The sequence below is a fragment of the Deinococcus planocerae genome (assembly GCF_002869765.1).
GTDB classification, from domain to species: Bacteria; Deinococcota; Deinococci; order Deinococcales; family Deinococcaceae; genus Deinococcus; species Deinococcus planocerae.
The window spans coordinates 1-109837 of record NZ_PNOR01000005.1; the positions used below are offsets into that span (position 1 = coordinate 1).

A 109837-nucleotide genomic window follows, 5' to 3' on the forward strand; every position below is an offset into this window, starting at 1 on the left:
GTGGGCCTTCGCGGCGGCGAGGCCGGGCACCGCGTCCGCGCCGGGCTGGCGGTCCCAGGCGCGGGCCGCCTCCAGCAGCAGGGCGCGGGCAGCTTGCAACTCGGTGGCGACGCGCCCCACGTTCTCCTGCACCCGCGGCAGGGTGGCGATGGGGGCGCCGAGGGCGGTGGGCACCCGTTCGCGGGCGTACTCCACCAGGGCGTGCAGCGCCGCGAAGCCCACCCCCAGGTAGGTCGCCGCGATGGCCGTCCAGAACCACGCGCTGGAGGCCGGGTGCGCCGGGCCGGGCGGGGCGAGATGCTCACCGGGCACGCGCACCCCGTCGAACACGACGTCGTGGCTCCCGGTGCCCCGCAGCGCGAGCGAGCCCGCCCACGTCTCCAGGGTCCGCACGCCCGGCGCGTCCATCGGCACGAGCAGCCGGGCGACCGTCCCCTCCGGCGTGGCCGCACTCACGACCGCGAGGCCCAGCGCCCGGGCCCCCGTCGCCCAGGTCTTGCGGCCCGTGAGGAGCCAGCCGCCCGCGCCGTCCGGGGTGACGGCGGTGCGGGGCAGCCCACCCCGCGAGGGGCTGCCGAGTTCGGGCTCGCTCGCCAGGGCGTTCACGAGCTGGCCCTCCAGGCTCGCCCGCGCGAGGGCCGCGAGCATGGGCCCCGGCAGCGTGCCCCCCTGAAAGGCCGCGCCCACCACGTGCGTGTGCATCGCCAGCACGAGCGCGAGCGCCGCGTCCGCCTCGCCGAGCCGCGTCTGCGCCGCCGCGTACTCCTCCAGGCTCGCCCCCAGCCCCCCGCGCTCCCGGGGCAAGGACAGCCGGGTGTACCCGCTTCCCCGCAGGGCCGAGGCCGCCCGCGGGGTCACGTCCTGCGCCGTCTCGCATTCGGGGGCGTGCTCGCGGATGGCCCGCACCGCCCGGTCGGTCACGTCTTGCAGGGTGGGGGAGAGGGTCCCGGTCACCCGCGCAGGGTAACGCCCCACTCCCCTCCCCGCCTATGGGGCCGGGGACAGTCCGGCCCCGGGGACCCCACCACATTTCGTCTCAGACAGAATATAATGCCGTCACTATGTCCAAAGACTCGCGTGACTCCGCCCGCAGCGTCATCCAGGCCCGCTTTCAGGACGCCGTGGACCGCGATGTCAGCGGTCTGGCGACCCGGTACTGCCAGGAGCACGACCTCCAGACGCCCGAGGGTCTGCCCGCCGAGTACCTGTGCCTCGGCAGCCACGCGGCGGTGACGCGGCTGATCTGGCAGGACTTCGCCCCGAACTGGGAGGAGGTGGTCTACGTCTACGACGGCACGCGCGGCGAGCAGACCCGCTACCTCAACGCCAAACTGCACCTCACCGTCACGCTGGCCGCCGCCGGGGACGAACCCACACCCGAGGTGCAGGCCGCCCTGGGGCGCGCCGAACACGCCCTGTACGCCCTGTGGCTCGCCTGGGCGGGCTACCAGGCCACCACGACGGACGCCCTCGCCTCCGCGGTCACCGAGTTCGAGGACGCGCTGTAGGTCCTGCCGGGCGAGGGTCACCTCCCCGCCAGCCCGCCCCGCACGTACCGCGTGTAGATCGTCAGCATGACCGCCTCCAACGCCGCCGCGCCGAGGGCCCCGAGCGCCACCCCGGCCAGCGCCCCGCCTCCCCGCGCGGCGGCGTCCGGCAGGGCCTGGAAGACCCACAGCCCCGCGATCAGGGGCCAGAAGCACATGGCGATGGTCGAGACGACCCCGAGGGCGAGCGCGACCGCCGCGCCCACGACGTAGAGCGGACACCCCGGGACCTCCAGCAGCGTCCAGTCGGGCGGGGGGTCGGCCTCCGTGGGCCCCGCGGGCAGGACGACCGGCCACGCCCCGCCCCTGAGCGCCGTGCCGAAGCGGCGCAGGAACCACGCCCCCCACAGCAGCGGCCAGAGGAGCACGAACAGCGCCCGGGTGACGCCGAGCACCAGCCGGAAGAAGTTGCGCTGCCCGGCGGACAGCGAGGCCAGGTCGCGTTCCAGGGGTGAGGGGCCTCGCGCCGGGGTCGGGGACGGGTGCGCGCTCATTGTGCCCTCCGCTTCGGCCCCGCCTCCGCGCGCCCCCTCGTCTGCGGGGCACGTCCGGCGGGGTCGGCTCAGTCTCCCACCCGTGACGTCCCCGGACCACGGGTCGCGGCACCTTCGCGTACCTCTCCGGTAACGCCGTCCCATTCCTCTCCCGGAGTAGGCTTGGGCGGCGTCCCCACCCCCAGCCCCACTCCCCGAGGAGGTTCGCCCCATGACCCACCCCACCCTGCCCGAGTCTTTCCGTGCCCTGCGCGCCGTGAAGGACGACGCGGGCTTCCGCGCCGAGTTCCGGCAGCTCACCCCCGCCGACCTCCCCGCCGGGGATACGGTCGTGCGGGTCAGCCACTCCAGTCTCAACTACAAAGACGGCCTCGCCGTGTCGGGCAAGCCCGGCGTGTTGCGCTCGTACCCGATGACCCCCGGCATCGACCTCGCCGGAACCGTGGTGAGCGACGAGACGGGCGCCTACCGGCCCGGCGACGCGGTGGTCCTGACGGGCTGGGGCATCGGCGAGCGGCAGGACGGCGGGTATGCCGAGTACGCGCGGGTGAGGTCCGCGTGGCTCGTTCCCCTCCCCGACGGCACCACCCCCGAGTGGGCCATGAGCGTCGGCACGGCGGGCTTCACGGCGATGCTGGCGGTTATGGCGCTCGAAGAGCACGGGGTCAGCCCGGGAAGTGGGGAAGTTCTGGTGACGGGCGCGGCGGGCGGCGTCGGCAGCACGGCGGTCGCCCTCCTCGCGGCGGCGGGCCACACGGTCACCGCGAGCACCGGGCGGCGGGAGGAGGAAGAGTACCTGCGCTCCCTCGGCGCCTCCAACATCATCGGGCGCGAGGAGTTACCCGCGCTGGGGCGCCCCCTCGAAAAGGAACGCTGGGCGGGCGTGGTGGACAGCGTGGGGGGGGACACGCTGGCGGGCGCAATTGCCAGCACCCGTCAGCACGGTTCGGTCGCCGCCTGCGGGTTGGCGGGCGGAAGTTCGCTGCCCACCACCGTCTTCCCTTTCATCCTGCGCGGGGTGAACCTCCTCGGCATCGACTCGGTGAACTGCCCGCAGGAGCGCAGGCAGGCCGCCTGGACCCGCCTCGCCCGCGACCTGCCCGCCGGGAAGCTCGCCGACGTGACCCAGGTGCGGCCCCTCAAGGACGTGCCCGCCCTCGCGGGGGAGATTCTGGCGGGCCGGGTGCGGGGGCGCACCGTCGTGGACGTGAGCGGCTGAGCCCCCGCGCATCCCCTGCCCCGCCCTCACTTTCGATTACGCCGCCAGCGTAACCGCGCTATCCTGCTCCCGATGACCGCCGCCCCCTCACCCTCCACCGACCAGCGCGCCCTCGCCGTCCTGAAAAGCGTCTGGGGCTACGACGCCTTCCGGGGCGTGCAGGCCGACATCGTGCGGACGGTGACGGAGGGGGGCAACGCGCTCGTCCTGATGCCGACGGGCGGCGGCAAGAGCCTGTGTTACCAGGTGCCCTCGCTGCTTCGCCCCGGTGTGGGCATCGTCGTTTCTCCCCTGATCGCGCTGATGAAGGACCAGGTGGACGCCCTGCGGCAGGTCGGCGTGCGGGCCGCCTTCCTCAACTCCACCCTTCCAGCGGAGGGAGTGAGGGAGGTGGAGGCGGCGCTGGTTGCCGGGGACCTCGACCTGCTGTATGTCGCGCCCGAGCGGCTCTTGCTGGACCGCACCCTCGACCTGCTGGCCCGCTCGCCCGTGGCGCTGTTCGCCATCGACGAGGCGCACTGCGTCTCCCAGTGGGGGCACGACTTCCGGCCCGAGTACGGGCAACTGGGCGTGCTGCCGCAGAGGTTTCCCCACCTCCCGCGCGTGGCCCTCACCGCCACCGCCGACGAGCGCACGCGGGCGGACATCCTGCGCGTGCTCGGGCTGGAGGGTGCTCCCCAGTTCGTCTCCTCCTTCGACCGCCCCAACATCGGGTACCGGGTGGCGAACAAGGAGGGGCCCAAGACCCAGCTTCTCGACTTCATCCGCGCCGAGCACGAGGGCGACGCGGGCATCGTGTACTGCCTCTCGCGCAAGTCGGTGGAGGAGACCGCGAAGTGGCTCCAGGCGCAGGGGGTGGACGCCCTGCCGTACCACGCGGGGCTCTCGCCACGGGAACGGAACCACGCGCAAGACCGCTTCCTGAACGAGGAGGGGCTCGTCGTCGTCGCCACCGTCGCCTTCGGCATGGGCATCGACAAGCCCAACGTGCGCTTCGTGGCCCACCTCGACCTCCCCAAGAGCATGGAGGGCTACTACCAGGAGACGGGCCGTGCCGGACGCGACGGCCTGCCGAGCACCGCCTGGATGGTGTACGGCCTGACCGACGTGGTGAACGTCAAGCGGATGCTGGACCAGAGCCTCGCGCCGCCGGAGGTCAAGCGGGTGGAGGCCGCCAAGCTCGACGCCCTGCTGACCTACTGCGAGGCCGCGACCTGCCGCCGCCAGATTCTGCTGTCGTACTTCGGGGAGACGCTGGAGACTCCGTGCGGCAACTGCGACGTGTGCCTGAGCCCCCCCCGTGTGCGCGACGCCACCCGCGAGGCGCAGATGGCCCTCTCGGCGGCGGTGCGGACCGGGAACCGTTTCGGCTCGGCCCACCTGACGGACGTGCTCTTGGGCCGCGACACCGAGAAGGTCCGGGCGATGGGTCACCACCAGCTCCCCACCTTCGGCGTGGGGCGCGAACACGACGAGAAGACGTGGCGCGGCATCCTGCGCCAGCTCGTCAGCCTCGGCTACCTCACGGCGGGCGAGCACCACGGCCTGAGCACCACGCCCAAGGCCCGCGCCCTGCTCAAGGGTGAGGCGACCCTCCAGCTCCGCGAGGAGACCCTGACGCCCAAGCCCGAGCGCCGCGACCGCGCCGCGAGGCAGGGCCGCGCCCCGGTGGACGCCCAGGACCGCCCCCTCTTCGAGGCCCTGCGCGAGTGGCGGCTCACGAAGGCGCGCGAGCAGGGCGTGCCCCCCTACGTGATCTTCACCGACGCGACGTTGAAGACCGTGGCCGAACTCCGCCCCGGCAGCCTGCACACCCTCGGCAGCGTGGGCGGGGTCGGTGCCCGCAAGCTGGAAGCCTACGGGGCGCAGGTGCTGGAGGTGGTGCGGGGGCAGGTGGGGAGCCGTCAGCCCTCAGCGGTCAGCCGTCAGCCGACCGGCGCCGAGCGGGGAACGGTGGACAATTCGGCGGTGCTGGGCATCCTGCGCGGGAGCGCTCAGGTCAGCCCCTCGCCCCGGACGGCCAGGCCCGAGCGGGAAGTCCGGCCCAGCGCGCTCTTCTCCCCGCCCGCGACGAACGGGCCGCGCCCAGCCACCCGCTCCCAGCCCGAACCTCGCCCCGCTCCCCTCCTGGCCCCGTCCCCACAACCCACCGCTCACGACCCACAACCCAACCCCGAGGTCGCCGAGACCCTGCGCGAGCTGCGGCGCGAACTCACCCGCGAGACGGGCCACAGCGCCTTCGTGATCTTCCCGAACGCGACCCTGGAGGCCCTCGCCACCCGGCAGCCCCGCACCCTGGCCGACTTGCGCGGCGTGCCCGGCCTGGGCGAGAAGCGCATCGAGGCCTACGGCGAACGCATCGTGGACGCGGTGCTCACGGCGCTCGACGGGTAGCGGGCCGGGTTCGGACGGAGGAGGCGCTTGACGGCGGCGAGAGTTGTAAGTACCCTATTTACAGGTTGGTGACGAGATGACGACGGCGGGCTCCCCCACGGGCAAACTCAGCACGCGCACGGCGATGGCGGTCCACATCCTCACCCTGGTGGGGGTCAGTCCCGGCGCGGCGCATTCGAGCGAGTGGCTGGCGGGCAGCCTGGGCGTTCACCCGGTCGTGGTGCGGCAGGTCACGTCCCGCCTGCGGGGTGCCGGGCTGGTGGAGACGCGCCGGGGCAAGGCGGGGTTGCGGCTGACCCGTCCCATCCAGGCGATCACCCTGCTCGACGTGTACCGCGCCGTCGAGGACGAGGACGCCCTCCTCGGCCTGCACGCCCGCCCCAACCCGTCCTGCCCGGTCGGCTCGGGCATCCAGGCCGCGTTGGAAGGTGTGTTCGAGGATGCCCAGGCCGCCTTCGAGCGGTCCCTCGCCGCCCGCACGGTCGCGGACGTGACGGCCCGGGTGCTCTCCCGCGCGGGGTGAGCGTCGTTCCCTCGTGCCCAACCTGTAAGTTTTTCGCCTACACGTCCCTTTCTGGAGGTCCACCTATGAAGATCCTGCTGATCGGCGGCACCGGCATGGTCGGTTCCCGCATCCTGGCCGAGGCGCGGTCGCGCGGCCACCACGTCACCGCCGCCTCCCGCCACGGGGAGACGCGCCTGGACGCGAACGAGACCGGGGCCCTGCGCACCGCCCTCGCGGGTCAGGACGCGCTCGTCGTCGCCCTCGGCCCCAGCCGCACCGACCCGGACGCCCCGAAGCTCGTGGACACCTACCGGCGCATCCTCGACGCGGTGCGGGGCACGGGCGTCCGCGTCCTCTTCGTCGGCGGGGCGGGCAGCCTCTCCGCCGCGCCCGGCGTCCGGCTGGTGGACACGCCCGGCTTCCCCGACGCCTACAGGGCCGAGGCGCTGCAAGCCGCCGAGGCGCTCGACCTCCTGCGCGGGGTGGACGACGTGAACTGGACGTACTTCAGCCCCGCCATCATCATCGCGCCCGGGGAGCGGACGGGGCGGTATCGCCTGGGCCTCGAAGAACCCGTCGTAGGCGACGCGGGCGAGAGCCACATCAGCGCCGAGGACTACGCCGTCGCCCTGCTCGACGAACTCGAAACGCCCCGGCACGAGCGGCAGCGGTTCACCGCCGGGTCCTGATCCCCCTCAGTCCGACGACACCTCGGGTTGCGGTGTGCCATCTCCCACCTTCCGAACTCCGGTTCTAGGCAGCGTCAGGCTGAGCACCAGCCCGGCGGCCACCAGGCCCAGCGCGAGGAGGTACGCGCGCCCCAGCCCCTCCGCGAGCGCCACGCCCCCGGCCTCGATGGCGGCGGGCCCGATGAGGAGGGCCATCACCGCCACGCCGAGCGCGCCGCCCATCTGCCGGGCGAAGAGCACCCCGCTCGTCACGGCGCCGAGTTCGCCCCGGGTGGCGCGGTCCTGCGCGGAGAGGAGCAGGCTGAGCATCGCAAAGCCCATGCCTACCCCGACCACGAAGCCCAGCGCCGACGTGACCCACAGCGGCGAGTGGACGGCGAACGTCAGCGCCGCGAACATGGCCGTGAGCACGGCGAAGCCCAGTTGCGAGAGCAGGGCGAGGGGCACCCTGGTCAGCAGCCGCGCGCTGAGCATGGCGCTCAGGGTCCATCCGACCAGCATGGGGGTGAGGATCGCGCCCGCCCCGGTCGCCCCGCCTCCGCCCACCCCCTGCGCGTACAGCGGCAGGTAGGCGATGACCCCGAAGTACGCCCCGCCCCCGAGCGCGTTCCCCGCGAAGGCCACCCGCGGCACCCGCTCCCGCAGCGACCGCATGGGGAGGAGAGGATCGGGGTGGCGCCGCTCCAGCCCCACGGCGGCGATCAGGATCAGCAGGCCCAGCCCGACCATCGCCCACAACCGCCCCTCCAGGCCCCAAACGGTCAGCCCGCTCCCCAGGGTGAACAGCGCCGCCCCCGCCCAGTCGAGCTGGGCAAGACGGGCGGGGCGCGGGTTCCCCGTCTCGCGCAGGTGCCGCCACGCGATCAGGAGGGCCGCGACCCCGAAGGGCAGCGAGGCGTAGAAGGTCCAGCGCCACGAGAGCGCGTCCGTCAGCCAGCCGCCGAGGAGAGGCCCGACGAGCCCGGAAACGCCCCACACGCCGCTGATAAAGGCCTGCACCCGTCCGCGCTCGGCGAGCGAGTACGTCTCCCCGATGATCGTCAAGGTGAGGGGCAACACCGCCCCCGCCCCCAGGCCCTGGAGTGCGCGCGCCGCCACCAGCCACTCCATGCTCTGCGCGAGGCCGCACAGGGCGCTTCCCAGCAAGAACAGCACCACGCCGGTCAGGTACAGCCGCCGCCTGCCCACCACGTCCGACGCGCGGCCCCACAGCGGGCTGCTCACCGTGCTCGTCAGGAGGTACACCGCGAACGGCAGGGCGTACATCCGCTGCCCGCCGAGGTCGGCGATCACGCTCGGCATCGCCGCCGCCACCACGCTCGCCTCCAGCGCGGCGAGGAAGACGCCGAGGACGAGACCGGTCGTGGCGAGCTGCCGCGCCCGCCGCCCGGCGGGGGAAAGCGTGGGGGGAGTGGGGGCAGTCATAGCAGGCAGGCTAACGCGCCCTCCCGCGGCCCTCGTGTCGGCGGTCTTAAGCTGCCGGTCGGGAAGGGCGCGCCGTTCGCCTGGCACGGACGGGGCGGCCCGTGGAAGGGCTCCCCTTTCGCCCGCGGGCCCCGTGCTAGCCTTTTTCCTCATGAGCCGCGTCGCCCTCAAGTCCGCCCGCGAGATCGAAGCCATGCGCCGCGCGGGGGCGCTCGTGGCCGAGACCTTCCGCATCCTCGATCCCTTCGTCAAGCCCGGCGTCACCCTCGCAGAACTCGACCGCCTCGCGGAAGAGCACATCCGCCGGGCCGGGGCCGTCCCCGCCTACCTGGGCTACGGCCCGCGCACCAACCCCTTCCCCGCCACGATCTGCGCCTCCGTCAACGAGGTGATCTGCCACGGCATCCCCGGGGACCGCGCCCTCCGGGAAGGCGACATCATAGGCGTGGACATCGGCGTGTTGCTGGACGGTGTTTACGGCGACGCCTGCTACACGTACACGGTGGGCCAGGTCTCGCCCGAGGTGCAGGGCCTGGTGGACACCACCCGCCAGTGCCTCTCGGCGGCGCTGGAGGTCGTGAGGCCCGGCAACCGCACGGGCGACATCGGCCACGCCATCCAGTCCCTGGCCGAGTCGCGCGGGTACGGCGTGGTCAAGGAGTACACCGGGCACGGCATCGGCAAGCGGCTGCACGAGGAACCCACCATCTACCACTGGGGCGCGAGGTACACCGGCCTCAAGCTCCAGCCCGGCATGGTCTTCACCGTCGAGCCCATGATCAACCTCGGCACGCCCGACACCCGCCTGCTGCCCGACGGCTGGACGGTGATCACCGCCGATAAGTTGCCCAGCGCCCAGTTCGAGCACACGGTCGTGGTGACGCAGAAAGGGCACGAGATTCTGACCCTGTGAGGTCGGCTGTTTGACGGATGTCGCCGGGACGCTTGAACGGGAGCTTGCCCCGGTGGAGGAGTGCGGACGTTACCTGAACGTCACCGACGTGGAGGCGACCTGTTGGGAGGGTCCGCCCCCGCCCGGTCAGGTGAACGAGATCATCGAGGTCGGCCTGTGCATCGTGGACATGGAGACCCGTCAGCGGGTGGGGCGTCACTGCCTCCTTGTCCGGCCCGAACGTTCGGAGGTCAGCACGTTCTACACGCACCTTACCGGGTGGACGCCGGAGGATGTGCGGGCCGGGCTCTCCAGCGGGAGCACCGGGCGGATTCGCGTCCCTGGGCGAGTCGGGGTGACTACGACCGCAGGCAGTTCGAGCGCCAGTGCGGCATTTCGGGCGTGCCATACCCCTTCGGCACTCGTCACACCAACGCGAAGGCCGAGTTCTCCCGCACGAACGGCCTTTCTAGAAAGCTCGGGATGGCCGAGGCGCTGCAATACGCGGGCCTCCCGCTCGAAGGTCGCCACCACCGGGGGGAAGACGACGCCTGGAACATCGGGGCGCTGGTCCTGAGCCTACTGGAGCGGGGCGTCTGGCCGGGGTGAGGCGTGGATGGTCATCATTTCCACCTCGGCGTGGGGCGCGAAGAAGCCTTCCCCGTCGAGCCTCGACAAGCCTCCACCCCTCGTGCCCTTTCCGTCCCTTGCCCCCGTATGTTCGTCCAGGAAGCACGCCCCAACCGGCGTCGTTCCTCGGGGGCAAACGCACGGCGCCCTGGTCGCCAGCAGGGCGGGGGCGCACAGCCTTCCAGCTCAGTCCGGCTCATTCACGGGCCGCGCGGCGTCCAGCCAACCCCAGTCACGCAGGTAGGTGCGGAACTCGGCCAGCAGCTCGGCGGCGAACTCGCGCTCGGATTCGGGGAGGGTGCGCCGCCACGCCTCGCCCGCGGGGCGGGTGTAGGCGAGAAGGGGAGCGGGCTCGCCCAGGGAGGCGCCCAGCGACTCCAGCAGGGCCTCGTAACGGGCCCGGCGCCACGGGGTCTGCCGGGTCACCTCGTTCAGGAAGTCGGCGGCGGCGTGCTCCAGCAGCACCGGACGACCGATGATCCAGGGAGCCTTGGGTGCGGGAAGGGCCGTCACGCCCGCCTCCAGCCGGGGAAGCCCTCGATGGCGACGAGGGTGGGACGCGGGATGTTCGTGCCCGGCCTGGCGGCAAAGGTGCTCGTGAGCTTGTCCAGGCCCTCGCTGTCCTCGCCGGGGTGCTGCACCGACAGGAACAGGGTCCGCCCGTCGGGCGACCACACCGGGCCGGTCAACTCCGCGTCCCTCGGGCCGATGGCGAAGCGGTAGGCCTGGCCCGCGTTCCGCCCCTCGGTCGGGAAGAAGAACATCGCGTTGTGGCCGTGGAAAGCCTTGATGGGATTGGTGCCCAGATCGCTGTTGTCGGTCACCATCCAGAGGTTGCCGTAGGGGTCGAAGACGAGGTTGTCCGGGCTGGCGAAGCCGCTCTGGGGCCCGCCCACCGCGAAGACCTCCCACAGGAACTTCCGGGCCGCCGGGTCGCCTTCGTCCTCGCGGAACCTCACGATCTGCCCGAAATAGTTGCCGTGTTTGGTGTTGTTCGTCAGCGCGACGTACACCTCGCCCGTGCGGGGGTGAATCTCGATGTCCTCGGGGCGGTCCACCGGGGTGCCGCCCACCGCCAGCGCCGCCGCCCGGGCATCGGCGAGGACGTTGGCCTGGGTGGCGAAGAGCGTCTTGCCGTCCGGGCCCTTGGCCTCCCGGAGCTTTGCGTTCTTCTCCAGGTCGAGGAGAACCCAGGTGCCGTTGCCGAAGTTCGCCACGTACAGGTCGCCGTCCGTGAGCAGGTCGAGGTTGGCCCGCCGGTTCGCGGGGTCGTACCTCCCCCGGCTGACGAACTTGTACACGCACGAGTCCTGCATGTCGTCGCCCATGTAGCCCACCACGCGCCCGTCCTTCGCCAGGGTGACGGCCACGTTCTCGTGGCGGAAACGGCCCATCGCCGTGCGTTTTCTGGGCCGCCACGCGGGGTCGAAGGGGTCGATCTCGGTCACCCAGCCCTGGTGCGTCGCCTCGTAACCGCTGCCCGCCCAGGCCTTCGCGTAACCGTCCACGTTCTCCTCGCAGGTCAGGAGGGTGCCCCACGGGGTCTGCCCGCCCGAGCAATTGCCCACCGTTCCCCGGACGACCGTCGCGCCCCCCACGGCGGCGCTGCCCCGCGCCGGGCCGGTCAGCTCGATCTCGGTAAAGGCGTCCAGGCGGCGGTTCCTGGGGTCGGCGACGATCTTCCACCGCCCGCCCTCGCGGCGCACCCGCACCACGCTCACCCCGACCGAGCGCATCTCGGCCTCGATTTGCGCGGGCGTGCGGTCTTCCGTGTTACCTCCCACGAACAGCGGATTCACGTACTCGTGGTTGATGGTGAGCAGGGCGTCGGTGGAACTCACGCCGCCTTCCAACATGTCGATGGGGAAAAAGCCCACGAAATCGTGGTTGAAGCCGATCTCGCGCCCACCCTCGGTGAAGACCTCGCCCCAGGGGGCCAGCACCTGCCAGCGGTAGCCGGCGGGCAGGGTCAGGGTGTCGGCGTTTCCCGGCTCGATGGCGCGGAAGGTCGGTACCGTGCGGGGGTCGAGCTCCTGGGCGCCCGCCGACACCGGGGCGCCGTTGTTCGCCGTGGCCCCCGCCTCGCCGAGGGTCAGGGGCAGGGTGACCGCCGCCGCGGTGGCCGCCGTGCCCAGCGCGCCGCGCCGGGTAAGCCGGGTGTCCAGCAGGCGGTGCCAGGCGCTGAGCGGAGCTTTGCCGTCCGTGCTCGTCATACCCCCCATTCTGCGCGCGGCACGTCAGCGGCGCCTCAGCGGGAGGTCAGCCGGGCGTCAGGAAGGCCTGGGAAATGCGCGGGTCCCGGTCAGCCTCCCGTGACCTCGTGCCCCGCCGCCCGCAGCGCCGCCACCGCGTTCGCCAGCCGCCCCGCCTTGACGAGCACGTAGTCGGTGTCGAAGGTGGACAGCGCGAAGATGCCCACGCCCGCGTCCCGCAGGGGGTTCAGCACCGCCGCCAGGACCCCCGTGAGGTGGAAGGGAAAGGGCCCGTGAAGCCGCAGGGCCGCCCAGCCGCCCTCCACCCGCAGCTCGCCGGGCACAGGAGCAGGCACGTTCGCCGCCGCCGTGACGATGCTGAGCTCGCCCGGCGCCCCCACCACCGCCCAGAGCTCCCCTTGCGTGGCCCAGGCGGGCGGGGCAGACCCCGGCGGCCCCTGGGCCACCACGTACTCGCCGTTCAGAGCCGAGAGCCTGAGCCGCGCCGCGTCGGTCATGGACCCATCCTGCACCCTTGCGGCGGAGGATGCCCCCGACGGGGGAGGGCACCGTAACTGACGGGCCGGGAATTGATGGCCCCCTAAAATGAGAGTACATTTAGAACCATTAATACTTCGACCCTGGAGGCAACCCAACCCGTGGAAACCCTGCGCGTGTCCGGCAAGTCCCGGCCCAATGCGGTCGCCGGGGCGGTGGCGGCCCTGCTGCGCTCGCAGGGCCGGGTGGAGCTTCAGGCCATCGGGCCCGCCGCCGTGAATCAGGCGGTCAAGGCGCTCGCCATCGCGCGGGGCTACCTCGTCGGCGACGGGCTCGACCTCACCGCGCAGCCCGCCTTCGTCAAGCTCGACATGGCCGAGGAAGAACGCACCGCCGTCACCTTCAGTGTGGTGGCCCTCCGTCTCCAGAACGGCGCGGGCTGAGCCTTTCCGTACGCCTTCCTCAATCACCTTGACGCGAGCCTCATAAAACTTGAGTGATGGACGCTAAGATGTGAGGCAGGAGGAAGACCAGTCATGATCTTCGGGCCGTACACCATCTTGATCATCGTCGTTTTCGTCGCCTCGTTGCTGATCCAGGGGTACCTCAGCCGCACCTACGGACAGTGGGGGCGCGTGCGCAATACCCACAACCTGACGGGTGCCCAGGCCGCCCGCATGATGCTCGACGAGAACGGGCTCTCGCACGTCCCCGTGAACGTGGTGCCCGGCAACCTGTCGGACCACTACGACCCCATCCGCAAGACGGTGAACCTCTCGGAGGCCAACTACCACGTGCCCAGCGTCTCGGCCCTGGCGGTCGCCGCCCACGAGGTCGGGCACGCCATCCAGGACAAGGTGCGGATGCCCGCTCTGGTGCTGCGCGGCAGGCTCGCCGTGCCGCTGAGCCTGGGGATGAACCTCGCGCCGCTGCTGCTCCTCGCGGGCGTGTTCTTGCAGCTCACGGGACTGCTGTGGCTCGGCGTGATCCTCTTCGCGGGGGCGCTGCTCTTCCACCTCGTCACCCTGCCCGTCGAGTTCGACGCCAGCCGCCGGGCGCTCGCCTACCTCAACGGGCGCGGCATCGTCGCCGGGCGCGAGAGCCAGGGTGCGCGGGCCGTGCTCACCGCTGCCGCCCTGACCTACGTCGCGGGCTTCGCGATGGCGCTCGCGCAGCTTCTGAACGTGCTCGGCATCGCGCGCAGCCAGAGTGACTGAGAGCTTCCCGTAGAACAGACAGAACAGACGCCCCGGCCATATGCCGGGGCGTCTGCTTGACGGCAGACGGCTGAGCACGCCTACACGCTGAAGCCGAACATCCGCATCTGGCGCTTGCCGTCCTCGGTCATCTTGTCCGGGCCCCAGGGCGGCGTCCAGACGAATTCGACGTTGACCTCGCTCACCCCGTCGAGGCGACCGACGGCCATCTCGGCGTCCGCGCGGATCAGGTCTTGCACCGGGCAGCCCACGCTGGTGAGGGTCATGGTGATGTCCACGACGCCCCCCTCGCCGACGTCCACCCCGTAGATCAGCCCGAGGTCCACGACGTTGACGGGAATCTCGGGGTCCTTGACGACCTTGAGGGCCTCGAGAATCTGCGCCTCGCTCGGCAGGCCCTCCGGCGTCGCGCCCTGCGCGGTCACGTTGGCGTCGGTGGTGTTCGTATCGTCCATCAGCCCTTCCCCCCTTCGGTGGGCAGCCCGCTTTCCGCCCAGGCCAGCGTGCCGCCCGCGAGGTTCACGACGTCGGTGTACCCGCGGTCGAGCAGGTATTGCCCTGCGCGGGCGCTGCGGGCCCCGCTGCGGCAGATCATCACCAGCGGGCGGCCTTGCGGCAACTCCCCGTAGCGGGCCTCGAACTCGCTCAGCGCGAGGAGCTGCGCCCCCTCGGCGTGCACCTCCTCGAACTCGTGCCCCTCGCGCACGTCCACGAGCAGGGCCCCCTCCCGCACCATCTTCTGCCCCTCTTCGGGCGTAACTTCCCTCATGGGGCCCAGGATAGCCCAGGGGCCGATCCCCAATGGTGCGGGGAAGGGAAGGCTACACTCCTCCCATGCCCCTTCCCGGCGGCGTGACCGTCATCGACCTGCGGCCCGAGGACCTGCGGCGGCGTGAGCCCCTGGAGCGCCTGACCCCCCTCCCGGTGCGCGCTGTCTCGCTGGACGCCATCGAGGAGGGCACCCACGGGCTCGGGCCCGACCTCGGCCCCCTCGTCGTGGTCTGCGAGCGGGGCGCGCGTTCGGGGCTGGCCGCGCGCTACCTTCAGGCGGACGGGCTGGAGGCGGTGGCCTATCCCGGCGGCGTTCCGGCCCTGGCGCGCGAGGGTGAAGGAAAGGCCCTGGCGACCGAGACGGACCCCCCTCTACCCTGAGCCGTGGACGTTTCTCCCGAACAGTTCGAGCGGATGGCGAAGGCCACCCTCGTCGCCTACGCCACCCGCCTCGGGCCCAGCCTCGACCTCACGATGGAGCCGGAGCCCGGGGCGGTCCGCTTCCTCCTGCGGCGGCAGACCACCCCGTCCTCGGAAACCTTCGGGGCCGCCGCCGTCGTCGCCAAGCCCGCCGTCGACGCCGACGGGGTGGAGCCCTTCCAGCGCGTTCTCGACCACCTGCTCGACCTCAACGAGAAAGACACGCTGCCCCCGGTGGAAGGCGGCGAGTTGCCCACCGTCTGCGAGTACCGGGAGGGGGCGGGCTTCCGGGCACTGGGCTGAGGGCGGGGCGGGCGACGTGGACGGTAACTCTCCGGTAATGGCCGGGGCTACGCTCGCCCTATGCCCCCCGACGAAGGAACGGCCCACCCCACCCTGCTCGTGACCACCGATACCAGCCCGCTCGGCGATCACGCCCTCGCCCACGCGCAGGCGCTCGCCGCCGGGCTGGGGGCCGAGCTGTGCGCCCTGCTCGTGCTGCCCGATCCCCTCCCCGCCGTGGCGGACGGAATCGCCTATCTGCCGCCCATGAGCGAGGGGGACCTGCTCGCGGAGCGGCGGGGGGCCGAAGAAAAGCTCGCCGCCCGCGTGCCCGGCGCCCGGGTGCGGGTGGAGCGGGCCACCGGACGCCCCATCCCGGGCGTGATCCTGGGGGTGGCGCGCGACGAGGACGCCCGCCTGATCGTGATGAGCACCCACGGGCGCAGCGGCCTGAGCCGCGCCCTGCTCGGCAGCGTGGCGGAGGGGGTGGCCCACCACTCGCCCGTCCCGGTGCTGCTCGTGCGGGCGCACCACCCGGTCACCCCCTGGTCGGCCTCCCGGCAGGCGGAGCAGGTGGGCTGAGGCTCCCCGCCCCCGTTCCCTGCCTCACGCTCGCTCCCGTGACGGTCGGCTAAACTGGCGCGTTATGCCCGATGTTGCCCAGCGCCGTGCGCGTGTGAAACCCGAAGTGATGAGTCCCGTGGGAGGCTGGCCGCAACTGCGCGCCGCCGTGGAAGCGGGGGCCGATGCCGTCTTCTTCGGGGTCGAGACCTTTCACGCGCGGGCCAAGGTGGGCTTCACGAACGAGGAGCTGCCCGACCTCATGCGGGCGCTGCACGAGCGCGGCGTGCTGGGCTTCGTCACCTTCAACGTGCTCGTCTTCGACCGCGAGCTGCGCGAGGCCGAATCGCAGCTCATCCACCTCGCCGAGAGCGGCGTGGACGCGATCATCGTGCAGGACCTCGGGGTCGCGCGGCTGGCGCACCAGATTTGCCCCGACCTCCCCATCCACGGCTCCACGCAGATGAGCGTCACCTCCGCCGAGGGCGCCGAACTCGCCCGCCGCTTCGGGGCGAGCCGGGTCGTGCTGGGGCGCGAACTCTCCCTGCGCGACATCGGGCGCATCGCGTCTCAGACCGACCTCGAACTCGAAACCTTCGTCCACGGCGCCCTGTGCGTCAGTTACTCCGGGCAGTGCTTCTCCTCGGAGGCGTGGGGGGGCCGCTCCGCGAACCGCGGCCAGTGTGCCCAGGCGTGCCGCCTCCCCTACGAGATGCTGGTGGACGGCGTTTACCGCGATCTCGGCGACGCGCGCTACCTGCTCTCGCCCGGCGACCTCTACGCCCTTCACCAGGTGCCCGACCTCATCCAGGCGGGCGTGAACTGCCTGAAGATCGAGGGCCGCTACAAGGACGCCGACTTCGTGGCCCTGACGACCGCCGCCTACCGCCGGGCCGTGGACGAGGCGTGGGCGGGGTTGCCCCTGAGCGTGACCGCACAGGAGGAGCGCGACCTGGAGCAGGTCTACTCGCGCGGCCTGGGTCCCCACTTCCTGAGCGGGACGAACCACCAGACGGTCGTGCGGGGCCGGGCCCCCAGGCACCGGGGCGTGCGGGTGGGCACCGTGCGGGGCGTGACCGAGCGCGGCGTCCTCGTCGAGCTGACGGAGGAAGTGCGCCCCGGCGACGGCCTCGTCTTCGACCCCGCGAACTGGCGCACGCCCGAGGGCCGCGAGGAGGGCGGCTTCCTGTACGGCCTGTGGCAGCGCGGGCGGCAGGTCGAGACGGTGCGGGCGGGGGAGACCGCCGAACTGCGCTTCGGGCGGGGCGCGGTGGACCCGGCGCGGGTGCGGCCCGGCGACCCGGTGTGGCGCACGCACGACCCCGCCCTCTCCAACCGCGTCAAACCTTTCCTCGAAGCGCAGGACCCGGTGTACACCCGCCCCGTCACCGCCCACTTCCGGGGTCACGTCGGGGAGGGGCCCGCCCTCACCCTCACCGACGAGCAGGGACGCAGCGTCACGGCGACTCTCGACGCCCCCCTCCAGCCCGCCCGCAACCGCGCGCTGGACGAGGCGACCCTCGCCGAGCAACTCGGCAGGCTGGGCGGCACGGGCTACCACCTCGCGGGCCTGAGCGCCGACCTCGCCGGGGCCGGGTTCCTCCCCGTGTCGGGACTCAACGCGCTGCGGCGGGAGGCGGTGGAGGGGCTCACCGCCCTGCGCGGTCAGGCCCCCGAACGCAAGATTCAGACACGGTTGGACGAGACGCTGCGGGAGGCCCTCGCCTCACAGCCCACGGCCCACGCCCCCCAACCCCGCCTCCACGTCCTCGTCCGCACCCCCGAGCAACTGGGCGCCGCCCTGGAAGAACGCCCCGACTCCATCACCCTCGACTACCTGGAGCTGTACGGCCTGGGGCCCAGTGTCGAGCGGGTGCGGGCGGCGGGCCTTCCCGTGCGGGTCGCCAGCCCGCGCATCCTCAAGCCGACCGAGCAAAACCTCCAGCGGTTCCTGCTCTCGCTGAACGCGGAATTGCTCGTCCGGTCGGGCGGGCTGCTGGAGGGTTTGCAGGGCACGCCCGACCTGCCCGCGCTGACGGGCGACTTCAGCCTCAACGCGGCGAACGTCCTGACCACCCGCGCGCTGCTCGACCTGAGGCTAAACCGCGTCACGCCCACGCACGACCTCAACGCCGCGCAGATCACCGACCTCGCCCGGCTGGTCGGGCCCGAGCGGCTGGAAGTCATCGCCTACCAGCACCTGCCCGTCTTCCACACCGAGCACTGCGTCTTCTGCCGCTTCCTGTCACAGGGCACCGACCACACCAACTGCGGCCACCCCTGCGAGTCGCACCGGGTCGCCCTGCGGGATGAGCGTGGCCTTACGCACCCCGTCATGGCCGACGTGGGCTGCCGCAACACCGTCTTCGAGGGCCGTCCCCAGGTGGCGGGCGCCCACCTGACGGACTGGCTGGCGGCGGGATTGCGCGACTTCCGCCTCGAATTCGTCCACGAGACGCCGGGGCAGGTGCGCGAGGTGATCCGCCTGCACCGCGCCTTCCTCGCGGGCGAGCTTGGCGCGACCGCGCTGGAAGCCCGGCTGCGCGTCCTCTCCGACCAGGGAACGACCGAGGGGAGCCTCTTCGTGCCGGAGGGGTTCGACCGCCTGCCCGCCCTGCCCGTCGTGTAGGAAAAGGGGGAGGGGGGACGGCGGAGTTAGGCCACGCTTCATGAAGCCCTGCTTGCCAAGATGTTCACTTCCGTCAGGAAAGCGGGCCCCGTACGATGACCCATGCGCGCGGCGGAACCCGTGAAAACCGAACGGCACGACGTGGGGGCGGGGCAACACCACACCAACACGGGGGTGCGCCCGGTGCACACCTACCGCGAGCACGCCCACGGCCTGTTCGTCGCGCGGGACTTCGTGGCCCACCCGCGCATCCGCGCGTGGCAGGCCCACCTCCTGCCGGAGACCGGCGTGCAGGTCTGCCGCTACGACTTCCACGGCCCCCGCGAACACGACCACTACATCGACGTCGCCACCATCACGCGGGAAGGCGACCTCTGGACCGTCCGCGACCATTACCTCGACATCGTGGTCCACGACGGCATGGCCGCCGAGATCGTGGACACCGACGAACTCGTCGCCGCGCACGAGGCGGGGTTCATCGGCGCCGCCGAGCTGTGCCGCGCGGTCGCCACCGCCCACCGGGTCGTCTCCGGCCTCGTGCGCGCCCGCTACAGCGTGCCGGAGTGGCTCGCCGGGCAGGGCGTCCACGTCGAGTGGCTGAGCACGCCCGAGACGGTGACGGTCTGAGGGGACGCGCCCAGGCCCGACTCGAAGCCGCCCTGCCCGCCGCGCTTTCGCGGGTCACCGCTGCCCCCGGCGTCTACGCGGTGCTGTGGTGCGGCTCGGCGGCGCGGGGAGAGGCGGACGAGCACAGCGACCTCGACTTCCACGCGCTCGTGACCGGGGATCACCGCTGGCGGAGCAGCTTCGTGGTGGACGGGGTGCCCGCCGAGGTCTTCCACAACCCGCCCCGAACAGTTCAGGTGAGGTTCGCGCAGGGAGAAGCGGCCACCGTCGCCATGTTCGCCGGGGGGCGCGTGCTCGTCCCGCATCCTGACCTCGACGCCCTCGTCGCCGAGGCCCGCGCCCTGTACGCGGCGGGTCCGGCCCCCCGTCCTCCCACTCCTGCCGAACGGCACCTGCTCCTTGACGAGGTGATCGAGGCGCGCGCTGCCGTGAACGAGCCCATGCACCCTTACCTCGTGGCGAGCGCCGCCGGGAGGCTGGTGCGGGCCCTCTACGCGGCGCGGGGTTGGTGGGAGGTGGGGCCCCGCCGCTGGCTCTCCGATCTGGCGGCCCGAGAGGCCGAGGCCGCCCAACCCCTTCACGCCGCGCTCAACGCTCTCCAGCCGGATGAACGGCAGGCGGCCCTGGAGGCGCTGGCCCTCTGCGTTCTGGGCAGCCTGGAGTATGGGGAGAGCGCCACCGAGCCCCAGGCCCTGCCCTGATCCCCGGACAATGACCGCCTAGACGCCGCAGAGGTGGGTAAGGCAATCGGCAGATGGTGGGAGCGTAATGCTCCGGTACGCTGGAACAGCCATGATGCAACTCCTCACGCTCTACTGATGCCTCTAGCCTGAACCGCCCGGGTTTCACCCCTGACCCGGTTGTGGATGGTGTTGCTTCAGGAAGTCAGTCCCACTGGCGTTTTTGGCTGTTCAGACGCTGGAGGAGTGTTATGTCGTTCTATATTCGAGCCTTCAAGGCGGGCGATCTCGCCGCCGTTCGCGCCCTGCACGAGCAAAGCCAGACGGAGCCCACCGTGGACCGTGCCGCCACCCAGGAGGAAGACGCCTCCAGCGAGGAGGTCTTACGGCGCTTCGTCGCCGAGGAAGGGGGCGACCTCGTGGGCTACGGCTACGTGGCCCGCTCCGCCTGGCACCCGGAAGGGTGGTTTCAATGCGAGGTCTTTGTCCTGCCCTCGGCCCGCCGCCGGGGGATGGGCTCCGAGTTGACGAATCGTGCGGTGGCCTGGGCGGAGGCGGTGGGTGCCACCTCGTTAACCACCTGGGTGAACGGCCTGTTTCCCGAGTTCGAGCACTTTGCTTCCCAGCGCGGGTTCGAGGAGGTCCAACGCTTCGTGACCATGACGCTGAGTGTCGCCGAGGCCGATGACGAACGGCTGGCTCAGTGGGTGGCCCGGGCGCAGCAGAACGGTCTTTCCCTGTTCACCTTCGAAGAGAAGGGGCGCGACCAGGAGGCGCGACAGAAGCTGTACGAACTCAACCGCCGCCTGGCCCCCCTCCTGCCGGGCAACGGCGACGAGTTCCCGACCTTCGAGGAGTACGAGCGCGAGATCATAGAGGCCGAATGGTTCCGGCCCGAAGGGCAGTTGATCGCGGCCCAGGGCGAGCATTGGGTCGGATTGGTGGGCCTGGGCTTCTACGAGGAAGGACGGCGCCTCCACCACGAATTCACGGCACTGGACCCGACGTATCAGGGGCGGGGGATCGCGCTCGCCCTCAAAGCGTGGAGTGTTCAGAAGGCCAAGGCCTGGGGGATGCACGAAATTCGAACTGGCAATGATGCGTCCAATACGGCGATCATCAGCCTCAACCGTCGCCTGGGCTACCACCTCCAGCCAGGGGTCGTCAAGCTGCGCCGAACGCTTCGCACAGGGTAGTAAGACAGGGCGATGAGGCGGGGGGCTCATGCATCCTTCGCTTCATCGTCACTTTCTCGTGAAGAATGGCCGTCTAAGCGATGGGCACTTCTGCCTGTACTCCAGGAGGAAGACTCAGAAGTTTCTTCAGCGGCGTGTCCCCGTGCTTGAGGAGGTAGGTCAGGAAGTTCATCTCGCGCTCCTGCGGGGTGCCCAGCGGCAGCAGGTGACGTTTCAACCGCTTGAGCTGCCGCGTCCGGTCGTCCTCCTGGCGGGCGAGGGCGTGGAGGGCGAGGGTCTGGAGGTGACGAATCCGCGCCGTCGTCCGCACTCGGGTGCGTTCGGCGGCCCCGGCGAGGGTGGGGTCCAGCGCCCCGAGTTCTTCCGTCAGCGCCTGTAATTCGCCGTCCAGCGCGGCGAGGCGCTCGGCGGAGGCGGCCCCCGCCCCCCGTTCCCGCGCGAGCGCCCGGCCCAACACCCCCTCCGGGTCGGCCTGCACCTCGGCGGCGCTCGCCCCCAGCCTGGTGAGGAGCCGCGCCACGTTGGGCTCCAGCCACGTCACGCTCAGGCGCGGCCACAGCAGCGGCTGCCCGAGCCCGTGGAGGCCGTACACCCCGGCGAGCTGCGCTCCATACGCGATCTCCCCCGGCCCCACCACGAAGGCGAGGGTGGGCAGCAGCGCATCCTGCACCACCGGGCGCAGCCCCGCCGCCGGGGTCAACCGCGTGGGATCGCCATGCAAGACGGCGAGAAGTTCGTCGCGGGTGTACGTGCCCGTCTCGGTGGAAAACCTCTTGCCGTCGAAACGCAGGAGCCTCCGCTGCCCGTCCCCCTCCTCCACAAAGAGGTTCGTGGCCCCTGCCGGACGGCGCAGTTGTGGCTCGAAGCCCGCCTCCGAGAGCCGTTCCGCCGCGTCCTCGATCAGGGCGGGACCTTCCAGCGGGCGCTCCAGTTCGCGGGCGAGCGTGGGGGCCATCAGGGCAGCCAAGGCCGGGTGCATGGGATCGAGAACGAGCAATCCAGCGGGAGCGAGCAGCCCGTGGATCAGCCGCGCGAACACGTCCGCGTAGCTCCCTCCACCTGCCAGCGCCCGCTCCACCCTTGAGCGCACCGCCGCGCGGTACTCGGGGGCCGTGTCGAAGCGGTCCAGCAGCCCGAGGACCTGCGCCGTCCACTCCTCCCGCCAGGGCACCCGGCCCACGGGCACGCCCTGGGGCACGTCCAAGGTGAGGCGGTGCAGTTCCTCCGCATGGTCGAGGAGGGTGGTCGAGGCCACCTCCGCCGCGTCGTGGTCCTGGCTGGCGACCCAGTAGACGGCGACGACGGGCGCGTCCTCGCGGTCGAGGTGCCGGGCGAGGAGGGCCGCGTCCGCCCCCTTGTGCACGCTGTACGCCGGGCCCGTCAGGAGCCCCGCCTGCTGCCCCGTCACGACCACCCGCGACGCGGGGTGCGCGAGCCGGGTGAGGGTCGCCTCTACCTCCCTGTCCAGCGTGCCCAGGTCGCGGTGGTATTCACGCAGGGCGTTTGCCAGGGCCGCGCGGTCCACGTCCCGCCGCTCCTCGCGTGCCGCCTCCAGGTTGCCTGCCCGCAGCCGGAAAAAGCCGGGCAGGTCGCCCGCCCGGTACGCCGCCGCGATACTCCTCGTCCCCTTCAAGGTCCCACCGTCTTCCGCATCGGGCCCAGCCTAGAACGTTTATGCGCCGGGGTGGCGTGCTGACCTCACGGACACGCTGCCCGTTCGTTGGGAAACGGTCGCCCACGCACCGCCGGGCTTGAGGAGACGACCCAGGGCGGGGACGACGGAACCGGAAGACGCGCGCTTCCTGCCCGCCCTACCGCAGCGGCTCCCGCGAGGCGTGGATCAGCCCCGCCCGGTCGGTGAGGATGATGCGGCGGTAGCCCAGGTCGAGCAGCCCGCGCGCCCGGAAGTCGCCGAGGAGCTTGGTGATCGTCTCGCGGGTGCTGCCGACCACGTGGGCGAGGTCCTGATGCGAGACCCGCTCGCGCAGGGCCAGCACGCCGCCCTCGGGCCAGGTGCCCTCCCGCTCGGCGAGGGCGAGGAGGGCGAGCGCGAGGCGCTGCGAGACCTCCATGAAGACGAGGCCGGAAAGCCTTTCTTGCACCCCGCGCGTCTGGCGGGTGATCTGCTCGGTCAGGGCCACCCCGACCGCCGGGTGCGCGCGGGTGAGGCGGGTCAGCGTCTCGCGGCCCAGCATCAGCGACTCGGTGTCGTCCATCGCCTCGGCGTACATGCCGTACCGCTCGCCCGGAAGCAGCGCCGACGCCCCCAGCAGCGAGCCGGGGCCGTGCACGTCGAGCGTGACCTCGCGCGCCGCCGCTCCGAGGCGGTAGAGCCGCACGCTCCCGCGCGTGAGCACGTGCAGCGTCTCCGCCGGGTCCTCGGGATGAAAGAGCAGCCCCCCCCGCGCCCAGCGGCCTATGCGCGCCGCCGCCATCACCTGCGCGAGCGTCTCCTGGGGCAACGCTCCGAATGCACCGGACATCATGAGTTTCAGTCTGCCACACCGCCCCGTTCTGACCCGCGCACAGCCCGTGTTACAATTCGCGCCACGCATGACCCGACCCCAGCCCACCGCCCAGCCTCACCCGGCGGAGCGCCTCACCCTCCTTGGCCTCCCGCTCGACGTGACCGATCTGGAGGGAACGCTTGACCGCCTCGGCGAGTGGATGTTCCGTGCCCCCCGCTCGCCCCACACCGTCGTCACGCTCAATCCCGAGTACATCGTGCAGGCGCGGGGGCGACCCGACCTCGTGGCGGCGGTGCAGGAGGCCGACCTCGTGACGGCGGACGGCATCGGCATCGTGTGGGCCGCGCGGCAACTGCACGGGCGGGAGGTGCCCCGCGCCCCCGGCTACGACATCGTGAAGGGCCTGATGGCGCGGCACGGGCCACAGTTGCGCGTCTTCTTCCTGGGGGCCAAACCCGGCGTCGCCGAGAGAGCCGCGCAAAACGCCGTGCGGGACTACGGTATTCAGGTCGCGGGCGTCCACCACGGCTATTTCGACCTCCCCGAGGACCGGCGGGTCGCGGAACTCGTCGGCGCCTCGGGCGCGCACCTCGTCCTGACGGGGATGGGCGGCGGGCGGCAGGAGACCTTCAACGGGTACTGGCGGCAGGTCCTCGGCGCCCCCGTCATCATCGGCTGCGGCGGCGTGATCGACGTATTCGCCGGGACCGCCGACCTCGCCCCCACCTGGACCCGCAGGCTCGGCGTCGAGTTCCTGTGGCGGGTGGGCCTCGACCGCAAGCGCTGGAACCGCGCGCCACGGCTGGCCCGGTTCGTCCAGATGGTGCGGGCGGAGAAGAGGCGGCGGTAGGCCGCCCGGCCATGCCCCTCGCCGCCCTCTACGACGTACACGGCAACCTGCCTGCCCTGGAGGCCGTCCTCGACGAGGTGGAGAGGGTGGGGGCAAGGCAAGTCCTGATCGGCGGGGACGTGGCGTACGGGCCGTTCGTGCGTGAGACGCTCGACCTGCTGCTCGCCCTCGGGGACCGCGCCGGCTGGGTTCGCGGCAACGCCGACCGGGAACTGGTGGAGTTCTTCGACACGGGGACCACGGGGGCGTCATTGCCGGACGATCAGCGCCGGGCCCTCGCGTGGGAGGCTCAGAGGCTTGACCGCAGCCACCGCGACTTCCTCGCCGCCCTGCCCCACCGCCGCAGGGTGGAGGTCGAGGGGCTGGGCCCCGTGCTCTTCTGCCACGGTTCGCCCCGGAGTGACGAGGAGATCATCACCCGCCTGACCTCTGAGGAACGGCTGGCGCGCCTCCTGGCCGGGGTGGAGGAGAGGGTCGTCGTCTGCGGCCACACCCACGTCCCCTTCGACCGCGTGGTGGGCGGCGTGCGGGTGGTGAACGCGGGCAGTGTGGGGATGGGGTACGGGCCCCCCGGCGCCTCGTGGGCCCTCCTCGGCCCGGGGGTGGAGGTGCGGCACACGGGGTACGACCGGGAGCGGGCCGCCGCGCTTTTCCGGCGAAGCGGCCACCCCCTGGGCGACACCTTCGCGGAGAATGTGGAACGGCCCGCCTCGGCAGAGGAGGCGAGCACGTTCTTCGAGGAGTTGGCGTTGCGGCGGGAGCGTGCGGACGTCCTCTAGCGCTCCTCGCCCAGTGCCCCGTCCAGCGCCTCCAGCATCTCGTCCACCTCGGCGTCCGAGATCGTCAGGGGCGGGCCGAGGAGGAGGTGGTCGCCGCGCGTGCCGTCCACCGCCCCGCTCCCCGGGTAGGTGATCAGCCCGCGCCGCATCGCCGCCGCCGCCACCCGCGCCGCGATCCCCGGCGTCTCGAACGCCCGCCCCGTCGCCGGGTCGCCGAGCACCAGCCCGAGGAGGAGGCCGTGCCCGCGCGCCTCCAGCACCGTGCCGTGCCGCGTCTGCACCTCCCGCAGGCCCGCCAGCAGCCGCTCGCCCCGCACCCGCGCGCACGAGGCGAGCCCCTCCCGCTCCACGATGTCGAGCACCGCGAGGCCCGCCGCCACGCTGACCGGGTGCCCGGCGTACGTGAACCCGTGCTTGAAAGCACCCGAGCCCTGCATCACCGTGTCGTACACCTCCGCGCTCGCGGCGAGTCCGGCCAGCGGGGCGTATCCGGCGGCGAGTCCCTTGCCCAGCACCACGATGTCCGGCGTGACCTCCCCGCCCAGCCGCACGGCCAGGGGAAGGCCGCAGCGCCCCATCCCGCTCATCACCTCGTCGGCGATGAAGAGGACCCCGTACTCGCGGCAGATGTCGGCGACGCGCGCGTGGTAACCGGGATTGGGGGCCAGCGCCGCGTCCGACGCCCCCACCACCGGCTCGGCGATGAAGGCCGCGACGCTCGAAGGGCCCGCCTCCTCCAGCACCGCCCGCAGGCGCTCGGCGTCCTCCTCGCCGCCCAGCGCGGGGTCGGGCCGGGGCATCTTGGGCCACGCCGCCTCGTTCATCAGCGGGGCGTACAGGGCTCGCCGTGTCCCCATCCCGCTCGCCGCGAGCGCCCCCAGCGAGGCGCCGTGGTAGCTCGGCACGCGCGTCACCACCTTGTACCGCCCCGGCTCCCCGCGCTCGACGTGGTACTGCCGCGCGAGCTTGATGGCGCTCTCGTTCGCCTCCGACCCGCCCGACACGGCCCAGAAGCGGTCATCCGGCAGCCCCAGGAAGCCCATCAGCCGCGCCGCGTACTCCTCCAGCACCGGCGAGGTGAACTGCGACCCGTGGACGAAGGGCAACTCGCGCGCCTGCCGCGCCATCGCCTCGCCGACCTCGGGGCGACCGTGGCCGATGTTTGCGACGAGCGCCCCGGATGAGCCGTCGAGGTAACGCCGTCCTGCGTCGTCGTGGAGGTACACGCCTTCGCCGCGCACGGCGGTCGGGTAGGGCTGGCGAGAGCGGTAGAAGACGTTGCTGGGGTGGGTCATGGGGCCTTTCGTAGGTCAGGAGTCGAGGAGGGGCGGCAGGGCCAGCCACTCGCGCAGGGGCGGCGAGCCCTCGACCTCCATTGCGCGGAGGATCAGGCGGCAGGCGGCGCGGTGTGATCGGAGGTCGGGGAAGGGGAGACGTTCGGCGTACCCGCTGCGGAAGTGCCGGGCACCCTCCGGTGTGAGCAGCACCTCCCACAGGCACAGGTCGAGTTCCGGCGGGGCGAGGGCCGAGGCCTCCACGTCCACCAGAGCGAAGGGCTGCCCCTCCCGCCACACGAACTGCGAGCCCGCCCAGTCGAGAAGCATGGGCACGGCGCGGGTGGGCGGGGGGCGGCGAACGCAGCCTCGACCTCCGGCCAGTGGGGAGCCCAGGCGTCCGCGTCGCAGTGAGCGGCGATCTCGCGCACGACGTTCAGGGCGCGGGGGTAAAAGTCGGCCAGGGGGAAGCGGATTCGGCCCGCCGGGTCTCCGAAAGTCTCGGAAGCCCGGGCATGAACCCTTGCCACCCGCCGCCCGAGTTCCGCCGTGTCCGCCTCCCGCAGCTCACGGGACGGCTCACCCTCCACGAACTCGACGACGAGGGCCGGACCTCCCCGGAACTCTGCCGAGCCCAGCACCCCCGGCACGGTCCATGCCCCGACCTCCCGCCACAGGTTGTAGGTGGCCGAGACCGCCCCCAGGTCGCGCGGGTCCGTCCCGAACAATCCCGTCAGCCCCAGCATGAACGGGCTCACGTCGGGGGAGGTCCACCACGGGCGCCGGACGATCACCGGCCCCCCCGACAACTCCACCCGCCACACGTGCGAGGCGCGGCTGGAATCCCCGGCGTTGAGTTCGGTGACGGCGAGCGCTCCGCCCAGGTCCACTCCTGCCGCTGGCGGCTGAAAGCTGGCCGCCGCCCGCCCCCCTACCACGTGTCCCCCCCGCCCGGCGGCGGCCAGAGTCCCAGCGCCTGCCGGATGGTGACGACCTGTCCGAGGTGGTAGAGGCCGTGCCCCGCGAAGTTGGCGAGCATCGCGGCCCAGGGGTGGCCCTCGCGGGTCGGGGTGGCGGTGAAGGCCGGGTCACGCGCCAGCGCCCGCAGCCGCCCCTGCCCTGTGAGGAGCCGGGCCTGCTCCTCCTCCCACGGTCCCGGCGCAGGCCAGCCGCCCGCCGCGTACTCGGGCCGGAGAGGGGCGCCCCCCCCCGCCTCCTCCAGCAGAAAGTCCTGCCAGAAGGCCACGTGAGCGACGATCTGCGCCACCGAGTGCGGTAACATCTCCGGCACCCGCGCCGCGTCTTCCGCGCCCAGCCCCTCCAGCGCCCGCTCCCACGAGACGTTCGCCGGACCACCGGGAAACAGGTTCCCGACCGCCTTCCCGAAGGCGGGTTGCTCTCCTACCACGTGTCCCCACCCCCGGGAGGCGGCCACGCCCTGAGTGCCTGCCGCACCGTCACCACCTGCCCGAAGTGGTGCGCCGTGTGCAGCGCGAAGTCCGCCAGCAGCTCCCCGATGGTCTCCTCGTGGTTGACCGGGTTGGCGAGGTCGGGCCGGGCGGTGTGCGTGTCCACCCGCGCGAGCAGCTCGTAGAACTCGGCCTTCACGCGCGGCCAGTCCTCCTCCCGCACGGCGGGCCAGGTGTCCGCCGCGCGGGCCGGGTAGGGCAGCGCCTGGCCCATCTCGATGATGTCCAGCATCCAGCGGTTCCACCAGTTCACGTGCGCGACGAGTTCGGCCACCGAGTGCGGCAGACCGTCGGGCCGCCGCGTGGCCGTCTCCGCGTCGAGCCCGCTCAAGGACGCCTCCACGCCCACAAACGCCTGCCCGCCCCGGAAGAGCTTGGGCAGCAGTCGGGCGAAGGCGAGCTGGGCGCGCTCGTTCCTGTCCATCTGGGGGTCGGTCGTCATGGGGTCAGTTTCGCAGAGAGTGGTGCGGGGGCGGGTTACCCTGGCCTTGAGATGAGTGCCGTGATCAGGACCGCGAGCGAGCTGGGGGTCGCCCTCCGCACGCCGGGGGACGTGTCCCGCATCGTGGGCGCGGCCTACGATCTCGGCGGGCTGATTCTGACCGAAGCCGACCTGTCTCCCGAGTTCTTCCGCCTGCGGGACGGGCTGGCGGGCGAGGCGTTCCAGAAGTTCACGAACTACAGTATCCGGGTCGCGCTCGTGCTGCCGGACTTCCACGCGCACGGCGAACGCTTCGCGGAACTGGCCCATGAGCACAGGGCCCACCGCTGGATTCGCTTCGTCCACACCGAGGAGGAGGCGCGGGCGTGGTTGCAGGCCGCCTCCCGCCCCTGAGTCAATATTTCTGCGCCACCGTCTTCGTCTGCACGAACCAGAAGAGGTAGTCGGGCCCCCCCACCTTGGCGTTCGTGCCGCTCATGTTGTACCCCCCGAAGGCGTGGGTGCCGGAGAGCGCCCCCGTGCACTTGCGGTTGATGTAGAGATTCCCGACGTGCATCAGCCGCCGCGCCTCGTTGATCTTGCCGGGGTCGCGGCTGTAGAAGGCGGCGGTCAGCCCGTACTCCGAGTCGTTGGCGAGGTCGATGGCATGGCGCCAGTCGCGCGCCCGGGTGAAGGTCAGCACCGGCCCGAAAATCTCCTCCTGGAAGAGGGGGTCCTTCGGGTCCACGTCCGCGAAGATGGTGGGCTGCACGTACCCGCCCTCGCGTTCCCCGCTGTCCGCCCGCTCCCCGCCCAGGACGAGTCGCGCCGTCTGCTTCCCGTTCTCGATGTAGCCCATGATCCGCCGCGCGCTCCCCTCGTGGATGACGGGACCGAGGGGGGCGTTCTCCTCGGGCGACCCGACCTTCAACTCGCGGGCGAGCGACACAACCTTGTCAAGCAGCGCGTCGTACACGCCCTCTTCAGCGATCACGCGGCTGCACGCGGAGCACTTCTGCCCGGCGTACCCGAAGGCGGCCTGCACGATGCCCGTCGCGGCGGCGTCGAGATCGGCGTCGGCGCACACCACCGTGGGGTCCTTGCCGCCCATCTCGGCCATGACGCGCTTGAGCCACCGCTGCCCGGGCTGCACCTTTGCCGCGCGCTCCATGATCCGGCAGCCGATCTCCTTGGAGCCCGTGAAGGCGATCATCCGCACGTCCCTGTGGTCCACCAGCGGATCGCCCAGCACCTCGTCCGTCCCGGTGATGAACTGGATGACGTTCCGGGGCAACCCCGCCTCGAACAACAGCTCCACGAGGAGGAGGCTCGACAACGGCGTCTCGGAGGCGGGCTTCCAAACCACCGTGTTCCCCGCCGCGATGGCCCCCAACGCCATACCGAGCGGAATCGCCGCCGGGAAATTCCACGGGCTGATCACCGCGACGACGCCGATAGGTTCGTAGACGGTGGTGACGTGCTCGTCCGGCATGGGGTAGACGGGCTTGCCCTGCGCCCACTTCAGCGTCTCGCGGGCAAAGACCTCGAAGTGGTCCACACACTCGGCGACCTCGCCGTCGGCCTCGGCCCAGTTCTTGCCGTTCTCCAGCCCCATCACGGCATTGAACTCCATCCGCCGGGCGCGCAGCAGTTCGCCCGCCCGCTTGAAGATGGTCGCCCGCTGCATCGGGTCGGAGAAGCGCCACGTCTCGAACGCCTCTTTTGCGGACGCCACGGCCTGCTCCAGTTGCTCGGGCGTCGCCTTGGGGAAACGCCACACCACCTCGCGCGTGTCGGCGGGGTTGCGGACCTCGAAGGTCTCCCCGCTCTCCACCCGCTCGCCCCCCAGGGACAGCGGGAAGGTGCGGCCCACGTATCTCTCCCGTACCCGGCGGTAAGCCTCCCGCTGCGCCTGCGCCACGTCCTCGCGGCTGAACGGGAAGTACGGTTCGTGCTCGAAGGGGAGAAAGCCCTCCATCAGCGTGCTCGTCATCGGCCCTGCCTCCTTATGGTCGAGGTGAGGCTAACACGGGGCGCGAGAAGGGACAAAATCGCTGTCAGACGCAAAAAGATGCCCCTCAAGGTGACTCCTCCCGTCGCCTGGCATCCCCCATCGCCTTGCAAATGAAAAGCGCCTGGACGTGGCTCCCCCCGCTCGGCGCGGTCAGACTCTTGGGCTCCCCTTCATCTTGTGCGCCCCACTCAATTGCCGAGCTGGAGGCAAATAAACTACCAATTGGTAGGTAAAGGAGGTAAGGAGGCGGCCTGGGGGCCGTCCGTGCCGTTCACGCCGTCCGGTCCCGAGCGAGAACCGCTAGGTTAAGCCCATGCCGCGCCCGCGCAAGGAAGACGCCCGAGACACGCGCGAACTGGTGCTGGCGGCGGCGAGCGCGCTACTGCACGAGTACGGCTACCTGGGGGTCTCGATGGACGCCGTGGCCGAGAGGGTGGGTGTCCGCAAGGCGAGCCTGTACCACCACTTCCCGGGGGGCAAGGAACAGGTCGTCCTGGAACTCGCCGAGCGGGCCATCGGGCGTGACGCCGCCGGGTTCGCGCGGGCGATCCGGGATCACATGACCGCCCGCGCCCGCCTGACCGCCATCGCCACCTACGTCTTCTCCGGCCCGGTGCAGACGGGACGCGTGGTGCGCGACGCCCTGCGGTTCCTGCCCCAGGAGCACCAGACCCATGTCTTCGACCTCTTCTCCCGGCTGAATTACCTCCAGATTCGTCAGGTGATCGAAGACGGCGTGGCCTCGGGCGAATTGCGCCCCCACGACAGCGAGCGCAGCGCCTGGGCTTTCCTGGATCTCGTCTCCGAGATGGGCTCGGGAGGGGAAACGCCGCGCGACGCCAGCCTGGCGACGTGGATTGCAGCCCTGCTCATTGACGGCCTCGGTGCCTAAACTCCTTCCCAAAAACCTACCGAACGACCGTTCCTCCGAAGCACTCTCCTCTGGAGGTTCCTGGTGACGACCTTGACCCGTTCCCGTTCCCGTTCCGCCCCCCGGTTCCGCTGGTGGCATGCCCTGGGCATCTTCGCCGCCGCCAACGCCGTGAGCATCCTGCCTGCTGGTGTCAATGGTAACGAGGCGTTCTACAACGACTTCAAGCGTCCCACCGTCGCCCCGCCCGACTGGCTCTTCCCGCCGATGTGGCTCTTTCTCAACGTCACGTCCCTGATCGCCCTTGCGCGGGTCGCCAACGACCCCGAGCAGACCGGGGACCACCGCAAGGTATACGTGCTCGAAGGCAGCGGCTGGGTGCTGTTCGCGGCCTTCAACACCGTGTATTTCGGGCTGAGGAGCCCGGTGCTGGGGGCCGCGGACACGGCGGCGGGCCTGGCCGTGGGGGCGGGGAGCCTCGTCTACAGCCTGAAGGTGGACCGCCGCGCGGGCCTGCTGATCCTGCCGCGGGTCCTGTGGCTGCTGCTCGCCACCTACGTCTCGGTCTGGGTCGCCCGGCACAACCGGGACGAGTTCCTGAGCCGCGGCAGGAGCTAACCCTGCCCCTGAGCCCACAGCGCCGCCCCGATCAGCCCCGCGTCCGCCCCCAGCTCGGCGTGGACGACCTCGGGGCGGTAACGGGCGGGGAAGTGGGTGAGTGAGTCCCGCACCCGCGCCAGATACCCGGGACGCAAGCCCACGCTGCCGCCCAGGGCCACCCGCGTCACCCCCAGCAGGGCGGCCACGTCGGCGACTTTCCAGGCGATGCGGGCGGCGGAGTGCAGGTAGGCGGCGTCGGCCACGGCGTCCCCGTCCTCGGCGGCGTCGCACAGGGCGCGGGCGTCGGCGTGGCCGAGGACCCGGGCCCGCGCCCCCAGCGCCGTGCCGCTCGTCTCGAACTCCAGCGGGCCGAGCGGACCCAGCGTCGGGACCTCGGCCCCCGGTGACCACGCGGCGGGCACGCTGACGAAGCCCAGTTCGGCGTCCAGCCCGTTCGCGGCGAGGTGCAGCCGCCCACCCAGCACGGGCCCCGCCCCCACCCCGGTGCTGACGGTGATGAACATGAACTCGCCCGCCCCCCGTCCCGCCCCGGCGGCGAACTCGCCCCAGGCGGCGGCGCGGGCATCGTTCAGGGCGGCGCACGGCAGGCCCAGCCCCGCGCCCAGCCGCTCGGCCAGGGTGATGTCCGTCCAGCCGGGGAAGGTGTGGGCGGCGGTGGCGGTCACCCGTCCCCCGGCGACGGCCCCCGCGCAGGCCACACCGAGGGCGGAGGCTCCCGGGGCGAGAGGCCCGGTGAGGTCCAGGGCGGCGGCGATCACGGCGTCCGGGTGGGCGGGCTTCGGCGTGCGCGTCTCCCGCCGCTCGGTCACGCGTCCCCCCTCGATCAACGCGGCGCGGATGGACGTGCCCCCGATGTCGAGGGCGAGCAGGGGGGGAGAGGTGTCGTCTTGAGCCAGGGTCACGCCGTCATTCTCCCCGTTCTCGTGCCCGCGCGGGAGGTGGGGCGGCGTGTCCCCGGGGCGCTTGCTAGGCTGGGCCCACGGACCACGCCCGCCGTTTCACACCCACCCTGGAGAAGAGGTTTTCATGGACAGCGCATCCTGGCTCGGTCTGCTCCTCCAACTGGCCGTCGCCTCCCCGGTGTGGATCGTTCTGGTGGTGGGAATCGTCCTCGCCGCCGGGCGCCGCCGCGAAGCCCCCGCCCGTTACGGGCTGATGCTGGCCGCCCTCGTGCTGTTTCTGGTGCTGGGCGTCGGGAGTGCCCTGGTGGGCGCGCTGCTCCCCTGGACGGTGGTCCGGCAGGCCCTGCCCGCCGCCCAGGTGGGTGCGATCTACGCCGTCATCGGGGTGGTGAACACCCTCCTGCACGCCGTCGCGTGGGTGCTGCTGCTCGTCGCCGTGTTCCGGCGGCCCACGGTGCAGCGTCCCGGCCAGGGCAACGTGGTGTCGCCGCAGCCCCGCGACGGAGGTTAATCTTCGCCGGGCGCCGACTCCCACCCCCCAGCGGCGCTCACGGTGAGCGGAAACACGCCTGTGAACAGCCGGGGCCAGGCGAGGTGGGCTTCGCCGACTTCCAGCCTCAACCCCGTTCCCGCAAAATGCCGCTCCCACAGCGTCTGAATTCTGGGGGTGATGATCTCCCGCAGATGCGCTTCCGCCGCCCCCAGTTGCTCCCCCAGGTCGAAGGGACTGGGGTTATTCAGTCGTGCGCGGACCTCCGCCCGCGCGAACGCCTGATACAGCGCGTCGTCCACCATGCGGGAAAAGAGAGCTTCTGCGTACGCCGCCCGGTCCCGCACCAGGGGCGCGAGCTTGCCGAAGGCGACCGCACTCCCCAGCGTGTTGCCCGCCGTATTCCACGCGCCGTAGCCCGCCAGCCGGGCGAGGGGCAGACCCTGCATCAGCGTCCACAGCCGCCGCTCCGCCCCGTTGGGGTAGGCGATGTCCGCGAGGCTCACCGTCCGGCCCGCCGCCAGATCGTCCCGCAGGTCGTCCACGAAGGCGAGGAGGTGACGGTGCGGCGTGTCCACGGTGGCGAAGTCGGGTTGAAAGCTCGCCTGTCTCGTGCCCGGCGTGTTCACGGCGAGGATGAAATCGGCCTCCTCGGGAGTGTTCGCAGGTACGCACCCCGCCGCCCGCAGGTGTGTCCGCACGAGTTCCCCCGCCGGGCGGTCCTCGTAGATCAACTCCGCGCCCGCACCCAGGATGCCGCTGTAACGCACCCAGATTCGCGTCTTCTCCGGCCTTAACGCCCGCGCAATCAGGGCACACGGCACCTCGTCCGCGCCGGGGTACACGTCCAAACGGTCCCACACGCCCAGCTCGTCCGCCCGCGCCTCCAGCATCCGGCGGTCGAAGGCGGCGAGGCCGTAGGGGGTGGTGTCGTCCAGCGTGAGGCACAGGTGGGTCAGCGTGCCTTCCGCGAGCAGGTCGAGCGCCGCGAGGTGGAGCGCCCGGTTGCGCTCGCGGGTGCTCACCCAGTCGGCGAGCACGTCTGCCGGAAGGGCCGCGTGGGCCGCCTCCAGGGCTTCCAATTCCCCCGCGCCGTGCCGCGCGTGGCGGTCGAACGCGGTGGAGTACGCCCGCAACTCGCGGCCCCACTCGCCGTAGTAGGGCTTTTCCTCGTGCGGGTCGTTGTCGTGCGCCACCCGGACGATCACCCCGAAGGCATAGACGCGCAGATTCGGGTTGAGCCGCCTCGCCTCCTGCAACGCTCCCAGCCGTTCCAGGGCAAGGTCCAGTGGGTCCGACACCCGCCGCGCCGGGATCATGCCGCCGAGGCACAGCGTCTCCAGGCAGACGATGAGGGCGTCGGCGTGCGGTGCCTCGTTCAGCAGCCACTCGCGCAGCCGCCCGGTGTCGCCCGGCGTGAAGAAATGCGGCAGGGCCTCCAGGGGCGGCACGCGGACCTCGGCCCCCGTCATGCGGGCCAGCCCCACGGGGAGGTTGAGGGTGGGGGGGCGCGTGTCGGGGGGGATCAGCAGCAGGCGGGGGGAGGCGCTCATCCCTTCCAGGCTAGAGCAGCGATCTGACAGGAGGACAAAACGAGGCCGCCCGCCGTGCCGGAAGACAGACTCTCAACGCCACGGGCGGTCTTCCATCCCCAGCCTCAGGCCGGGTGCAGCCCCGCGAACTCCAGCCCCGTCGTCTCCTCCCAGCCGTGGGCGACGTTGAGGCTCTGGATGGCGTGCCCCGCCGTGCCCTTCACGAGGTTGTCGATGGCGCTCATCAGCACCACGCGGCCCGAGTCCACGTCCATCTCGAAGCCCAGGTCGCAGTAGTTCGTGCCGTCGAGAAGCATGGGGTCGGGGTAGCGGTGGATGCCCTTGGCGACCTTCACGATGCGGATGAAGGGTTCAGCACCGTACACCTCACGGTAGGCGCTCCACACGTCCCGGTCGGAGTACCCGTCAGGAATCCACGCCTGGAGGGTCGAGAGGATGCCCCGCACCCTCGGCGTGCTGATTGCGGTGAGGTGGATGGGGAAGTTGCCGGGAAGCTCCTGCTGCACCTCGGCGGTGTGGCGGTGCCCGACCGGCTTGTACACCCGCAGGCTCCCCGCCCGCTCGGGGTGGTGCGAGGCCTCCGTCGCGCTCGCCCCCGCCGCGCTCGACCCCACGAGCCCCGTGGCAATGATGTCCTTGGGAAGCAGCACCCCCAGCTTGAGCAGCGGGTACAGCGCCAGGATCACCCCGGTCGCGAAGCACCCCGCGCAGGCGATCCGGGTCGCGCCGCGCAACTCCTCGCGGTGCAGCTCCGGATTGCCGTACACCCACTCACCCAGGCGGTCGGGCGTCGGGTGGTCCTCTCCATATGTCGCCCGGTACACCTCCGGGTCCTTGAGGCGGAAGTCCGCCGACAGGTCCACGATCACCCGCCCCTTCCCCTCGAACTCCCCGATGCGCTTCGCCGCGCTCCCGTGCGGCAGGGCAAGGACGATGATGTCGGCCTCCTCCAGCTCCGCCGCCTTGCGGAACTTGAGGTTGGTGCGGCCCCGCAGGTTGGGGTGGACGAGCGCCACGGGCTGCCCCGCGCTGCGCTCGCTCGTCACCTGCGTGACGTTGAGATGCGGGTGCCCCAGCGCCAGCCGCAGGAACTCCCCCCCCGCGTACCCGCTGCCCCCCACGATGGCGACCGAAAGCTGCTCTTGACCAGTCATCCGGCCCAGTTCAGCACAGATGGCGGGGACGAGTGTTTCTCACCTTACGTGCTGAAGGTCGGAGAGCGTTACTGCTTGCCATACACTAAGTCGAGGACCGTAAGAAGGTCGCCGTTCACGGGGTCTCCCGCCTCGGCCCGCCTCCGCACCTCGTCCGACGTCAGCCACTCGCCGCCGCTGAAGTCGTCGGGGTTAAGGGCTGGGATGCCCTCGAACGGCACCTCGTACACGCGGGCGAAGCAGCGTAGGTCGTGGTGGAACGGGTCGAACGTTCCCGCCACCCGCCAGCCTGTCGCCTCCACGTCGAGATTCAGCTCCTCCCGGGCCTCGCGGAGGAAGGCTCGGTCGCAGGACTCTCCCGCCATCACCAGCCCGCCCACGCTGAAGTCGAGCGCACTGGGCCAGCGGGTCTTGTGAGCAGCCCGGCGCGGGATGAAGAGTTCGCCTGACGGGTTGCGTAGGAAAGCCACCACTCCCCACTTGTGCCTGACCCCCTCCGACGCTGAACGCCACAGCACGCCCCTCACCTTTCCCGCGTCGTCCAGCAGGTCGAGGAGTTCGTCCTCCCCCGGTCCTAGCGTGCGTCTCAGCTAGGTGCTGTAATAGGTGATTTGTAGCTCGGGCCGCGCCTCCTGCACTTCCCGCCAGAGGGTGTGTCCCTCGCGCTCGAAGGAGTGCCATTCGTCCTCCCTGACCCGCAGGAAGGCCGCGCGCATGGGCAGGGGAGAGGCCGGGTCGTTCCGGTTCAGCGTGGAGTCGAACGCGGCCGCCCAGGCCAGGAGTCGGGCAGTGAGGTGGGCGGGCAGGTTCAACTCGGCGGGGTCCAGGTCACCTTTCCCTTCTGGAAGCCACAGCGGGAAGCATTGGTGGTCGGCCATGAGACGCGGCGTGTCGGTCATCGGCCTGATCGTCGCATGGGTCGGCGTAGCGTCTGCGCGCATATGCCGTGTCCCCTCCCGGACGCTTGACACGCGTGGACCCGGCTGACTAACTGGACCCGGACATCGACCATCCCCAGGAGGTTCGCCCATGGCCGACCCCTCCACCCTCGCCCTCTTCGTCGTCGCCGCGCTCGCGCTGCTAGCCGTGCCGGGTCCCTCGGTCCTCTACATCGTCGCGCGCAGCCTGCACCAGGGGAGGCGGGCGGGGCTGGTGTCCGCGCTCGGCGTGCAGACGGGCGGCCTCGTCCACGTGCTCGCGGCGGCGGTCGGGCTCTCGGCGCTCGTCCTGTCGTCCGCCCTGCTGTTCAGCGCGGTGAAGTACCTGGGGGCAGCGTACCTCGTGTTTCTCGGCGTGCGGACGCTGCTCGCCCCCGCGGAGGTCCACGCGGTCCAGATGCCCACCCCCAAACGCCTCGGCCAGGTCTTCTGGCAGGGTGCTCTCGTCAACGCACTCAACCCCAAGACGGCCCTCTTCTTCCTGGCCTTCCTCCCGCAGTTCGTTCGCCCCGAGCGCGGCCCGGTGGCCCTCCAGACGCTGACGCTGGGTGCCTTGTTCCTGCTGCTGGCGACCCTCAGCGACGGCACCTATGCCCTGCTGGCGGGCACGGTCGGGAAGCGGCTGCAAGGCAACCGGCTCTTTGCGCGGCGGCAGAAGTACGTGACGGGAGGCGTCTACATCGCGTTGGGAATCGGCACGGCCACGGTCGGGCACAAGTAGGCGCCGGGCGCGAGGACCCAGCCCCACACCCGGCGCCGCTCCGATTTGGACCGCCCCCTACTTCCCCCCGCCGATCAGCGTCAGCCCGACCAGGGTCGGGTTCGCCCCCTTGCCCTCGCTGACCAGGGTCACGCTCTGGATGGTGACGCCTGGCTTGGGGTTCGCCCACTCCAGCACGGGCACGTTCACGTCCAGGCCGTCGCGCGTTTTGCCCGTCCACCCCGGCGCGGCGATCATGCTCGTGGGTACGATGTCCGTCCAGGCGCGGATGTTGCGCCCGTACTCCAGCGGCACGTTGAGCGTGCTCCCGTCTGCATACCGCACCTCGTACCGCCCGATCACGTCGCGGGGGGTGGGGCTGGGCCAGCCCGTCGTGTGCAGGAAGGCGAGGGCGTCCGCCTTGCGCCCCAGTTCGACCGTCGCCCGCTCGGGGAGTCCCCTGGCCGCCGCCCGGTTCCCCCGCAGCATCACGGCCCCGCGCACGTCGAAGCGGTAGGAGCCCAGCCGCACGTTCCCGGTCGGAAGGCTCCGCAGGTCGGTGTCCGGCCCCTTGAGAATCCAGCCCTGCTCATCGTCGTCGGTGAGCTTGCGGGTCACGAGCGGCGCGAGGTTGACCAGGGCGCCCGCCGTATTTCGGTAGGCTCCCGGCGCGTACAGGTCCCGGAACACCGCGTCCGCCCCCACCACCTGCCCCGCCGGATTCCAGAAACTCGCCCCCGCCCGCACGAAGGCCACCCCCTGCTCGGCCTGCCCGTCCCAGATGCTCGGGTTGCCGAAGTACCCCGACCAGCGCGTCTGGATCATGCCCGCGGCCCCGACCCGCGCGGCGGCCCCGGCGAGCCCCTCCGCGTTGCCCGGCTCGTGCCAGGAGGCGCCCAGCACCGGGAAGCCCAGGGCCTTGATGCGCGCGAGCATCGGAAATTCGCTGCCCGGCGCGTAGGCCCAGTACGCGACCTGAATGTCCTTGGGCAACCGCGCGGGCAGGGTGTCGATCACGCTGTCCGCGAAGGCGGCGTCGTGCCAGATCATCGTGCCCACGTTCTGCGCCTTCAGGAAGTCGTGGAGCTTCACGGTGTCGTCCACGAACAGCCGCTCGAACCCCGCCGCCTTCCCGTTCGCCCGCGCGGGGAAGCGGTCGCGGTTGCGCACCTCGTCGTGGCCGATGTGGATGACCCCCGGCTGGAAGACCTGCACCGCCTCGCGCAGCACGGGGAAGATCACCCGGTCGTACGTCTGCGGGTTGAGCGTGTCGTACGCGAAGGGATTCTGCGAGTCCGGGTCCTGCACGAGGTCGAGATTCTTCCCGCCCTGGAACATCCACTGGGTGTGCCCCAGCGTTTCGATCAGGGGGATGACCTCCAGCCCGTGCTCGCGGGCCAGTTTCGCCACCCGCGCCGCCTCCGCCTTCGTCGCGCCGCCGGGGTGCGCCCATCCGCCCGCGCGGGCCACGTCCCACTGGACGTAATTGCTCATCACCAGCACGGCGTTGTACTTGAGCCCCGCCAGCATGGGAATCAGGCGGTCGTTCACCGCCCCGCCCGAACCGTCGAGATACAGCATCGCCACCCGCTGTTTCAGGGCGGGCGCGTCCTGCACGCGGGCGAACCGGATGCCCCCCGGCGTGAGCAGTTGTTGCAACGTCTGAGCGCCGTAATACGCTCCTTTGGGGTCGGCCCCGACCACGTAGGCCCCCGTCCCGTCCACCCACAGCGCGTACCCCTCCACCGCCTCGGTGTACAGGCCCGCCGCCCGCGCCTTCGCCGCCAGCCCCGCGTCCGCCCGCGTGCCGATCACGATGGAGCGGGATCCGCCATCTGGCAGGTTTGCTCCCAGCCGCGTTTTCCACTCGCCCCGCAGGTCGCGCACGGCCCAGCCCAACTCGGGCGCGTTCCCCACCACCCGCACGCCGAGGCCGGAGACGGGGAGCGTGCCTGCCGGGAACTCCGCCTTCTTCGGCTGGGGCACGAGGTTCGAGCTGGGTTGCACGGCCCGCGCGTCAGGGACGGAGGTGACGGGGAGGGGGGTGGCGAGGGCGGGGGAGAGGAGGGCGGTTGATAGGAAGATGCTTGCTAGGCGCACTTGTTTACCTCGGCAGGGAAAGAGGGCAGGCGGGGCCTGCCACCCCCCTCCCCGGCCCTCCCCCACAAGGAGGGAGGGAGAAAAGACCAAAAGGGGCGGCACGCGGCCCAGTCTCCCAGGCCTACGCGCCGCATCTCATCACTTCGTCTGCCCTTACAGGCTCGCGTTCCACGCCTTCACGATGTCGTCAAGGGCCTGCTTGGCGCCCTTCTGGCCGGTCATGGCCGCCTCCACGTTGTCCTTGAAGACCTTGTTGAGCTTGCCCGCGTCGGGGTACACGAGGGTCAGGTCCCGGGCCTTTTTCAGCTCGGTGCTGGCGACGAGCCTGCCCTGGTCGGTGGCGTTCTGCCCGCCCTGCTTGAAGAACTTGTCCGTGCTCGCTCTCACGGTGCTCGGGAAGGTCGTCTTCGTGACCTTGGAGAAGGCGAGCTGGTTCACGTCGTTCGTGAGGAACAGCGCCAGCTTCTGCGCCAGCGCCTTGTCACGGGCGCCCTTGGGCACGGAAAAGCCCATCAGCGGCGTGTGGATGACGTTCCCCGCGATGTTGATGGGGTAGGGCGCCACCTTCGTCAGGTCGTACACGGCCTTGTTGTCGTTCGCCACCCGCAGGATGAACTGCGGCCCGGTGATCAGCATCCCCAGCTTGCCGCTGGAGTACAGCTCGGTCGCGGCGGTGAAGCCCCGGCGCATGGTGTCTTCGGGGATGTACCCCTTCTTGTACAGGTCCACGTACGTCTGGAGGAGCTGCACGTGCTGCGGCGAGTTGAACACCGCCTTGCCGCCCGACTTGTCGAAGACCGGGAGGCCCGCCTCCTGGAAGAGGTACAGCAGGTTGAGGTTGTTGATGTTGGGCACGAAGCCGTACATGCCCGTCTTGTCCTTGATCTGCCGGGCGGCGGTGATCAGCGTCTGGATCGTGCGGGGTGGGTTGTTGGGGTCCAGGCCCGCCTTGCGGAAGATGTCGGTGTTGTACGCCACCACCTTCGGCGACCAGTACCACGGCACGCCCATGACCTTGCCGTCGTACGTGAAGGTATTCAGCGGGCTGGGGAAGTACAGCTTCCTCTGCGCGTCCGTCAGCGTCAGCGGCTCCAGCGCCCCCTGGTCCACCATCTTCACCACCATGTCGGAAGACAGGTTCACGGCGGCGGGCGGGCGGCCCGAGGCGATGGCGGCGAGGAGCTTTTGCTCGATGGCCGAGGCGGGCACGTCCACCCACTTCAGGTCCACGTTGGGGTTTTCCTTCTCGAACTGGGCGACGAGCCGGTTCATCTCGTCGTTGAAGAGGGGCGCGAGCGCAATCGTCCAGAACTCCATCTGCGTCTTCTGCGCGCTGGCGCTGCCGAGGGCGACGAGGGCGGCGGTCACGATGAACTTCTTCATGGGCACTCCTTGAGAACAGGCTTAGGGCGTGCCCAAGACTGTAGCGTGAGGTTCCTGAAGTCGTCTGAGAGGATGGGGGCGGGGTCTCATGTGGGGCGGGAGACGGAGGGCCCTGTTACGGTGGCGGGGTGCGAACGCACCTGTTGGGTCTCGCTGGACGAGAAGTACTGATTGATCACGAGGAAGAGTTGCGTGAGCATCTGGCACCCGTGCAAGAGGGCCGCCCCGCCGAGGTTTGGCTAGAGGATGCTCAGATCTACCGCCACGGCGAGCGGGCTCCGTGGCTAAACTGGCACGACGATTCCACGCGCCAGGCCCGGGGGTCCTACTTCCCGCCTATTCCGTCCAGCACAAGCCCCACGATCTGCTCGGCCAGGCGGGGTCTGACCACCGACGGCTGCAACTCGGCGAACTCCGCCAGCAGCCCCAGGAAGGCCCAGGCCACGAACTCCGTGTCGTGGGGGGGCAGTTCACCGCGCTGGACGCCCCCCTCCAGAAGGTCGCGCACCGGCCCGTACAGCCGCGTCATGAAGCCCCGCGTCATGGCCTCGGCGTGCTCCTGGGGCAGGAAGCGCACGGCGTCTCGCAGGATGTGCTCGGGGCCGCCGCTGTGTTCCAGCGTCCAGCGCGCCACGGCCTCCAGCCCGGCACGGGCGCCCTCCGCCGCCGTGATCGCCGCCGCCAGCCCGTCCCCGTGCCGCCTCAGGCTCCGCTCCCCCACCGCCAGGATCAGCGCGTCCTTGCCCTCCGGGAAGTGGTGGTAGAGCGTGCCCTTCGTGACGCCCGCCGCCCGCGCCACATCGTCCATCGACATGCCCGCGTAGCCGCGCCCCGCCAGCAGTTCCCCCGCCCGGTCGAGGATGGTCTCCCGCATGGGGGCCCCGCCGCCCGCCGCCGCAGAACGCCGGGGGCGACCGACTGGATTCTTTGAACGCGTGCCCGGCGCCACAGCTTGTTCCCCTCCTCCCGGCAGTGTACCCTATGATAATCAATCGACCGGTCGGTTGATTGCGGCGGCACGACGCGGACTCCCTACCCCTGAGGAGGATGGTTATGACCCTGGCGACCCGTTTCCGTTCCTTGACGCTCCCCGACGCCCTTCTGGCCGCTGGACGGAACATGGCGAGGAGGCTGGAGCGAGCCCTCGTTGAAGCCGTGACCGCCGTCCGTGATCTCGCGCTCCGGGTGGCGGATCACCTGCCGGGGAGGTTGGGGCTAGGCTCTGCCGGGTCGGACGTGCCCGCCGTGGCGGCCCGGGATGAGTCGGGGCCACTCCTGCGTCTGGCGGCCCTCGCCGTCCCCTTCCTGAGTGTCGGGCTGGGGGTGCTCAGCGGCACGCGCGGATGGTTCGGGCCGAGGATCGAGGACCTGTCGGACCGGCAGAACTCGGGCATCCTGATCCTGCCGGTCAACGGTGCTTTCAGCATCTGGGGCGCGATCTACCCGGGGCTGCTCGGGCTGGCCGCCGCGCAGGCGTTCGGGCCGGGCCGGGACAATCCGCGCTATGCCCGGGCCCGCCTGCCCCTGATCGTCAACATGATCTTCAACTTCGTCTGGTTCGTCGCCACCCAGCGCGAGCGGCGCCTCGTGTCGGTCGCCGTGCTCCTCGGGCAGTTCGTGACGGCGCTGTGGCTGTACCTCCGGCTGGAGATTCCCCGGGTCCGGGTCGGGGGACTCGAACGCCTCTTGCGGGGTTCGGCCAGCCTCTACGCCGGGTGGTTGACCGTTGCCAGCGTCATCGGCATCGCCTCGGCGCTGGAGTTCGTCGGCTTCAGCGGCCTCGGACTGGGGGCGGAAGTCTGGGCCGTGGTCATGCTGCTCGCGTGCGCGGCCACCGGCCTCCTCGGGCGCTTCAGGTGGCGCGATCCCGTGTACGGCGCCGTCTTCGTATGGGCCTTCGCCGGAGTCGCGGTGAAAGCGGGGCAGCCGCAAAGCGTCGTGCTGACCGCGTGGCTGCTCGCCGCCGGGGTGCTGGTCTCGTTGCTTCCCCTCGTTCCCCAACGCGGGCCCGTTCCGGCCTGAGCGGACGAGCCGCATCCACGAGGGGGCGAGGGGCCTAGCCCGCCGCCCCCCGCACCGCCTGCGCAAACCAGCGCGTCACGTGATCCGGGCGGGTGATCGCGCTTCCCACCACGACCGCGTGTGCCCCCCGCCGCAGCGCCTCCGCCGCCAGCTCGGGCGTGTTCAATCGGCCCTCGGCAATGAAGGGGAGGCCCGCCGCGCGCAGGGCGTCCATCAGGGCGAAGTCGGGCCCCGGCTGCCTGGGGCTGTGCGGTGTATACCCGCTCATCGTCGTGCCCACGATGTCCGCGCCCGCCGCGTAGGCCGACCGCGCCTCCTCCAGGGTGCTGATGTCCGCCATCGCCAGAGCGCCCGCCGCGTGTGTGGCCTCCACGAGTTCGGCCACGGTGTGGGGCCGGGGCAGGTCCGTCCCGTCGAAGGCCACCACGTCCGCGCCCGCCTGGGCCACCTCCCGCACCTCCTCCGGGGTGGCGGTGATGTACACCTCCGTGCCCGGGTGGTTGTTCTTCGTCAGGCCGATGATGGGGACGCTCCCGCCCTCCGCCTCCAACATGTCCCGCACCGCCCGGATGTCCTCGCCGCTCCGCAGCCGCAGCCCCGAGGCGCCGCCCACCAGGGCGGCCCGGCTCAGCGCCACGATCAGGGGCACTTCCCGCAGCGGGCTCCCCTCGTCCGCCTGCACGCTCACGATCAGTTGGCCCCGCAACCCCGCCAGGATGGAATGCATGGGGGTCAGGATACGCACCGGGCCCCCGCCTCGCTTACCCTGTGGCGCGTGACCCTTCCTCAACCCGGCGCGTTTGTGATGGTGGACATCCCCGGCCCTACCCTCGACCCGGACACGGCGAACCATCTGCGGCGGCACGGCATCCGCAGCGTGTGCCTCTTCGGCAAGAACGTGCAGGACGCCGCGCAACTCCGCGGGCTCTGCGCCGACCTGCGCGACCTGATGGGGGAAGGTGCCCTGATCGCCCTCGACCACGAGGGGGGCGCGATCCTGCGCCCGACCTTCTGGCCCTTCGCCCCCTCGGCGATGAGCCTCGGCGCGGCGGACGACGCGGGGCTCACCGAGGACGTGAACGCGGCGCTGGCCCGGCAACTGCGCTCCGTCGGCGTGAACTGGAACTTCGCCCCCGTGCTCGACGTGAACGTGAACCCGGCCAACCCGGTCATCGGCGACCGGGCCTACGGCGCGGACCCCGTTCTCGTCGCGCGGCACGGCGCGGCGGCCCTGCGGGGGCACGCGCGCGAGAGGGTCGCGGGCTGCGTGAAGCACTTTCCCGGCCACGGCGACACGCACCTCGACAGCCACCTCGCCCTGCCCCGCGTGCGGAAGTCCCGCGCCGAGCTGGACGCGGTGGAATTCGCCCCCTTCCGCGCCTGCCTGACGGGCGCCCCCGCCGTGATGACCGCCCACATCATCTACGACGCGCTCGACCCCGAACACCCGGCCACCCTCTCCCGCGCGGTCCTCACCGACCTGCTGCGCCGCGAGTGGGGCTACGGGGGCGTGACCGTCACCGACAGCATGGGGATGCAGGCCATCGACGCGAACTACGGGCGCGGGGAGGCGGCGGTCCTCGCCCTCCGAGCCGGGGCCGACCTCGTGATGGCCCTGGGCCGCCGCGAGGCGCAGCAGGCGACCCTGGCCGCCATCGGGGACGCGCTGACGGGCACGCTCGACCGGGGCGAGGTGGAGGCGAGCCTGGAACGCCTGCACACCCTCGCCGCCGCCCACCCCGCCGGGGCGGACCCGGCCCCCGGTCCCCAGGACGACGCGGCGCTCTTCGCGGAGGGATGGGCACGCGGGTTGACGGTCTACCGCGCCCCGGTTGCGCCCCCTCCCGGCACCCGTGTCCGCCTCGTCGCCGGGCGCAAGGTGACCCGCGAGAACGTCAGCGAGGCGAGCGTGGACGCGGGGATGCTCGCCCGCGACCTCGGCGCCGTGTACGAGGTGGACCTCCTCGCCTACGACGACCCCGCCGATCTCGACTGGGAGGCGATCCGCGCCCCCGGCCTCCCCGTGATCCTCGCCACGACGGCCCGGCACCGCTCGGCGGCTCTTCGACTCGCGCGGCCCGACCTGCACCTCGCGCTCTACAACCCCTATGCCGTCCTCGACGTGCCCGCCCCCGCCGTGCTCACCTACGGTTTCCGCCCCGAGGCCCGCGCCGCGCTGGTCGCGTGGCTGCGCGGGGAAGCGGGGGCCCCGGGCCGACTGCCGTTCAGCGACGGTGGGTGAGGGGGTCGCTCACCTCTCCCACACCCACGCCCCCGGCGCCGCCGCCACCCCCAGCGCCCGCGGCCCGGTGTGGACGTTGAGCACCGGATTCACGCCCGCGAAGCCCGACCAGACGATGGGATGCCGCCCCTGGATCGCCTCCAGCAGCGTGTCCGCATCCTCCCGCACGCTGCCGTACAGCAGGCCCAGGCGCAGGGGCGTGCCTTCCCCGTAGCGCCGGGTGACCTGATCGGCAACCGCCAGGGTGGCGCCCTTGTAGCTCCGGGCGCGGCCCACGTTCGTGTAGGCGCCCGTCTCCCGCTCCACGGTGATGACGGGCTTGAGGTTCAGGAGCCCGCCCAGCGTGGCCTGCACCCGACCGATCCGTCCGCCCCGCCGCAGGTACTCCAGCGTCTCGATGGTGAAGTACAGCTCGGTCTCCTCGTAGGTCCGCCGCACCCAGTCCAGCGCCGTCTCCAGCGTCTCCCCGCGTTCGGCGGCGGTGACGGCGGCATGGACCTGGAAGGCCTGCGCCGCGCTGATCGTCCGGGTGTCGTGAATGGTGACGGGAAGCTCCGGCACGACCGATTGCGCCTGCTCGGCGGCGTTGCGGCTGCCCGAGAGCCCGGCGCTGATGGTGAGGGCGAGCACCGGGAGGACCGTCCCACTCTCCCGCTCCCCCGCCGCGCGGCAGGCCTCCGCCCAGTCCTGCGGGGTGGGCTGGCTGCTCGTGGGGTGGACCGGGTTGGTCTGGAGTTCGCGGTATAGCTCCTCGCGGGTAATCTCGTGCATCCGGTACGTCGTGGAGCCGAAATTCAGGCTGAAGGGCGCGACGGGCACGTCGTTTTTCAACCCCGCGAACGCGTCCAGCCCGCCGTCGGTGGCGACGCCGAAGAGGGGCCTCACCGCAGCTCCTGGCCGTTCATCTGCTCGACCAGCCGCAGCATGGCGCTGTAGTCCGCCCCCGCACCGACGGTCGTGGCCGCCGCACGGACGAGGGCCGCCGTCTGCGTCAGCACCGGCGCGCTCGCCCCCGCCTCCCGCACCACGTCGGCGGCGATGCCGGTGTCCTTGGCGAGCAGCCCGAGCGTGAAGGTCACCGGAAACTCGCGGGTCAGCACCCGCTGCCCGATCAGGCTCTCGGTGGGGTAGCTGCGTCCGCTGCTCGCGTTGATCACGTCGAGCGCCGCATGCAGGTCCACCCCCGTGCGCGCCAGCGCCGCCAACCCCTCGCCCGCCGCCCACATGTTCACGGCCATCAGGGTGTTGTTCACGGCCTTCACCGCGAAGCCCGCCCCCACCTCTCCCATGTGCACCACCCGCCCCGCGAAGGCGAGGTCCCCCCGCACCCGCTCCAGCACCCCCGCGTCCCCGCCCACCATCACGGTGAGCTTCCCCGCCTCGGCACCCCACGGCCCGCCGCTCACGGGCGCGTCGAGAAAGGCGACGCCCCGCTTCCGTAGCCGCGCCGATTGCCTCCTGGCCGCCTCCGGGTGCCCGCTCGTGCAGTCCACCCAGGTCGCGCCCTCCCGCAAATCGCCGATCAGCGCGTCCATCACCCCGTCCCCCTCGGCGCTCGTGGGCAGGCAGGTGAAGATCACGTCGGCCCCAGCCACCCCGGCGAGGTCCACCGCCTCGCCCCCGAACTCGGCGGCGTGCGCCTCTGCCTTCGAGCGGGTGCGGTTCCACACGAGGGCGCGCCCGCCCTGTGCCTGCCTATGCCGGACGACGTGGGCGGCCATCGGCCCACCCATCGCGCCCAGGCCGAGAAATGCGGCTGTTCTGGTCATATCGCCCCCAGGCTAAGGGCCGCGCCACCCGCATGGCCGGAAGCTGAACCGAGTCCAGAAAAGCGGTGCGGGGGTGGGGCGGCGTATCCTGCCCCCCGTGTTCGCGGCCCTCCTCAACGTCGTGCTGCCCGTCGTGCTCGTCGCGGGGGTGGGGGCCGTGCTCGCCCGGCGTTTTCCACTCAGCCAGGACACCCTCGGCAAGGTCAGCCTCAACGCCCTGACCCCCGCCCTGGCCCTGAGCAGCCTGCTCGGCACGACGGTCACGGCCCAGGCGGGCCTCCGGCTGGCCGTGGCGTACTTCGCGCTCGCCCTGCTCGGCGTGCTCGTCGCCTTTCTCGCCGCCCGGGGCGTGCCGGGCCCCACCCGCCGCGCCGTCATGGCGAGCGTCGCCATCGGCAACAACGGCAACTTCGGGCTGCCCATCGCCCTCTTCGCCCTCGGGCAGCCGGGGCTCGACCAGGCGGTCATCATCTTCCTGTGTTCGGTGGTGCTGACCTTCACCCTGGGGCCGCTGCTGTACGGCTCGTCGGGGGGCGCGCGGGCGGGACTGGCCGCCGTCGGGCGCCTCCCCGTCGTGTGGTGTATCGCCGCCGCGCTGCTCGTCCGCCTCCTCGACGTACCGCTGCCGCTCGGCCTGCGCCGCGGCATCGACCTTCTCGGTCAGGCCGCCCTGCCGATGGTGCTGCTCTCGCTCGGCATCCAGCTCGGACAGGCGGCGCGGGTGGCTTTGAACCGCCCCATCCTGACCGCCGTCGGCCTGCGGGTGCTCGCCATGCCCGCCCTCGCGCTCGGGCTGGGGTTGCTTCTCGGCCTGCGCGGGCTGAACCTTCAGGGCCTCGTGCTGGCGTCGGCCATGCCCACCGCCGTCAACGCCTTCCTCCTCGCCCGCGAGTACGGGGCGGACGCGGACACGGTGGCGAGTGCGGTCGCCCTGAGCACCCTCGCCAGCGTGGCGACGGCGGCCCTGGTGGTGACGCTGCTGCCGGGCATCGGGCGGCTGGGATGAAGACGGCAAAACCATCGCCAGAGTCAACCTCTGTAGAAGTTCGATGGCATCAAGTGATTTTGGACAGGAGCGCCGTCACGTCATGACAGACCGAGTATTCTTGTTGTTGCATTCCTATGAAAGTCCTTATGGCGAGGACATAATCAGAATTACAGGTGTCTATTCTTCGCGAACGGCGGCTGAGCAGGCGGTGATCAGGTTGTGCAACCTTCCGGGCTTCTCAGATCACCCAAATGGTTTTCTATTAACGAATTTGAAATTGACGAGGATCATTGGACCTCGGGTTTTGGCGGTGCGGGGTTGGATTGGCCGATGGAGGATCGTTGACCATCTAACCCTCTGCTCTTTCACCTGGCAGCCTCAGCTCCCCACCCCGTTCCTCCACCTGAAACCGCTCCCGCAAAAACCTCCCCTGCGTCATCAGGCGGTCGGCGGCGGCGTGGTCGTGCCGCAGCGCCTCGCGCACTCCGTCCTCGATCAGGGCGAGCTGTTCGGCGAGGAGGGTGTCGGCGGGCTGGCCCTGCCCGGCGAGGCGTTCGCGCGCCCCCTCGGTGAGGGCCAGGTACGCCCGGACCGTCTCGGGGAGGTACGTCCGCCGCGTCTCCGCCAGGAGGTAAGCCGTGCGGGCGTCCGCCGTGCCGGGTGCGGCTTGAGCGTCCGCCACCGCACACAGGATGGCCCACGCCCGCGTCCGCTGCGGTTCGGGAAGCCGCAGCACGAGCGATTCCACGGGCGCCGGCGCCGGGGTAGGCAGAGGCTTCGCGGCGGCGGGCAAGGCCTCCCCACGTCCCGGCGGCAACCTCGCCGCCCGCCGCCCCGCCTTCGTCGTGTTGTCCACGTAGACGATCAGCGCGATGCCGCCGAAGATCACCAGCAGCAGCAACACCGCCGTCACGCGCCCGCCTCCCTGTGCCTCATGCGCCCATTGTGCGTGACCTCAGTCCCCCGGTTTGGCCGCCGCCACCCCTTGTCCCTGTTGCCCTTGCAGGCTCTTGAGGTCGAGCAGGAAGTTCCCGTCGGCGGGCAGCATCACCGTGTTAATGCCGGGCGAGAGCTTCTCCGCCACCGTCAGTTGGATGAGCTGCGGATTCTCGCGCAGGGCCCGCCCGCGCAAGCTGAGGGCCTCCGCCTCGCCGCGCGCCCGCGCCACCGCTGCCCGCGCCTGCCCCTCGGCCTCCACGACCGCGCGCTGGGCGCTGATGTTGGCCTGCTGGAGCCGGTTGCGCTCCACCGCCACCTGCTGCTCGGCGGTCTGCTTTTGCTCGATGGCCTTGGCGACGCTCTCGGGAATCTTGAGTTCCCGCAGCAGCACTGCGTCGAGCCGGATGTTGTTGCGCGTGAATTCCTGTCTCAGCGCCTCGGAGACCTTGACCTCCACCGCCTGCCGCTGGGTGCTGATCAGGTCCGCCGCGTTCACCTGCCCGATGGCGTCGCGCACCTTGGAGCGGATCTCGGGCGCGATGAGCACCCGCTCGTAGGCCGGGCCGAGCTTCTGGTGCAGTTCCGCCGCCCGCCCCGGGTTGATCGCGTAGCGCACCGTCACGTCCGCCGTGATGTCCAGCCCCTCCTTGCTGCGCGCCCGGATCGCCCCCTCGTCCCCCTCGCCCCGCGCGTGCGAGAGCGTGACCTCCTGCGTCCGCGTCGAGTACAGGTTCACCCGGTCGATAAACGGCGTCACGAAGTGCACCCCCTCCTGAAGGGGCTGGGCCCGCACGCCGCCGAGCGCGCTGAACACCACCCCCACGTTCCCGGCGGGCACCACCCGGAGTCCTTGCGCCACCACCAGCCCGGCGAGCGCCAGCCCCCCCACGATCAGCCCCAGCCGCACGGGAAGGCCCCGCCTCGGGGCCCCCTCGCCGCCCTGCTCCTGTCTGTTGGTCATGCCTCACGGTACGGGTTGGACGCCCCCGCCGTTCCCTCACTCCCCCGACACGTACACCCAGCGCCCCTCCAGCCGCGCGAAGGTGCTCCGCTCCCGCAGGCGGTGGGTGCGTCCCCCCACCCGCAGAACCGCCGTGAACGTCACCTCGTTCCCCTCCGCCCGGTGGACCGTCAGGCCCTGGTATCGCGCCTCGTCAGCGTCCAGGTCGAGGTCGGGCGGGCACGTCTGCGGGTGCCACGTCCGCCGCACGTAGGCCGTGTCGCGCAGGGCATAGGCCGAGTACCGCGAGCGCATCAGCTCCCCCGGCGTGGTCGCCTCCCGCTCGCCCCGGTGCAGGGGCCCGCAGCACGCGCCGTAACTCCGCCCCAAACCGCACGGGCAGGGCTTGAAGACGGGAAAGGGGAGGGGCATGGCGCCGAGGATAGCGGGCATACTGGGCCCCGATGACCGCCCCTGACGTGATCACCTCCCTGCAAAATCCGCACGTCAAGCGCCTCGTCCGGTTGCGTGGACGCCGCGAACGCGAGCGTGAGGGCGTCATCCTGATCGAGGGGGCCCGCGAACTCTCCCGGGCGGTGGCGGTGGGCGTCCTGCCCCAGACCCTCTACCTCTGCCCGCCCCTGTTCAGCCCGGAGGCGCGCGAGGTGGCTCCCTCCTTCCCCGGCACTCCCGTCCTCCTCTCCCGCGAGGCGTTCGAGAAGGTCAGCGGGCGCGAGAATCCCGACGGCCTGCTCGGGGTTGCCCCCGTGCCCGACCCAGCCCTGCCCGACCCTGACGGCGACGCCATCCTCGTCGTGCTGCGCGGCCTGGAAAAGCCCGGCAACGTGGGCGCGATCCTGCGGACGGCGGACGCGGCGGGGGCCTCCGGCGTCATCGTCCTCGGGCGCGGCGCCGACCCCTACGGCCCGAACGTGATCCGCGCTTCTCAGGGCAGCGTCTTTACCCTCCCCGTCGCCGTGCTGGAGGAGGGAGAGGCGCTGGAGTGGCTCGCGGGGCGGGGGTTCACGCGCGTCGCCTGCACCCCCGACGCCCCTCACGTCTACTGGGACGCGCCGCTGACGGGCCGGGTCGCCCTCGTCCTGGGGGCGGAGCACGAGGGGTTGCCGCCGGAGTGGCGGGCCGCCGAACTCCCCGTCCGCGTCCCCATGCACGGCGCCGCCGACAGCCTGAACGTGGCGACCGCCGCCGCGCTCGTCTTGTACGAGTGCCTGAGACAGCGCCGGCGGCCCGGAGGGTAGGCCGGACGCGGTGCTAGCCTCTGCGGCATGACGACAACCTTGCCAAGACGCGCCGACGTGCCGCGCGAGCAGACCTGGGACATCGAGGCGCTCTTTGCCACCCCGCAGGACTGGGAGGCGGAGGCACAGGCCCTGCCCGGACTCATCGACGCCCTGGGCCAGCACGCCGGGCGGCTCGGCAGCGGCCAGGGCGCCCTCGCCGCCTACCTCCGCGAGGAGGGCGAGGTCGAGTTGCGGCTCACCCGCCTGCTCTCCTACGCGAGCATGGGCGCGAGCGTGGACGGGCGCGACGCGGAGGCCGCCGCCCGCCGCGACCGGGCCAACGGCATCGCCGCGCGGTACGCCAGCGTGACCGCCTTCGCCCGCCCCGAACTCCTCGCGCTCGACGAGAAGGCGGTGCGGGAGTGGCTGACCCACCCCGACCTGCAAGGCCACCGCATCCGTTTCGAGCGGTTGTGGCGCACCCGCGAGCACGTCCGCTCCGCCGAGGTGGAAGAACTCCTCGGCGCCGTCCAGGCCCCCTTCGCCTCGGAACGCGGCATCCACCCCGCCCTCGCCAACATGGACCTGCGCTTCGGCACCGTGTCCTCCGGGAGTGGGGGCGGCGAGCCCGTCACCCAGGGCAACGTGGACCGCCTCACCTCCGATCCCGACCGTGACATTCGGCGCCAGGCCTGGGAGAACTATACGGGCGCCCACCTCGCCGTCCGCCACGCGCAGGCCGCGATGTACGCGACGAACGTCCGCCAGAACGTCTTCCTCGCCCGCGCCCGCCGCTACCCGGACGCGATCACGGCGACCCTCGCCCCCGACCGCATCCCGCTGGGGGTGGTGACCACCCTCCTGGACACCTACCGCGCCCACACGCCGACCTGGCACCGCTACTGGAACGTGCGCAAGAAGTGGCTCGGCCTCCCCGAACTGCGCGAGTACGACGTGAAGGCCGCCCTCGTCCCCCCGCGCGAGGTGAGCTACGGGCAGGCGGTCGAGTGGATCGCGCAGGGCATGGCCCCCCTCGGCGAGGACTACGTGCGGGAGCTGCGGGTGGGCCTGACCGAGGAGCGCTGGGTGGACTACGCCGCCAACGAGGGCAAGCGTCAGGGCGCCTACTCCGCCGGGGCCGGGCGCGTCAAGCCCTACATCTTCATGACCTGGAACGGCACGATGTCGAGCTACTCGACCCTCGCCCACGAGATCGGCCACTCCATGCACTCGCTGCTCTCCCAGCGCGAGCACCCCTTCAGCGTCCCCCGCTACACCCTCTTCCACGCCGAGGTGGCGAGCAACTTCGATCAGGCGATGGTGCGGCAGTTCCTCCTGAAAGAGGCGCGCGGGGCGGGCGACACCGACTTCGAGGTGGCGATCATCGAGGAGGCGCTCGCCAATTTCCACCGCTACTTCTTCATCATGCCGACCCTGGCCGCCTTCGAGCTGGAGTGCTACCGCCGCGTCGAGGCGGGCGGCACGCTGAGCGCCCCCGACCTGATCACGCTGACCGCCGACCTCCTGGCGCAGGGCTACGGCGACGGCGTGACAATGGACCGCGAGCGCAGCGGCATCCTCTGGGCGCAGTTCTCCACCCACCTCTACGCCAACTTTTACGCCTACCAGTACGCCACCGGCATCAGCGCCGCCCATCAGCTCCTGACCCAGTTCGGCGCCGACCCGGAGGGCGCCCGCGAGCGTTACCTCGCCTTCCTGCGCTCCGGCGGCAGCCTCGACCCCATCGACGCCCTGCGAGGGGCCGGGGTGGACATGCTCTCCCCGGAGCCCGTGGAGGCGACCTTCCGCACGCTGGCCGGCTATGTGGACCGGCTGGAGGAGCTGGCGGAGGAGCGGACCTAAATTAATACAAGTTGGCCCAAGGCTCAAGGAGGCCCGGCGCCGCTTCCAGAACGCAACCGCCCTGCCCGAAGAAGTTCCAGGCTCTGGGCAGGGCGCCTCTGCCTCCTCTGTCACGAGACGGCTTCTGTGGGCGTGGCCGTGGCCCGGTCTCCGACCCGGACGAGGACCTCGTAGAGCATCAGCAGCAGTACGGCGGCGATCACGATGCACAGGCCGATCAGTTCCAGTCCGCCCGCGCGGGCGATCACCCCGACCAGCGCGGTGAGGACCGCTCCTCCCAGCCCCGCCGAGGCGATCTGGAAGCCGATGGCGCTGTTCGCGTGCGCCCTGCCGACGCGCCCCGGGGTCAGGCTGATCAGCGAGGCGAAGATGGGGGCGAGGAAAAAGCCGACCATCATCAGCCCGGCGACGGCGAGCGGGCGGGTCGGCTCCAGCCAGAACAGCAGGGCCCCGAGGGCGCTGGCAACGAGGCAGAGCCGCAGCGTCCCCACCAGCGCAACCCGGTGGGCGATCACTCCGAACAGAATCCGCCCGACCATCAGGCTGCCCCAGTACAGGCTCACGAACAGCCCCGCCGCCCCCTCCGGCACCCCGCGCCCCAGCGTCAGCAGCGAGTAGCTCCACTGCGCGGTCGCCATCTCCAGCCCGGAGTAGAAGAAAAAGGTCAGCATCCCCAGCCAGACGATGGGGCGCCGCAGCGTGTCGCGGGTGCGGGCCGCCGGGACAGGCGCGGCGCCCTCGCCGCCGGACGGCGCGGCGTCCACCCATCTCCGGCGGGTCAGGGCGAAGACGAGGGCCAGCAGCACCTGGGCGCCCCCGACGATGACGTAACTCCAGCGCCAGACGTTCCCGGAGTTCAGCACCGCCGTGACGATCAATGGCCCGAGGGTGGTCCCCAGCCCGAAAAAGGCGTGCAGCCAGTTGAGGGTGCGGGCGCTGAAGTGCGCCGCGCCGTAGGCGTTCAGCCCCGCGTCGACGGCCCCCCCGCCCAGCCCGGCCAGGAAGCCCAGCGCCAGCAGCAGCGGCCACAGGGGCGTGAGGGCAAAACCCAGCAGGGCGAGTGCCGCCGCCAGCGTGGAAAGCGCGAGCACCGTGCCGATGGGAAGCGCCCGCAAAATCCGCCCACTGAGGAAGCTGGAGGTCAGGTACCCCGCCATCTGAACGGCGGCCAGCAGGCCGAGCGCGTCGAGCGGCACCCCGAAGTCGCCACGAATAGACGGCCACGACACGCCCAGAAGGCCGTCGGGCAGCCCCAGGCTGATAAAGGCGAGAAACGCCAGCAGGGCGAGCAGGGGGCGCCTAGGCATGGGACCGATTACAGCAAAAAACCCCCGCGAAAACCCGAACACGCGCAGTTGTGCATGCTCAGCTCGCGTTCGGGGTCCGCTGCCTCCCCCCGGAAGACGAATCGTGTGGACCCGGCGTGACCGTCTGCTCAGGCGGGGCCAACCGGACGTCCCGCACGTCCCCCTCCTGTGTGGCAGGGCCTCGGACGGTGCCGGGCGAGGGCGTGCCCCGCCCGTCGGTGCTGGAGACGACCGCACATCCCGCCGACGGCCCGTTGATCACGCCGTCCTTGAGCTGCGCCCCTTCGGGGGAGGTGGTCAGGCCAGGTTCCGGCCCCGATGGCGCGCCTTACCCAGCCTGACCCCGCACTTCTCTCCAGAAGAAGACAAGTTTCACAAGCACCTATGTTGTTAGAACATTCACTTGATTGGAAAAGAGGAAGGGGTGAGTCTCCCCACCCCCTCCCACCCCTTACGCCTGAGGCTGCTGGAGCTGCGGGCCGGGCACGAAGCCTTCGAGCGCCGCGTAGTCGTCCTGGAAGTGCATCAGCACGCCGCCGAAGAGGGTATCGAAGGTCTCCTGGGGCATCTCGGCGAGGGTGGGGTAAAAGCCCACGTATTCGAGCCAGACGTTGCCCTCACCGTCGATGGAGCGCGAAAAGGCCCGCTCGCGGTTGCGGTCGTTGAGCATCATCGCCACGTCGAGGCGGCGCTCGGGGTAGGCCTTCTGGGTCACGCAGGTGATCTCCAGGCGGCTGGTGTTGTTGGGGCCGTCGTTCACGGAGACGAGCACCGCCGCGTCGCCCATCTCGAAGCGCCAGCCCATCCGGATGAAGCGTTGACCGTTGTTCTCCTCGAGATCGAGCTGAACTTCCTTGTCGCGCAGGTACTTCGCCAGCGTGTCCAGCGTCAGCAGCGCCGTTTCCATCGTCATCGAAACCATTCCTCCTCTAAGGGGGTGAAACCCGGGCCGATTCTAACATCCTGCCCCCGCTGCGGGGCCCGGCCCGAGTGACCGAGCTTACACCCGCTCCTTGGGGGCGCGGCTCAGCACCTCGTAGCCGCCTTGGGTCACGAGCACGAGGTCCTCGATCCTCACCCCGCCCACCCCCGGCAGGTACGCGCCAGGCTCAATGGTCACCACCATCCCCGCCTCCAGCACATCCTCGCTGCCCTTCCGGAGGCCCGGCCCCTCGTGGATGTTCAGCCCCACCCCGTGCCCCAGCGAGTGCGCGAACGCCTCGCCCAGCCCGTGCCGCTCCAGAACGCCGCGGGCCAGCGCGTCGAGGTCCGCCGCCCGCACCCCGGGCCGCACGGCGGCGACGGCGGCCTCCTCCGCCTCCAGCACGGCGCCGTACACGCGGCGCATCTCCTCGGTCGGCGTGCCCACCGCCACCGTCCGCGTCATGTCCGAGTGGTAGCCCCGCAGCCGCGCCCCGAAGTCCACCGTCACGAGGTCGCCGTCCTCGATCACCCTTTCCGACGCCACCCCGTGCGGCATCGCCCCGCGCGGCCCGCTCGCCACGATCACGTCGAAGCCGACCGAGGCCCCCGCCCGCCGCAGGCCCAGTTCGAGTGCCAGCGCCACGTCGAGTTCGCGCACCCCCGCCCGGATCATGGGCCGCACCTCCCCGAACACCCGGTCGGCGAGATCCTGCGCCTCGCGGATCGCCTGCACCTCCTCCGGCGTCTTGACCAGCCGCAGCGCCTCCACCAGTCCGCGGGTCGGCACCAGCGTCGCGTCCCAGTGCGCCCGCAGGTCCTCCAGCCCGGCCACCGTCAGGTGCTCGGCCTCGAAGCCCACCCGCAACTCCTTCACGGCGGAGGCGGCGTGTTCGTACGTCTCCGGCGGGCGGGCGATGTGCTGCGGCACCCGTGACTCCTCCCGCGCCTGCACGGTGTAGCGCGCGTCGGTGTACAGGAGCGCCCCCTGCGCCGTCACGAGCACCTTGCCGTCCGAGGAACTCGAAAACCCTGTCAAAGCGCGCACGTTCGCCGGACCGCTCACCCACAGGGCGTCCACACCCGCGCGCGCGAGCGCCGCCCTCAACCCCTCCAGTTGGCTCATCGCCGGGCAACGTAACACACGGCGCGGCAACCGCTCTTCTGCGCGGCGCCCCCTCTGTCCCCACCGTGGGGACAAGGTGCCGGGGGCCGGGCGAGGCGGCTTATACTCCTTCCTCGGGACAAAAGTAAGCCAAGGTCAGTCGGCCCACCCAGAGCCACAGGAGGAGAAACCGTGAAGCTTCACGAGTATCAGGGCAAGGAACTCTTGCGCCGCTTCGGCGTCAACGTGCAGGAGGGCAAGGTCGCCTACACGCCCGACGAGGTGCGCGACATCGCCCGCGAGTTCGGGCAGCCCGTCGTCGTCAAGGCGCAGGTCCACGTCGGCGGACGCGGCAAGGCGGGCGGCGTCAAGTTCAGCCCCAACCTCGACAAGGCCTTCGAAAACGGCCAGAACATCCTCGGCATGGACATCAAGGGCCTGACGGTGAAAAAGGTCCTCGTCACCAAGGCCGTCGATATCGACGCGGGCACCGAGTACTACGTCGGCATGATCGTGGACCGCAATGTCCAGAGCTACACCCTGATGGCCTCCGCGGAGGGCGGCATGGAGATCGAGGAGGTCGCCGCCGCCACCCCCGAGAAGATCATCAAGCACCGCGTGGACCCGGTGACCGGCCTGCGCCCCTTCGAGGCGCGCGAGGTGGCGATCCAGGCAGGCTTTGGGGGCAACCTGAACAAGATCGCCGACATGATGGTCAAGATGTCGGAGGCGGCCCTGAAGATGGACGCCGTGCTCGTGGAGATCAACCCCCTCTTCGTGGACGAAGGCGGCACGCCGCTGGCGCTCGACACCAAGTTCGAGATCGACGACAACGCCATGTACCGCCACAAGGACCTCGCCGACTGGCGCGAACTGGAGGCCGAGCACCCGCTGGAGATCGAGGCCAGCAAGTACGGCTTCGCCTACGTCAAGCTCGACGGCAACGTGGGCGTGCTGGGCAACGGCGCCGGGATCGTGATGACCTCCCTCGACGTGGTGAACCGCGCCGGGGCCAAGCCCGCCAACTTCCTCGACATTGGCGGCGGCGCGAAGGCCGACATCGTGTACAACGCGGTCAAGCTCGTCTCCAAGGACCGCGACGTGCAGGCCATCTTCATCAACATCTTCGGCGGCATCACCCGCGCCGACGAGGTGGCGAAGGGCGTGATCCAGGCGCTCAACGAGGGCATCCTGACCAAGCCCGTCCGCATGAGGATCGCGGGCACGGCGGAGGAGGAGGCCAAGGCGCTGCTCGCGGAAGTGAACAGCCCCCTGATCCAGATGTACCCCGACATGTTCCAGGCTGCCGAGGCCGCCGCACAGGAGGCGAACAAGTAATGGGCATCCTCGTCAACAAGGACAGCCGGGTCATCGTCCAGGGCATCACGGGCCGCGAGGGCGCCAACCACGCCCGCGCGATGCGCGAGTTCGGCACGCAGGTCGTCGCGGGCGTGACCCCCGGCAAGGGCGGTCAGGAGTTCGAGGGCTGGCCCGTCTACAATTCCGTCGCCGAGGCGAAGGAAAACCACGACGCCAACGTCTCCATCATCTTCGTGCCCCCCGCCGGGGCCGCCGACGCCGTGCTCGAAGCCGCCCACGCGGGCATCCCATTGATCGTCCTGATCACCGAGGGCGTGCCCACCGTCGACATGATGCGCGCCGTGCAGGAGGTCAAGGCCCTCGACGCGATCAGCCGCGAGCAGGGTGGTGAAGGCATCCGCCTGATCGGCGGCAACTGCCCCGGCCTGGTGACCAGCGGCGAGTGCAAGGTGGGCATCATGCCCAACAAAATTTACGGGCAGAAGGGCCGCGTGGGCCTGATCTCCCGCTCGGGCACCCTGACCTACGAGGCCGCCAAGCTCCTCGGCGACGCGGGCCTGGGCACCAGCACCACGGTCGGCATCGGCGGCGACCCGGTGATCGGCACGACCTTCGCGGACGTGCTCCCGATGTTCGAGGCCGACTCCGAAACGGACGCCGTGGTCGTGATCGGCGAGATCGGTGGCGCGGATGAAGAGGCCGCCGCCGAGTACATCGCTGGGAACATGAAGAAGCCCGTCGTCGCCTTCATCTCGGGCCGCTCGGCCCCCAAGGGCAAGCGCATGGGCCACGCGGGCGCGATCATCATGGGCGACGTGGGCACCCCCGAGAGCAAGCTCGCCGCCTTCGCCGCGGCGAACGTGCCCGTCGCCGACACCATGCCCGAGATCGTGGACCTCGTGAAAAAGGCGCTGAACGTCACCGCCTGAAACTCAACAGGAGCAGGGGAGAGGGGGCCGGAGCCGTGCGCTTCGGCCTCCCTTTCTTTGCCTCGCAAGCATTGGACGAGAGATTCGTCTCCCTGAGCCCTCCGCTCCACTCAAGGGTAAGCTCCGCGAAGGGTCCTCAAGCTTGGGGATGCTTCACTGCGCTCAGCATGACAACGTGTTTGCGCCGTGCCATACCTCAATTGAGGGCAAGGCGTTTCTTGGTCACGGGTGGGCGGCTGGGCTGGTCACACGCCCCCTCACCCGTTGCTGCGCAACGCCCTCCCCCACAAGGGGAGAGGGTCAACAGAGCGAAGATGTTCAATAACCCGGCGTCAGTTCCAGTCAACTGGCCGTCAGGCCCGCGCGTAGACTGGGAGCATGAAGACTCGCCTCCTCCCCCTCGCCGCGGCCCTCCTCGCCCCGTCGGCAGGGGCCCTCACGGTGACGGGGAGCGTGGCGGGCAATGTCTCGCCCGAGACCCGCGTGAGCGTGTGGGCCGTCAGTGCCTCCGGCCAGCCCGTGCAGGAGATCGCCAGCGTGCCCGTGACCTCGGGTGGACGCTTCCGCCTCGACCTGCCCGGGAACGCGCCCGCCCCCCGCGCCCTGACCCCCCTCAGCGCCCAGAACGTCTCCTGGCCCGGCGTCCTCGATCCGGTTACCGTCAGCGCCCCCGCCCAGGCCGCCGAGCTGAAGTTCTTCACCTACCGTGACGCGAACCGGAACGGCACCCGCGACGAGGGCGAGACGCTGAACGAGGCGACGGCCAACGTGGGGCGCGGCACCCTCTTCGTCGTCTGGGTGGGGGGCGACGTGACGGTGAAGGCCAACCGGGGGTATGAGGCGGCCCTCAAACGCGGCTGGAACGCCCTGGTGGTCGAGGTCGCGCGGGCGGTGAAGGTCGCCCCCTACGCGGACGGCTCGGCGGAAGTGACGTTGCAGGCGGGGCGGTGAGGGGAGAGGGCTTAGGGAGTTGACTCCGGCTTTCCTCTCCAGGTAATGCCTGGACCCTGTGTCAAGATCGCTTCATGAGCAACGAGATTCCCGAAGACATCTTGCAAACCCTTCGAATCTGCGCCCTGGCCCGCGCATTCGGTAACCGGCACCAGCGCTGGGACTGGGTAGATAACGAAGATTTCCATGTCAAGCTGCCCTCCGAACACATGCTGTACCTTTTCGATCACGAACTGATCGAAGACGCCAACCAACCCGTCTATGGGGGGCCTCCCGGTACGAGCACCTTCTACGATTGGCGAATTACAGCAAAAGGGCAGAACTTACTCCGCGCGTACAACCTGTCACTCACCCCGCGGGGTAGTTCGGTCGATCAGCGATAAGAGTAATGGAACGGGCGCATAGAAACTCTACTGCCGCCCGTTCCTCTCCTCATTCCTCAAGTACCGCCCCTCGCCCTTGACCTCACTCCGCTCGTGCCCCTCGTGCAGGTCGTTGGGTTCCCCGGCGTTGGGGTCCACATTCACCCACACACCCGCGACCTCATCCACGCCGACTTCCAGGTGGACGTGCCCGTCCACGCGCATGATCTGATCCTCGGGAATCCAGTGCGTACCACCGCCCGCCCTGACCTTCACGTAGGCACCCTCGACCCGCTCGACCGTGCCTATGTCGGCGCCGTCCGAGCCGCGCACGCCCATGCCGTGCTGGATCGAGCGGCGCAGGTGCGGCTCCATGCGGCGGGCGAGGGCGCGGCGGTCGTCCTGCGGGTTGTCGCGGTTCTGGTTCATGGGGGGCCTCCACCCCCGGTTGTACCCGCCCGGAGGGGGAGGCGCGGCAAAGGGCAACGAACGCTCAAGGCGGCGTCAGGGGGTCGCCTCCAGCAGCAGCACCCAGTCGTTGCCGCGGCCCGCCGAGGACGCGGTGAAGGTGCGCTCGCCCGTGTTGGCGAAGGTGCCGATCTCGGCCCGGCCACCCGTGCGGGGGTCGAACCACGCGGCCCGCACCTGGGCGCCGCCCGTCCGGCCCAGCCTGACCGTCACCGGGCCGCCGTCCGGCAGGTAGAGCCACGCGTAGTCCGGGCCACGCATCGCCACGACGGGGCGGTCGCCGACGAAGCTGCCCGCCACGAGCGTGTCGTCGGGCACGCGGTCTTTCATGGGGCGCGACTCCAGCAGCGCCTTGAGGTGGCCGAGCTGCCGCACCGCCGCCGTGTCCAGGGCCGCTTGCCACGCCTTCTCGCCGTCGTACACGTCGAAGCCGTAAACCTTGCGGTGGCCGTAGGTGTGCCCCGCCGCACCCGCGAAGACGCTCCAGTAGGCGACGTTGCGCACGTCCACCTCGTCGCCGTTGCCGTTGGGGATGTGGTGGCACACCGGGTGCCCCTCGTACATGGGCTCGAAGTTGACGACCGGCTTGGCCGGGGTCAGGCGGTAGTCCTCCAGAAGGCGGGTGGCCGACTCTTCGTCGCGGCAGTGTCCGGTGTGCCAGAGGTTGAAGTCGAGCCACGCTTCCCCGTGGAAGTACGCGGAGGAGGTCTGGTAGCCGCGCGTGTGGTAGCTGATCAGGGCGCGGTCGCCTCCCCCCACCCCCTGCTCGATGCCCTCCTTCATCGCCCGCCAGATCGCCTTCACCTCCTCGGTGTCGGGGTAGCGGTCGCCGCCGAGCACCCAGAGGACCGGCTTGTCCCGGTACCGCTCGCCGATGAAGCGGCCATAGACCCGCGCCGAGTCGGGCGTGAAGATCGGCTCGTCGCCCAGCCGGGGCTCGTTGTGCACCCAGATGCCCCAGCTCGGCAGCAGCGCGACCGTCAGCCCCAGCGACGCGGCCTGATCCACCACGTAGTCCATGTGATCCCAGTAGTCGTACTGCTCGGGGTCCGCCGGATCGCTGCCCGGCGTGACGGCGGGTCGGGTGGGGTCCTTGCCCACCAGGGGGAGGTCCCCCTGCGCGTTGGGCACGGTCAGCCCGCTCTCCTCGGCGAGCGCCGCCGCCTGCACCACGGTGAAGCCCTGCGCCGCGCGGGTCTGGAGGTACGTGCGGACGTCCTCGCGGTTCGGGCGGTGGAACAGCTCCCACGCGGTATCCCCCCAGTACAGGAAGGGCCGCCCGTCGGTGTACTCCAGCCGGTGCCCGTCCGCCGAGACGGTCAGGCGGGCGGGCCCGGAGGCCGGGGGCGGCGGGGGAGTCCCGGCCACCGGCGCTGGGGGGGCTTCGGTCACGGGCGCGGAGGGCGTCCCTCCCGAGCAGGCGGACAGCGCCAGGCTGGCCGTGAGCAGGGCGGCGGCGAGAGAAAGGGAGCGGGGAAACTGTGGCATGGGACCTCCTGCAAAAAAGGCAAAAAGAGGGGGACACGTCGCTGAGGACGTGCCCCGGGCGTGCTTGGAAAGACCCGCCGCGTCGCTCCTCCCACCACGGCGGGTGAGGGCGGCCCAAGAGGTCTCGGTGAACTTCGACCTCTACCTTAGACGCCCCTCATGAGAGGTTTGTCACATTCCGCTGTGTCGCCCTCACAAAGCTTTGACGTGGAGTGATTCTGACCGGGCCGTCAGGGGTCGCGGGATGGCCGGGGGGGCGGCCTCAGCCCACCGCGACCGTGCGCGCGTAGGCGCCGAGGTAGCGCGGGACGATGCGGTCCGGGTGGAAGCGGGTGAGGGCCGCCTCCCTCCCCGCCGCGCCCAGCGCCCGGGCGAGCCCCGCGTCCCGCAGGACACGCAGCGCGGCGTCGGCCATCGCGTCCACGTCGCCCAGGGGGGCGAGAAAGCCCGTCACCCCGTCCTGCACGACCTCGGGGACGCCTCCGGCCCGCGCGGCGACGACCGGGACCTCGCAGCTCATGGCCTCCAGGGCGGCGAGGCCGAAACTTTCGTTGCTGCTGGGCAGCAGGAAGAGGTCGCTGATGCCCAGGACCGACTGCACGTCGGGGAAAGATCCCAGGAAGTGCGTGCGCCCGCTCACCCCGAGCTGCCCGGCGAGTTCGAAGGCGCGGGGACGCTCGGGGCCGTCGCCGATCATCAGCAGCCGGGCGGGGAGTTCGCCCGAGACCCGCGCGAAGACGCGCACCACATCCTCCACCCGCTTGACCGGGCGGAAGTTGCTGACGTGGACGATCAAGGCCTCCTCCGGGTGCGCGAAGCGGGCGCGCATGGCGGGGTCGGTCACCCGCACGAAGCGCCCCGCGTCCACGAAGTTGTGGATCACCTCGATCTCGCGCTCGACGCCGAAGACCTCGCGGGTCTGCTCGGCGAGGAAGTGCGACACCGCCGTCACGTGGTCGCTGCGCTCGATGGCGTGCCGGGTCGTGTGCCGGAAGGCGGGCTCGGCCCCCACGAGCGTCACGTCGGTGCCGTGGAGGGTGGTTACCACCCGGCTCCTGCGGGTGATCGCCTGCGCGTGCAGGGCCGCCGTCGCGTGCGGAATCGCGTAGTGCGCGTGCGTCAGTTCCACCCCGTGCTCGAGGATCACCTCGGTGAGGGTGTTCGCCGCCGCCAGCTCGGGAAAGGGCTGGTCGAAGAGGGCGTACGCGAAGGCGCTCACCTGGTGGTAGAAGGGCCGACTCGCCCCCCGCTGCCCCGCCAGCCGGAAGGGCACGGCGGACCCGATGAAATGCACCTCGTGCCCCGCCTGCGCCACCAGCAGCCCCAGCTCGGTCGCTACCACCCCCGAGCCTCCGGCCCCCGCGTGGCACAGCACCGCGATCTTCTCTGGCCTGCGCCCCATAGCCGGGGAGTATAGGCCCCGCCGCCCTCACGTCGAGAATTGTATGGACGCCCCCAATCCCCCCCGTTACGCTGCTCCCGACATGCTCGCCGTCATGACCGATTCCACCTGCGACCTGCCCGCCGAGACGGCCCGTGCCCTCGGCCTGCGCGTCGTGCCCCTGCGCGTGGTGATCGAGGGGCGCACCTTCCTCGACGGGCAGGACCTCGACCCCGAGGCCGTGTACGACCACCAGCGCCGGGGCGGGACGGTGGCGACCGCGCCCGCCCCGCAGGAGGCCTTCGAGACGCTCTACCGCGAACTGCTCGCCACTCACGACGGGGTGGTCAGCGTGCACCTGAGCGGCGAGCTCTCCGACACGGTGCGCCACGCCCGGGCCGCCGCCGGGGCCCTGAACGCGGGAGAGCGGGTCCACGTCATCGACAGCGGCCTCGCCTCGCTGCCCCTCGCCGAGGCCGCCCTGGCCGCCCGCGACGCCCTGTGGAGGGGGGGAGACGCGGCCTCGGCGCAGGCCGCCGTGCGGCGGGTGGGGGAAGAAGCCCTCGCCGAGTTCACCGTGCCCACCCTCGAATACCTGCGCCGGGGAGGCCGCCTCTCGCGGGCTCAGGAACTCGTGGGCAACGTGCTCGGCCTGCGCCCGGTCCTGCGTTTTGACGGCGGGAGGCTGCGCGCCGTGCGCCGCGTGAAGGCCGACGACGCCCTGCGCGACATCCTCGCCCGGCTGGAGGAACGCTTCGGTGACGAGCCGGTCGCCGTCACCGTTGGGCACGCGGGCCGCGACCCCATCCGCCTCGCCGAACTCCGGGCCGCCCTCGGCGCGAGCCGCCTCAACGTGGCGCGGGGACGGGTGCAACTCCTCGGCCCGGCCATCGGCGCCCACGTCGGCCCCGGCACCTACGGGGTGATGGCGCGGCCCTACGAGGGGTGAGACGGGAGCGAGCAGGGGAAGGCCGGGTCACCCCGGTTTGCGCGCCGTGAACAGCACCCGCGTGAAGGCGTAATACACCCGCTCCCCCGGCCAGCGTGAGTGCAGCCGCTCCAGGTACGCCGCCGCGAAGCGCTCGCCGTCCTCCGCCCCCAGCCGCGAGAGGTAGGGCACGAGCGCCGTCCCGCGCGTCCAGTCGAGCACCCCCTCGGCGCCCGGCAGGACGACCGGGTAGACCTTGCCCAGCGCCGTCACCTCCGTCGCGCCCAGCCCGTCGAGCACCTCCGCGTACTGGGCTGGCGTCAGGACGGGCGAGGCCCCGTGCGCCGTCCCGAAGCGGGTGAAGCCCCCCAGCTCCGCCCCGAACTCGTTCGCCGTCTCCGTCAGCAGGCGGTGGCTGGCGTGGTCGTGGTTGGCGGGAAGTTGCACCGCGAGCACCCCACCGGGCCGCAACCTTTCCCACAGCCGGGCGAGGAGCGCCGGGTGATCCGGCAGCCACTGAAGCGCCGCGTTCGAGAACATCAGGTCGAACGAGCCTTCCAGGTCGAGGATGTCCCCCCGCTCGAAGCGCAACCCGGGGAAGCCGCCAGGGTCCGCCTTCGCCAGCATCTCGGCGCTGCTGTCGAGCCCGAGAACCTGCGCGTCTGGAAAGCGTTCCGCCAGCGTCTGGGTGTGCTCCCCCGTCCCGCATCCCAGGTCCACCACGTCGCGGAAGGGGAGAGCCGGGATCATCGCCATCAGGTCACGCGCCGGGGCACTCCGCGCCTCCCGGTGGCGGTGGTACTGGTCGGGATTCCAGGTCATGTCCCCAGGGTAGGTCCAGCAAGCGACGTCTTGTCCGTACTCTGGTGGTGACATAGACGAAGCGCAAGACAGGAGGCGGAAGCCTGTGAGCCCCTGCCCCTGCCATCCTTCCGCTCAACCCCTCGTCAGGTAGGCCGTGCCCCCCTCGACCTCCGCGGCAAAGCCCTCGCCCGGCCCGAAGGTGAGGTCGGCGGCGAGCACCTCCCCGGCGATGAAGTCGCGCCAGACCGAAACGGCCTCCCGGGCGTCCCCCTCCAGGTCGAGGGCGAGCCGGATGCGGTCTTGCACCTCGAAGCCCGCCGCCTTGCGCGCCTCCTGGATGCCGCGCACGAGGTCGCGGGCGACGCCTTCCAGCACGAGGTCGCGCGTCAGGTGGGTGTCGAAGGCGACCAGGAACCCGGCGTCCTCGGCGGCGGCGACGCCTTCAGGGGCCCTGGCGTCCACGAGGACCTGTTCCCCGGTCAGCTCGAACGTCTGCCCGTTCGCCTCCACCGTGAAGGGCTGCCCTGATTGCACCGCGCGGGCGACGGCAGCGGCATCTGCATTCGCCAGGGCGGCCCGCACCGCTGGCAGCGCCTTGCCGTACACCTTGCCGATCACCGGGAGGTTGGGGCGCAGGCTGTAGCGCACGAGGTCGGTGTCGCCTGGCAGGAAGGTCACGTCCTTGACGTTCAGCTCCTCCATGATCTGATCCCGCGACCGCCGCAGCGCGTCCGTGAGTTCCGGCGTGCTCGCCCGCACGCTGACCGAGGCGAGCGGCTGCCGCGTCTTGAGATTGTGCGCTCCCCGCACCGCCCGCCCGAGTTCGACCACCTTGATCACGGCGGCCATTTCAAAGGTGAGCTGCTCGTCCAGCCGTTCCTCGCGCACCTCCGGCCAGCGGGTGAGGTGGACGCTCTCGGCGCCCTGCCCACGGGTGAGGTTGCGGTACATCGCCTCCGCCAGGAAGGGGGTAAAGGGCGCGGTGAGCTGCGAGACAGTGAGCAGCGCCTCGTGCAGCGTGGCGTAGGCGGCCACGTCCACCTCTCCACCTTCGCCCCAGAACCGCGAGCGGTTGCGCCGCACGTACCAGTTGCTCAGGTCGTCCACGAAGCGTTCCAGGACCCGCCCGCCGCCCCGCGCGTCGTAGGCGTCGAGCGAGGCCGTCACGTCCCGCACCGTCTCCTCCAGCCGGGCGAGCAGCCAGCGGTCGATCTCGGGGCGCTCACCAAAGGCGGGGGCGTGTTCCAGGTCGGGGCGGTCGAGGTTCGCGTACAGCACGAAAAAGGAGTACACGTTCCAGAGCGTGTTCACGTACCCGCGCTGCGCCTCCGCCACCAGCCGCTCGGAAAATCTCTTCTGGTCGCCGGGCTCCGACGCCATGAACATGTACCAGCGCACCGAGTCCGCGCCGTAGCGGTCGAAGAGGGGCAGAGGCTCCACCACGTTCCCCTTGCTCTTGCTCATCTTCGCGCCCTTCTCGTCCACGATGTGCCCCAGGCAGATCACGTTGCGGTAGGCGGGCCCCCCATACAGCATCGTCGAGATCGCGTGCAGCGAGTAGAACCACCCGCGCGTCTGGTCGATGGCCTCGCAGATGAAGTCGGCGGGGTAATGCCGCTCGAACGCCTCCATATTCGCCTCGGTGCCGGGGAGGGGGTGCTCGCCCGTCTCGTCCGTCAGCAGATGCCACTGCGCGTACGGCATCGAGCCCGAGTCGAACCACACGTCGAGCACTTCGGGAACGCGTCGGTACTCCTTGCCCTCCAGCGTGAAGGTGATGTCGTCGATGTAGGGGCGGTGCAGGTCCAGCTCGGAGAGGTCGCGCCCCACCAGCTCGCTCAACTCCGCCACGCTCCCCACCACGCGCAGGTCGCCGTCCTCGCTCAGCCAGAAGGGGAGAGGGGTGCCCCAGTACCGCTCGCGGGAGATGGCCCAGTCCACGTTTCCTTCCAGCCAGTTGCCGAAGCGCCCATTCTTGATGCTCGAAGGGACCCAGTTGATCTTCTGGTTCTCCTCCTGCATCCGGTCCGCCACGCTGTTCGTGCGGATGTACCACCCCTTCTTGGCGAAGTAGAGGATGGGGTCACCCGTCCGGTCGTGGAAGGGGTAGCGGTGCCGCAGGGTGCCTGCCCAGAACATCAGGCCGCGAGACTTGAGGTCGGCGATCAGGCCCTTGTCCGCGTCCTTGAAGAACTTGCCGCGTTCCCCCGTCACCCGCAGGATGCCGTGGTCGTCCACCCCGAACATCAGCGGCACCCCGTACTTGCGGGCGAGTTCCAGGTCCTCCGCACCGTACGCCGGGGCCTCGTGCGCCACCCCCGAGCCGTCCGCCGCCGACACGAATTCGGCCAGCGTGACGAAGTGCATCACCGGGCGCCCGTCGGCATTGCGCTCGTGCAGCTCCTTCAAAACGCCGAGTTCCACCGCCACCTCGGGGAAGGGCGGCTCGTACTCTGCCCCCTCTAGGTCGCGGCCCGGGAAGGAGGCGAGCACCTCCAGCGGCGGCTGGTCCTTGTGCAGCCCGCTCAGGCGTTCCACCGCATCCTGGGCGACGATCACGGTGCCCATCTGGCTCCGCGCCGCCACGTACGTCAATTCCGCGTTCACCGCCGCGAGCGTGTTGCTCGGCAGCGTCCAGGGCGTCGTCGTCCACACCACGAGGGCGAGCCCCTGCCGGTCCTCCCCGCTCAGGGCGCTGAGCACCGCGTGTGCCCGCTCCGGCAGCGTGTCCCAGATCAGGGGGAAGCGCACGTACACGCTGGGGTCGTCGACCTCACGGTACGAATCGACCTCCCCCAGCTCCGCCCGCGAGAGGGTCGTCGAGATGCGCGGCGAGAGCGGCACGACCTTGTAATCCTGCGAGATCAGCCCCTTCGCGTGCAGCCGCTTGAGGAGGTTCCACACGCTCTCCACGTAGCTGTTCTGGTAGGTGATGTAGGGGTCTTTCAGGTCTACCCAGAAGCCCAGCCGCTCGGTGAAGGTGTTCCACTCCTGGATCGTCTCCCACACCGAGGTGCGGCACAGGCGGTTGAATTCCTCCAACTCCTCCCGCGTGGCCCCGTGGTTGCGCCCGAGCAGCCCCAGCCGCTTCTCGACGCTGATCTCGACGGGCAGGCCGTGGGTGTCCCAGCCCCCCTTGCGGGTGACGTGATACCCCTGCATCACCTTGTAGCGGGGAAAGAGGTCCTTAAATGACCGCGCCAGGACGTGGTGCAGCGCCGGGCGCCCGTTCGCGGTGGGGGGGCCCTCGTAGAAGACGTACTCGGGCTGGTCCGGGCGGCGCTCCTGGGTGCGCTCGAACACGCGCTGACTCTGCCAGAAGCCGAGCACGCCGCGCTCCAGCTCCGCAAAACGCGGCTGGGAGTTCACGGGCTCGAACATGGGCGGGGCGGCGGGTTTGGATTCGGTGGTCGTCATGGTTTCTCCTCGAACAAAACAAGGCGGCGCGTCCCAGCCTGCCTGCCGCTGCTGGGACGCGCCGCCGCTGGGGCTGATCGCGTGGTACCACCCAACTTCACCCCCGCCTGCGCGGGAGCCTCGTTGCTCGGCCCTCTGTCGGGGGGCGTCCGGACGGGTCTAGTCGGTCCCGCAAGGGGAAGCCTTTCTTCCGCCGGCGCGGGAGGGGATCTTCGGCGGGGGGCCTGCCGTCCGGCTTACACCGTCCCGGACTCGCTCGTGGCGGCTGGCCCCGCGTACTCGTCTCACGGTCGCCTGGGGGTTGTCTCCCCGTTCCCGGGGTTCTGACCATGCTAGGCCCCCGGGGCGGGCGGGGTCAATCCGTCATCCGTCCTAGTTGGACCGGGGAAAACGTGCGATCCTCCAAGACTTCCGGGGACGGTCAAGGCCGGGTTGACCGCCTTGCCATGGCACTTCACAGCTTCGGCGCCTACCATACCCCGCAGGCCCATAGAATAGAGGAAAGGGGGAGAGCGTATGGAATTTTTCATCGACACGGCCATCATCGACGAGGTGCGCGAGATCAACTCGTGGGGGGTGCTGTCCGGCGTGACCACCAACCCCAGCCTCGTCGCCTCGTCGGGGCGCGACTTCCGGGAAGTCATCCAGGAGATCGCGGGGCTGGTCGGCGGCGCGATCTCCGCGGAGGTCACGGCCCTCGACGCCGAGGGCATGGTCAAGGAGGGCCGCGAGGTCGCGGGGTGGAGCGAGCACGTCGTCGTCAAGCTGCCGCTGACCCCCGCCGGGCTCCAGGCGTGCAAGACCTTGACGAAAGAGGGCATCAAGACCAACGTGACCCTGTGCTTCTCGGTCCCGCAGGCCCTGCTCGCCGCCCGCGCCGGGGCCACCTATATCTCGCCCTTCGCGGGCCGGGTGGACGACATCGGCTGGGACGGCATCGAGCTGATCCGCCAGATCAAGGAGGCGTACGTCCTCGGCAACGTTTCCACCCGGGTGCTCGCCGCCTCGATCCGTCACCCCACCCACGTCGTGCAGGCTTCTCTCGCGGGTGCCGACGTGGCGACCATCCCCTACAAGGTCTTCGCGCAGATGATCAAGCATCCGCTGACGAGCGCCGGGCTCGACGCCTTCCTCAAGGACTGGGCGTCCCGGGCGGGGGCGAGTGCCCAGACGGCGCCCAGCGAGGCCGGGACCAACCCGCAGCCCGCGCCCGGCGCCCAGGTGCCCGAGCCCGCCGCCAAGTAATCCCCAGGAGGGCCCCCCCCAGTGACCGATCCCCACCCCCAAGGGCCGCTGCCCTTCCACGAACTCCAGCAAAAGATCCTCCCCGAACTCCACCTGATCGCCGCCAGCCACGGCATCGAGAACTACCGCAAGCTCAAAAAGGACTCGCTCGCCCTCGCCATCATGGAGCGGCAGGCGGGCGCCGAGGGCCAGAGCCTCGCGCGGGGCTTCCTCGACATCAGCCCCGACGGCTACGGCTTCCTGCAAGCCGAGCTGCTTGACCCCGCCTCGCGTTCGACCCTCGTCACGGCGGGCCTGATCAAGCAGTTTCACCTGCGCACCGGCGACGAGGTGATTGGCCGCGCCCGCCGCCCGCGCGAGAACGAGCGCTACGGCACCCTCGTGCAGGTCGAGGCGGTCAACGGCCTCGACCCGGAAGCGGCCCGCCGTCGCCCCCGCTTCGACGACCCCACCCCCACCTTCCCCGACGCCCAGCTTGTGCTGGAAGACCCGGGGATGGACGACGGCCTCTCCCTGCGGGTGGTGGACCTCCTCGTGCCCATCGGGCGGGGGCAGCGGGCATTGATCGTCGCGCCCCCCAAGGCGGGCAAGACGACCCTGCTCAAGAAGATCGCCAACTCCATCGTCAAGAACTACCCCGACGTGACGGTGATGGTTCTCCTCGTCGACGAGCGCCCCGAGGAGGTCACCGACTTCCGCGAGAGCGTGGGAGGCGCCCAGGTCATCGCCTCCACCTTCGACGAGCCGCCGCAGCACCACGTCCGGGTCGCCGAGTTCGTCCACGAGCGCGCCCGGCGCATCGTCGAGGACGGCGGGCACGTCGTGATCTTGCTCGACTCGATCACCCGCCTCGCCCGCGCGAACAACCTCGTCACCCCGCCGACCGGGCGCACCTTATCTGGCGGCCTGGATTCCAACGCCCTGCACTGGCCCAAACGGTTTCTCGGCGCGGCCCGCAACATCCGCGACGGCGGCTCGCTGACCATCCTGGCGACCGCGCTCGTGGAGACGGGCTCGCGGATGGACGACGTGATCTTCGAGGAATTCAAGGGCACCGGCAACGCCGAACTCGTGCTCTCGCGCCGCCTGGAAGAGCGCCGCATCTTTCCGGCCCTCGACATCCTCAAGTCGGGGACCCGCCGCGAAGAACTCCTGCTCCAGCCCGAGGTCCTCAAGAAGATGTGGCTGCTGCGCAAGGTGATCAGCGACATGGACCCCGCCGACGCGATGGAGATGCTCCTGACCCGCATGGGCAAGACCCGCAACAACGTCGAGTTCCTGCAATCCCTCGCGGGCGGCTGAGCCCGCCCCCCGGCACCCGAGCCACGCCGCCCCCGCGGCGGCCCTCTCGCGGTGCCCCCCGTCCGGAGGCCCGGTGCCCGAGTTGTCCCCTCACCCCCCCACCCGCGACGCCGCCCCGGGGCGCCTGTGAGGCGCGCGTCCCCGGGGGCAGGGGAGAGCCCCGCCGAACTGCGCCTCCTCGTGGTGGACGACGAACAGCAGATTCTCGAACTCCTGAGCCTCACGCTCGGCCTCCACGGCTTTCAGGTCGAGACCGCCCGCAGCGGCCCCGAGGCCCTCGGCGCGGCCTGCGAGCGGGGCTTCGACGTCATCGTCATGGACGTGCTGATGACCCCCTGGGACGGCTTCGAGACCGTCCGCCGACTCCACGCCGCTCTGGGCCGCGGCCTTCCGCCCGTCGTCTTCCTCTCCGGCCTCGACCGCCAGGAGCGCGTCCCCGACCTCGGCCCCGACCTCATCACCGCCTACCTCGTCAAGCCCTTCCGCCCCTCCCAGCTCGTCGAGAGCATCCGCCAGGTCGCCGCCCGCCGCCCCGGCTGATCTGACCCCACAGACCTCCCGAAACTGGCCCTTCACACGGGGCCAGTTTCGCGTCAGAGTGGCGGGCATGACCTTATCCTCCGAGACCGGAACGCCCGCGATCAAGCGGGGCTTTGCCGAGATGTTCAAGGGCGGCGTGATCATGGACGTGGTGAGCGCCGACCAGGCGAGGATGGCCGAGGCCGCCGGGGCGAGCGCCGTGATGGCCCTGGAGCGCGTGCCCGCCGACATCCGCCGCGACGGGGGCGTCGCCCGCATGAGCGATCCGCGCATGATCAAGGAGATCCTGGACGCCGTATCGATTCCCGTGATGGCCAAGGTCCGCATCGGCCACCTCGTCGAGGCGCAGATTCTCCAGGCCCTCGGGGTGGACTTCATCGACGAGTCGGAAGTGCTGACCCCGGCGGACGACCAATACCACATCGACAAAGAGGCCTTCACCGTCCCCTTCGTGTGCGGGGCGAGGAACCTCGGCGAGGCCCTGCGCCGCGTGGGCGAGGGGGCCTCCATGATTCGCACCAAGGGCGAGGCGGGCACCGGCAACATCGTCGAGGCCGTGCGCCACGCCCGGACCGTGCTCGGCGAGATTCGCGCCCTCCAGGCCCGCCCGGTAGAAGAACTCATGACCGCCGCCCGCGACCTCGGCGCTCCCTCCCACCTCGTGCGGCATGTGCACGAGCACGGTTCGCTGCCCGTCGTCAACTTCGCCGCGGGCGGCGTCGCCACCCCCGCCGACGCCGCCCTGATGATGAGCCTCGGCCTCGACGGCGTATTCGTCGGCAGCGGCATCTTCAAGAGTGACCAGCCCGAGCGCCGCGCCCGCGCCATCGTTCAGGCCGTCACCCACTTCCAAAACCCCGACCTCCTCGCCCAGCTCAGCGAGGACCTCGGCCCCCCCATGACCGGCATCGACATCGACACCCTCCTCCCCGAACAGCGCCTCGCGGGCCGCGGTTGGTAGCCCAGAGGCCGCGCGATCCCTCTAAATTAATACAACCGGCTTTTCCCTGACTCCCTCTTCCTCCCAGTCAAGCCCGCCCACGCAGCACCTCCACCCCGCGCCTCCCCGGAGCCCCCATGTTCCAACCCCACCTCGGCGTCCTCGCCCTCCAGGGCGCCTTCCGCGAACACCGCCGGCATCTGGAAAACCTCGGCGCACGCGTCCGCGAGGTGCGTCTTCCCGCGGACCTCGAAGGCCTCCAGGGCCTGGTCCTCCCCGGCGGAGAGAGCACCGCCATCGCCCGGCTGATGACGGCGGCGGGGCTGTGGGACCCCATCCGCGCCTTTCACGCCGCGGGCGGCGCCCTGTGGGGCAGTTGCGCGGGCCTGATCCTGCTCGCCCGCGAGGTCGAGGGCGCCCCGCCCGGGTCCGGCCACCAGACAAGCCTGGGGGTACTGGACGCCACAGCCCGCCGCAACGCCTTCGGGCGGCAGGTGGACTCCTTCCGGGTGCCGCTCTCCGTCCGCGGCCTGGACACCCCCTTTCCCGCCGTCTTCATCCGCGCGCCCGTGATCTCGCGCCCCGGCCCGGGGGTCGAAGTCCTCGCGGAGTACGGCGGGCAGGCCGTCCTCGTGCGCCAGGGCCGCGTGCTCGCCTCGGCCTTCCACCCGGAACTTACCCCCGACCCCCGGGTGCATGAAGGGTTCTTGCGGCTGGTGACGGCGCCCCCGCCGCGCTGAGGCTCCCCCCGGGCGCTATGCTCGGGCGCGTGCGAGCGCAGGAATACCGGGCCGGGGGCGCCCGCCTCTCCTACCACGTGACCGGCGAGGGCGACCCCATCGTGCTCGTCCACGGCCTGAGCGGCTCGGGCCGGTGGTGGCGGCGCAACGTCCCCGCGCTCGCCGCCGCCCACCGGGTCTACGTCATCGACCTCGTGGGCTATGGCCGGGCCTACCGCCAGCGCGCCCTGGGCGTTCGGGACGCCGCCGCGTTGATTGCCGCCTTCACCGACGACCTCGGCCTGGAGCGCGTCACCCTCATCGGCCACTCGATGGGCGGCCACATCTGCACCCACGTCGCCGCCCTGCGCCCGAACCGGGTGCGCCACCTCGTCCTCGCCTGCGCGAGCGGCTTACTGACGGGCAACATCTACCGGGTGGCGCTGGGGCTTCCCAAGGCCGCCGTCACGGGCCGACTCGCCTTCGTGCCGCGCGTTCTCGCCGACGCCGCCCGCGCCGGGCCGGTCAACGTCTGGCGAAGCACCACCGACCTCCTCGGGGACAACGTGGCCGAGCTCCTCCCCCGCATCACCGCCCGCACCCTGGTCGTCTGGGGAGCGCGCGACGCCCTCGTGCCCCCCCGCACCGGTCGGGCGCTGGCCGCCGCCATCCCCGGCGCCCGCTACGAGGAGATTCCCCGCGCCGGACACGTCGTCATGGTCGACGCCCCCGCGCGCTTCAACGCCCTCGTCCTCGACTTCCTGGCCGAGGACGAGCTGGCCGCGGCAGGGGAGGCTTGAAGGCCCGCGCGCACCTCACCCGCGTCCACGGCCTGCGGACCCACGCCCGGGTGCGCGGCGAGGGCCCCCCCCTCGTCATCGTCCCCGGCCTGGGCTGCGCCTCGTGGATGTACGCCCGCGTCTCGCGCGCACTCGCCCGCGAGCGCACCGTCTACGCCTACGACCCCCCCGGCCACGGCCTGAGCCAGGGGCGCCCGGACTTCCCCGCCCGGTTGGAAGACCTCACGGGGCACCTCGCCGCCTGGCTGGAAGAGAGCGGCCTGCGGGGCGCGCCCGTGCTCGGCCACTCGCTCGGGGGCGAGGTCGTCTTCGACCTCGCCGCCCGCTTCCCCGCCCTCACGGGCCCCCTGATCGCCTGCGCCCCCACCGGCATCCCCGAAAATCCCAGCGTCGCCGGGCAGCTCCTGCGCCTGGCGCGCGACCTCCCCCGCGAGCGCCCCGGCCTCCTGCTCCCCGGCCTCGCCGCCTACCTGCGCAGCGGCCCCGCCCGGATGCTCCGCCTCGCCGCCGACCAGCGAGCGCACGACACCGGCCCCCTGCTCCCGCGCGTGCGGGTGCCCACCCTGCTCCTGGACGGCACCGCCGACCCCGTGATCCGCTCCTGGACCGTCCGCGCCATCCGCGCCGCCATCCCCCACGCCGTCGTCCGCGAGGTCCCCGGCGGCACCCACGCCCTCACCGACTCCCACCCTCGCACCGTCGCCCGCCTCACCCTCGACTTCCTCCGAAAGGTGGAGACGTGACCTTCCGCGCAACCCCGTTGCGCCCCGCTCCCCTGTCCAGGACATCCGAGCAACGCCGTTGCCGCCTGACCCCGCGAGGCGGTAGACTCGCCCGCATGTTCGAGGACACCCACGAAGGCCATATCCTGCTCACGCCCGGCCCCACGCCGATCCACCCCCGGGCGCAGCGGGCGCTGACGCGCCCCATGCTCGGGCACATGGACCCTGAGGTCTTCGCGCTCAACCGCGAAATCCAGGCGGACCTGCGGGTGATGTACGGCACCGCACCGCAGACCTTCACCGCGCTGCTCGCGGGCACCGGCAGCCTGGGGATGGAGGCGGGCTTCGCGAACCTCGTCGAGGCCGGGGACGAGGTGCTCGTGTGCGCCAACGGCTCTTTCGGGTACCGGATGGCCGAGATGGCCGCCCGCCACGGGGCGCGGGTGCGGCTGGTGACCGCCCCCCTCGGCGAGGCCATCGACCCGGCGGACGTGGCCGCGCGGCTGGGCGGGGTGGGCATGGTCGCGGTCGTGCACGGCGAGACGAGCACGGGAGTGCTCAACCCGGTTCCCGAGATCGCCCGCCTGGTGCGGGAGAGCGGGGCGCTCCTGACCGTGGACGCCGTGACCACCGCCGGGATGGAGCCCTTCCACATGGCGGAGTGGGGGGTGGACTACGCCTACACCGGCGCGCAAAAGTGCCTCTCGGCCCCCCCCGGCCTCGCCCCCGTCGCAATCAGCGAGCGCGCCTTCGCCCGCTTTCACGCCCGGCGCACCCCCACGCCGCTGTGGTACTGCGACCTGGAGGGCCTGCGCGACTACTGGGAGCGGCACACCTACCACCACACCGTCCCCGTCAACCTCCACTACGCCTTCCACGCCGCCCTCGGGGCCGCCCTGGAGGAGGGCCTGGAGACCCGGCAGGCCCGCGTGCGGCGGCTCGGCCAGGCGGTCGTCAGCGCCCTTTCCCCCCTGGGCTTCACCCACTACGTCCAGGACCCGGCGGCCCGGCTCCCCACCGTCCTCGCCCTGCGGCTGCCACCCGGCTTCGACGACGCGGGCGTGCGCGCGGCCCTGAGGGCACGCGAGATCAGTGTCACCGGCGGCCTGGGCCCCACCGCGGGCCTCATCTGGCGCCTCGGCCTGATGGGGGAGGCCGCCCGCCCCGCCCCCTACCGCGCCCTGATGCTCGCCCTGGAGGATCTGCTGGGAGAGCGCGGCCTCGCAGGCCGCTTCGGGGAGGCGCTGGGGGCCGTACCGGCCCTGGGGTGAGTGGTGAGGAGTCAGCGGGCTCGATCTTTTCCCACTCACCGCTGACCCCTTCCCACTGACCTCCTACCCCATCCGCCCCGTCCGGATCACGTCCGCGATCACGGGCGGCAGGTTCCAGGCCATGATGTCGAAGGCGGACGAGGCGAAGTCGTAGGGCACCTTGTGCAGGCTGACCCCGGGCTTGCGGCCCGAGGCGTCCACGAGCGCCACGTCGGCCCCGGGCTCGTGGTTGAGGGTCAGGCCGACCGAGCCGGGGTCCACGAAGGTCGTCTCGCCCACCACCCGCACGAAGGGCACGTGCGAGCCCCCCACCACCAGCACCCGGGCCCGCAGGGCGTCGGCGAGCGTTTCCAGCTCGCGCTCGGGCGCCATCAGGTCGACCCGCCCGCCCGGGTCGTGGGGCGAGCCGTGAAAAAAACGCACCCGCCCCGCGGGCGTCGTGAGGCGGCCCCCCGGCGGCAGGCGGCGCAGAAATTCGAGCTGCTCCGGCGAGAGCACCCGCCGCGTCCACGACAGCACCTGATCGGCCACCCCGCCGCGCCCGCTGCTCTCGCCGAGTTCGAGCGCCACCCGCATGTCGCTGCCCCCCAGCCCCACCTGCCAGCCCTCCCGCCGCACGAGGTCGATCACCGGCCCCGGGCTCGCCCCGTACCCCACCAGGTCCCCCACCACGACCACCGCGTGAACGGGATTGTCGGATAAAAAGCGCTTCACCGCGCTCAGCGCGTGGATGTTGCCGTGCAGGTCACTGAGAAAGGCCAGTCGCAAAGTGCCCCCATCCTAGGGCAAAGGCGCAGCGGCGTGCGCGGAACTTTTCCGCGCGCGTCGGCCCCTATCATGGCCCGGTGCCGCCCCTGCCCACCCCCCTCCTCGGTCTCCTCGCAGGCGCCCTCCTCGCCGCCTGCGGGCTGCCCCTCCCGTGGAGCTTCCTGAGTTACCTGCCGCTGGCCCTGCTCCTCGTCTTCGTCACCGGGGACCCCACTCCGCGCCGCCTCGCGCTGAGAATGTGGTGGGCCGGGACCGCCTACAGCGCCGTGCACCTGTGGTGGCTGACCGCCTTCCTCGCCAAACTCTTCGGCACGCCGGTCCTGGGCGCCTTGGCCGCCCTGCTCTTCGCCCTGGAGGGGGCCTTCCTCGCCGTCATGGCGTCTCTCGCCGCCCGGCTCTTCACCTCCCGGGAGGCGCGGGTCTGGGCCCTCGCGGGCGGGTGGGTCCTGCTGGAGTGGCTGCGCTTCCTCGGGCCGCTCGCCTTTCCCTGGCCCACCCTGGGCTACACCCTGCTCCCCACCCCCGCCGTCCAGATCGCCGACCTCGGGGGGGTCCTCCTCGGCAGCGTGCTCGTCGCCGCCACCGCCGCCGCCCTGGTCTCCTTCTGGTGGGGGAGACGGCCCCCCCTGGTGCTGATGTCCGCCCTGTGGGTCGCGGCGCTGGCGTACGGGGTCACGCGGGTGCCCGGGCCGGGACCCGTTCAGCCCACGCTGCTGCTGAGAACCGAATTCGACTCCTTCGGGCGGGCCACCCGGCAGCTCGGCCCCGCCGAGCAACTGGAGGTCCAGCAGCGTCTCAGCGCGGCCCGGCGGCCCGGCGAGACCCTCGTCTGGAGCGAGACGGCGCTCACCCGCCCCGGCGTGCCCGCAAGGCTCCCGGAGTTCCCCGGCCCCGGCATCAGCGGCCTGGGCACCTCCCAGCCCCGGCAAAACGCGGTGGTCAGCGTCGACGCCGCAAGGCGGGTCCTCAGCCTCAACCGCAAGGCCCGCCTGGTGCCCTTCGGAGAGTATTTTCCGCTCTACGGCGCCCTCAGACCCGCGTACCGCGTGATCGAGCAGGCGGTCGGCTTCGAGCTCGGCGGCCTCACCCCCGCCCGCACCCTCACCCCCCTCACCCTGAACGGCGTCCTCTACGGCGCCTACGTGTGCTACGACAGCGTGTTTCCCTGGGTCGCGCGGCAGCTCACCGCCCAGGGCGCCCGGCTCCTCGTCAACGTCAGCAACGACGGCTGGTACGACGGCTGGGGGGTGACGCAGCACTTCATGATGGGCCGCGTCCGCGCCATCGAAACCCGCCGCTGGCTCGTCCGCAGCGTGAATCAGGGCGTCGCCGCCGCCGTGAACGACCTCGGCCAGCCTGTGCAGGTCCTCGCCCGGGGGGAAGGCACCCTCCACGCCCGCCCCCGCCTCCTGACCGGGCAGACCCCCTACGTCCGGTACGGCGACCTGCCCGCCCTTGGCCTCGCCGCCCTGCTGCTGCTCTACGCCCGGCGGCTGGACCGCTGACCAAACGGGAAGGGAGCAGCAGCCGCAGCGGGCCCCGCTCCCCCGATCCCCCGAAACCTTGTTACTCCTTGACCCCGCCTGCCACCGCCCCGCCCACGAAGTAGCGCTGGAAGCCGTAGAACAAGAAGATGATCGGCAACGCCCCCAGCGTCGCGGCGGCGGCGAAGATGCCCCACTTGGTGGCGAACTGCGCGCTCGTGAAGCTCAAGAGCATCACGCCCACCGTCCACTTCTCGACCCCGGTCAGGAGCACGTTCGCCAGGATGAATTCCGCGTACGTCCCGATGAACTGGTTCAGGAAGATAAAGACCAGGATGCCCCCGGAGAGCGGCAGCACCACCCGCAAGAAGGTCTGCCAGCGCGTCGCCCCGTCCACCATCGCCGCCTCCTCCAGCGACTCGGGCAAGCTCTCCACGTACCCCTTGAAAATCCAGGTGTTGAAGGCAATCGCCCCCCCCGAGTACGCCAGGATCAGCCCCGTGAAGGTGTTGTTCAGCCCCAGCAGCACCATCAGGGTATACACCGCGACGAGCGCCAGAAACACCGGGAACATCTGGATGAAGATGAAAAACAGCAGCGTCTGAAATCGCCCCGGAAAGCGCAGCCGCGCCATCGCGTACCCGGCGCTGGTCGAGAGCAAGATCGCCAGCACCCCGGTGATCCCCGACACCAGCAGGGTATTGCGCACCGACAGCAAGAACTTGCTCTCGTTGCCCGGCCCGGTGAACTGCGCCGGCGTCATGAACACCACCAGCACCGCCAGCGCCACGACGAGCGCCCGCAGCGCCCAGGTGCGGCCCCGGCTCAGGGCCACCGACTCCCGGCCCGCGCGCCCCGCCAGCGTGAGCAGGAGCAGCGCCGCCAGCGCCGCCCCCCCGACCACGAACAGCACGACCTGCCACCCCGGCACCACCACGCCGTCGAACAGGCGCCGGAAGTTCTCCAGGCTCAAGACGCTCAGGTTGGGCAAGAGCCCCGTTCGGTAAAAGATGTTGGGGTCGCTGAAGTTGGGGAAGGCGAAAAGCGAGTTGCGCGGATCGAAGGCCGCCAGCAACACGTAAAAGATCGGATAGACCGCGATGAGAACGACCAGCAGCAAGAAGAGATGCGTGAGCTGGTCACCCAGCACCGCCGCGTAACTTACTCGGCGCCCGGTCCGCGCCATGCCGATCCGCTGCCCGATCAGGCTGGTCAGGGCCAGCACCCCGCTCGCCGCGAGCAAGAACAGCACGAAGCTGCGCCAGCCCCCCTCCACGAAATAGATCGTGAAGCTGCGGGGCCGCCCCTGCATGTTCCGCGCCAGGAAAGACCCCAGCACCACGAGGCCGATCACCAGGGCGGCGAGGACGAGCCACGGCAGCGCCCGCCGCAGCGGCCCCGGCTCGTGGTGGACGTACCCCCCCGGCGGCAGGGAAGAGGCGGGGCGGCCCGGCCCGGTGCCGGGGGTCGGCGTCGGTGTGGCGGTCATACGGGGACCTCCTGCGGGAATGAGCGCGGGAACCCGGTCACTTGCGGGCCTCCTGGAAAACCCCCGCCGCCCGGAAGTTCACGACCGAGATCGCCAGGGTCAGAAAGAAGATGATCAGCGCGATCGCGCTCGCCAGGGCGTAGTTCTGCCCCCCCGTCGACGCGAAGGCCGTGTTGTACCCCCACGACAGCAGGATGTCGGTGCTCTGCGCCGTGCTCTCCCGCCCCTCCTGCGGGGGCCCGCCCTGGGTCAACAGGTAGATGATCCCGAAGTTGTTGAAGTTGAACGCGAACGCCGAGAGCAGGATCGGCGTGAACGATGTGCGCAGCAGCGGCAGCGTGATGTTGGTGATCTGCTGCCAGCGGCTCGCCCCGTCGATGCTCGCCGCCTCGTAGAGGTCCTCGTTGATCGTGGAAAGCGCGCTGATCGTCGCCGTCATCATGTACGGAAAGCCCAGCCACAAGTTCACCAGCAGCACGCTGATCTTCGCCCACAGCGGATCACCCAGCCACGGCACCGCCGTGAACCCCAGCAGCCCCAGCGTCTTGTTCACGATCCCGAACTGCTGGTTAAACAGCGCCACCCACATCTGCACGCTGATCACGGTGGGAATCGCCCACGGCAAGAACAGCAGCGTCCGGTAGACGTTGCGCCCCTTGAGCCGCTTGTTGTACAGCAAAATCCCCAGGATCAACCCCGCCAGCGCGTTCATGACCACCGTCGAAAAGGCGAACACCACCGTCCAGACGAACACCGGAATCAGCGCCGTGCTCGCCTTGGCGAAGATCGTCTGAAAATTCGCCAGCCCCACGTACTCGTAGCGGTTGAGCCGCGTCACGTTCGCCACGTCCAACCCCGCGGGCGCCGGGGCCGCGAGCGTCACCACGTTCCCCTGCACCCCCGCCACCTCGGCCCGCACCGGCACCGAGGCCGTCTCGTCGAACAAGACGATGGTGTCCCCCGCACACGTCGGCGTGCGGCAGCGCAGGTACTGCGCCACCGAGTCCGCCTCGGGCGTCCCCGAGAGCGTCACCGTGCGGCGGCCTTCGCCGAGCGTCGCCGCCGTCCGCACCGCCGAGTCGGGATTGCCGCTGTTCTCCCCGCTGTAGTTCGTAAAGGCGTAATTCACCGTCAGCACGACCGGCAGCACCGTGAAGGCCGCCAGAAACACCAGCGCCGGAAAGAGATAAAACCAGTTCGTGATCCACGGCAGCGCGCGGGCCAGGAGGGGCATCCCCACCACGATGGCCGCGAGCGTGTACACCAGGATCAGGTAGGGCGGCGCCCCAGGCGCGAAGCGGGCCGTCAGCGCCGACAGCCCCCAGCCGATCAGGGCCGCGCCGCCCAGCAGCCCGGCAAGCACCAGCACCGCCAGCAGCACGCCGCCCGTGCCCCCCGGGGGCGTGTGGCGGGGGCGGCGCGCGGGGGCCGAATTCAGGGTCACGGTCATGGTCGCGCTCCTTAGGAAAGAGGCGGGCGGCGGACCCGGAACACTCACCCTCCTGCCGGTCCGCCGCCCGAAAGCTCCTGGTTCCTTACTTGTTGATGTTCGACTCGATCTCGGTGACAGCCCGCTGGAGGAGCTGCGCGTAGTTCTGCCCCGGCTTTTGCACCGCCTGCGCCGTCGCCGCGCCCCAGGGCCCCCACACCGCGCCCATCTCCGAGATGTTCGGCATCGCCGTGCCTGCGCTGATCGCCCGCCCGAAGCCCGTCACCACCGGGTCATTCCTGAGCTGGGCCCGCGCCGAGAGGCTCGCCGGAATCGCCCCGCCCGCCTTGTTGTACGCGAGCTGCGCGCCCGGGCTCGTCATCTGCCGCGCCAGCGCCACCGCCGCCGCCTTGTTCTTGCTGTAGGCGTTCACCAGCACCGCCCGCACCCCCACGAAGGGGCTCCACTTGCCGGTCGCCCCCGGAGGCGTCGGGAAGTTGGCGATCCCGTAGTCGATCCCCGCCTTCTTGACGTCCCCCATGTCCCACGGCCCGGTGTAGAACATCGCCAGCCGCCCGTCCACAAACGCACTCTTCGCCGCGTCCTGGCTCACCCCCTCGGGGATGAGGTTGTACTTGTAGCGCAGGTCGTTCATGAACGAGAGCGCCCGCGCCGTCCCCGCATTGTCCAGCCCGATGTCCCGCAGGTTCAGCGTCCCGTTGTCGTTCCGGAACACGTACCCGCCGTAGGCCCGCACGAACCCGTAGCTCTTGTACGGCTCGGCGAGGTCAAACAGCAGCCCGAAGCGCCCGTTCCCCGTATTCGCCTGCGCGGCCTTGAGCAGCGCCGCCCAGGTCGTCGGCGCCTGCGGCACCAGCTTCTTGTTGTACACCAGCGCCACCGCCTCCGCGTTCAGCGGCAGCCCGAAGAGCCTGCCCCGGTACGTAAAGGCATTGAGCGCCGTCTTGTCATAGTCCGTCCGCGAGGTCAGGTACCGGTCGAGCGGCTCCACCACCCCCGCGGAGGCATACCGCCCCAGCCGGTCGTGCGGCTCGGTGGCAATCAGGTCCGGGCCCTGCCCCCGCGGCGCGCTCTGGATGAACTTGTCCTGCGTTTGCCCAAACGGCACGCTCACCACCGTGACCTTGTTCCCCGTCTTCTTCTCGAACTCGGCGGCCTGCGCCCGCACCCACGCCAGCTCCCCCGCCGCCTCGAACGACGTCCACAGCGTCAGATTCGCGGCGGAAGCGCTCCCACACAGGGCCAACGTCACCAACCCAAACAGCATTTTTTTCATACAGCTCCTTGATACCACGCCGGAGAAGATCCCCGCGTGGCACACTCGGGACCCCGGACAGATCCCGGATTGAACAGACGTTCGACCTCATCCTTTCATCTCCGCGCCGCCAATTCTGAAACGCCCGCCTCCCTTTTCCTTAATCGAGTCTTAAACTTTCGCGCGCAGAGCTGTGCAGGACGGGTCCAGACGGGTGGAGGAGGTGGCCGCGGGGGGCGGCTAGCGAAAGCCCTCCACCGCCGCGTCGAGGTCGTCTTCGGGCAGCTCGACGTAGCGGCGGGTGGTGTCCACCGCCTCGTGGCCGAGGAACCCGGCCACCCGGGTAAAGTCCCGCACCACCGCGTAAAGCTGGGTGCCCGCGTACTTGCGCCCGGCGTGAAAGCCCCGGAACTCGTGTTCCCGCCCGCACCTCAGCGCGAGCCGCCGGAGCCGCTCATACGCCGTGGAGTACGCCCGGATTTCTAGCACGCGGCCCGAGCCGGGCGAGCCGCGCTCTTCGTGCCAGGCCCCCAGCGCCTCCCGCAGCCGGGCGCTGAGCGGTACCACCCGCACCTTGCCGCCCTTGCCGTAGACCCGCAGCCGCGCGCGCGTGGGGCCGAAGTCCGCCCACTCCACCGCCAGCGCCTCGGCGATCCGCAATCCCGCGTGGGCGAGCAGCAGCAGCAGCACCCGTTCCTGCACATCCGCCTCCTCCAGCAGCGCCCCCACGAAGTCCGCGCGGTACGGCGGGTTTTTCACGATCCCCCGCGTGCGGTCCCGGGGCCGGGCGACGTCCGCAAAAGGCTCGGCGTCGGTCGCCCCCGCCCACCGCAGCGCCCGGTACAGCGCCCCCGCCGCCGCCACCCGGGCCTGCACCGTCGCGGGACTCAGCCCCGACGCACTCAGCCCCGCGACGAACAGCGACGGCTCGCGCCGCCCAGGGTGCAGCAGGGTCCAGGCGTGCGCCGAGGCATGGTCCAGAAAAACCTCGACCCCCTTGCGGTACGCCCGCAGCGTGTGCGGGCTGAGCCCCACCCCGGCCACCGTCTCGCTCGTCAAGAAGGCCAGCGTCAGCCCCCACAGCTCCGCCCCGTCCTTGTCCCGCGCCGCCCGCACCGCCCGCCCCCGCAGCGCCTCGTCTCCCAGCCCCGCCCACGCCCGCGCCTGCCCCAGCCGGTCCCCGGTATACGCCCGCAGCTCTTCTCCCATACGGCCCGATGATAATGTGCCTTATCAACGGACGTGTCGGGAGGTGGGGGAGGGCCGCCTCGGCTTAGGTGTCGAGGTCGCGTTTGCGAACGGGGGTCAGGAAGCGGACGGCGCCGGGGAGGATGCGGGCGGTGAAGGGGGTGGTCTCGACGTGGAGTTCGCCGTCGTACTGTAGGGGAAAGGGGTCGTCGGCCTCGACGGTGACCTGTTTGGCCTCCAGGGTTTCGAGGTTGCCGCTGAAGACGGGATCGCCGAGGTTGAGCTTGACCCGAACGGAGTCGAGCAGGTTGGGCAAGAGCCGCAACAGGTTGCCGGCCTTCATCAGGACCAGGGTGAACTTGCCGTCCGAGGGGCTGATGTCGCTGGTGATGGGGAGGCGGTAGTTCGCCATGCCGAAGTTGGCGACCATCACGCCGATGCCCTCGAAGTCGCGCCGCTCCCCGTCGATGACGAGGTGGAAGGTGGTCTTTTTCGGGTTGAGCTGCCGCATGGCGCTCAGGACGTAGGCCATCGCGCCGTATTTCTCCTTGAGGTCCTCCGAGTCGCGGATCATGGCGGCGTCGGCTCCCGCTCCCGCGAGCATCGCAAAGCCGCTCTTCTCCCCCTGGACCTCGACCTCGCCGAGGTCCACCCGCACGGCGTTGCCCTCCGCAACGAGGGCGGCGAGGACGGCGGGGTCGCGCGGCAGGTCGAGGTTCTGCGCGATCAGGTTCGCCGTCCCCGCCGGGTAGGCGAGGACGGGCACGTCCTTGTAGCGGGCGGCGTAGGCCAGCGCACTCACGGTGCCGTCGCCGCCCGCCGCGACGAGGAAGTCGAAGTCCGTCAGGTCGGTGAGGAACTCGGCGAGCGGCGTCTCGTGGGTCAACTCGCGGGCGGTGACCAGGGCGCCCCCCTGCCCGAGGCGGGTGACGAAGTCGGGGAGGGTGCTCTCGCCCTGGCCGCTTCTGGGGTTGAAGACGATCAAAACCCGCTTGCCCGTGAGCCCGGCGAGGGGGTCTTGGTCGGTTGAGGCGCTGGGGGGGGTGGTTTGACCCGTCATTTGGGGCTCATTAGACTGCCCCACGGAGGCCAGGCTATGGTGCGTTTCTTCTTTGCTTCTTTACTATTCGCGGGGGCGCTGGCGTCGTGCGCGCCGCGGCAGCAGGCCACGGCGGGCGTCACGGTCACGCCCGTTCTCGTCAAACTCTCCGAGCCCGCCGCTCGGGGCGGCACCCTGACCGTGCAGGGCCGCTACCTGGGAGGCCCCTCCACCGGGCGGGTGCGGCTGGGCGCGAACGCCTCGGGACAGGGGGGGTACGTCTTCCCGGCCTCGGCGGTGCGGTCGTGGACGGACGGCGAAATCGTCCTCACCATTCCGGCGGACGCGCCCGTCGGCGGCTCGTGGCTCTTCGTGGAGGTGGGCGGGCGGCAATCGACCGGGCTGCCGTACAGCGTCAGGCAGTAAGGGGCCCGCTGCGGCCAGACAGAACAAGGGCGGTGATGCCCCGGCTTTCGCTGGGGCATCTTTCTTTGGCTCCCTGCTACACTCCCGGGGTTATGGCGCTGCAACGCCCCAAGGGCACCCAGGACCACCTCCCGGAGGGTTCTCCCAAGCTCGGCCTCGACGTGCGGGCCTCGGCCTTCGCGTTCGTGCAGGACACGGCGCGGCGCGTGCTGGAACGGGCGGGGGCGGAGTTCATCGCCACCCCCCTGTTCGAGGAGGCCGAACTCGTCAAGCGGGGGGTGGGGGGCTCGACCGACATCGTGCGCAAGGAGATGTTCACGGTGTATTACTTCGGGGACCACGGCGGGTACGTCCTGCGGCCCGAGGGCACCGCGGGCATCGTGCGGGCGTACCTGCAAAACGGGCTCAAGCAGCTTCCGGCGCCCCTCAAGCTCTGGACCCACGGGCCGATGTTCCGCGCCGAGAACGTGCAAAAAGGGCGGCTGCGCCAGTTCCACCAGGTCGACTACGAGGTCCTGGGATCAAAGGACCCCCTGGTGGATGCCGAGGCGATCTGGCTGATGTGGGAGGTCGTGCGCGAGCTGGGCCTGACCGGCGTGCGGGTCAAGCTCGGCTCCATCGGCGACCCGGCGGACCGGGAGCGGTACAACGCCTACCTGCGGGAAGTGTTTACCGCACACGTGGACCGCCTCTCGGACGACAGCCGGGACCGTATGGGCCGCAACCCGATGCGGATTCTGGACTCCAAGAGCGCGGGGGACCAGGCGCTGACCCGCGAACTGGGGGTGCGGCCCATGCTCGACTTCCTGGGGGAGGAGGCGCGGGCGCACTTCGGGGCGGTGCAGGGCTTCCTGCGGGAGTGGGGGGTGCCCTTCGACATCGACCCCTCCATCGTGCGCGGGCTGGACTACTACCGCCGCACCGCCTGGGAGCTGCATCACGAGGGCGTGGGCGCGAAGTCGGCGCTGGGTGGGGGCGGGCGGTATGACGGGCTCGCGGCGCAACTCGGCGGGCCGGAGGTGCCCGCGGTGGGCTGGGCCTTCGGGATCGAGCGGCTGCTGCTCGCACTGGAGGCGGAGGGGGTGCAAGTCCCCGCGCCGGAGGGACCGCTGCTCTTCCTGGCCGCGATGGACGAGGAGAACGTGGGGCTGGCGGCGAAACTGGCGCTGGAGGCCCGTTCCGCCGCCCGGGTGGAGTTCGCCTACCGGGCGCTGAAGCCGGGGAGCGCCTTCAAGGAGGCGGGCCGCCGCCGCGCCCGCCATGCCGCCGTGATCGGCAGCGAGGAGGCCGCGGGGGGCGTGCTGAACGTCAAGACGCTCTCGACCGGGGAGCAGCGGGCGGTGGCGGTGACAGAGTTGAAGACTTTTCTTCTGGAGCAAGCATGAAACGCACCTGCTATGTCGGTGAATTGAACGAGTCCTACGTGGGACAGACAGTCACCCTCCAGGGGTGGGTGAGTCGGGTGAGGGACTTTCCACAGCAGTATTTCGTCATCGTGCGGGACCGCAGCGGGATCGCCCAGCTCACGGTCGAGTCAGACAACCCCACGTATGAGACGGCGGGTGAACTGCGGAGCGAGTACGTCGTCGAGGTGACCGGGCTCGTCCGCGAGCGGGGCGAGGGCCAGCGGACGGACGCCTACTCGACCGGTCGGGTGGAGGTCATTCCTTCGGACCTCCGCATCCTGAGCCGTGCGGCCACCCCTCCCTTTCCGGTGGAGGGCTCGCAGGTGCCCGTCTCCGAAGACCTGCGGCTCAAGTACCGCTACCTCGACCTGCGGCGGCCCGAGATGCAGCGCCACCTGCTGCTGCGCTCTGGCGCGGTAGCGGCGGTGACCCGCTTCCTGCACGCCGAGGGGTTCGTGCAGGTGGAGACGCCGATGCTGACGCGCTCGACCCCCGAGGGCGCCCGCGACTTTCTGGTGCCCTCGCGGCTCAGTCCGGGCGAGTTCTACGCGTTGCCGCAGTCGCCGCAACTGTTCAAGCAGCTCCTGATGATCGCGGGCTATGACCGTTACTACCAGCTCGCCCGCTGCTTCCGCGACGAGGACCTGCGCGCCGACCGCCAGCCGGACTTCACCCAGCTCGACATGGAGATGAGCTTCGTCACCCAGGAGGACGTGCTGGAACTTCAGGAGCGCCTGATGGCCGCGGTCTTCCGCGACGTGCTGGGGGTGGAGTTGCCTCTCCCCTTCCCCCGCCTGTCGTACCAAGGGGCGCTGGACCGCTACGGCTCGGACAAGCCGGACCTGCGCTTCGGGTTGGCCTTCGTGGACGTGACCGACCTGTTCCGGGGTGGGGAATTCGGGGCCTTCGCGGACGCGGGGACGGTGAAGGTCCTCGCCGCGCCCGAACTCACCCGCCGCCAGTTGGGCGAGTTGGAGCGGGTGGCGAGGCAGAACGGGGCCGGGGGGCTCGCGTGGGTCCGGCGCGAGGAGGACGGCTTCACGGGCGGGATCAGCCGCTTCGTGGGGGATCGGGCCGGGGAGCTGCTGACCCGGACGGGGGTGGAGCCGGGGGGGGTCCTCCTCTTCGCGGCGGGCGAGTGGAAGAAGGCCGTCACTGCGCTGGGGGCGGTGCGGCTGGCGCTGCGGGACCTCCTGGGGCTGACGGCTTCGGGGCCACAGTTCCACGTCTCGTGGGTGCTCGATTTCCCGGGGCTCGAATGGGACGAGGAGCAGGGGGCCTGGACGTACATGCACCACCCCTTCACGGCGCCGCACCCGGAGGACGTGGGACTGTTTGGGACGGACCGGCAGGGTGAGATTCGGGCTCAGGCGTACGACCTCGTGCTCAACGGGTATGAGGTGGGCGGCGGCTCGCTCCGCATCCACGACCCCGAGGTGCAGGCGAAGATGTTCGCGGCCATCGGCCTCTCGGAGGCGGAGGCCCGCGAGAAGTTCGGCTTCTTCCTCGACGCGCTCGGGTACGGCACCCCCCCCCACGGCGGCATCGCCTGGGGCTTCGACCGCCTGGTGATGGTGATGGCGGGCGCCGCGAGCATCCGCGAGGTCATCGCCTTCCCCAAGAACAACCGCGGCGCCGACCTGATGGCGCTGGCCCCCTCCCCCGTGGATGAACGTCAACTCGCCGAGGTCGGCGTCGAGGTCATCGCCGCAGAGTGAGCCGGAATCAGGGGGGTGCCTGTGCCCCTCTCCCCTGGGCCAGTGAAGTGAAAGTTTTCTTGAGCTCTGTGCTTGTGAAGACGTTGGTTTGTATTTACCGCCTCTGCGCACGGTGGGCCCCTACAATCGCGGGGTGAACGGGCGAGAGGGCGGTGGGCTGGGGGTCGGGAGTCCGGGAGCAGGGGGTGGGCGTTGACGCGCTCTTTCCTCTTGATCGACGGGCACCTCGATCTGGCGATGAACGCGGAGGCGGGGCGGGACCTGAGAAAAGGGCTGGAGGCGTTGCGGGCGCGGGACCCGGTGGCGGGGCAGACGGCGACGGTGACCTTTGGGGAGCTGCGGGCGGCGGGGACGCGGGTGTGTTTCGGAACGCTGTTCGCCCTGCCGCGCGGGCCGGGGAGTCCGGGGGGGTACACGGATCACGCGGGGGCCCGCGCGCAGGCCCTCGCCCAACTGGACCAGTACCGCCGCTGGGAGGACGCGGGAGTCGTGCGCCTGCTGCGGGAGGGGCGGGAGGTGGAAGAGCACCTGGTCGGGGAGTCCGGCGCGCTGGGGGTGGTCTTGCTGATGGAGGGGGCCGATCCCGTGCGGGACCCGGGAGACCTGCCCTTCTGGGTGGACTCGGGGGTGCGGGTGATCGGCCCGGCGTGGGGGCGCACGCGTTATGCGGGGGGGACGGACGCGCCGGGGCCGCTGACGGGGGCGGGGCGCGAGCTGGTGACGGCGATGCGCGAGCTGGGGGTGGCGCTCGACGCCTCGCACCTCGACGACGCGGCCTTCTGGGAGGCGGCCTCGCTGGGCGCGCGAATGATCGCCACCCACGCGAACAGCCGCGCTTTCGTGCCCGGCAACCGGCACCTGACCGACGAGATGGCGCGCGCGGTGGCGACGGGCGGGGGGGTGATCGGGCTGGTGTTCCTGAGCACCTTCTTGCGACCGGGGTGGGAGATCGGGCAGGCGCGGGTGCCCCTGTCCGTCCTGGCCGACCACGCGCGTCACTACGCGGGTCTGGTCGGCTGGGAGCATGTGGGGCTGGGCACTGACCTCGACGGGGGGTTCGGGCGGGAGAAGGCCCCGGCGGGGGTGGAGCGCTACCGGGACGTGCCCGCCCTGCTGAGTCTCCTGCCGCCGGAGGTGCGCGCCGGGGTGGCGGGGGAGCACTGGCGGCGCTGGCTGACGCGCTACCTTGGGGCACGATGTTCTCCCCGCCGGTGAGCCCCGACCTCGACCCCCGTCTCCACGCCTTCGACCCGGTCCGGCAGCTCGCCGAGGAGGCGCTGCGCGGACGGCTGCCCGGTGAGGGCTGGCGCTACCTCACCCCGCGGCCCGGCTGGGTCGGGGGGGCGCGGCTGAGCCTGCGCGCCCGGCCCGAGGAGGATGCCCCGCAGGTCACCGAGGCGCTGCCCGGCGAGGCGCTGGAGGTCGTCGAGGAGCGGGAGGAGGGCTGGGCGTGGGTGCGCACCCGGCACGACGGGTACCTGGGCTGGGCGCGCCCCGAGGGGCTGGGCTTCTCGGAGCCGCCCGGGGAGACGCGGACGGTGAGTGCGCTCCGGGGGCACGCCTTTGCGGGGCCGCGGGTGAGCCGGGCGGTGGTGGGTGAACTGTGCTTCGGGGCGAGGCTGGGACGGCGGCCCGGGGAGGTCGTCACCGAGGGGGGGCGGCGCTGGGTGCCGGTGTGGCTGCCAGGCGGGGACGAGGCCTGGGTGGGCGAGGCGGCGCTCTCCCCCGCCCCGGTCGCGGACGCGGCGGACTTCGCGCTGCGCTTTCTGGAAACGCCCTACGTGTGGGGCGGGCGCAGCGCCTGGGGGCTCGACTGCTCGGGGCTGACGCAACTGACGTTCGCGGCGCTGGGCCGGGCCCTGCCGCGTGACGCCGACCAGCAGCAGGCGGCGCTGGCGGCGGTCGGGGTGCCGGAGCGGGGCGACCTCGCCTTTTTCCCGGGGCACGTGGGCGTCATGCTGGACGGGCGCCGGATGGTCCACGCGAACGCGACCCGGATGCGGGTGAGCGTGGAGACGCTGGGAGAAGGCGAGTACGGGGAGCGGCTGGCCCGGGAGCTGACGGGGTTCGGGCGGTGGGCGCCGTGAGCGTTCGCTGGGAGACGCTGGAGCTCTCCACGGCGCGGCCTTTCGGGATCGCGCGCTGGACGCACTCTACGTACCCGCGCACCTTCGTGACCTTCGAATCGGGGGGGGTGACGGGCCGGGGGGAGGCGGCACCGAACGCGTACTACGGCGAGACGGGCGCGACGGTGGCGGCGGTGCTGCCGCTGCTGGCCGGCGCACTGACGGACGGCTGGGACTGGGACGGGCTGCAAGAACGGCTGGACGCGCGGCTGCCGGGCGGGCACCCCAGCGTGAGGGGCGCGCTGGAGATGGCGGCGGTGGAGTGGGCGGCGCGCGCGGCGGGGGTGCCGGTGTGGCGGCTGCTGGGCCTGTCGCCCGCGCCCTTGCCCGAGAGCAGCCTCACGGTGGGCCTCGGCCCGCTGGAGGACATGCGCCGGGAGGCCCGCGAGGCGGTGGCGCGCGGACACGGGGTGCTCAAGGTGAAGCTCGGCACGCGGGCAGACGAGGCCATCGTGGAGGCCTTGCGGGAGGAGGCGCCCGGGGTGGCCCTGCGGGTGGACGCGAACGCGGCGTGGACTCGGCCCCAGGCGCGGCGGATGCTGGGGGTCCTGGGCGCCGCGGGGGTGGAACTCGTCGAGCAGCCCCTGGCGGCGGGCGACCTGGAGGGGCACGCGGCGCTGCGCCGCGTGAGCCCCCTGCCCCTCGTCGCGGACGAGAGCCTGCACCGCGTCTCGGACGTGCCCCGGCTCTCGGAAGCCTTCGACGCGGTGAACCTCAAGCTCGCCAAGTTGGGAGGGCCGCTGCGGGCGCTGGAGGCCTTGCGGCTGGCGCGCGCGCACGGCCTGGGGGTGATGCTGGGCTGCATGATCGAGAGTTCGCTGGGCATCGCCGCCGCGGCACATCTGGCGGGGTTGTGCGACTGGGCCGATCTCGACGGGGCGCTGCTGCTGGCGGACGACCCCTTCACGGGGCTGGAATGGGAGGCGGGGCGGCTGACGCGGCCCACGGGGGTCGGCTGGGGGGTGGAGCGGCGGTGAGCGTGACCGTCGCCATTCTGGGCTGCGGCAACCGCGGCGCGGACGTGTATGCCCGGCACCTGGCGGGGCAGGGGGCGCGGGTGAGCCACCTCGTCGATCCCCGCCCGGCGCGCCTCCGGGAGGTCGCCGCGCGGCACGGGTTGGGGCCGGAGGCGTGTTTTCAGGGCGAGGCCGCTTTCTTCGCCCTGGGGCGGGTGGCGGACGCGCTGGTGATCGCCACGCCGGACGACGCCCACGTGGGGCCGTGCCTGCGGGCGCTCGAACTCGGCTACGACGTGCTGCTCGAGAAGCCGGTGTGCCTGGAGGAGCGTGACCTGGACGTGCTCCTCGCGGCGGAGGGGGCCTCGCGGGGCCGGGTCACCGTCTGTCACGTGTTGCGCGGGGCGCCCTTTTTCCAGGCGGTGCGGGGGGTGCTCGACTCCGGGCGGCTGGGGCGGCTGGTGGGGATCACGCACGCGGAGAACGTGGCGTACTGGCACTACGCGCATTCCTACGTGCGGGGGAACTGGCGCGCCAGCCCACCCGCCGCGCCCTTCGTGCTCGCCAAGGCGTGCCACGACCTCGACCTGCTGCGGTGGTTCGCGGGGGCTTCTCCCGTGCGGGTGAGCAGCGAGGGGGCGCTGCACCACTTTCGCCCGGAGGAGGCGCCGCCGGGGGCCTCGGAGCGCTGCGTGACCTGTCCGGTGCCTGCTTGCCCGTACGACGCGCGGGTGATCTACGGGACGCGCGACCCGGCCCAGTGGCCCGTCACCGTGCTGACGGCGGGGGGGGTGTTGCTCTCGGACGCGCTTGCGGGTGGCCCGTACGGGCGCTGCGTGTACCACGCGGACAACGACGTGGTGAGCCACCAGACCGTGACCGCCCTGTTCGCGAATGGGGTGACGGCGGGGCTGACGGTGAGTGCTTTCACCCACAACAACACCCGGACGCTGCGGCTGCTGGGCACCCACGGCGAGGTGCGGGGGCACATGGAGCGCGGCGAGATCGAGGTCCACAGCTTCCGGACGGGCGAGGTGGAGCGCCTCGTCGTGGACGTGGGCGGCAACCACGGGGGCGGGGACGCGGCGCTGGTGGCGGGGTGGCTCGCGTCCCTGCGGGGGGAGGCGGGGGTGCCCACGCCGCTCGCGGAGTCGCTCGACTCGCACCGGCTGGCTTTCGCGGCGGAGCGGGCGCGGCTGCGCGGGACGGTGGAGGGGGTGGGGCGATAGAGGAAGATCGGGCGGAGGGAAGTGAACTGGAGGGGCAGATCACAAAAGGTTGTATTAATTTAATTTGGCGGAAGTTAGGTCCGCCAGGTGGCGGGCGTCGGCGAGGCGGACGAGCTGCCAGGCCTCTCCCCCTCGTTCGAGTTCGGTGAGGGCGGCGTTGCGGTGGGCGAAGCGGGACTGGGCCCAGGCGTCGGCGACGGGCAGGCCGAGGAGGGTGGCGAGGACGGCGGTGAGGGCCCCGCCGTGGGAGACGACGATAGGGGTCTCGCCTTGGGGCAGGCCGTCGAGGGCGCGGCGGAAGCGCTCGCCGACCTCCTCCAGGCTCTCGCCGCCGGGAAAGCCGAGGGTGCCGTCCTCCCTGTGCAGGGTGTGGGCGTGGGTGCGCAGGTCGTCGTAGGGGCGGCCCACCCACTCGCCGGGGTCGATCTCGTGCACGCCCTCGAGGATATGCAGCGGAACGCCGAGGGCGTCGGCGATGGGCTGGGCGGTCTGGCGGGCACGGCGGTAGGTGCTGGCGTACACGCACGGGGTGGGCAGGTTCAGGGCGGCGAAATGGGCGGCGACGAGGCGGGCCTGGGTCTCCCCCACCGGGTCGAGAGGGTCTTCGGCGCCCGTGGGTCCCCGCAGGACGCGCCGGGTGTTCGCGGCGGTCTGACCGTGGCGGACGAGGAAGAGACGGGCGGGGGGCATGGGGGCAGGCTAGCGCGGTGAGCGAACATCCGGTGCCAGGGGACGCTCCGGCCTATCCTGGGGCGTGCATTTCGACGATCTGCCCGTGTTGCCCACTTCCCCTGGCGTGTACATCTTCCGCAAGGGGGGCACGCCGATCTATATCGGCAAGGCGGTGAATCTGCGCTCGCGGGTGGGGCAGCACTTCAAGGCGGGGGGCAAGAGCGGCAAGTTCACGGCTCTGGCCGACGCGCTGGAATTCATCACCGCGCGCAACGAGGTCGAGGCCCTGGTGCTGGAGGCCAACCTCATCAAGCAGCACCGCCCGCACTACAACGTGCTGCTCAAGGACGACAAGCACTACCCCTTCCTCAAGCTCACGAACGAGGACTTCCCGATGCTGGTGGTGACCCGGCGGGTCCTCCAGGACGGGGCGAGCTACTACGGTCCCTACCCCGACGCCTCGGCGGTGCGGCGGGTCAAGCACCTGATCGACACGATGTTCCCGCTGCGCAAGAACTCGGGGCTGCCCCTCCAGAAAAAGCCGCGGCCCTGCCTGAACTACCACATGGGCCGCTGCCTGGGGCCGTGCATCGATGCCGCCGACCCCGGGGAGTACCGCCGGGTGGTGGAGGACGTGAGGGCGCTGCTCGAGGGCCGCGCCGCGCACGTGGTCGCCCGCCTGAAGGAGGACATGAAGGTCGCCGCTCGCGCGCAGGACTTCGAGCAGGCGGCCCGGCTGCGCGACCGGGTGGGGGCGGTGGAAAAGCTCTTCGGGACCGAGCAGCACGCCTACGTCGGCGGGGAGACGGACCTCGATTTCCTGGGGGTGGCGCAGGCGGGCGAGTACGCGATGGTGCAGCTCTTCCGGATGCGGGGGGGCCGGGTGGTGGGCCGCGACAAGCGTTTCCTGACGAACGCGGAGGGCGGCGGGGACGCGGGCGAGATCATCGAGGCGTTCGTGGGGGATTACTACACCCAGGCGACCCACGTGCCACCGCTGATCCTCTTGCCCGCCGAGTTCGAGGACGCGCCGGTGTGGAGCGAGTTCCTCAGCGAGCGGGCCGGGCACCGGGTGGAGATGCGGACACCCAAGCGCGGGGACAAGGCCGACCTCGTGGAAATGGCGCAGCGCAACGCCTCGGTGGGGCTGGAGTCCGAACTCGCGCTGCTCGAGCGCCGGGGCGACCACCCCGGGCTCGACGCGCTGCGCGAGGTGCTCGCCCTGCCCGAGCGGCCCTGGCGGATCGAGGGGTACGACAACTCCAACCTCTTCGGGACGAATATCGTCTCGGGGATGGTGGTGTTCGAGGGGGGGCGGGCGCGGCGCGGGGAGCACCGCCGCTTCAAGGTGAAGGGTCTGGAGCACCCCGACGACTACACGGCGATGCGGCAGACGATCCACCGCAGGTTCACGGGGTCTTTGTCCGACAAGCTGCCGCTGCCGGACCTGATCCTGATCGACGGCGGGCGGGGGCAGGTGAACGCGGCGCTGGACGCTTTACAAGAGGCGGGGGTGCGGGTGCCGGTGGTGGGACTCGCCAAGCGCGAGGAACGGATCGTCCTGCCGGGGAGGTTCGGGGCGCAGTGGTGGCTGGAGTCGGGGACCGAGGTGGGGGTGGAGCGGGAGCTGCTCCTGCCGCACACCCACCCGGCGCTGCGGGTCCTGATCGGGGTGCGCGACGAGGTGCACCACTACGCGGTGAGCTACCACCGCAAGCTGCGCGGGGAGGGGATGCTGCGCAGCGTGTTCGACGACCTGCCGGGGATCGGGCAAAAGCGCCGAGAAGCGCTGCTGGAGCACTTCACGTCGCTCGAAGACCTCGCCTCGGCGCCGGTGGAGCAGATCGCGGGGGTGCCGGGGATGAACCTCCGGGCCGCGCAGAGCGTCAAGGAGTTCCTGGCGCGGCGGGCAGAGAATTCCACGCCGGTATGACGCCCCGACGCGAAGCGCCCCCTCTGACTTGGAGGGGGCGCCGCTTCGTGGGGGTGAGGGGGAGGGTCATGCGGGACGGGGGCTGAGGTGCAAGAAGGCGAGGACGCCTTGCAGGCGGGGAGAGGGCCTGCGCTCGGGGCGGGCTTCACGGGCCTGGCGGGCGCGCTGGGCTTCGGCGCGCAGGGTCTGGAGGCGCTCCTGGCCGAGGGCGAGGTGGAGGTGGGCGTGCATGGTGGCTTCCTTTCGACCGTTCCGCGGGCCTCCGGGGGGGGGCGCCCGCTTTCCGGCTGCCCGTATGGTGCGCCCGGGGTGCCGGGACGGGCATCGGCGGTGTGGCGCAGGGGCAATCGGCGAAATGGCGGAGAGGGGAGGCGGCTCTCTGAACGTTTTGTCAGGCGGGCCGCCCCCTTGACCTGCCCGGGAGGCCCTAGAGTGACGGGATGCGCCGCCGTCTGCCCGGCCTGCTCGCCCGCCACTGGCGGCAACTCGCGCTGCTCTTCCTCGGGGTGCTGCTGCCGCTGGCGCTGTTCGCCGACCTGGCCGAGGACATCTTCCGGGAGGGAGGCTTTGCCTGGGACCGGGCGGTGCTGGGGTGGTACGCGGCGCACCGCACCCCCACCCTGACGGGGGTGGCACACGCGCTCGCGTGGCTGGGGGGGCTGGGGGGGCTGCCGCTGCTCGTCCTCGTCTTCGTGGTGGTGCTCGTGCGGCTGGGGGCGCGGGCGCAGGCGTGGTTCCTGATCGCCGCGGTGGCGGGGGCGTCGGTGCTCAATGGGCTCGCCAAGGGCGTGTTTCAGCGCCCGCGCCCGACGGGGCTGGGGGCCCTGGTGCGCGAACCCGGCTTCTCGTTTCCGAGCGGACACGCGATGAGCAACGCGGCCTTCGGGTGCGCGCTGATCCTGATCTTCTGGCGCTCGCGGGCCGGGTGGCCGGTGGCGGTGGCGGGCGGGCTGTGGGCGGTCGCGGTGGGGGCCAGCCGCAACTACCTGGGGGTGCACTACCCCTCCGACGTGCTCGCGGGCTTCGCGGCGTCGGCGGCGTGGGTGGCCGGGCTGTACCTGATTTTGTCGCGGCGCTGGTCGGCGCTGCGCAGGGCGCCGCAGGGCGAGGCGGACACGCGGTAGGCTGGGCGCATGACGACCCGCGCGCCCCGGGGCCCCTGATGGAACGGCGCTCACGCCCCGCCCCGCCCCCGCCGGACCCGGGAGAGGGGCATTCGGACGCCGCGCAGGCGCTGAGGCGCCGGGCCTACCTGGGCGCCGTGACGCTGGTGGCCCCCGCCCTGGGGGTGGTCTGGGGGTTGCAGGCCCGGCAGCCGGGGCCCGACCCCTTCGTGGTGTTCGGGCACCCCGCGCTGCTGGCGCTGTGCGCCTGGGGGGCGGCGTGGCTGCTGCGGGGGGGCGCGCTGCTCCCCGCCGAGCGGGTGGTCGCGGTGGCCGTCACGCTGGCGCTGCTCGGCAGGCTCGCCCTGGCGCTGACCGGACCGGGCGACGAGGCCTTCGGGCGGCTCAACGAGACGTGCTGGCTGCTCGTGGTGGTGGCGTGCGTGGGGTTTTTGATGTTCAGCGCCCGCCAAGGGCTGTGGGTGGCGGGGGGGCTGTACGCCCTGACGGTGCTCGCTCCCTGGGTGGCGGGAGCGGGAGAGGCGCGGCTCTTGCAGGTGCAGCTCACCTGCGGGGTGGTGCTCGCGCTGCTCTACAGCCTGGCGTGGTACCGCGAGCGCTTCCTTGCCGAGCGCGGCGAGCGCCTCTCGCTGGAGCGGCTGGCGAACACCGATCCCCTGACCGGGCTCCCCAACCGCCGGGCGCTGTACTCCGCCGTGGGGGCGCTGCTCTCCGGGGACGGGGGCGGGTGCCTGATCCTCTTTGACCTCGACCACTTCAAGCGGGTCAACGACCTGCACGGCCACGGGGCGGGCGACGAGGTGCTCGTGGGGGCCGCGAGGCGGGTGCGGGGGGCGCTGCGGGGCGGCGACCACTTCGGGCGCTGGGGCGGCGAGGAATTTCTGGTCGTGCTGCCCGGCCTGGACCTGGAGGCGGGCGCGGCGGTGGCCGAGCGGCTGCGCCTGTGCCTCGCCGCCCGGCCTTTCGGGGCGGTGGGGCGGGTCACCGCGAGTTTCGGGGTGGCGGGGGTGGGCCCCGGGGACGACCTCAGCCGCTGCACCGCCCGCGCGGACGCGGCCCTCTACCGGGCGAAGGCGGCGGGGCGCGACCGGGTGGCGTGCGAGGGCGAACCCGAGCGTGAGGGGGTGGTCTGAGCGCTCAGTCGGCGGCGGTCGCGCGCTCCCCCAGGGCGAAGGCGGCGTGGACGGCGCGGGTGGCGTGCTCGACCTGGGCCTCCTCGATGGCGACGCTGATGTTGAGCTCCGAGGAGCCCTGGCTGATCATCAGGATGTTGACGTCGCTGCCCGCCAGGGCCCCGAAGAGCCGCGCGGCGACGCCCTTCTGACCTCGCATCCCGGCGCCCACGATGGCGAGGACGGCCACGCCGCCTATGTCCTCGATCTGGAGTTCGCCGGTGCCGGACCCGCGCAGGGCGGCGAGGGTCCGTCTCGCGTCCACCCCCTGCACCGCGAGGGAAACGTTGCTCATGGAGCTCGACTGGGAGACCATCAGCAGGGTGATGTTCTCGCGGGCGATGGCGGTAAAGAGGCTGGCGACGACCTCGGGCACGCCGAGCGCCCCCGCGCCCGTCACGTTGATCAGGCTCACCCCGCGGATGGCGGTCACCGCCTTGACGGGGTGGCCGGGGTCGTCGAGGGGGTCTTCCTGCACCAGGGTGCCGGGGAAACCGGGGTCGGCGGCGCTTTTCACCCGCAGGGGGATGCCGCTTTCGCGCAGGGGCGTGACCGCCAGGGGGTGCAAGACCTTGGCGCCGAAGTAGGCGAGTTCCATCACCTCGCCGTAGCTCAGGACCTCGATGTTGCGGGCGCCCGGCACGACGCGGGGATCGGCGCTCATCACGCCGTCCACGTCCTTCCAGGCCCACACCTCGTCGGCGCCGAGGGCCTTGCCGATGATGGTCGCCGAGAAGTCGGTGCCGCCGCGGCCCAGGGTGGTGATCGCGCCCTCCTCGGTCTCGCCCATGAAGCCCGCGACGACCGGGGTGACCCCGGCGCCCAGGAGACCCCCGAGGCGCCCCTCGATCCGCCCGTCGCTGCCGGGGAGGGGGCGGGCGTTGCCGAAATGCGCGTCGGTCATGATGCCCGCCTGGCCGCCGCTGAGGTGGTGGGCGCGCACGCCCTGGCCCCCCAGCGCGAGGCTCATGAGGGGGGCGCTGAGCCGCTCGCCGAAGGCGACGATCAGGTCGCGGCTGCGCGGGGTGAGTTCGCGCAGGAGGTAGACGCCGTAGACGGCCTGCCTGAGGGTCTCGTGCAGCTCGCGGATCTCGCGCACCGCGCCGCTGTCGGGGGCGGCGCCGAGGTCCTGGGCCGCCGCGAAGTGGCGGGTGCGCATGACGGCGATCTCGTCGTTGGCGGCGGCGATGTCCCCGCCCTGGGCGGCGTCGGCGAGGCGCAACAACCCATTGGTCACGCCCGCCATCGCGGAGACGACGACCACGACCCCCACGCCGGCCTGGATGGACCGGGCCGCGAGAGAAGCGCTGTGGCGGATCGCGCCCGCGTCCTGCATGTTGGTGCCGCCGAACTTCATCACGAGGAGCGAGTGCGCCATGCCGGGCATGATAAGGCCCGCCCTCGGGGCCTGGCGGGCGGGCGGTCTGGGCAGGAGGCGGGGGGGCAGGGCCTCAGCCGGGGGGCGGGGCGGTGGTGCCCAGGGCCGCCGTCACCGCGAGCACCCCGAGGAGCAGCCCGGCCTCCAGGGAGAGGGCCGCGCGCAGGTGTCCCCGCCCGGCGAAGGCGCGCCGAACGAGCCCGGCGGCGAGCAGCCCCGCGGCGAAAAGCCCGAGCTTGAGGAGCAGGATGCGCCCGTAACCGCTCTCTCGCAGGGCGAGGGGCGAGCCCGCGTGCGCGAGGGTGAGGACGGCCCCGCTGGCGGCGAGCACCCCCACGCAGGCCAGCGCGACGGGCGTGAAGCGCCGGGCCTGGGCGGGGGTGGGGGCGGGGTGGGTGAGCAGGGCGAGGACGCCGCCCAGCCACACCCCCATCGCGCCCGCGTGCAGGGCGGTGAGGGCGCGCAGGCCCGGGCCGTGGGCGGCGCCGTGCCCGACGCCCGCCACGCCCCACAGCAGCAGGGCGGCGGGGGGCAGCAACAAGGGCGCCGCCCACCCCCGCCGCTCGGCGGCGAGGAGCAGGCCGCCGCCGAGGACCCCGGTGAGGACGGCCCGGCCCGGCCCGGCGCCCGTGACGTACGCCAGGGTGTCCCCGGGGGTGAGGAAGCCGAGGCGGGCGAGGGTCCAGCCGACCTCCAGCGCGGCCCACAGGGCGAGCAGGACCAGGCCGAGCGCGGACGGGCGGGGCGCGGGGTGGCCGGCGGTGAGAACTCGGCGGGCGAAGACCCCCCCGAGGAGGAGCAGCGTGCCCAGCGAGCCGAGCAGGTGGGCGGCGGCGAGGGCCGGGATCAAGCGGGCCTCACCGCACGCGGAAGACGGAGTGGCCGCCCACCGGGTGGCCGTCTTCCGAGAGCAGGCGCCAGACGATCAGGTAGGCCCCGGGCCGCAGCCCCGCGCGCAGGGGCACCTCGACGCGGGCGGCCATCCCGCCCCGGGTGGGGGCGGCGTCGGCGCGGGAGGCGTCGTTCCGGCGCGCGAGGGCGGCGGCGGCGGTCTGGTCCGCGTCCGCCCCGGCGGGCAGGGGCACGACCTTGAAGGTGGAAAATTTCAGGTCGACGGGCTCGCTGAAGGTCAGGGTGACCTTCTTGGGGGCCGGTACCCGGGCGTTGGCGGCGGGCGTCACCGAGGTGACCTCGGTGTGGGCGAGGGCCGAGCCGAGCAGGAGGGCGGCGAGCAGGGAAAGCAGGGGTCGCATGGGGGTCCTTTCGGTGGGGGGAGGGCGGGTCTCCTCTCCCCCGGGGGCTCACTTGAGGGTCGTCCGGCTCGCGGGGGCCTGTTCGGGGTCGCTGTCGTCCCAGAGGGCAACCGTGCCGTCGGCGTAGGTCTGGTAGACCTTCCAGCTCAGGGTTCCGGCCTGTTCTGGATTGCGCGCCTGGAAGAAGAAGCGGGCGTACTCCTGGGGCGCGACGCGGCCCCGCCAGGTCACCTCGGTGACGAGCCCGGCGCCGCTCGTCTTCACCGTTCGCAGGAAGCCGGGCGTCACCTGGAAGCGGGTGATCGTCACGCCCGGCGGAACGACGAGACGAATCTGGGTGGTGGCGACGCTTTTCTCGGTCGGCACGTGGAGGCGGTAGGTCTCGGAGGCGCCGACCCGGCTCTCGGTCAGCCCCGTCTCGGTGCGGACGGTGGCGTGCGCGGCGGCGACGGGCAGGAGCAGGGCGAAAACGAGCGGCAGGCTGCGGGTGGGCATGGGGTCTCCAGTGGATGAGGCGCGCCGCTCCGGGGCCGGAGGGCGAGGACGGAACACGGGGCACGGCGGGGCCCCCGGGGTCAACACGGCGGCACCCGCGCGGGCGCGGTCTCAGAGGAACGCGGCGGGGGGCGGCGCCCGGGCCCGGAGCCGGGTCGGCGGGCCGTGGGCGGGACGCGGCGCCGGGGCACGCGCCACGGGCGGGGCGGGCGCGGCAGGATGAAGGCCCACTCCCGGCTCGGCGGCCAGGGCGAAGGCCCCCGTCAGGCAGAACAGGCAGTGGGCCCCGTGAGGGGAGGCCGGGGGAACGGGGTGGTGCGCCTCCTCCGGCTGCCCAGCCCCCGGGCAGTGGACGGCGACTTCTCCCGCCCGGGCGGGCCGCTCTCCCCCACCCGCGACCGGACCCAGGCGCAGGGGGTACGCGAACGCGGCGGCAAGGACGAGCAGGGCCGCCAGCGTGCGCGTCAGGGGGTAGGGCCTCGGGCGGGGCACGGCGTTCAATCTAGAGTGTCGGCGGGCTGGAGGGAGGCGGAGAGGCCTACACCTGGGGCTACCATTTATTTGTATTAATTTATGTGATGGTCTCGCGCGCCGGGTGGGGTGGAGGGCCATTCACGCTTTCTTTGGTGTCCAGGACACACGAAGGCGGGGGCGTGGAGGTGGGTTACACTCGCCCATGCGTGGTGCGTCCGCGAGGGGCGGGCGGCCCGAAATTCGAGGAGGGACACCATGAAGGTAGGCATCAACGGATTTGGCCGCATCGGGCGTCTGGTCTTCCGCATCCTGGTCGAGCGGGGCGTGGAGGTCGTGGCGATCAACGACCTGACCGACAACAAGACGCTGGCGACCCTGCTGAAGTACGACTCGACCGCCGGACGTTTTAACGGCACGGTTACGTTCGACGAGGACGCGCTCACCGTCAACGGCCAGCGCATCGCCGCTCTCGCCGAGCGTGACCCCGCCGCGATCAAGTGGGGCGAGCTGGGCGCCGACATCGTGATCGAGTCGACCGGCATCTTCACCGACCGTGAGGGCGCGAGCAAGCACCTCCAGGGCGGGGCGAAGAAGGTCATCATCACCGCGCCCGCCAAGCAGGAGGACTTCGCGGTCGTGCTGGGCGTCAACGAGCAGGACTACGACCCCCAGAATCACAACATCATCTCCAACGCGAGTTGCACGACCAACAGCCTCGGCGCCCCGATGCGGGTGCTGGATGAAGCGTTCGGCATCGAGAAGGCGATCATGACGACCGTCCACTCGTACACGAACGACCAGCGGGTGCTCGACCTGCCGCACAAGGACCTCCGCCGGGCGCGCGCCGCCGCCGTGAACATCATCCCGACCAGCACGGGGGCGGCCAAGGCCGTGTCGCAGGTGTACCCCAAGCTCAAGGGCAAGTTCGACGGCACCTCGCTGCGGGTGCCCACGCCGGTCGGCTCGATCAGCGACGTGACGGTGATCCTGGGCCGCGACGTGACCCCAGGTGAGGTCAACGACGTCTTCCGCCAGGCCGCCGAGGGGCCCTACAAGAACATCATCCGCTACACCGAAGACCCCATCGTCTTGCAAGACATCGTGGGCGACCCGCACTCGGCGATCATCGACGGCGGGCTGACGATGGCGATGGGCAACCTGGTGAAGTTCTTTTCCTGGTACGACAACGAGTGGGGCTACTCCAACCGGATCGCCGACCTCGTGCAACTGGTGCAGGAAAAGGGCGTTTAAGGGGCGAAAGGCGGATGGCAGAAGGCCGAGGCTTCCCTTCTGCCATCCGCTTTGTGCCTTCGGCCACAAGGAGGAACCATGCGAACCCTCGACCAACTGGACACCCGGGGCAAACGCGTGCTCGTGCGGGTGGACTACAACGTGCCCGTCAAGGACGGGGTGGTGCAGGACGACACGCGTGTCACGGCGAGCCTGCCGACGCTGGAGCGGCTACTCTCGGGCGGCGCGTCGGTGGTGCTGATGAGCCACTTCGGGCGACCGAAGGGGGGGCCGGAGGAGAAGTACAGCCTGCGGCCCGTGGCCCCCGTGCTGGAGAGGGCGCTGGGGCGGGACGTGAGATTCATCGGCTCTCTGCCGTCGAGCGAGGAGACCTTGAAGGACGTGCAAGCTCTCAGGCCCGGCGAGGTCGCGCTGCTGGAGAACGTACGCTTCGAGGCGGGCGAGGAGAAGAACGACCCCGAGTTGGCGGGGAAGTTCGCGCGGCTGGGCGACGCCTTCGTGCTGGACGCCTTCGGGAGCGCGCACCGGGCGCACGCGTCGGTGAGCGGGGTGGCCCAGTACCTCCCGCACGCGGCGGGGCTGCTGCTCCAGACCGAGGTGGAGGCGCTGTCGCGGCTGCTGGAGAACCCGGCGCGGCCCTACGTCGTCATCATCGGCGGGGCCAAAGTGAGCGACAAGATCAAGGTGATCGAAAACCTGCTGCCGCGGGTGGACCGGATGCTGATCGGCGGCGGGATGGCGTACACCTTCATCAAGGCGCAGGGCGGGCAGATCGGTGAATCTATCCACGAGGACGACCAGTTGGGGCTCGCCCGACGGCTGCTGGACGAGTACGGCGAGCGGCTGATGCTCCCGGTGGACGTGATCGCCGCCGACCGTTTCGCGGAGGACGCGCAGACGCAGGTCGTCCCCAGCAATGCGATTCCCGACGGCTGGCAGGGGCTGGACGCGGGGCCGGAGACGGTGAAGGCGTACACGGAAGCCTTGCAGGGCGCGAAGACGGTCTTCTGGAACGGGCCGCTGGGCGTCTTCGAGTTCCCGGCCTTCGCGGGGGGCACGAACGCGATTGCGAAAGCTGTGGCGGAACTGGGCGACGACGCCTACACGGTGATCGGCGGCGGAGACTCGGTGAGTGCCATCAACAAGAGCGGGCAGGCTGAGCGGGTGAGCCACATCAGCACGGGCGGCGGGGCGAGCCTGGAGCTGCTCGAAGGCCGCGCGCTGCCGGGCGTGGAAGCGATGAAGTGAGAGCCGTCAGCGATCAGCTTTCAGCCGCATAAAGCGAGGGCTCTCGCCTACCGAAGACTGACCGCTCCCCAGGAGGAACCATGACCAAACCCAGAACCCTGCTTGCATTGAACTGGAAGATGAACAAGACGCCCACCGAGGCCAAAGCCTGGGCGCGCGACCTCGCGGGGGAGTTCACGCGGGGGAGCGCCGAACTCGCGGTGATGGCCCCGGCGATCAGCCTGCCCGGCCTCAAGGAGACGCTGCCCGGCGGCGTGGACGTGGGCGGTCAGGACGTGTCGCCGCACGAGTCGGGAGCGTACACGGGCGAGGTCAGCGCGGCGATGCTGCGGGACGTGAACGCGACCTACGTGGTCGTCGGCCACTCCGAGCGGCGCGAGTACCACGGGGAGACGGACGCGCTGGTGGCCGCCAAGGCGCGGCAGGCGCAGGCACACGGGCTCACCCCCATCGTCTGCGTCGGCGAGGGGCTGGACGTGCGCGAGCGCGGGGAGCACGTCAGTTATACGCTCGCCCAGCTCCGCGGCAGCCTGGAGGGCGTGGGCGAGAACGTGGTGATCGCCTACGAGCCCGTCTGGGCCATCGGCACGGGCAAGACGGCCACCGCCCAGGACGCGGAGGAACTCGCCGCCGCGATCCGGGAGGCGCTGCGGGAGCTGTACGGGGAAACCGCCGACAGCCTGCGGGTGCTGTACGGCGGCAGCGTCAAGCCCGACAACATCGCCTCGATCTGCGCGCAGCCCAACGTGAACGGCGCCCTGGTCGGCGGGGCGAGCCTGAAGGTGGCGGACGTGCTGGGAATGAACGACGCGCTGAGGTGAGCGCGGGTAGCCTCTCCCCCACTCAGGACAGAGTGGGGGCTGATTTCGAGATGCTAGTGAATTTTGTATTTAATTTAGGCACTGGTGATTTTTATCTTTTGACTTGACGATGACTCTTCCTGACCTTGCCCGGACGGCCCGTGCCCTCCCCGTATACTTCCGCTCATGTCATCTCTCAGCACCATCCGCGACCTCAAAGCCCATGTGGGTGAGACGGTCACCGTCCACGCCTGGCTCACCGACAAGAGCGGCAAGGGCAAGCTTCAGTTTCTGAAGCTGCGCGACGGCACCGGCTTCGTGCAGGCGACCGTTTTCAGGAACGACGTGTCCGAGGAGGTGTTCGAGGCGGCCAAACGGCTTTCTCAGGAGCAGGCGGTGACGGTCACGGGCGAGGTACGGGCCGACGAGCGGGCGCCGGGCGGGGTGGAACTCGGGGTGCGCGACCTCGCGGTGATCTCCGAGAACCCGGCGGAGTACCCCATCACGCCGAAGGAGCACGGGATCGAGTTCCTGCTCGACCACCGCCACCTGTGGCTGCGGCACCGCCGTCCCTGGGCCGTGCTGCGGGTGCGTGACTGCGTGCAGCGGGCGATTGTGGACTTTTTCCACGGCGAGGGTTTCGTGCGCTTCGACGCGCCCTTCTTCACGCCGAACGCGGCGGAGGGGACGACCGAACTCTTCGAGATCGACCTCTTCGGGGAGGACAAGGCGTACCTGTCGCAGACGGGGCAACTGCACGCCGAGGCGGGCGCCCTCGCTTTCGGGAAGGTGTACACCTTCGGGCCGACCTTCCGGGCGGAGAAGAGCAAGACGCGGCGGCACCTGCTGGAGTTCTGGATGGTGGAGCCGGAGGTGGCGCCGAGCAGCCACGTGGAGAACATGGCGCTTCAGGAGCGGTTCGTCTCGTTCCTGGTGCGCCGCGCGCTGGAGGAATGTGGGAACGAACTGGAGACGCTGGGCCGTGATTTGGAAAAGCTGCGCCCCGCCGCCGAGGGCAACTACCCGCGCGTGACGTACACCGACGCGCTGGAGATCATCCGGCGCCACATCGAGGCGGGGGACCTGCCGCCGAACGTTCAGGCCGACGTGCAGCCCGTGGAGTGGGGGGATGACCTGGGCGCCCCGCACGAAACGATCCTGGGGTATCACTTCGACCGGCCCGTGATCGTCGAGCGGTACCCGGCGGCGATCAAGGCGTTCTATATGCAGCCGGACCCCCAGGACCCGAGGCTGGCCCTCTGCGACGACATGATCGCGCCGGAAGGGTACGGCGAGATCATCGGCGGCTCCGAGCGCATCCACGACTACGAGCTTTTGAAATCCCGCATCGAGCACGAGGGGCTGCCGCTCTCGGCGTTCGAGTGGTACCTCGACCTGCGGCGGTTCGGGAGCGTGCCGCACGCGGGATTCGGGATGGGGCTGGAACGGGCGGTGGCGTGGATCACAGGGATCGATCACATCCGCGAGGCGATTCCCTTTCCCCGGATGCTGACGCGGATGGTGCCGTGAGGGAACGTCAGGGCTGCGCTAGATTGGCCGCATGATCGCCTACAGCGAGGTGAGTGCTTTCACCGACACGCCGGGGCAGGGCAACCGGGCGGGGGTCGTGCTTGGGGCCGAGGGGCTGAGCGAGGCCGAGATGCAGGCCCTGGCCGCCTTCCTGGAGGCGCCCGAGACGGTGTTCGTGACGCGGATGGGGGGCGGGCGGGTGCGGGTGCGCTACTTCACGCCGACCCGGGAGATCGAGTTCTGCGGGCACGCGACGGTGGCGCTGGGCCTGACGCTCGCGCAGCGGGGGCACTGGACGGCGGGAGACCTCGTGCTCGAAACGCTCGTCGGGCGCATTCCGCTGACCCTCGACACCGAGGCGGGGGTGCCCTCGCGGGTGTGGATGGAGCAGCGGAGCCTGGAGACGCGGCCCGCCGCGCGCGAAGTCCGGGCCGAACTCGCTGAGGCGCTGGGGGTGGACGAGCGGATGATCCACCGGGGGCTGCCGCTGGGAGTGGCGAGCACGGGGCTGTGGAGCGTGTTCGTGCCGCTGCTCGACCCCCTGATCCTCGACGGGCTGGAGCCGGACCTGCGCCGGATTCACCTGCTCAGCGACGCGTTGGACGTATGCAGCGTGTACGCCTACGCGCCGATGGGGGTCAACCGCTTCGCCGCGCGGGACTTCGCGCCCGCCGTGGGCATTCCGGAGGACCCGGTGACGGGCAGCGCGGCGGGGGCGCTGCTGGCCCTGCTCGCCCGCGAGGGGCGGCTTCCGGTGCGCGGCGACCGGGCCTGCGGCGTGGTGTACCAGGGCCACGCCATCGGCTCACCCGGAGAGGTGGAGGTCGAGGTGACGCTCGCCGGGGCGAACTCGGTGGGGTGCGTCCGGGTCGGGGGCCGCGCCACCCTCGACCGGGAGGGGTCCTGGACGCCGGGGCGGTAGCCGCCACCTGTCCAAGTTCCAGCGCCGGACGACCCGGGGGCGAAGCGTACACTGCCCCGGATGTTGGGACTTATCTGTGTGGATGTGGACGGCACCCTGATCGGGACGGGCAACACCGTGAGGGAGGACGTGTGGGCCGCGCTGGCGGACGCGCGCGCACAGGGCGTCCGCATCGCCCTGTGCAGCGGGCGGCCCGCCTTCGGCAACGCGCTGGGCTACGCGCGGCGGCTGGACCCGGACGGCTGGCACGTCTTCCAGAACGGGGCGTCCACCGTGAACGTGGGCAGCGGCGAGAGCCTCAGCGAGCCGCTGCCGGAGGAACCCCTCGCCACCCTGCTCGTGCGGGCGCGGGAGACCGGGAGGCTCCTGGAGGTCTACACGGATGACGACTTCGGGGTCACCCACCCCGGCGACCTCGCGCGGCGGCACGCCGACCTGCTGGGGGTGCCGTACACGCCGCAGGCCCCGGAGAGCCTGGTCGGCACCCGCGTCCGCGCCCAGTGGGTCGTGCCGCACGAGGAGGCCGCCGGGGTGCTGGCCGAGGCCTCCCCAGGGCTGGACGTGCATCCGGCGGGCAGCCCGGCGATGCCCGACATCCTCTTCATCAGCCTGACGCGCGCGGGCATCGGCAAGGGGAGCGCGGTCGCCCTGGTCGCCGCCCAGTACGGGGTGCCCCTCTCGCGCGTGATGATGGTAGGTGACGGCCACAACGACGTGACGGCCATGCGCGTCGTCGGCCACCCCGTGGCGATGGGCAACGCGGACGCCGAGGCGCGGGCCGCCGGGAGGTATCACGTCGCCCACGTGGACGACGGGGGACTGGCCCAGGCGGTGCGGCTGGCGTTGACGCTGTAGCCGCGCGGGGCCCAATTCTGGAGTCGGCCCTGCTTGACGCTCTCGACCGCTTTCCGGGCCCCCTCCAGGGACGGCACGGCGGCTCCGACGAGACCGAGGTCACTCAGGTAAGGTTCGGCCTGCATCGTTCCCACGTCGAGGGCCTCCTCGTGGGTGCGGTTCCAGGTCAAAGCGAAGAAGTACCACGTCGCGCTGACCTGGCGCACCGAGGCGTGAATCATGTTGTCCACGGCTCCTCCTTGAGGGGCCTGCACGCTGGGGGAGCGCGGGAGGTCAGGGACGCGGGGGGAAGGCGAGGTGGCCCTCGAAGAGGCGCAGGCTGAACTTCCTGGGCTTTTTCTCGACGAGCGTGCCCCGCATCGGCCCGTGCTGGGTGTTGACCTGCACGTCACACCGCCCGCCGTTCTGGGCGCAGGCCTCGCCCAGCGCCTCGATGTCCGTCTCCAGGGTGCCCTTGGGCAGGCTGCTGAACTCGGCGAGGATGGTCAGGCGTTTGTTGGGCGCGACGTGGTAGTTGCCCTGGAGAGTCAGCATCTCTCCACCTTAGGCGCTCCACCCGCCCGCGAATGGGGCTCCTAACCTTTACCTTTCGTTGGGGAGACCGCCCTCCTCGCGGGGCCGCACCCGCACCCCCCCGTCCGGACAAGCCCCGGAAGCGGAGGCCCGCACGATCCCCGGCATCCTGACCCTGAGATGGATGCCCGGCACCACCGACCGCGTGCACTTCGACACCCTGGGACACACCTTCACCGTCTTGCCCAGAGACGTGCAGCACGTGGGCGTCCACTCCCCGAGCCCCCTGTCGGATCTGATAGGACCCCTGCGCCAGCACGTGACGCCCAGCGTGCCTGGCACCCACCGCGCCGCCTGGGTGAACGGGGGGGGCCGCGCGGGGGACGAACCCGTACCGGAAGAGGGGCCGTGACCCGTTCGCAGGGCGCCCAGCAGTTACCGGGAAGCGTCCGGTTCCGCCCCAGCGCGCACGCCGCGTGCCAGGCCGCCGCGCCAGAACAGGTCGATGCGAAAACGCCGCGCCGTGACCCCCCTGAACCCGGCAGCTTCCAGCAGCCTGCCCATCTCCGGGACCGTGTACACCCGCACGAGTTCGCGGTCGTTGAGCGAGACGAGCCGGGTAAAGCCGGGCAGGCCGTTGGGCACGTAGTCCTGAAGGGCGAGGGTGCCCCCGGGCCGCAACACCCGCCACCACTCACGCAGGGCGACCTCTGGGTCTCGCAGGTAGTGCAGGACGTTCAGGCAGGTCACGGCGTCCACCGAGGCGTCCGGCAGCGCGAGGGCCTCTGCGGGGGAGGCGAGGAGCGTCACGCCCTGACCGGCGAGGGTGCGGGAGGCCACCTCCCGCATTCCCGCGCTGGGCTCGGCGCCGATCAGCCGCGCCTCCGGGAAGCGGGTGCGGGCGAATGCGAGCAGGGTGCCCGTGCCGCAGCCCACGTCGAGCAGGGTGCCGGACCCCAGGGGTGGCAGCGCGTCCAGCACCTCGCGGGCCGTCCGCCGGGCGTAGCGGCCCCAGAGGCGGTCGTAAGTCGCGGCGAGACGGTCGTAGGCTCCCATGAGCCGAGCGTACCCCGGGAACTGTGCCTTCGATTTCGGAAACAAGCCCGGCCTCCCCTACCACACGGTACCGGGAGGCCGGTCACAACCTCACGCCACCGGGTAGAAGAACACCGCGAAGCCCAGGATCAGGTACACGCTCAGCAGCAGCAGGCCCTCCAGCCAGTTCGTCTCCCCGTCCCGCACGACGCTGTTGGCGATGATCACGGCGCCGAAGATGGCGACGAGTTCCAGGGGCGTCACGACGAGGTTCATGGGCTGCCCGACGATCAGCCCGGCGAGGACGAGCAGCGGCGCGACGAGCAGGGCGACCTGCACGGTCGAGCCCAGGCTGATGGTCATGGAGAGGTCCATCTTGTTTCTCAGGGCGAACATGACGGCGGCGGCGTGCTCGGCGGCGTTGCCGATAATCGGAATCAGGATCAGGCCCACGAAGAACTCGGTGAGGCCGAGCGACTCGGTGGCGGCCTCCAGCGTGCCCACCAGGAACTCGGACATGAAGGCGACGGCGACGGTGGCCCCGGCGAGGGTGATCACGGCGCGCGGCACGCTCCAGAGGGGACCGCCCTCCTCGTCGTGGGCCCCCTCGTCGTCGGCGGTGGAGAGGATGTCGCGGTGGCTAACCAGGGTGAAGTAGATGTAGCCGACGTAGACGAGAATCAGGACGACGGCGGTGGCGTCGCTGAGATTCACGTCGAGGGCCGTCACCAGCTCGGGGGCCACCGCGCGCGCCGTGAGGTCGAAGACGGTGGGGATCATCAGCGCGAGCACGCTGATCACGAGCAGGCTGGAGATCGTGCCCGCCGACTTGAGGTTGAAGCGCTGCTCCTTGTACTTCAGCCCGCCCA

The 109837-nt window shown here is 71.2% G+C and carries 114 protein-coding genes and 1 pseudogene (1 of these 115 cut by a window edge); 60 read left to right on the plus strand and 55 right to left on the minus strand.

The genetic code is table 11. The features are described from left to right. Nucleotides 1-954, minus strand: a 954-nt coding sequence (locus A7B18_RS03720; RefSeq protein WP_102125321.1) for an acyl-CoA dehydrogenase family protein, incomplete at its 3' end; no start/stop codon positions are given. A gap of 107 nt (nt 955-1061) precedes the next feature. On the opposite strand from A7B18_RS03720, the gene A7B18_RS03725 reads away from it, so the two are divergent. Beyond that, on the plus strand, nt 1062-1508 hold the full coding sequence (locus A7B18_RS03725) for a hypothetical protein (protein WP_102125322.1): 447 nt from the start codon (nt 1062-1064) through the stop codon (nt 1506-1508). Nucleotides 1509-1525: 17 nt separating this feature from the next. On the opposite strand, the gene A7B18_RS03730 is transcribed toward A7B18_RS03725, so the two are convergent. After that, nucleotides 1526-2041, minus strand: a complete 516-nt coding sequence (locus A7B18_RS03730) for a hypothetical protein (RefSeq protein ID WP_102125323.1) — start codon at nt 2039-2041, stop codon at nt 1526-1528. Nucleotides 2042-2252: 211 nt separating this feature from the next. Here A7B18_RS03730 and A7B18_RS03735 point away from each other — a divergent pair, with 211 nt between their 5' ends. The 4 genes from A7B18_RS03735 to A7B18_RS03750 all read left to right on the plus strand — a co-directional run bounded on the left by A7B18_RS03735 (nt 2253) and on the right by A7B18_RS03750 (nt 6848). Next, the gene (locus A7B18_RS03735; protein ID WP_102125324.1) at nt 2253-3260 is read left to right on the plus strand and encodes an MDR family oxidoreductase; all 1008 of its coding nucleotides are present in this window, start codon (nt 2253-2255) and stop codon (nt 3258-3260) included. Nucleotides 3261-3332: 72 nt separating this feature from the next. Further along, nucleotides 3333-5654, plus strand: coding sequence for a DNA helicase RecQ (gene recQ / locus A7B18_RS03740; protein WP_102125325.1), 2322 nt, complete (start codon nt 3333-3335; stop codon nt 5652-5654). Nucleotides 5655-5730: 76 nt separating this feature from the next. After that, a complete protein-coding gene (locus A7B18_RS03745) occupies nt 5731-6177 on the plus strand; it encodes an Rrf2 family transcriptional regulator (RefSeq protein ID WP_102125326.1) in 447 nt (148 codons plus the stop codon). Between the two features lie 65 nt (nt 6178-6242). Further along, the gene (locus A7B18_RS03750) at nt 6243-6848 is read left to right on the plus strand and encodes an NAD(P)-dependent oxidoreductase (RefSeq protein ID WP_102125327.1); all 606 of its coding nucleotides are present in this window, start codon (nt 6243-6245) and stop codon (nt 6846-6848) included. A gap of 6 nt (nt 6849-6854) precedes the next feature. Here the strand turns inward: A7B18_RS03750 and A7B18_RS03755 are convergent, their stop codons facing one another. Then, entirely contained in the window at nt 6855-8273 is a 1419-nt protein-coding gene (locus A7B18_RS03755) for an MDR family MFS transporter (RefSeq protein ID WP_102125328.1), read from the minus strand. 151 nt (nt 8274-8424) lie between these two features. Between A7B18_RS03755 and map the strand changes: the two genes are divergently transcribed. Next, a complete protein-coding gene (gene map / locus A7B18_RS03760; RefSeq protein ID WP_180970004.1) occupies nt 8425-9186 on the plus strand; it encodes a type I methionyl aminopeptidase in 762 nt (253 codons plus the stop codon). A 381-nt stretch (nt 9187-9567) separates the two neighbouring features. Continuing rightward, nucleotides 9568-9774, plus strand: coding sequence for a 3'-5' exonuclease family protein (locus tag A7B18_RS22410; protein WP_245872727.1), 207 nt, complete (start codon nt 9568-9570; stop codon nt 9772-9774). A 207-nt stretch (nt 9775-9981) separates the two neighbouring features. Here A7B18_RS22410 and A7B18_RS03770 read toward each other — a convergent pair whose 3' ends face one another. From A7B18_RS03770 to A7B18_RS03780, 3 genes are all read right to left on the minus strand, one after another. Next, complete coding sequence (locus A7B18_RS03770) at nt 9982-10308, minus strand: hypothetical protein (protein ID WP_245872728.1); 327 nt, start codon at nt 10306-10308, stop codon at nt 9982-9984. Beyond that, nucleotides 10305-12008 carry a PhoX family protein gene (locus A7B18_RS03775; RefSeq protein WP_102125330.1) on the minus strand — a complete coding sequence of 568 codons (1704 nt, stop codon included), beginning with the start codon at nt 12006-12008 and terminating at the stop codon, nt 10305-10307. Before A7B18_RS03775 ends, A7B18_RS03770 begins: the two co-directional genes overlap by 4 nt. A gap of 89 nt (nt 12009-12097) precedes the next feature. After that, nucleotides 12098-12505, minus strand: coding sequence for an ACT domain-containing protein (locus A7B18_RS03780; RefSeq protein ID WP_102125331.1), 408 nt, complete (start codon nt 12503-12505; stop codon nt 12098-12100). Nucleotides 12506-12646: 141 nt separating this feature from the next. Here A7B18_RS03780 and A7B18_RS03785 point away from each other — a divergent pair, with 141 nt between their 5' ends. Both A7B18_RS03785 and A7B18_RS03790 read left to right on the plus strand, forming a co-directional pair. Beyond that, nucleotides 12647-12928 carry a stage V sporulation protein S gene (locus tag A7B18_RS03785; RefSeq protein ID WP_180970005.1) on the plus strand — a complete coding sequence of 94 codons (282 nt, stop codon included), beginning with the start codon at nt 12647-12649 and terminating at the stop codon, nt 12926-12928. Between the two features lie 93 nt (nt 12929-13021). Next, on the plus strand, nt 13022-13702 hold the full coding sequence (locus A7B18_RS03790; protein ID WP_102125333.1) for a zinc metallopeptidase: 681 nt from the start codon (nt 13022-13024) through the stop codon (nt 13700-13702). A gap of 80 nt (nt 13703-13782) precedes the next feature. On the opposite strand, the gene A7B18_RS03795 is transcribed toward A7B18_RS03790, so the two are convergent. Both A7B18_RS03795 and A7B18_RS03800 read right to left on the minus strand, forming a co-directional pair. Further along, complete coding sequence (locus A7B18_RS03795) at nt 13783-14157, minus strand: metal-sulfur cluster assembly factor (protein ID WP_180970006.1); 375 nt, start codon at nt 14155-14157, stop codon at nt 13783-13785. Beyond that, nucleotides 14157-14471: a rhodanese-like domain-containing protein gene (locus tag A7B18_RS03800; RefSeq protein WP_146009451.1), complete on the minus strand. Its 315-nt coding sequence runs from the start codon at nt 14469-14471 to the stop codon at nt 14157-14159. Before A7B18_RS03800 ends, A7B18_RS03795 begins: the two co-directional genes overlap by 1 nt. 65 nt (nt 14472-14536) lie before the next feature. On the opposite strand from A7B18_RS03800, the gene A7B18_RS03805 reads away from it, so the two are divergent. The 7 genes from A7B18_RS03805 (at nt 14537) to A7B18_RS03835 (ending at nt 20868) form a co-directional block, all read left to right on the plus strand. Then, complete coding sequence (locus A7B18_RS03805; protein ID WP_102125480.1) at nt 14537-14854, plus strand: rhodanese-like domain-containing protein; 318 nt, start codon at nt 14537-14539, stop codon at nt 14852-14854. Between the two features lie 3 nt (nt 14855-14857). Next, complete coding sequence (locus A7B18_RS03810) at nt 14858-15196, plus strand: hypothetical protein (RefSeq protein WP_102125336.1); 339 nt, start codon at nt 14858-14860, stop codon at nt 15194-15196. Nucleotides 15197-15256: 60 nt separating this feature from the next. Beyond that, a complete protein-coding gene (locus tag A7B18_RS03815) occupies nt 15257-15757 on the plus strand; it encodes a universal stress protein (protein ID WP_102125337.1) in 501 nt (166 codons plus the stop codon). A gap of 64 nt (nt 15758-15821) precedes the next feature. Then, nucleotides 15822-18365, plus strand: coding sequence for a U32 family peptidase (locus A7B18_RS03820; protein ID WP_425430315.1), 2544 nt, complete (start codon nt 15822-15824; stop codon nt 18363-18365). 102 nt (nt 18366-18467) lie between these two features. Further along, the gene (locus A7B18_RS03825; RefSeq protein ID WP_102125339.1) at nt 18468-18992 is read left to right on the plus strand and encodes a DUF402 domain-containing protein; all 525 of its coding nucleotides are present in this window, start codon (nt 18468-18470) and stop codon (nt 18990-18992) included. Continuing rightward, the gene (locus A7B18_RS03830) at nt 18959-19693 is read left to right on the plus strand and encodes a hypothetical protein (RefSeq protein WP_102125340.1); all 735 of its coding nucleotides are present in this window, start codon (nt 18959-18961) and stop codon (nt 19691-19693) included. The genes A7B18_RS03825 and A7B18_RS03830 overlap by 34 nt, the downstream gene beginning before the upstream one ends. Before the next feature lie 230 nt (nt 19694-19923). Further along, the gene (locus A7B18_RS03835; RefSeq protein WP_102125341.1) at nt 19924-20868 is read left to right on the plus strand and encodes a GNAT family N-acetyltransferase; all 945 of its coding nucleotides are present in this window, start codon (nt 19924-19926) and stop codon (nt 20866-20868) included. 73 nt (nt 20869-20941) lie between these two features. On the opposite strand, the gene bshC is transcribed toward A7B18_RS03835, so the two are convergent. Beyond that, nucleotides 20942-22501, minus strand: coding sequence for a bacillithiol biosynthesis cysteine-adding enzyme BshC (gene bshC, locus A7B18_RS03840; RefSeq protein WP_102125342.1), 1560 nt, complete (start codon nt 22499-22501; stop codon nt 20942-20944). Between the two features lie 178 nt (nt 22502-22679). Further along, a complete protein-coding gene (locus tag A7B18_RS03845; RefSeq protein WP_180970007.1) occupies nt 22680-23354 on the minus strand; it encodes a Crp/Fnr family transcriptional regulator in 675 nt (224 codons plus the stop codon). A 67-nt stretch (nt 23355-23421) separates the two neighbouring features. On the opposite strand from A7B18_RS03845, the gene A7B18_RS03850 reads away from it, so the two are divergent. Together A7B18_RS03850 and A7B18_RS03855 are read left to right on the plus strand one after the other, a co-directional pair. Beyond that, on the plus strand, nt 23422-24186 hold the full coding sequence (locus tag A7B18_RS03850) for a WecB/TagA/CpsF family glycosyltransferase (protein ID WP_102125344.1): 765 nt from the start codon (nt 23422-23424) through the stop codon (nt 24184-24186). A gap of 11 nt (nt 24187-24197) precedes the next feature. Then, complete coding sequence (locus A7B18_RS03855; protein WP_102125345.1) at nt 24198-24965, plus strand: metallophosphoesterase family protein; 768 nt, start codon at nt 24198-24200, stop codon at nt 24963-24965. Here A7B18_RS03855 and A7B18_RS03860 read toward each other — a convergent pair. The 3 genes and pseudogenes from A7B18_RS03860 to A7B18_RS22970 all read right to left on the minus strand — a co-directional run. Further along, nucleotides 24962-26260 (minus strand): aminotransferase family protein, encoded by a 1299-nt coding sequence (locus tag A7B18_RS03860; RefSeq protein WP_102125346.1) that lies wholly within the window; start codon nt 26258-26260, stop codon nt 24962-24964. The genes A7B18_RS03855 and A7B18_RS03860 overlap by 4 nt on opposite strands. Before the next feature lie 15 nt (nt 26261-26275). After that, nucleotides 26276-26575, minus strand: a complete 300-nt coding sequence (locus tag A7B18_RS22420) for a hypothetical protein (RefSeq protein ID WP_245872729.1) — start codon at nt 26573-26575, stop codon at nt 26276-26278. A gap of 50 nt (nt 26576-26625) precedes the next feature. Further along, nucleotides 26626-27033 (minus strand): annotated as a pseudogene (locus A7B18_RS22970) (hypothetical protein); the annotation flags it as partial. On the opposite strand from A7B18_RS22970, the gene A7B18_RS22425 reads away from it, so the two are divergent. Then, complete coding sequence (locus A7B18_RS22425; RefSeq protein WP_245872730.1) at nt 26924-27148, plus strand: hypothetical protein; 225 nt, start codon at nt 26924-26926, stop codon at nt 27146-27148. The pseudogene A7B18_RS22970 and the gene A7B18_RS22425 overlap by 110 nt on opposite strands. Before the next feature lie 22 nt (nt 27149-27170). Here A7B18_RS22425 and A7B18_RS03870 read toward each other — a convergent pair whose 3' ends face one another. Both A7B18_RS03870 and A7B18_RS03875 read right to left on the minus strand, forming a co-directional pair. Then, the gene (locus A7B18_RS03870; protein ID WP_245872731.1) at nt 27171-27647 is read right to left on the minus strand and encodes a DinB family protein; all 477 of its coding nucleotides are present in this window, start codon (nt 27645-27647) and stop codon (nt 27171-27173) included. Next, nucleotides 27641-28150, minus strand: coding sequence for a DinB family protein (locus A7B18_RS03875; protein ID WP_180970008.1), 510 nt, complete (start codon nt 28148-28150; stop codon nt 27641-27643). Before A7B18_RS03875 ends, A7B18_RS03870 begins: the two co-directional genes overlap by 7 nt. A 51-nt stretch (nt 28151-28201) precedes the next feature. On the opposite strand from A7B18_RS03875, the gene A7B18_RS03880 reads away from it, so the two are divergent. Then, nucleotides 28202-28543 carry a DUF4180 domain-containing protein gene (locus A7B18_RS03880; protein ID WP_102125348.1) on the plus strand — a complete coding sequence of 114 codons (342 nt, stop codon included), beginning with the start codon at nt 28202-28204 and terminating at the stop codon, nt 28541-28543. A 1-nt stretch (nt 28544) separates the two neighbouring features. Here the strand turns inward: A7B18_RS03880 and A7B18_RS03885 are convergent, their stop codons facing one another. Continuing rightward, nucleotides 28545-30122 (minus strand): L-glutamate gamma-semialdehyde dehydrogenase, encoded by a 1578-nt coding sequence (locus A7B18_RS03885; protein ID WP_102125349.1) that lies wholly within the window; start codon nt 30120-30122, stop codon nt 28545-28547. A 334-nt stretch (nt 30123-30456) separates the two neighbouring features. On the opposite strand from A7B18_RS03885, the gene A7B18_RS03890 reads away from it, so the two are divergent. Then, on the plus strand, nt 30457-31035 hold the full coding sequence (locus tag A7B18_RS03890; RefSeq protein WP_102125350.1) for a TetR/AcrR family transcriptional regulator: 579 nt from the start codon (nt 30457-30459) through the stop codon (nt 31033-31035). A gap of 63 nt (nt 31036-31098) precedes the next feature. After that, on the plus strand, nt 31099-31632 hold the full coding sequence (locus A7B18_RS03895; protein WP_180970009.1) for a TspO/MBR family protein: 534 nt from the start codon (nt 31099-31101) through the stop codon (nt 31630-31632). Here A7B18_RS03895 and A7B18_RS03900 read toward each other — a convergent pair. After that, nucleotides 31629-32531 (minus strand): ROK family protein, encoded by a 903-nt coding sequence (locus A7B18_RS03900; protein ID WP_102125482.1) that lies wholly within the window; start codon nt 32529-32531, stop codon nt 31629-31631. The genes A7B18_RS03895 and A7B18_RS03900 overlap by 4 nt on opposite strands. Before the next feature lie 130 nt (nt 32532-32661). On the opposite strand from A7B18_RS03900, the gene A7B18_RS03905 reads away from it, so the two are divergent. Next, nucleotides 32662-33048: a hypothetical protein gene (locus A7B18_RS03905; protein ID WP_102125354.1), complete on the plus strand. Its 387-nt coding sequence runs from the start codon at nt 32662-32664 to the stop codon at nt 33046-33048. Here A7B18_RS03905 and A7B18_RS03910 read toward each other — a convergent pair. The 4 genes from A7B18_RS03910 to A7B18_RS03925 form a co-directional block, all read right to left on the minus strand. After that, a complete protein-coding gene (locus A7B18_RS03910) occupies nt 33045-34580 on the minus strand; it encodes a DUF4127 family protein (RefSeq protein WP_102125355.1) in 1536 nt (511 codons plus the stop codon). The genes A7B18_RS03905 and A7B18_RS03910 overlap by 4 nt on opposite strands. A 104-nt stretch (nt 34581-34684) precedes the next feature. Next, nucleotides 34685-35734 carry an N-acetyl-gamma-glutamyl-phosphate reductase gene (gene argC, locus A7B18_RS03915; protein WP_102125356.1) on the minus strand — a complete coding sequence of 350 codons (1050 nt, stop codon included), beginning with the start codon at nt 35732-35734 and terminating at the stop codon, nt 34685-34687. A gap of 68 nt (nt 35735-35802) precedes the next feature. Next, nucleotides 35803-36261: an NUDIX hydrolase gene (locus A7B18_RS03920; RefSeq protein WP_342747134.1), complete on the minus strand. Its 459-nt coding sequence runs from the start codon at nt 36259-36261 to the stop codon at nt 35803-35805. Between the two features lie 63 nt (nt 36262-36324). Then, nucleotides 36325-36675, minus strand: coding sequence for a hypothetical protein (locus tag A7B18_RS03925; protein ID WP_146009452.1), 351 nt, complete (start codon nt 36673-36675; stop codon nt 36325-36327). An 88-nt stretch (nt 36676-36763) separates the two neighbouring features. Here A7B18_RS03925 and A7B18_RS03930 point away from each other — a divergent pair, with 88 nt between their 5' ends. Then, complete coding sequence (locus A7B18_RS03930) at nt 36764-37393, plus strand: LysE family translocator (protein WP_102125360.1); 630 nt, start codon at nt 36764-36766, stop codon at nt 37391-37393. Nucleotides 37394-37450: 57 nt separating this feature from the next. On the opposite strand, the gene A7B18_RS03935 is transcribed toward A7B18_RS03930, so the two are convergent. From A7B18_RS03935 to A7B18_RS22230, 3 genes are all read right to left on the minus strand, one after another. After that, on the minus strand, nt 37451-39472 hold the full coding sequence (locus tag A7B18_RS03935) for a beta-N-acetylhexosaminidase (RefSeq protein ID WP_102125362.1): 2022 nt from the start codon (nt 39470-39472) through the stop codon (nt 37451-37453). 153 nt (nt 39473-39625) lie between these two features. Continuing rightward, on the minus strand, nt 39626-40855 hold the full coding sequence (locus A7B18_RS03940; protein WP_102125364.1) for an ABC transporter substrate-binding protein: 1230 nt from the start codon (nt 40853-40855) through the stop codon (nt 39626-39628). Nucleotides 40856-41180: 325 nt separating this feature from the next. Next, nucleotides 41181-41729: a TetR/AcrR family transcriptional regulator gene (locus A7B18_RS22230; protein WP_219722088.1), complete on the minus strand. Its 549-nt coding sequence runs from the start codon at nt 41727-41729 to the stop codon at nt 41181-41183. 179 nt (nt 41730-41908) lie between these two features. Here A7B18_RS22230 and A7B18_RS03950 point away from each other — a divergent pair, with 179 nt between their 5' ends. After that, nucleotides 41909-42877: a hypothetical protein gene (locus tag A7B18_RS03950; RefSeq protein WP_102125366.1), complete on the plus strand. Its 969-nt coding sequence runs from the start codon at nt 41909-41911 to the stop codon at nt 42875-42877. 34 nt (nt 42878-42911) lie between these two features. Here A7B18_RS03950 and A7B18_RS03955 read toward each other — a convergent pair whose 3' ends face one another. After that, a complete protein-coding gene (locus A7B18_RS03955) occupies nt 42912-43604 on the minus strand; it encodes an N-acetylmannosamine-6-phosphate 2-epimerase (RefSeq protein ID WP_102125367.1) in 693 nt (230 codons plus the stop codon). A gap of 48 nt (nt 43605-43652) precedes the next feature. On the opposite strand from A7B18_RS03955, the gene A7B18_RS03960 reads away from it, so the two are divergent. Further along, nucleotides 43653-45119: a glycoside hydrolase family 3 protein gene (locus A7B18_RS03960; protein ID WP_342747135.1), complete on the plus strand. Its 1467-nt coding sequence runs from the start codon at nt 43653-43655 to the stop codon at nt 45117-45119. Between the two features lie 9 nt (nt 45120-45128). Here the strand turns inward: A7B18_RS03960 and A7B18_RS03965 are convergent, their stop codons facing one another. Both A7B18_RS03965 and A7B18_RS03970 read right to left on the minus strand, forming a co-directional pair. Further along, the gene (locus A7B18_RS03965; RefSeq protein ID WP_102125369.1) at nt 45129-46004 is read right to left on the minus strand and encodes a DegV family protein; all 876 of its coding nucleotides are present in this window, start codon (nt 46002-46004) and stop codon (nt 45129-45131) included. After that, on the minus strand, nt 46001-46888 hold the full coding sequence (locus tag A7B18_RS03970) for an NAD(P)-dependent oxidoreductase (RefSeq protein WP_102125371.1): 888 nt from the start codon (nt 46886-46888) through the stop codon (nt 46001-46003). The genes A7B18_RS03965 and A7B18_RS03970 overlap by 4 nt, the downstream gene beginning before the upstream one ends. Before the next feature lie 97 nt (nt 46889-46985). On the opposite strand from A7B18_RS03970, the gene A7B18_RS03975 reads away from it, so the two are divergent. After that, nucleotides 46986-47894, plus strand: coding sequence for an AEC family transporter (locus tag A7B18_RS03975; protein ID WP_180970011.1), 909 nt, complete (start codon nt 46986-46988; stop codon nt 47892-47894). A 331-nt stretch (nt 47895-48225) separates the two neighbouring features. Here A7B18_RS03975 and A7B18_RS03980 read toward each other — a convergent pair whose 3' ends face one another. Genes A7B18_RS03980 through A7B18_RS03990 form a run of 3 tightly spaced genes read right to left on the minus strand, consistent with a single transcriptional unit; the run spans nt 48226 to nt 50187 of the window. Continuing rightward, nucleotides 48226-48789, minus strand: a complete 564-nt coding sequence (locus A7B18_RS03980; RefSeq protein WP_102125373.1) for a hypothetical protein — start codon at nt 48787-48789, stop codon at nt 48226-48228. Between the two features lie 42 nt (nt 48790-48831). Then, nucleotides 48832-49776, minus strand: a complete 945-nt coding sequence (locus A7B18_RS03985) for a prohibitin family protein (RefSeq protein WP_102125375.1) — start codon at nt 49774-49776, stop codon at nt 48832-48834. A 36-nt stretch (nt 49777-49812) separates the two neighbouring features. Continuing rightward, nucleotides 49813-50187 carry a YchJ family protein gene (locus A7B18_RS03990; RefSeq protein WP_102125485.1) on the minus strand — a complete coding sequence of 125 codons (375 nt, stop codon included), beginning with the start codon at nt 50185-50187 and terminating at the stop codon, nt 49813-49815. A 32-nt stretch (nt 50188-50219) separates the two neighbouring features. On the opposite strand from A7B18_RS03990, the gene A7B18_RS03995 reads away from it, so the two are divergent. Next, a complete protein-coding gene (locus A7B18_RS03995; protein WP_102125376.1) occupies nt 50220-51014 on the plus strand; it encodes a TrmH family RNA methyltransferase in 795 nt (264 codons plus the stop codon). Between the two features lie 27 nt (nt 51015-51041). After that, nucleotides 51042-52859: an oligoendopeptidase F gene (gene pepF / locus A7B18_RS04000; protein ID WP_102125378.1), complete on the plus strand. Its 1818-nt coding sequence runs from the start codon at nt 51042-51044 to the stop codon at nt 52857-52859. A gap of 110 nt (nt 52860-52969) precedes the next feature. Here the strand turns inward: pepF and A7B18_RS04005 are convergent, their stop codons facing one another. From A7B18_RS04005 to A7B18_RS04015, 3 genes are all read right to left on the minus strand, one after another. Next, nucleotides 52970-54166, minus strand: a complete 1197-nt coding sequence (locus tag A7B18_RS04005; RefSeq protein WP_102125380.1) for an MFS transporter — start codon at nt 54164-54166, stop codon at nt 52970-52972. Nucleotides 54167-54617: 451 nt separating this feature from the next. Then, entirely contained in the window at nt 54618-55079 is a 462-nt protein-coding gene (locus A7B18_RS04010) for a YbjN domain-containing protein (RefSeq protein ID WP_102125382.1), read from the minus strand. A gap of 87 nt (nt 55080-55166) precedes the next feature. Beyond that, complete coding sequence (locus tag A7B18_RS04015) at nt 55167-56213, minus strand: M24 family metallopeptidase (protein WP_102125383.1); 1047 nt, start codon at nt 56211-56213, stop codon at nt 55167-55169. Between the two features lie 171 nt (nt 56214-56384). On the opposite strand from A7B18_RS04015, the gene sucC reads away from it, so the two are divergent. The 4 genes from sucC (at nt 56385) to A7B18_RS21245 (ending at nt 59775) form a co-directional block, all read left to right on the plus strand. Continuing rightward, nucleotides 56385-57530 (plus strand): ADP-forming succinate--CoA ligase subunit beta, encoded by a 1146-nt coding sequence (gene sucC / locus A7B18_RS04020; RefSeq protein WP_102125384.1) that lies wholly within the window; start codon nt 56385-56387, stop codon nt 57528-57530. After that, the gene (gene sucD, locus A7B18_RS04025; RefSeq protein WP_102125385.1) at nt 57530-58441 is read left to right on the plus strand and encodes a succinate--CoA ligase subunit alpha; all 912 of its coding nucleotides are present in this window, start codon (nt 57530-57532) and stop codon (nt 58439-58441) included. The genes sucC and sucD overlap by 1 nt, the downstream gene beginning before the upstream one ends. 378 nt (nt 58442-58819) lie before the next feature. Continuing rightward, nucleotides 58820-59392 carry a hypothetical protein gene (locus tag A7B18_RS04030; protein WP_102125386.1) on the plus strand — a complete coding sequence of 191 codons (573 nt, stop codon included), beginning with the start codon at nt 58820-58822 and terminating at the stop codon, nt 59390-59392. Nucleotides 59393-59466: 74 nt separating this feature from the next. Beyond that, the gene (locus tag A7B18_RS21245) at nt 59467-59775 is read left to right on the plus strand and encodes a hypothetical protein (RefSeq protein ID WP_146009453.1); all 309 of its coding nucleotides are present in this window, start codon (nt 59467-59469) and stop codon (nt 59773-59775) included. 27 nt (nt 59776-59802) lie between these two features. Here A7B18_RS21245 and A7B18_RS04035 read toward each other — a convergent pair whose 3' ends face one another. The 3 genes from A7B18_RS04035 to bshA all read right to left on the minus strand — a co-directional run bounded on the left by A7B18_RS04035 (nt 59803) and on the right by bshA (nt 63112). Then, nucleotides 59803-60183 (minus strand): DUF2171 domain-containing protein, encoded by a 381-nt coding sequence (locus A7B18_RS04035; protein WP_102125387.1) that lies wholly within the window; start codon nt 60181-60183, stop codon nt 59803-59805. Nucleotides 60184-60258: 75 nt separating this feature from the next. Continuing rightward, nucleotides 60259-61710, minus strand: coding sequence for a glycoside hydrolase family 140 protein (locus A7B18_RS04040; RefSeq protein ID WP_102125388.1), 1452 nt, complete (start codon nt 61708-61710; stop codon nt 60259-60261). Nucleotides 61711-61972: 262 nt separating this feature from the next. Beyond that, complete coding sequence (gene bshA / locus A7B18_RS04045; RefSeq protein WP_102125389.1) at nt 61973-63112, minus strand: N-acetyl-alpha-D-glucosaminyl L-malate synthase BshA; 1140 nt, start codon at nt 63110-63112, stop codon at nt 61973-61975. Between the two features lie 94 nt (nt 63113-63206). Here bshA and A7B18_RS04050 point away from each other — a divergent pair, with 94 nt between their 5' ends. Beyond that, nucleotides 63207-64040, plus strand: coding sequence for a DegV family protein (locus A7B18_RS04050; RefSeq protein WP_245872733.1), 834 nt, complete (start codon nt 63207-63209; stop codon nt 64038-64040). Nucleotides 64041-64067: 27 nt separating this feature from the next. Here A7B18_RS04050 and A7B18_RS04055 read toward each other — a convergent pair whose 3' ends face one another. Both A7B18_RS04055 and ileS read right to left on the minus strand, forming a co-directional pair. Next, a complete protein-coding gene (locus A7B18_RS04055) occupies nt 64068-64841 on the minus strand; it encodes a methyltransferase domain-containing protein (RefSeq protein WP_102125391.1) in 774 nt (257 codons plus the stop codon). A 114-nt stretch (nt 64842-64955) separates the two neighbouring features. Then, the gene (gene ileS / locus A7B18_RS04060; protein WP_180970012.1) at nt 64956-68240 is read right to left on the minus strand and encodes an isoleucine--tRNA ligase; all 3285 of its coding nucleotides are present in this window, start codon (nt 68238-68240) and stop codon (nt 64956-64958) included. A 516-nt stretch (nt 68241-68756) separates the two neighbouring features. On the opposite strand from ileS, the gene fsa reads away from it, so the two are divergent. The 8 genes from fsa to A7B18_RS04100 all read left to right on the plus strand — a co-directional run bounded on the left by fsa (nt 68757) and on the right by A7B18_RS04100 (nt 75779). Continuing rightward, nucleotides 68757-69485 (plus strand): fructose-6-phosphate aldolase, encoded by a 729-nt coding sequence (fsa, locus tag A7B18_RS04065; protein ID WP_102125392.1) that lies wholly within the window; start codon nt 68757-68759, stop codon nt 69483-69485. Nucleotides 69486-69506: 21 nt separating this feature from the next. Then, nucleotides 69507-70787, plus strand: a complete 1281-nt coding sequence (gene rho / locus A7B18_RS04070; protein WP_102125393.1) for a transcription termination factor Rho — start codon at nt 69507-69509, stop codon at nt 70785-70787. Nucleotides 70788-70913: 126 nt separating this feature from the next. Continuing rightward, nucleotides 70914-71327, plus strand: a complete 414-nt coding sequence (locus tag A7B18_RS04075) for a response regulator (protein WP_245872734.1) — start codon at nt 70914-70916, stop codon at nt 71325-71327. A gap of 67 nt (nt 71328-71394) precedes the next feature. Beyond that, on the plus strand, nt 71395-72288 hold the full coding sequence (gene pdxS, locus A7B18_RS04080) for a pyridoxal 5'-phosphate synthase lyase subunit PdxS (protein ID WP_102125395.1): 894 nt from the start codon (nt 71395-71397) through the stop codon (nt 72286-72288). Between the two features lie 116 nt (nt 72289-72404). Then, a complete protein-coding gene (gene pdxT / locus A7B18_RS04085; RefSeq protein WP_102125396.1) occupies nt 72405-73007 on the plus strand; it encodes a pyridoxal 5'-phosphate synthase glutaminase subunit PdxT in 603 nt (200 codons plus the stop codon). Between the two features lie 17 nt (nt 73008-73024). Further along, on the plus strand, nt 73025-73786 hold the full coding sequence (locus A7B18_RS04090) for an alpha/beta fold hydrolase (protein WP_102125397.1): 762 nt from the start codon (nt 73025-73027) through the stop codon (nt 73784-73786). Next, nucleotides 73783-74529 carry an alpha/beta fold hydrolase gene (locus A7B18_RS04095; protein WP_102125398.1) on the plus strand — a complete coding sequence of 249 codons (747 nt, stop codon included), beginning with the start codon at nt 73783-73785 and terminating at the stop codon, nt 74527-74529. The genes A7B18_RS04090 and A7B18_RS04095 overlap by 4 nt, the downstream gene beginning before the upstream one ends. Before the next feature lie 95 nt (nt 74530-74624). Further along, complete coding sequence (locus A7B18_RS04100; protein WP_102125399.1) at nt 74625-75779, plus strand: alanine--glyoxylate aminotransferase family protein; 1155 nt, start codon at nt 74625-74627, stop codon at nt 75777-75779. A gap of 63 nt (nt 75780-75842) precedes the next feature. On the opposite strand, the gene A7B18_RS04105 is transcribed toward A7B18_RS04100, so the two are convergent. Continuing rightward, nucleotides 75843-76547 carry a metallophosphoesterase family protein gene (locus A7B18_RS04105; protein WP_102125400.1) on the minus strand — a complete coding sequence of 235 codons (705 nt, stop codon included), beginning with the start codon at nt 76545-76547 and terminating at the stop codon, nt 75843-75845. 77 nt (nt 76548-76624) lie between these two features. On the opposite strand from A7B18_RS04105, the gene lnt reads away from it, so the two are divergent. Continuing rightward, nucleotides 76625-78052 (plus strand): apolipoprotein N-acyltransferase, encoded by a 1428-nt coding sequence (gene lnt / locus A7B18_RS04110; RefSeq protein ID WP_102125401.1) that lies wholly within the window; start codon nt 76625-76627, stop codon nt 78050-78052. Between the two features lie 61 nt (nt 78053-78113). Here lnt and A7B18_RS04115 read toward each other — a convergent pair whose 3' ends face one another. From A7B18_RS04115 to A7B18_RS04135, 5 genes are all read right to left on the minus strand, one after another. Further along, nucleotides 78114-79520 carry a sugar ABC transporter permease gene (locus A7B18_RS04115; protein ID WP_102125402.1) on the minus strand — a complete coding sequence of 469 codons (1407 nt, stop codon included), beginning with the start codon at nt 79518-79520 and terminating at the stop codon, nt 78114-78116. 37 nt (nt 79521-79557) lie between these two features. Beyond that, the gene (locus A7B18_RS04120) at nt 79558-80970 is read right to left on the minus strand and encodes an ABC transporter permease subunit (RefSeq protein ID WP_102125404.1); all 1413 of its coding nucleotides are present in this window, start codon (nt 80968-80970) and stop codon (nt 79558-79560) included. A gap of 85 nt (nt 80971-81055) precedes the next feature. Further along, the gene (locus A7B18_RS04125) at nt 81056-82246 is read right to left on the minus strand and encodes a sugar ABC transporter substrate-binding protein (protein WP_102125406.1); all 1191 of its coding nucleotides are present in this window, start codon (nt 82244-82246) and stop codon (nt 81056-81058) included. A 219-nt stretch (nt 82247-82465) separates the two neighbouring features. Continuing rightward, on the minus strand, nt 82466-83434 hold the full coding sequence (locus A7B18_RS04130) for a tyrosine-type recombinase/integrase (RefSeq protein ID WP_102125407.1): 969 nt from the start codon (nt 83432-83434) through the stop codon (nt 82466-82468). Between the two features lie 64 nt (nt 83435-83498). After that, nucleotides 83499-84473: a diacylglycerol/lipid kinase family protein gene (locus A7B18_RS04135; RefSeq protein WP_102125409.1), complete on the minus strand. Its 975-nt coding sequence runs from the start codon at nt 84471-84473 to the stop codon at nt 83499-83501. A 36-nt stretch (nt 84474-84509) separates the two neighbouring features. Here A7B18_RS04135 and A7B18_RS04140 point away from each other — a divergent pair, with 36 nt between their 5' ends. The 7 genes from A7B18_RS04140 (at nt 84510) to A7B18_RS04170 (ending at nt 92313) form a co-directional block, all read left to right on the plus strand. Then, nucleotides 84510-84878, plus strand: coding sequence for an IPT/TIG domain-containing protein (locus A7B18_RS04140; protein WP_102125411.1), 369 nt, complete (start codon nt 84510-84512; stop codon nt 84876-84878). A gap of 92 nt (nt 84879-84970) precedes the next feature. Next, nucleotides 84971-86263 (plus strand): histidine--tRNA ligase, encoded by a 1293-nt coding sequence (gene hisS, locus A7B18_RS04145; protein ID WP_102125412.1) that lies wholly within the window; start codon nt 84971-84973, stop codon nt 86261-86263. Then, nucleotides 86260-88002: an aspartate--tRNA ligase gene (gene aspS / locus A7B18_RS04150; RefSeq protein WP_102125413.1), complete on the plus strand. Its 1743-nt coding sequence runs from the start codon at nt 86260-86262 to the stop codon at nt 88000-88002. The genes hisS and aspS overlap by 4 nt, the downstream gene beginning before the upstream one ends. A 192-nt stretch (nt 88003-88194) precedes the next feature. After that, nucleotides 88195-89217 carry a dipeptidase gene (locus tag A7B18_RS04155; protein ID WP_102125415.1) on the plus strand — a complete coding sequence of 341 codons (1023 nt, stop codon included), beginning with the start codon at nt 88195-88197 and terminating at the stop codon, nt 89215-89217. Further along, complete coding sequence (locus A7B18_RS04160) at nt 89199-90089, plus strand: C40 family peptidase (protein ID WP_102125417.1); 891 nt, start codon at nt 89199-89201, stop codon at nt 90087-90089. Before A7B18_RS04155 ends, A7B18_RS04160 begins: the two co-directional genes overlap by 19 nt. Beyond that, entirely contained in the window at nt 90077-91105 is a 1029-nt protein-coding gene (locus tag A7B18_RS04165; protein WP_102125418.1) for a dipeptide epimerase, read from the plus strand. The genes A7B18_RS04160 and A7B18_RS04165 overlap by 13 nt, the downstream gene beginning before the upstream one ends. After that, nucleotides 91102-92313, plus strand: coding sequence for a Gfo/Idh/MocA family protein (locus A7B18_RS04170; protein WP_245872735.1), 1212 nt, complete (start codon nt 91102-91104; stop codon nt 92311-92313). The genes A7B18_RS04165 and A7B18_RS04170 overlap by 4 nt, the downstream gene beginning before the upstream one ends. A 54-nt stretch (nt 92314-92367) precedes the next feature. Here A7B18_RS04170 and A7B18_RS04175 read toward each other — a convergent pair whose 3' ends face one another. Continuing rightward, entirely contained in the window at nt 92368-93003 is a 636-nt protein-coding gene (locus A7B18_RS04175; protein ID WP_102125422.1) for a histidine phosphatase family protein, read from the minus strand. Nucleotides 93004-93067: 64 nt separating this feature from the next. Between A7B18_RS04175 and uvrC the strand changes: the two genes are divergently transcribed. Beyond that, the gene (gene uvrC, locus A7B18_RS04180; RefSeq protein WP_102125424.1) at nt 93068-94918 is read left to right on the plus strand and encodes an excinuclease ABC subunit UvrC; all 1851 of its coding nucleotides are present in this window, start codon (nt 93068-93070) and stop codon (nt 94916-94918) included. Nucleotides 94919-94984: 66 nt separating this feature from the next. Here the strand turns inward: uvrC and A7B18_RS21855 are convergent, their stop codons facing one another. Then, nucleotides 94985-95149: a hypothetical protein gene (locus A7B18_RS21855; RefSeq protein WP_180970013.1), complete on the minus strand. Its 165-nt coding sequence runs from the start codon at nt 95147-95149 to the stop codon at nt 94985-94987. Nucleotides 95150-95358: 209 nt separating this feature from the next. Here A7B18_RS21855 and A7B18_RS04185 point away from each other — a divergent pair, with 209 nt between their 5' ends. Together A7B18_RS04185 and A7B18_RS04190 are read left to right on the plus strand one after the other, a co-directional pair. Continuing rightward, nucleotides 95359-96042, plus strand: coding sequence for a phosphatase PAP2 family protein (locus tag A7B18_RS04185; RefSeq protein WP_102125425.1), 684 nt, complete (start codon nt 95359-95361; stop codon nt 96040-96042). 38 nt (nt 96043-96080) lie between these two features. Beyond that, entirely contained in the window at nt 96081-97175 is a 1095-nt protein-coding gene (locus tag A7B18_RS04190; RefSeq protein ID WP_102125427.1) for a GGDEF domain-containing protein, read from the plus strand. Between the two features lie 4 nt (nt 97176-97179). Here the strand turns inward: A7B18_RS04190 and A7B18_RS04195 are convergent, their stop codons facing one another. From A7B18_RS04195 to A7B18_RS04215, 5 genes are all read right to left on the minus strand, one after another. After that, nucleotides 97180-98592 (minus strand): aspartate kinase, encoded by a 1413-nt coding sequence (locus tag A7B18_RS04195; protein ID WP_102125487.1) that lies wholly within the window; start codon nt 98590-98592, stop codon nt 97180-97182. Nucleotides 98593-98665: 73 nt separating this feature from the next. Further along, nucleotides 98666-99442: a CopD family protein gene (locus tag A7B18_RS04200; protein ID WP_245872736.1), complete on the minus strand. Its 777-nt coding sequence runs from the start codon at nt 99440-99442 to the stop codon at nt 98666-98668. A 7-nt stretch (nt 99443-99449) separates the two neighbouring features. Continuing rightward, nucleotides 99450-99845: a copper resistance CopC family protein gene (locus A7B18_RS04205; protein WP_102125428.1), complete on the minus strand. Its 396-nt coding sequence runs from the start codon at nt 99843-99845 to the stop codon at nt 99450-99452. A 48-nt stretch (nt 99846-99893) separates the two neighbouring features. Then, a complete protein-coding gene (locus tag A7B18_RS04210) occupies nt 99894-100340 on the minus strand; it encodes a DUF1775 domain-containing protein (protein WP_102125430.1) in 447 nt (148 codons plus the stop codon). A 111-nt stretch (nt 100341-100451) separates the two neighbouring features. Next, the gene (locus A7B18_RS04215) at nt 100452-100832 is read right to left on the minus strand and encodes a hypothetical protein (RefSeq protein WP_146009454.1); all 381 of its coding nucleotides are present in this window, start codon (nt 100830-100832) and stop codon (nt 100452-100454) included. A gap of 237 nt (nt 100833-101069) precedes the next feature. Here A7B18_RS04215 and gap point away from each other — a divergent pair, with 237 nt between their 5' ends. From gap to A7B18_RS04245, 6 genes are all read left to right on the plus strand, one after another. Then, complete coding sequence (gene gap / locus A7B18_RS04220) at nt 101070-102065, plus strand: type I glyceraldehyde-3-phosphate dehydrogenase (RefSeq protein WP_102125433.1); 996 nt, start codon at nt 101070-101072, stop codon at nt 102063-102065. Nucleotides 102066-102143: 78 nt separating this feature from the next. Next, a complete protein-coding gene (locus A7B18_RS04225; RefSeq protein ID WP_180970014.1) occupies nt 102144-103313 on the plus strand; it encodes a phosphoglycerate kinase in 1170 nt (389 codons plus the stop codon). An 80-nt stretch (nt 103314-103393) separates the two neighbouring features. Further along, a complete protein-coding gene (gene tpiA, locus A7B18_RS04230) occupies nt 103394-104134 on the plus strand; it encodes a triose-phosphate isomerase (RefSeq protein ID WP_102125435.1) in 741 nt (246 codons plus the stop codon). Between the two features lie 165 nt (nt 104135-104299). Continuing rightward, a complete protein-coding gene (gene asnS, locus A7B18_RS04235) occupies nt 104300-105643 on the plus strand; it encodes an asparagine--tRNA ligase (RefSeq protein WP_102125436.1) in 1344 nt (447 codons plus the stop codon). A 31-nt stretch (nt 105644-105674) separates the two neighbouring features. Then, nucleotides 105675-106565: a PhzF family phenazine biosynthesis isomerase gene (locus tag A7B18_RS04240; protein WP_102125437.1), complete on the plus strand. Its 891-nt coding sequence runs from the start codon at nt 105675-105677 to the stop codon at nt 106563-106565. 60 nt (nt 106566-106625) lie between these two features. Beyond that, the gene (locus tag A7B18_RS04245) at nt 106626-107420 is read left to right on the plus strand and encodes a Cof-type HAD-IIB family hydrolase (protein ID WP_102125438.1); all 795 of its coding nucleotides are present in this window, start codon (nt 106626-106628) and stop codon (nt 107418-107420) included. Here A7B18_RS04245 and A7B18_RS04250 read toward each other — a convergent pair. Both A7B18_RS04250 and A7B18_RS04255 read right to left on the minus strand, forming a co-directional pair. Beyond that, entirely contained in the window at nt 107357-107650 is a 294-nt protein-coding gene (locus tag A7B18_RS04250) for a hypothetical protein (protein WP_102125439.1), read from the minus strand. The two genes, A7B18_RS04245 and A7B18_RS04250, sit on opposite strands and share 64 nt — an antisense overlap. 43 nt (nt 107651-107693) lie before the next feature. Further along, complete coding sequence (locus A7B18_RS04255) at nt 107694-107954, minus strand: hypothetical protein (protein WP_102125440.1); 261 nt, start codon at nt 107952-107954, stop codon at nt 107694-107696. A gap of 58 nt (nt 107955-108012) precedes the next feature. Between A7B18_RS04255 and A7B18_RS04260 the strand changes: the two genes are divergently transcribed. Further along, nucleotides 108013-108345 (plus strand): hypothetical protein, encoded by a 333-nt coding sequence (locus A7B18_RS04260; RefSeq protein WP_245872737.1) that lies wholly within the window; start codon nt 108013-108015, stop codon nt 108343-108345. Nucleotides 108346-108368: 23 nt separating this feature from the next. Here the strand turns inward: A7B18_RS04260 and A7B18_RS04265 are convergent, their stop codons facing one another. Next, nucleotides 108369-108989 carry a class I SAM-dependent methyltransferase gene (locus A7B18_RS04265; protein WP_102125443.1) on the minus strand — a complete coding sequence of 207 codons (621 nt, stop codon included), beginning with the start codon at nt 108987-108989 and terminating at the stop codon, nt 108369-108371. Between the two features lie 90 nt (nt 108990-109079). Further along, a protein-coding gene (cax, locus tag A7B18_RS04270) for a calcium/proton exchanger (protein ID WP_102125444.1) crosses the window boundary here: on the minus strand, nt 109080-109837 show its 3' portion. The gene runs 322 nt beyond the window's last position; 758 of the gene's 1080 nt are visible here — the last part of the coding sequence; its start codon lies off the right edge, out of view; its stop codon occupies nt 109080-109082.

Coding starts and splice junctions, on each gene's coding strand:
- A7B18_RS03800 (WP_146009451.1), bottom strand. CDS start 14,471: ATGAGGGAAGTTACGCCCGAAGAGGGGCAGAAGATGGTGCGGGAGGGG.
- A7B18_RS04050 (WP_245872733.1), top strand. CDS start 63,207: ATGACCGATTCCACCTGCGACCTGCCCGCCGAGACGGCCCGTGCCCTC.
- A7B18_RS04005 (WP_102125380.1), bottom strand. CDS start 54,166: ATGCCTAGGCGCCCCCTGCTCGCCCTGCTGGCGTTTCTCGCCTTTATC.
- A7B18_RS04055 (WP_102125391.1), bottom strand. CDS start 64,841: ATGACCTGGAATCCCGACCAGTACCACCGCCACCGGGAGGCGCGGAGT.
- A7B18_RS03780 (WP_102125331.1), bottom strand. CDS start 12,505: ATGACCGACGCGGCGCGGCTCAGGCTCTCGGCTCTGAACGGCGAGTAC.
- A7B18_RS04240 (WP_102125437.1), top strand. CDS start 105,675: ATGATCGCCTACAGCGAGGTGAGTGCTTTCACCGACACGCCGGGGCAG.
- A7B18_RS03735 (WP_102125324.1), top strand. CDS start 2,253: ATGACCCACCCCACCCTGCCCGAGTCTTTCCGTGCCCTGCGCGCCGTG.
- hisS (WP_102125412.1), top strand. CDS start 84,971: ATGGCGCTGCAACGCCCCAAGGGCACCCAGGACCACCTCCCGGAGGGT.
- A7B18_RS04205 (WP_102125428.1), bottom strand. CDS start 99,845: ATGCGACCCCTGCTTTCCCTGCTCGCCGCCCTCCTGCTCGGCTCGGCC.
- A7B18_RS03750 (WP_102125327.1), top strand. CDS start 6,243: ATGAAGATCCTGCTGATCGGCGGCACCGGCATGGTCGGTTCCCGCATC.
- A7B18_RS04130 (WP_102125407.1), bottom strand. CDS start 83,434: ATGGGAGAAGAGCTGCGGGCGTATACCGGGGACCGGCTGGGGCAGGCG.
- A7B18_RS03755 (WP_102125328.1), bottom strand. CDS start 8,273: ATGACTGCCCCCACTCCCCCCACGCTTTCCCCCGCCGGGCGGCGGGCG.
- A7B18_RS03950 (WP_102125366.1), top strand. CDS start 41,909: ATGACCCTGGCGACCCGTTTCCGTTCCTTGACGCTCCCCGACGCCCTT.
- pdxS (WP_102125395.1), top strand. CDS start 71,395: ATGACCTTATCCTCCGAGACCGGAACGCCCGCGATCAAGCGGGGCTTT.
- A7B18_RS03880 (WP_102125348.1), top strand. CDS start 28,202: ATGAGTGCCGTGATCAGGACCGCGAGCGAGCTGGGGGTCGCCCTCCGC.
- A7B18_RS03820 (WP_425430315.1), top strand. CDS start 15,822: ATGCCCGATGTTGCCCAGCGCCGTGCGCGTGTGAAACCCGAAGTGATG.
- sucD (WP_102125385.1), top strand. CDS start 57,530: ATGGGCATCCTCGTCAACAAGGACAGCCGGGTCATCGTCCAGGGCATC.
- A7B18_RS03925 (WP_146009452.1), bottom strand. CDS start 36,675: ATGCGCGCAGACGCTACGCCGACCCATGCGACGATCAGGCCGATGACC.
- A7B18_RS03795 (WP_180970006.1), bottom strand. CDS start 14,157: ATGGACGATACGAACACCACCGACGCCAACGTGACCGCGCAGGGCGCG.
- A7B18_RS04225 (WP_180970014.1), top strand. CDS start 102,144: ATGCGAACCCTCGACCAACTGGACACCCGGGGCAAACGCGTGCTCGTG.
- A7B18_RS04120 (WP_102125404.1), bottom strand. CDS start 80,970: ATGACCGTGACCCTGAATTCGGCCCCCGCGCGCCGCCCCCGCCACACG.
- A7B18_RS03730 (WP_102125323.1), bottom strand. CDS start 2,041: ATGAGCGCGCACCCGTCCCCGACCCCGGCGCGAGGCCCCTCACCCCTG.
- A7B18_RS03970 (WP_102125371.1), bottom strand. CDS start 46,888: ATGACCAGAACAGCCGCATTTCTCGGCCTGGGCGCGATGGGTGGGCCG.
- A7B18_RS04015 (WP_102125383.1), bottom strand. CDS start 56,213: ATGAGCCAACTGGAGGGGTTGAGGGCGGCGCTCGCGCGCGCGGGTGTG.
- map (WP_180970004.1), top strand. CDS start 8,425: ATGAGCCGCGTCGCCCTCAAGTCCGCCCGCGAGATCGAAGCCATGCGC.
- A7B18_RS03845 (WP_180970007.1), bottom strand. CDS start 23,354: ATGATGTCCGGTGCATTCGGAGCGTTGCCCCAGGAGACGCTCGCGCAG.
- argC (WP_102125356.1), bottom strand. CDS start 35,734: ATGACTGGTCAAGAGCAGCTTTCGGTCGCCATCGTGGGGGGCAGCGGG.
- A7B18_RS03805 (WP_102125480.1), top strand. CDS start 14,537: ATGCCCCTTCCCGGCGGCGTGACCGTCATCGACCTGCGGCCCGAGGAC.
- ileS (WP_180970012.1), bottom strand. CDS start 68,240: ATGACGACCACCGAATCCAAACCCGCCGCCCCGCCCATGTTCGAGCCC.
- A7B18_RS04210 (WP_102125430.1), bottom strand. CDS start 100,340: ATGCCCACCCGCAGCCTGCCGCTCGTTTTCGCCCTGCTCCTGCCCGTC.
- A7B18_RS04160 (WP_102125417.1), top strand. CDS start 89,199: ATGTTCTCCCCGCCGGTGAGCCCCGACCTCGACCCCCGTCTCCACGCC.
- A7B18_RS04195 (WP_102125487.1), bottom strand. CDS start 98,592: ATGGCGCACTCGCTCCTCGTGATGAAGTTCGGCGGCACCAACATGCAG.
- bshA (WP_102125389.1), bottom strand. CDS start 63,112: ATGGGGCGCAGGCCAGAGAAGATCGCGGTGCTGTGCCACGCGGGGGCC.
- A7B18_RS03825 (WP_102125339.1), top strand. CDS start 18,468: ATGCGCGCGGCGGAACCCGTGAAAACCGAACGGCACGACGTGGGGGCG.
- A7B18_RS04100 (WP_102125399.1), top strand. CDS start 74,625: ATGTTCGAGGACACCCACGAAGGCCATATCCTGCTCACGCCCGGCCCC.
- A7B18_RS04090 (WP_102125397.1), top strand. CDS start 73,025: ATGCTCGGGCGCGTGCGAGCGCAGGAATACCGGGCCGGGGGCGCCCGC.
- A7B18_RS03905 (WP_102125354.1), top strand. CDS start 32,662: ATGGACAGCGCATCCTGGCTCGGTCTGCTCCTCCAACTGGCCGTCGCC.
- A7B18_RS03815 (WP_102125337.1), top strand. CDS start 15,257: ATGCCCCCCGACGAAGGAACGGCCCACCCCACCCTGCTCGTGACCACC.
- A7B18_RS04245 (WP_102125438.1), top strand. CDS start 106,626: ATGTTGGGACTTATCTGTGTGGATGTGGACGGCACCCTGATCGGGACG.
- A7B18_RS03995 (WP_102125376.1), top strand. CDS start 50,220: ATGACCGCCCCTGACGTGATCACCTCCCTGCAAAATCCGCACGTCAAG.
- A7B18_RS03955 (WP_102125367.1), bottom strand. CDS start 43,604: ATGCATTCCATCCTGGCGGGGTTGCGGGGCCAACTGATCGTGAGCGTG.
- A7B18_RS03885 (WP_102125349.1), bottom strand. CDS start 30,122: ATGACGAGCACGCTGATGGAGGGCTTTCTCCCCTTCGAGCACGAACCG.
- A7B18_RS03860 (WP_102125346.1), bottom strand. CDS start 26,260: ATGACCCACCCCAGCAACGTCTTCTACCGCTCTCGCCAGCCCTACCCG.
- tpiA (WP_102125435.1), top strand. CDS start 103,394: ATGACCAAACCCAGAACCCTGCTTGCATTGAACTGGAAGATGAACAAG.
- A7B18_RS04115 (WP_102125402.1), bottom strand. CDS start 79,520: ATGACCGCCACACCGACGCCGACCCCCGGCACCGGGCCGGGCCGCCCC.
- A7B18_RS04190 (WP_102125427.1), top strand. CDS start 96,081: ATGGAACGGCGCTCACGCCCCGCCCCGCCCCCGCCGGACCCGGGAGAG.
- A7B18_RS04265 (WP_102125443.1), bottom strand. CDS start 108,989: ATGGGAGCCTACGACCGTCTCGCCGCGACTTACGACCGCCTCTGGGGC.
- A7B18_RS04010 (WP_102125382.1), bottom strand. CDS start 55,079: ATGACGATGGAAACGGCGCTGCTGACGCTGGACACGCTGGCGAAGTAC.
- pdxT (WP_102125396.1), top strand. CDS start 72,405: ATGTTCCAACCCCACCTCGGCGTCCTCGCCCTCCAGGGCGCCTTCCGC.
- fsa (WP_102125392.1), top strand. CDS start 68,757: ATGGAATTTTTCATCGACACGGCCATCATCGACGAGGTGCGCGAGATC.
- A7B18_RS03725 (WP_102125322.1), top strand. CDS start 1,062: ATGTCCAAAGACTCGCGTGACTCCGCCCGCAGCGTCATCCAGGCCCGC.
- A7B18_RS04255 (WP_102125440.1), bottom strand. CDS start 107,954: ATGCTGACTCTCCAGGGCAACTACCACGTCGCGCCCAACAAACGCCTG.
- A7B18_RS03745 (WP_102125326.1), top strand. CDS start 5,731: ATGACGACGGCGGGCTCCCCCACGGGCAAACTCAGCACGCGCACGGCG.
- A7B18_RS04030 (WP_102125386.1), top strand. CDS start 58,820: ATGAAGACTCGCCTCCTCCCCCTCGCCGCGGCCCTCCTCGCCCCGTCG.
- A7B18_RS04040 (WP_102125388.1), bottom strand. CDS start 61,710: ATGCCACAGTTTCCCCGCTCCCTTTCTCTCGCCGCCGCCCTGCTCACG.
- A7B18_RS22230 (WP_219722088.1), bottom strand. CDS start 41,729: ATGCGGGAGACCATCCTCGACCGGGCGGGGGAACTGCTGGCGGGGCGC.
- A7B18_RS04140 (WP_102125411.1), top strand. CDS start 84,510: ATGGTGCGTTTCTTCTTTGCTTCTTTACTATTCGCGGGGGCGCTGGCG.
- A7B18_RS04125 (WP_102125406.1), bottom strand. CDS start 82,246: ATGAAAAAAATGCTGTTTGGGTTGGTGACGTTGGCCCTGTGTGGGAGC.
- asnS (WP_102125436.1), top strand. CDS start 104,300: ATGTCATCTCTCAGCACCATCCGCGACCTCAAAGCCCATGTGGGTGAG.
- A7B18_RS03930 (WP_102125360.1), top strand. CDS start 36,764: ATGGCCGACCCCTCCACCCTCGCCCTCTTCGTCGTCGCCGCGCTCGCG.
- A7B18_RS04175 (WP_102125422.1), bottom strand. CDS start 93,003: ATGCCCCCCGCCCGTCTCTTCCTCGTCCGCCACGGTCAGACCGCCGCG.
- A7B18_RS03890 (WP_102125350.1), top strand. CDS start 30,457: ATGCCGCGCCCGCGCAAGGAAGACGCCCGAGACACGCGCGAACTGGTG.
- A7B18_RS21245 (WP_146009453.1), top strand. CDS start 59,467: ATGAGCAACGAGATTCCCGAAGACATCTTGCAAACCCTTCGAATCTGC.
- A7B18_RS03990 (WP_102125485.1), bottom strand. CDS start 50,187: ATGCCCCTCCCCTTTCCCGTCTTCAAGCCCTGCCCGTGCGGTTTGGGG.
- recQ (WP_102125325.1), top strand. CDS start 3,333: ATGACCGCCGCCCCCTCACCCTCCACCGACCAGCGCGCCCTCGCCGTC.
- A7B18_RS04035 (WP_102125387.1), bottom strand. CDS start 60,183: ATGAACCAGAACCGCGACAACCCGCAGGACGACCGCCGCGCCCTCGCC.
- A7B18_RS03910 (WP_102125355.1), bottom strand. CDS start 34,580: ATGAGCGCCTCCCCCCGCCTGCTGCTGATCCCCCCCGACACGCGCCCC.
- A7B18_RS03775 (WP_102125330.1), bottom strand. CDS start 12,008: ATGACGAGCACGGACGGCAAAGCTCCGCTCAGCGCCTGGCACCGCCTG.
- A7B18_RS04135 (WP_102125409.1), bottom strand. CDS start 84,473: ATGACGGGTCAAACCACCCCCCCCAGCGCCTCAACCGACCAAGACCCC.
- A7B18_RS03790 (WP_102125333.1), top strand. CDS start 13,022: ATGATCTTCGGGCCGTACACCATCTTGATCATCGTCGTTTTCGTCGCC.
- A7B18_RS03855 (WP_102125345.1), top strand. CDS start 24,198: ATGCCCCTCGCCGCCCTCTACGACGTACACGGCAACCTGCCTGCCCTG.
- A7B18_RS03940 (WP_102125364.1), bottom strand. CDS start 40,855: ATGAAGAAGTTCATCGTGACCGCCGCCCTCGTCGCCCTCGGCAGCGCC.
- A7B18_RS21855 (WP_180970013.1), bottom strand. CDS start 95,149: ATGCACGCCCACCTCCACCTCGCCCTCGGCCAGGAGCGCCTCCAGACC.
- A7B18_RS04185 (WP_102125425.1), top strand. CDS start 95,359: ATGCGCCGCCGTCTGCCCGGCCTGCTCGCCCGCCACTGGCGGCAACTC.
- A7B18_RS03835 (WP_102125341.1), top strand. CDS start 19,924: ATGTCGTTCTATATTCGAGCCTTCAAGGCGGGCGATCTCGCCGCCGTT.
- A7B18_RS03985 (WP_102125375.1), bottom strand. CDS start 49,776: ATGACCAACAGACAGGAGCAGGGCGGCGAGGGGGCCCCGAGGCGGGGC.
- A7B18_RS03850 (WP_102125344.1), top strand. CDS start 23,422: ATGACCCGACCCCAGCCCACCGCCCAGCCTCACCCGGCGGAGCGCCTC.
- pepF (WP_102125378.1), top strand. CDS start 51,042: ATGACGACAACCTTGCCAAGACGCGCCGACGTGCCGCGCGAGCAGACC.
- aspS (WP_102125413.1), top strand. CDS start 86,260: ATGAAACGCACCTGCTATGTCGGTGAATTGAACGAGTCCTACGTGGGA.
- A7B18_RS03875 (WP_180970008.1), bottom strand. CDS start 28,150: ATGACGACCGACCCCCAGATGGACAGGAACGAGCGCGCCCAGCTCGCC.
- gap (WP_102125433.1), top strand. CDS start 101,070: ATGAAGGTAGGCATCAACGGATTTGGCCGCATCGGGCGTCTGGTCTTC.